This window comes from Paenibacillus albidus (genome assembly GCF_014644435.1).
Lineage (GTDB): Bacteria > Bacillota > Bacilli > Paenibacillales > Paenibacillaceae > Paenibacillus_AQ > Paenibacillus_AQ albidus.
In genome coordinates this window covers 230,470-345,812 of record NZ_BMKR01000003.1, presented here as the reverse complement: position 1 = coordinate 345,812, position 115,343 = coordinate 230,470, and the positions used below count along the sequence as shown (strand labels likewise).

General features: G+C 50.9%; 90 protein-coding genes, 1 tRNA gene and 2 pseudogenes (1 of these 93 running past the window's edge). 69 read left to right on the top strand and 24 right to left on the bottom strand.

The genetic code is table 11. The annotated features are described in order from the left end of the window. The 4 genes and pseudogenes from IEY53_RS36015 to IEY53_RS04940 form a co-directional block, all read left to right on the top strand. Positions 1-173, top strand: a pseudogene (locus IEY53_RS36015) (DUF6809 family protein) (its annotated part extends 76 nt beyond the left edge of the window); the annotation flags it as partial. Positions 174-374: 201 nt separating this feature from the next. Beyond that, the gene (locus IEY53_RS04950; RefSeq protein WP_189022530.1) at positions 375-743 is read left to right on the top strand and encodes a hypothetical protein; all 369 of its coding nucleotides are present in this window, start codon (positions 375-377) and stop codon (positions 741-743) included. Beyond that, positions 722-946, top strand: a complete 225-nt coding sequence (locus IEY53_RS04945; RefSeq protein ID WP_189022528.1) for an AAA domain-containing protein — start codon at positions 722-724, stop codon at positions 944-946. Before IEY53_RS04950 ends, IEY53_RS04945 begins: the two co-directional genes overlap by 22 nt. Next, positions 906-1,268: a nitrous oxide-stimulated promoter family protein gene (locus tag IEY53_RS04940; RefSeq protein WP_189022526.1), complete on the top strand. Its 363-nt coding sequence runs from the start codon at positions 906-908 to the stop codon at positions 1,266-1,268. Before IEY53_RS04945 ends, IEY53_RS04940 begins: the two co-directional genes overlap by 41 nt. Before the next feature lie 475 nt (positions 1,269-1,743). Here IEY53_RS04940 and IEY53_RS04935 read toward each other — a convergent pair whose 3' ends face one another. Next, entirely contained in the window at positions 1,744-2,508 is a 765-nt protein-coding gene (locus IEY53_RS04935; protein WP_189022524.1) for a hypothetical protein, read from the bottom strand. A 402-nt stretch (positions 2,509-2,910) separates the two neighbouring features. Beyond that, positions 2,911-3,783 carry a TetR/AcrR family transcriptional regulator gene (locus tag IEY53_RS04930; protein WP_189022522.1) on the bottom strand — a complete coding sequence of 291 codons (873 nt, stop codon included), beginning with the start codon at positions 3,781-3,783 and terminating at the stop codon, positions 2,911-2,913. A 157-nt stretch (positions 3,784-3,940) separates the two neighbouring features. On the opposite strand from IEY53_RS04930, the gene IEY53_RS04925 reads away from it, so the two are divergent. Next, complete coding sequence (locus IEY53_RS04925) at positions 3,941-5,437, top strand: MDR family MFS transporter (protein ID WP_189022520.1); 1,497 nt, start codon at positions 3,941-3,943, stop codon at positions 5,435-5,437. Positions 5,438-5,544: 107 nt separating this feature from the next. Here IEY53_RS04925 and IEY53_RS04920 read toward each other — a convergent pair whose 3' ends face one another. Further along, positions 5,545-6,348 carry a helix-turn-helix domain-containing protein gene (locus IEY53_RS04920; RefSeq protein WP_189022518.1) on the bottom strand — a complete coding sequence of 268 codons (804 nt, stop codon included), beginning with the start codon at positions 6,346-6,348 and terminating at the stop codon, positions 5,545-5,547. A gap of 355 nt (positions 6,349-6,703) precedes the next feature. Between IEY53_RS04920 and IEY53_RS04915 the strand changes: the two genes are divergently transcribed. Genes IEY53_RS04915 through IEY53_RS04905 form a run of 3 tightly spaced genes read left to right on the top strand, consistent with a single transcriptional unit; the run spans position 6,704 to position 8,004 of the window. Further along, positions 6,704-7,132: a YvaD family protein gene (locus IEY53_RS04915; RefSeq protein ID WP_189022516.1), complete on the top strand. Its 429-nt coding sequence runs from the start codon at positions 6,704-6,706 to the stop codon at positions 7,130-7,132. After that, positions 7,098-7,661: a TetR/AcrR family transcriptional regulator gene (locus IEY53_RS04910; RefSeq protein WP_189022514.1), complete on the top strand. Its 564-nt coding sequence runs from the start codon at positions 7,098-7,100 to the stop codon at positions 7,659-7,661. Before IEY53_RS04915 ends, IEY53_RS04910 begins: the two co-directional genes overlap by 35 nt. A gap of 16 nt (positions 7,662-7,677) precedes the next feature. Beyond that, entirely contained in the window at positions 7,678-8,004 is a 327-nt protein-coding gene (locus IEY53_RS04905; RefSeq protein ID WP_189022512.1) for a DMT family transporter, read from the top strand. Between the two features lie 84 nt (positions 8,005-8,088). Here the strand turns inward: IEY53_RS04905 and IEY53_RS04900 are convergent, their stop codons facing one another. From IEY53_RS04900 to IEY53_RS04880, 5 genes are all read right to left on the bottom strand, one after another. Beyond that, positions 8,089-8,916, bottom strand: coding sequence for a carbohydrate ABC transporter permease (locus IEY53_RS04900; RefSeq protein ID WP_189022510.1), 828 nt, complete (start codon positions 8,914-8,916; stop codon positions 8,089-8,091). Positions 8,917-8,930: 14 nt separating this feature from the next. Beyond that, positions 8,931-9,812, bottom strand: a complete 882-nt coding sequence (locus tag IEY53_RS04895; protein WP_189022508.1) for a carbohydrate ABC transporter permease — start codon at positions 9,810-9,812, stop codon at positions 8,931-8,933. A 227-nt stretch (positions 9,813-10,039) separates the two neighbouring features. After that, positions 10,040-10,870, bottom strand: a complete 831-nt coding sequence (locus IEY53_RS04890; protein WP_189022506.1) for a response regulator — start codon at positions 10,868-10,870, stop codon at positions 10,040-10,042. Positions 10,871-10,899: 29 nt separating this feature from the next. Next, positions 10,900-12,648, bottom strand: coding sequence for a cache domain-containing sensor histidine kinase (locus IEY53_RS04885; RefSeq protein ID WP_229695987.1), 1,749 nt, complete (start codon positions 12,646-12,648; stop codon positions 10,900-10,902). A 556-nt stretch (positions 12,649-13,204) separates the two neighbouring features. Beyond that, positions 13,205-14,530, bottom strand: coding sequence for an ABC transporter substrate-binding protein (locus IEY53_RS04880; protein WP_229695986.1), 1,326 nt, complete (start codon positions 14,528-14,530; stop codon positions 13,205-13,207). A 362-nt stretch (positions 14,531-14,892) separates the two neighbouring features. On the opposite strand from IEY53_RS04880, the gene IEY53_RS04875 reads away from it, so the two are divergent. Continuing rightward, positions 14,893-15,813 carry a copper amine oxidase N-terminal domain-containing protein gene (locus IEY53_RS04875; RefSeq protein WP_189022502.1) on the top strand — a complete coding sequence of 307 codons (921 nt, stop codon included), beginning with the start codon at positions 14,893-14,895 and terminating at the stop codon, positions 15,811-15,813. A gap of 163 nt (positions 15,814-15,976) precedes the next feature. On the opposite strand, the gene IEY53_RS04870 is transcribed toward IEY53_RS04875, so the two are convergent. Then, positions 15,977-16,378, bottom strand: coding sequence for a CHRD domain-containing protein (locus tag IEY53_RS04870; protein ID WP_189022623.1), 402 nt, complete (start codon positions 16,376-16,378; stop codon positions 15,977-15,979). A gap of 177 nt (positions 16,379-16,555) precedes the next feature. Between IEY53_RS04870 and IEY53_RS04865 the strand changes: the two genes are divergently transcribed. The 17 genes from IEY53_RS04865 to iolE all read left to right on the top strand — a co-directional run bounded on the left by IEY53_RS04865 (position 16,556) and on the right by iolE (position 36,361). Continuing rightward, a complete protein-coding gene (locus tag IEY53_RS04865) occupies positions 16,556-16,762 on the top strand; it encodes a hypothetical protein (protein WP_189022500.1) in 207 nt (68 codons plus the stop codon). Between the two features lie 150 nt (positions 16,763-16,912). Further along, on the top strand, positions 16,913-19,696 hold the full coding sequence (locus tag IEY53_RS04860) for a glycoside hydrolase family 3 C-terminal domain-containing protein (protein WP_189022498.1): 2,784 nt from the start codon (positions 16,913-16,915) through the stop codon (positions 19,694-19,696). 100 nt (positions 19,697-19,796) lie between these two features. After that, entirely contained in the window at positions 19,797-19,952 is a 156-nt protein-coding gene (locus IEY53_RS04855; RefSeq protein WP_308424205.1) for a hypothetical protein, read from the top strand. 334 nt (positions 19,953-20,286) lie between these two features. Continuing rightward, positions 20,287-21,702, top strand: coding sequence for an MFS transporter (locus IEY53_RS04850; protein ID WP_189022494.1), 1,416 nt, complete (start codon positions 20,287-20,289; stop codon positions 21,700-21,702). A gap of 177 nt (positions 21,703-21,879) precedes the next feature. Continuing rightward, on the top strand, positions 21,880-22,209 hold the full coding sequence (locus tag IEY53_RS04845) for a metal-sensitive transcriptional regulator (RefSeq protein WP_229695997.1): 330 nt from the start codon (positions 21,880-21,882) through the stop codon (positions 22,207-22,209). A 282-nt stretch (positions 22,210-22,491) separates the two neighbouring features. Next, positions 22,492-22,692, top strand: a complete 201-nt coding sequence (locus tag IEY53_RS04840; RefSeq protein ID WP_189022621.1) for a copper ion binding protein — start codon at positions 22,492-22,494, stop codon at positions 22,690-22,692. Positions 22,693-22,724: 32 nt separating this feature from the next. Next, positions 22,725-25,181: a heavy metal translocating P-type ATPase gene (locus IEY53_RS04835; protein ID WP_189022491.1), complete on the top strand. Its 2,457-nt coding sequence runs from the start codon at positions 22,725-22,727 to the stop codon at positions 25,179-25,181. 21 nt (positions 25,182-25,202) lie between these two features. Then, positions 25,203-26,126: a DUF8832 domain-containing protein gene (locus IEY53_RS04830; RefSeq protein WP_189022489.1), complete on the top strand. Its 924-nt coding sequence runs from the start codon at positions 25,203-25,205 to the stop codon at positions 26,124-26,126. Between the two features lie 24 nt (positions 26,127-26,150). Continuing rightward, complete coding sequence (locus IEY53_RS04825) at positions 26,151-26,771, top strand: NAD(P)/FAD-dependent oxidoreductase (protein WP_189022487.1); 621 nt, start codon at positions 26,151-26,153, stop codon at positions 26,769-26,771. A gap of 15 nt (positions 26,772-26,786) precedes the next feature. Beyond that, positions 26,787-27,041: a glutaredoxin family protein gene (locus tag IEY53_RS04820; RefSeq protein ID WP_189022485.1), complete on the top strand. Its 255-nt coding sequence runs from the start codon at positions 26,787-26,789 to the stop codon at positions 27,039-27,041. Between the two features lie 342 nt (positions 27,042-27,383). Next, positions 27,384-28,412: an inositol 2-dehydrogenase gene (iolG, locus tag IEY53_RS04815; RefSeq protein ID WP_189022483.1), complete on the top strand. Its 1,029-nt coding sequence runs from the start codon at positions 27,384-27,386 to the stop codon at positions 28,410-28,412. A 35-nt stretch (positions 28,413-28,447) separates the two neighbouring features. Beyond that, positions 28,448-29,260, top strand: coding sequence for a 5-deoxy-glucuronate isomerase (gene iolB / locus IEY53_RS04810; RefSeq protein ID WP_189022481.1), 813 nt, complete (start codon positions 28,448-28,450; stop codon positions 29,258-29,260). 493 nt (positions 29,261-29,753) lie between these two features. Next, a complete protein-coding gene (locus IEY53_RS04805; protein ID WP_189022480.1) occupies positions 29,754-30,773 on the top strand; it encodes a LacI family DNA-binding transcriptional regulator in 1,020 nt (339 codons plus the stop codon). Between the two features lie 182 nt (positions 30,774-30,955). Next, entirely contained in the window at positions 30,956-31,966 is a 1,011-nt protein-coding gene (gene iolC / locus IEY53_RS04800) for a 5-dehydro-2-deoxygluconokinase (RefSeq protein WP_189022479.1), read from the top strand. A gap of 58 nt (positions 31,967-32,024) precedes the next feature. After that, complete coding sequence (locus IEY53_RS04795) at positions 32,025-33,485, top strand: CoA-acylating methylmalonate-semialdehyde dehydrogenase (RefSeq protein WP_189022478.1); 1,461 nt, start codon at positions 32,025-32,027, stop codon at positions 33,483-33,485. A 23-nt stretch (positions 33,486-33,508) separates the two neighbouring features. After that, entirely contained in the window at positions 33,509-35,443 is a 1,935-nt protein-coding gene (gene iolD, locus IEY53_RS04790) for a 3D-(3,5/4)-trihydroxycyclohexane-1,2-dione acylhydrolase (decyclizing) (RefSeq protein WP_189022477.1), read from the top strand. Positions 35,444-35,464: 21 nt separating this feature from the next. Continuing rightward, positions 35,465-36,361: a myo-inosose-2 dehydratase gene (iolE, locus tag IEY53_RS04785; RefSeq protein ID WP_189022476.1), complete on the top strand. Its 897-nt coding sequence runs from the start codon at positions 35,465-35,467 to the stop codon at positions 36,359-36,361. 109 nt (positions 36,362-36,470) lie between these two features. Here iolE and IEY53_RS04780 read toward each other — a convergent pair whose 3' ends face one another. Then, positions 36,471-37,370 (bottom strand): AraC family transcriptional regulator, encoded by a 900-nt coding sequence (locus tag IEY53_RS04780; RefSeq protein WP_189022473.1) that lies wholly within the window; start codon positions 37,368-37,370, stop codon positions 36,471-36,473. A 179-nt stretch (positions 37,371-37,549) separates the two neighbouring features. On the opposite strand from IEY53_RS04780, the gene IEY53_RS04775 reads away from it, so the two are divergent. From IEY53_RS04775 to IEY53_RS04745, 7 genes are all read left to right on the top strand, one after another. Further along, a complete protein-coding gene (locus IEY53_RS04775) occupies positions 37,550-39,049 on the top strand; it encodes an alpha-L-fucosidase (RefSeq protein ID WP_189022471.1) in 1,500 nt (499 codons plus the stop codon). Next, positions 39,036-40,799 (top strand): glycoside hydrolase family 35 protein, encoded by a 1,764-nt coding sequence (locus IEY53_RS04770; RefSeq protein ID WP_189022469.1) that lies wholly within the window; start codon positions 39,036-39,038, stop codon positions 40,797-40,799. Before IEY53_RS04775 ends, IEY53_RS04770 begins: the two co-directional genes overlap by 14 nt. A gap of 93 nt (positions 40,800-40,892) precedes the next feature. Further along, a complete protein-coding gene (locus IEY53_RS04765) occupies positions 40,893-42,293 on the top strand; it encodes an alpha-L-fucosidase (protein ID WP_189022467.1) in 1,401 nt (466 codons plus the stop codon). A gap of 333 nt (positions 42,294-42,626) precedes the next feature. Beyond that, positions 42,627-43,556 carry an ABC transporter permease gene (locus tag IEY53_RS04760; protein WP_229695996.1) on the top strand — a complete coding sequence of 310 codons (930 nt, stop codon included), beginning with the start codon at positions 42,627-42,629 and terminating at the stop codon, positions 43,554-43,556. A 14-nt stretch (positions 43,557-43,570) separates the two neighbouring features. Then, positions 43,571-44,470, top strand: a complete 900-nt coding sequence (locus IEY53_RS04755; RefSeq protein ID WP_189022463.1) for a carbohydrate ABC transporter permease — start codon at positions 43,571-43,573, stop codon at positions 44,468-44,470. Between the two features lie 98 nt (positions 44,471-44,568). After that, the gene (locus tag IEY53_RS04750) at positions 44,569-46,209 is read left to right on the top strand and encodes a type 2 periplasmic-binding domain-containing protein (RefSeq protein WP_189022461.1); all 1,641 of its coding nucleotides are present in this window, start codon (positions 44,569-44,571) and stop codon (positions 46,207-46,209) included. 175 nt (positions 46,210-46,384) lie between these two features. After that, entirely contained in the window at positions 46,385-48,604 is a 2,220-nt protein-coding gene (locus IEY53_RS04745; RefSeq protein WP_189022453.1) for a helix-turn-helix domain-containing protein, read from the top strand. A 305-nt stretch (positions 48,605-48,909) separates the two neighbouring features. Here the strand turns inward: IEY53_RS04745 and IEY53_RS04740 are convergent, their stop codons facing one another. Then, on the bottom strand, positions 48,910-49,674 hold the full coding sequence (locus IEY53_RS04740) for an SDR family oxidoreductase (RefSeq protein ID WP_189022451.1): 765 nt from the start codon (positions 49,672-49,674) through the stop codon (positions 48,910-48,912). Between the two features lie 218 nt (positions 49,675-49,892). On the opposite strand from IEY53_RS04740, the pseudogene IEY53_RS04735 reads away from it, so the two are divergent. Beyond that, a pseudogene (locus IEY53_RS04735) lies at positions 49,893-50,114 on the top strand (SDR family oxidoreductase); the annotation flags it as partial. 104 nt (positions 50,115-50,218) lie between these two features. Here the strand turns inward: IEY53_RS04735 and IEY53_RS04730 are convergent. Together IEY53_RS04730 and IEY53_RS04725 are read right to left on the bottom strand one after the other, a co-directional pair. Beyond that, positions 50,219-50,962: a hypothetical protein gene (locus IEY53_RS04730; protein ID WP_189022449.1), complete on the bottom strand. Its 744-nt coding sequence runs from the start codon at positions 50,960-50,962 to the stop codon at positions 50,219-50,221. Between the two features lie 234 nt (positions 50,963-51,196). Further along, a complete protein-coding gene (locus tag IEY53_RS04725; protein ID WP_189022448.1) occupies positions 51,197-51,595 on the bottom strand; it encodes a hypothetical protein in 399 nt (132 codons plus the stop codon). Between the two features lie 186 nt (positions 51,596-51,781). Here IEY53_RS04725 and IEY53_RS04720 point away from each other — a divergent pair, with 186 nt between their 5' ends. After that, positions 51,782-53,068, top strand: a complete 1,287-nt coding sequence (locus IEY53_RS04720; RefSeq protein ID WP_189022446.1) for a glycoside hydrolase family 18 protein — start codon at positions 51,782-51,784, stop codon at positions 53,066-53,068. Here the strand turns inward: IEY53_RS04720 and IEY53_RS04715 are convergent, their stop codons facing one another. Then, the gene (locus IEY53_RS04715) at positions 53,069-54,514 is read right to left on the bottom strand and encodes a DUF5050 domain-containing protein (RefSeq protein WP_189022444.1); all 1,446 of its coding nucleotides are present in this window, start codon (positions 54,512-54,514) and stop codon (positions 53,069-53,071) included. It lies immediately after the preceding gene. A 267-nt stretch (positions 54,515-54,781) separates the two neighbouring features. Between IEY53_RS04715 and IEY53_RS04710 the strand changes: the two genes are divergently transcribed. The 7 genes from IEY53_RS04710 to IEY53_RS04680 all read left to right on the top strand — a co-directional run bounded on the left by IEY53_RS04710 (position 54,782) and on the right by IEY53_RS04680 (position 64,688). Continuing rightward, positions 54,782-59,206, top strand: a complete 4,425-nt coding sequence (locus tag IEY53_RS04710) for a bifunctional 2',3'-cyclic-nucleotide 2'-phosphodiesterase/3'-nucleotidase (RefSeq protein ID WP_189022443.1) — start codon at positions 54,782-54,784, stop codon at positions 59,204-59,206. Between the two features lie 155 nt (positions 59,207-59,361). Then, a tRNA-Leu gene (locus IEY53_RS04705) sits at positions 59,362-59,445 on the top strand. A 101-nt stretch (positions 59,446-59,546) separates the two neighbouring features. Then, positions 59,547-60,938: an MATE family efflux transporter gene (locus IEY53_RS04700; protein WP_189022442.1), complete on the top strand. Its 1,392-nt coding sequence runs from the start codon at positions 59,547-59,549 to the stop codon at positions 60,936-60,938. Between the two features lie 106 nt (positions 60,939-61,044). Beyond that, positions 61,045-61,470, top strand: a complete 426-nt coding sequence (locus IEY53_RS04695; protein ID WP_189022441.1) for an SRPBCC family protein — start codon at positions 61,045-61,047, stop codon at positions 61,468-61,470. Position 61,471: 1 nt separating this feature from the next. Further along, complete coding sequence (locus tag IEY53_RS04690; RefSeq protein WP_189022440.1) at positions 61,472-61,798, top strand: ArsR/SmtB family transcription factor; 327 nt, start codon at positions 61,472-61,474, stop codon at positions 61,796-61,798. Positions 61,799-62,165: 367 nt separating this feature from the next. Then, complete coding sequence (gene aspA, locus IEY53_RS04685; RefSeq protein ID WP_189022439.1) at positions 62,166-63,593, top strand: aspartate ammonia-lyase; 1,428 nt, start codon at positions 62,166-62,168, stop codon at positions 63,591-63,593. Positions 63,594-63,599: 6 nt separating this feature from the next. Next, positions 63,600-64,688, top strand: a complete 1,089-nt coding sequence (locus tag IEY53_RS04680; RefSeq protein ID WP_189022438.1) for a threonine aldolase family protein — start codon at positions 63,600-63,602, stop codon at positions 64,686-64,688. Between the two features lie 386 nt (positions 64,689-65,074). Here IEY53_RS04680 and IEY53_RS04675 read toward each other — a convergent pair whose 3' ends face one another. Beyond that, a complete protein-coding gene (locus IEY53_RS04675) occupies positions 65,075-69,244 on the bottom strand; it encodes a S8 family serine peptidase (RefSeq protein ID WP_189022437.1) in 4,170 nt (1,389 codons plus the stop codon). A gap of 537 nt (positions 69,245-69,781) precedes the next feature. Here IEY53_RS04675 and tgl point away from each other — a divergent pair. Then, a complete protein-coding gene (gene tgl / locus IEY53_RS04670; protein WP_229695995.1) occupies positions 69,782-70,525 on the top strand; it encodes a spore coat transglutaminase TGL in 744 nt (247 codons plus the stop codon). 1 nt (position 70,526) lies between these two features. Here the strand turns inward: tgl and IEY53_RS04665 are convergent, their stop codons facing one another. Then, positions 70,527-72,140 carry a response regulator transcription factor gene (locus IEY53_RS04665; RefSeq protein WP_189022435.1) on the bottom strand — a complete coding sequence of 538 codons (1,614 nt, stop codon included), beginning with the start codon at positions 72,138-72,140 and terminating at the stop codon, positions 70,527-70,529. Beyond that, positions 72,115-73,971 carry a sensor histidine kinase gene (locus IEY53_RS04660; RefSeq protein WP_189022434.1) on the bottom strand — a complete coding sequence of 619 codons (1,857 nt, stop codon included), beginning with the start codon at positions 73,969-73,971 and terminating at the stop codon, positions 72,115-72,117. Before IEY53_RS04660 ends, IEY53_RS04665 begins: the two co-directional genes overlap by 26 nt. Before the next feature lie 138 nt (positions 73,972-74,109). Here IEY53_RS04660 and IEY53_RS04655 point away from each other — a divergent pair, with 138 nt between their 5' ends. From IEY53_RS04655 to IEY53_RS04625, 7 genes are all read left to right on the top strand, one after another. Continuing rightward, entirely contained in the window at positions 74,110-75,579 is a 1,470-nt protein-coding gene (locus IEY53_RS04655; protein WP_189022433.1) for an ABC transporter substrate-binding protein, read from the top strand. Between the two features lie 188 nt (positions 75,580-75,767). Then, the gene (locus tag IEY53_RS04650) at positions 75,768-76,757 is read left to right on the top strand and encodes an ABC transporter permease (RefSeq protein ID WP_373293799.1); all 990 of its coding nucleotides are present in this window, start codon (positions 75,768-75,770) and stop codon (positions 76,755-76,757) included. 29 nt (positions 76,758-76,786) lie between these two features. Next, positions 76,787-77,677 (top strand): carbohydrate ABC transporter permease, encoded by an 891-nt coding sequence (locus tag IEY53_RS04645; RefSeq protein ID WP_189022432.1) that lies wholly within the window; start codon positions 76,787-76,789, stop codon positions 77,675-77,677. 91 nt (positions 77,678-77,768) lie between these two features. After that, positions 77,769-79,322: an ABC transporter substrate-binding protein gene (locus IEY53_RS04640; RefSeq protein WP_189022431.1), complete on the top strand. Its 1,554-nt coding sequence runs from the start codon at positions 77,769-77,771 to the stop codon at positions 79,320-79,322. A 144-nt stretch (positions 79,323-79,466) separates the two neighbouring features. After that, positions 79,467-82,985, top strand: coding sequence for a carbohydrate-binding domain-containing protein (locus IEY53_RS04635; protein ID WP_189022430.1), 3,519 nt, complete (start codon positions 79,467-79,469; stop codon positions 82,983-82,985). A gap of 150 nt (positions 82,986-83,135) precedes the next feature. Next, positions 83,136-84,824: a glycoside hydrolase family 3 protein gene (locus tag IEY53_RS04630; RefSeq protein ID WP_189022429.1), complete on the top strand. Its 1,689-nt coding sequence runs from the start codon at positions 83,136-83,138 to the stop codon at positions 84,822-84,824. A 20-nt stretch (positions 84,825-84,844) separates the two neighbouring features. Then, positions 84,845-86,749, top strand: coding sequence for a DUF8769 domain-containing protein (locus IEY53_RS04625; RefSeq protein ID WP_189022428.1), 1,905 nt, complete (start codon positions 84,845-84,847; stop codon positions 86,747-86,749). 279 nt (positions 86,750-87,028) lie between these two features. Here the strand turns inward: IEY53_RS04625 and IEY53_RS04620 are convergent, their stop codons facing one another. Next, entirely contained in the window at positions 87,029-88,732 is a 1,704-nt protein-coding gene (locus IEY53_RS04620; protein WP_189022427.1) for a DUF4127 family protein, read from the bottom strand. A 258-nt stretch (positions 88,733-88,990) separates the two neighbouring features. Between IEY53_RS04620 and IEY53_RS04615 the strand changes: the two genes are divergently transcribed. Together IEY53_RS04615 and IEY53_RS04610 are read left to right on the top strand one after the other, a co-directional pair. Further along, a complete protein-coding gene (locus IEY53_RS04615; RefSeq protein ID WP_229695985.1) occupies positions 88,991-89,335 on the top strand; it encodes a sigma factor-like helix-turn-helix DNA-binding protein in 345 nt (114 codons plus the stop codon). After that, the gene (locus IEY53_RS04610) at positions 89,332-89,496 is read left to right on the top strand and encodes a helix-turn-helix domain-containing protein (RefSeq protein ID WP_229695984.1); all 165 of its coding nucleotides are present in this window, start codon (positions 89,332-89,334) and stop codon (positions 89,494-89,496) included. The genes IEY53_RS04615 and IEY53_RS04610 overlap by 4 nt, the downstream gene beginning before the upstream one ends. Before the next feature lie 51 nt (positions 89,497-89,547). Here the strand turns inward: IEY53_RS04610 and hflX are convergent, their stop codons facing one another. Beyond that, positions 89,548-90,810, bottom strand: a complete 1,263-nt coding sequence (hflX, locus tag IEY53_RS04605; protein ID WP_189022424.1) for a GTPase HflX — start codon at positions 90,808-90,810, stop codon at positions 89,548-89,550. A gap of 598 nt (positions 90,811-91,408) precedes the next feature. On the opposite strand from hflX, the gene IEY53_RS04600 reads away from it, so the two are divergent. The 3 genes from IEY53_RS04600 (at position 91,409) to IEY53_RS04590 (ending at position 93,164) form a co-directional block, all read left to right on the top strand. Further along, on the top strand, positions 91,409-92,539 hold the full coding sequence (locus IEY53_RS04600) for an acyltransferase family protein (protein ID WP_189022423.1): 1,131 nt from the start codon (positions 91,409-91,411) through the stop codon (positions 92,537-92,539). Between the two features lie 76 nt (positions 92,540-92,615). Beyond that, complete coding sequence (locus IEY53_RS04595) at positions 92,616-92,762, top strand: hypothetical protein (RefSeq protein ID WP_189022422.1); 147 nt, start codon at positions 92,616-92,618, stop codon at positions 92,760-92,762. A gap of 99 nt (positions 92,763-92,861) precedes the next feature. Next, positions 92,862-93,164, top strand: coding sequence for a GNAT family N-acetyltransferase (locus IEY53_RS04590; RefSeq protein ID WP_229695983.1), 303 nt, complete (start codon positions 92,862-92,864; stop codon positions 93,162-93,164). A 150-nt stretch (positions 93,165-93,314) separates the two neighbouring features. Here the strand turns inward: IEY53_RS04590 and IEY53_RS04585 are convergent, their stop codons facing one another. Beyond that, positions 93,315-96,317, bottom strand: a complete 3,003-nt coding sequence (locus IEY53_RS04585; protein ID WP_189022421.1) for a DEAD/DEAH box helicase — start codon at positions 96,315-96,317, stop codon at positions 93,315-93,317. Continuing rightward, on the bottom strand, positions 96,314-97,951 hold the full coding sequence (locus IEY53_RS04580) for an SWIM zinc finger family protein (RefSeq protein WP_189022420.1): 1,638 nt from the start codon (positions 97,949-97,951) through the stop codon (positions 96,314-96,316). The genes IEY53_RS04585 and IEY53_RS04580 overlap by 4 nt, the downstream gene beginning before the upstream one ends. Before the next feature lie 144 nt (positions 97,952-98,095). On the opposite strand from IEY53_RS04580, the gene IEY53_RS04575 reads away from it, so the two are divergent. From IEY53_RS04575 to IEY53_RS04550, 6 genes are all read left to right on the top strand, one after another. Next, positions 98,096-100,414 (top strand): helix-turn-helix domain-containing protein, encoded by a 2,319-nt coding sequence (locus IEY53_RS04575; RefSeq protein WP_189022419.1) that lies wholly within the window; start codon positions 98,096-98,098, stop codon positions 100,412-100,414. A gap of 180 nt (positions 100,415-100,594) precedes the next feature. Then, positions 100,595-101,605: a tripartite tricarboxylate transporter substrate binding protein gene (locus tag IEY53_RS04570; protein ID WP_189022418.1), complete on the top strand. Its 1,011-nt coding sequence runs from the start codon at positions 100,595-100,597 to the stop codon at positions 101,603-101,605. A 150-nt stretch (positions 101,606-101,755) separates the two neighbouring features. Continuing rightward, a complete protein-coding gene (kdgT, locus tag IEY53_RS04565) occupies positions 101,756-102,757 on the top strand; it encodes a 2-keto-3-deoxygluconate transporter (protein ID WP_189022417.1) in 1,002 nt (333 codons plus the stop codon). 199 nt (positions 102,758-102,956) lie between these two features. After that, complete coding sequence (locus IEY53_RS04560; protein ID WP_189022416.1) at positions 102,957-103,568, top strand: bifunctional transcriptional activator/DNA repair enzyme AdaA; 612 nt, start codon at positions 102,957-102,959, stop codon at positions 103,566-103,568. Next, positions 103,525-104,082 carry a methylated-DNA--[protein]-cysteine S-methyltransferase gene (locus tag IEY53_RS04555; RefSeq protein ID WP_189022415.1) on the top strand — a complete coding sequence of 186 codons (558 nt, stop codon included), beginning with the start codon at positions 103,525-103,527 and terminating at the stop codon, positions 104,080-104,082. Before IEY53_RS04560 ends, IEY53_RS04555 begins: the two co-directional genes overlap by 44 nt. Next, a complete protein-coding gene (locus tag IEY53_RS04550; RefSeq protein ID WP_189022414.1) occupies positions 104,063-104,962 on the top strand; it encodes a DNA-3-methyladenine glycosylase family protein in 900 nt (299 codons plus the stop codon). Before IEY53_RS04555 ends, IEY53_RS04550 begins: the two co-directional genes overlap by 20 nt. A gap of 319 nt (positions 104,963-105,281) precedes the next feature. Here the strand turns inward: IEY53_RS04550 and IEY53_RS04545 are convergent, their stop codons facing one another. The 3 genes from IEY53_RS04545 to IEY53_RS04535 all read right to left on the bottom strand — a co-directional run bounded on the left by IEY53_RS04545 (position 105,282) and on the right by IEY53_RS04535 (position 107,773). After that, entirely contained in the window at positions 105,282-105,482 is a 201-nt protein-coding gene (locus IEY53_RS04545) for an aspartyl-phosphate phosphatase Spo0E family protein (RefSeq protein WP_189022413.1), read from the bottom strand. 291 nt (positions 105,483-105,773) lie between these two features. Next, positions 105,774-107,168 (bottom strand): helix-turn-helix domain-containing protein, encoded by a 1,395-nt coding sequence (locus tag IEY53_RS04540; RefSeq protein WP_229695982.1) that lies wholly within the window; start codon positions 107,166-107,168, stop codon positions 105,774-105,776. A gap of 179 nt (positions 107,169-107,347) precedes the next feature. After that, a complete protein-coding gene (locus IEY53_RS04535) occupies positions 107,348-107,773 on the bottom strand; it encodes a VOC family protein (protein ID WP_189022412.1) in 426 nt (141 codons plus the stop codon). 325 nt (positions 107,774-108,098) lie between these two features. Here IEY53_RS04535 and IEY53_RS04530 point away from each other — a divergent pair, with 325 nt between their 5' ends. The 8 genes from IEY53_RS04530 (at position 108,099) to IEY53_RS04500 (ending at position 115,124) form a co-directional block, all read left to right on the top strand. After that, positions 108,099-109,151: a helix-turn-helix transcriptional regulator gene (locus IEY53_RS04530; protein WP_189022411.1), complete on the top strand. Its 1,053-nt coding sequence runs from the start codon at positions 108,099-108,101 to the stop codon at positions 109,149-109,151. Between the two features lie 55 nt (positions 109,152-109,206). Continuing rightward, positions 109,207-110,721 carry a spore germination protein gene (locus IEY53_RS04525; protein ID WP_189022410.1) on the top strand — a complete coding sequence of 505 codons (1,515 nt, stop codon included), beginning with the start codon at positions 109,207-109,209 and terminating at the stop codon, positions 110,719-110,721. A gap of 29 nt (positions 110,722-110,750) precedes the next feature. Further along, positions 110,751-111,920, top strand: coding sequence for a Ger(x)C family spore germination protein (locus tag IEY53_RS04520; protein WP_189022409.1), 1,170 nt, complete (start codon positions 110,751-110,753; stop codon positions 111,918-111,920). Positions 111,921-111,936: 16 nt separating this feature from the next. Continuing rightward, positions 111,937-112,179, top strand: coding sequence for a hypothetical protein (locus IEY53_RS04515; RefSeq protein ID WP_189022408.1), 243 nt, complete (start codon positions 111,937-111,939; stop codon positions 112,177-112,179). A 21-nt stretch (positions 112,180-112,200) separates the two neighbouring features. Further along, positions 112,201-113,310 (top strand): GerAB/ArcD/ProY family transporter, encoded by a 1,110-nt coding sequence (locus IEY53_RS04510; protein WP_189022407.1) that lies wholly within the window; start codon positions 112,201-112,203, stop codon positions 113,308-113,310. Between the two features lie 247 nt (positions 113,311-113,557). Continuing rightward, on the top strand, positions 113,558-113,848 hold the full coding sequence (locus tag IEY53_RS36360) for a DUF2651 family protein (protein ID WP_505819744.1): 291 nt from the start codon (positions 113,558-113,560) through the stop codon (positions 113,846-113,848). 80 nt (positions 113,849-113,928) lie between these two features. Then, positions 113,929-114,483 (top strand): GNAT family N-acetyltransferase, encoded by a 555-nt coding sequence (locus tag IEY53_RS04505; RefSeq protein ID WP_189022406.1) that lies wholly within the window; start codon positions 113,929-113,931, stop codon positions 114,481-114,483. Between the two features lie 173 nt (positions 114,484-114,656). After that, positions 114,657-115,124, top strand: coding sequence for an Hsp20/alpha crystallin family protein (locus tag IEY53_RS04500; protein WP_189022405.1), 468 nt, complete (start codon positions 114,657-114,659; stop codon positions 115,122-115,124). The last annotated feature ends 219 nt before the right edge of the window (positions 115,125-115,343 follow it).

Sequence of the window (115,343 nt, the reverse complement as noted above, 5' to 3'; positions counted from 1 at the left end):
CCGAGTCGCTGGAGGCTTGGAAGCAGAAGCTGTCCGAAGGAGATTTTGAGGAATTGGAGTCCTTATTGGATCTATATTCCCAGGTTCAAGGGATGGAGATGACGGCATCGTTTACTTGCGGGTTCAGAGTTGGGGCAGCCATGATGATTGAAGTTTTAGCCGATCCAGAGTAGCGTAGCCTGTGTACACCTAAGGTCTCCAAGATTGCCTTCTTCCATAAGCTGTACCTCTAAAGACACCATTCTAGGTGTCTTTTTTCACCTCTCCTTCAGCATACCATCCAAGAGATTATACTCTTTTGCAGGAATATCCTTACAATCTAACGAACTTCCTACATATTAACTATCAGAATCTTGAACTCAGAAGGACTATATATGGACGAAGAAAACTATCTCATTTTAATTAAAAATAAAGACTGTACGTCAAAGATCACTTCATATGAGCCGAAGGGTAAGAATATACAGATTATCTACCGGAGTTCAACTAAGCCATACTTATACTCTGCAAGTGATGTCACCATCCTCACCAACCCTGTTATTACGATGATCACCAAGGATCAGACCGTATTCCATGGCGATTCTCCTTTGATCAACGTTGGGCAAATGCAGGATTTTGGCCCTAGAATCCAAGTGGTTTTTGAAAATGGTACAAAGAGAGTGTATGAAGCGGAGAACGTTCGAGTGGAAGCAGCGGAACTAAGAACACTGAGGCACAGAAGGTCATGCAGTATTGGCGGGCCATAGTGGGGCATATCTGCCTCCTTAGTCAGAAGATAGCCCTGGATCAAGCGTTCCGCAGTAAGATCAGTATTATTGAAGGGCCGCCGGGTACAGGCAAAACACAGACTATTCTCAATATATTGGCGAATCTGGCGGTATTACAATTGAGCAGGGGGGCTTTCATATATGAAAGCAGAAGCAGGCCAGCAGTTGAACGATGGTCCTAAAATCCGAAAAGAAAAAGAGATCGTCTCAAAAATGATTCGGATATATTGTAAGAAGAAACATCATGTTAAAGGGCTATGTGAGGAATGTCAGGACATAAATGAGTATGCTATGAAAAGACTATCCTACTGTAAATTCGGTGAAGCGAAAACGGCTTGTGCGAAGTGTCCTATCCATTGTTATAAACCAGATTACCGTCAAAAAATCAAGGGAGTTATGCGTTTCTCAGGTCCGTGGATGCTACTATATCATCCAATTGAGTCCATAAGGCATATCCCAATACCAAATAAGTTGAGAAAATCAATTTCACGAAAGCTTTCTTAGCAAGTTGCTCCAGACTCAGGGCCGGTGACGTCAGAGGAATGGAACTTTAAAGCGGCGGTTAGGGCCTTTTTAAAAGAGCTTCAGTGCTCCGGTGGAGGTTCTGACTCTAGTTTAGAAGGTACAACCCCTTATGTTATAACATTGGTAATCATTTTAACCGGAGGTGTCCAAGATGCGATGCGATGAAGTTCAGGAGATTTTCCTAATGAATGGGTAGTTCTTGAGGCGACTAAGGCCTATTTTATGGAAGGCTAGCGTTTTATTGAAGAGATGCCCGTAATCGACTCCTATGAAGGACTCTACCCAAGCATTGAAGCGGTACAGTGAGCTGCACCAGGAAGACCCTCACAGAGAGTATTGTTTTTTACACCTCCCGTCCAGAGCTTGTGGCGCGAGAACGTTATGTGGGGATCGTAGGATTGATGAGATAAGACAAATGCAGCCCGCCCTTATCAAAGGCGAGCTGCATTATGTATTATTGTTTGGTCACAGCATCAACTTCCTTCTCAAAGGCTTCCAAGTACTGTGTGAAAATTCCCGTGTCAAATTTCACGTTTTTGTCGTTAGCTTTAGGAGGATTTTTTTGAATGAAATCGTATATACGATCCATTTCTGTGGAGAGCTTTGTCCACACCTTTTTAATTGAATCGTACTCTGAGCCCAGGTTCTCCATATAGCTGTCATATTCTTTTTTCTTGTCCATTGTCTTGGCTAATTGCTCGACGGTAAAGTCGATATCGATACTCCCTCCTGTGCTGTCGGTACCACTGCTGATGTACCAGCTAATGTTTACGAATGCATCATTCCACACATCGGAGACTACGAAATTGCGGATTTCGTTTAACATTTCACGTGGAGCTGCTACATTGGCCGAGGACGAAGCTTCTGGAATGGGTTCTTTGAAGGTGTTTCTGATCTTATCGAACGCTTCCTTGTTGGAGGCGTCCATCGCCCATATAACCTGCTTGTCATTGATGACGACAATCAATTCGCTTGTGGGGTTAGAAGCTTTCTCTCCTTGAACTAAGACAATTTCAACTTTCATGCTTTTCTCATCTGTGTAATCCTTGGATTCGAGAATTCTGGGATTCTTGAGCTTGAGGTCATCAGTGGTTTCTACCGATTGGGTCATTTCAAACAGTGGCCGGGCATCCGGGTGGACGTTATCAGCAACAAACTTCTTTTTTGCTTCCATATCCGAGCCATTCAGAAAAGTATTGACGTTCTCTTCAATTCTCATATCCCCCTGTTGTTATAATTATATCCACTTTTATCTACCTATTAATATTATCGGAGTTTCAGGTCTGAATTGTTATTTGGAAAATGCCACTTTTGTCGTATGGAAGAAACGGCGAATGTTACGACTAACTTACGTTCCTGCCGACATAGTAATACAGATTCATGGTGTGCTGTGCAGAAATTCGCGAAATTGCTGCGGCTCATGGTAAAACGTCTACCCAAGCAATTTTGCGCTGGCTCCATCAACTGGGTACGATTCCTATCCCTAAGACCCCACCACCTATGAAGAGATGTAAATACATCGAAGTTATCCATAATTGCATCAAGCCAGTCCAAAAAGACACCTTTCTCAGGTGTCTTTTTATTAGGGATATATTGTGATATTCCTTAATTCCGCTACTTCCTATTGGTGCATATATCTCCAAACCATGGACATTATATCTTTAGCCTGGTTATAGCCCGTAGAACCCTTAAAGGCATCGAGATAGGGCTGCAGGAGCGCATTTACCACGGATTCACGCAAGGGCTGGTGTGCGATTTCATAGCGAAGGGCTGTGGTTAAGTCGGCCTGTGGCTTGGTGAATCTAAGATGACCTGAGGATTCATCGAGCAGCTGAAGAATCTCCTCCTGCTTTACCTCTTCTTGAGTCATTTGACCTTTCATCACCTGTAATTTTTCATCGTCGATAACAGAGGTATCTTTTTCTATTAAAGATTCAATAATATAGTCCATGTAGTGAAACACGGATCGGGCCACATTGCCGGGATCTATATGGGATTGATTAATCGTTTTTGCTGTGAATAGCAGATGCTGCTGCATCCCAAAGAAAATGACAGCTGCTTCAAAAGCGTTCATACGTAACTTTTCCCCGTACACATCTATTAAACGATCGGCTAGCCAATCAATTTCGAACATGCGGTAGTGGATCACATATTGTTTCATCTCTTTATCGCGGGAATGCAATATTTCTTCGAACATGGCGGATAGGCCATGTTTTTGATTATTACGGGAAATCATAGATATTTGTTCGATTAATACATCGATATCATCGGGTCTTTTGCCAATCTGCAGTTCACTTCGTTTCATCCTTGTTTCATAACGAACCTGCTCCAATACTGCGCTGACACATTGATTTTTAGAGGAGAAGTAATTGTAGAATGTTCCTTTAGAAATACCTGCCCGTTCAATAATATCTTGAATGGAGGTCTCCATGATCCCTTTTTCAACAAATAAAGCAAGGGCATGAGTAACCACTTGAATTTTGCGTTTATTCATCAGTGCCTCCGGACGTTTTAATATCAACAAGTATATCCCAGAATGATTCAAGGATTCAACCGTTTTATACTTCGGGTATAATAACTTGATTTTTTTGAACCATTGTTATAAAATCATCAAGCGACTATTAAAAGTTAAAGGTAGGAGAAAACGAATTATGAACCAAGAAATCAAACAATTAAAAAAGCCGCCCTATGTAATGCTGGGTTTGCTTTTCTTTGCTACCTTCGTAGCATTCCTGAATAACTCCTTATTAAATGTTGCCTTACCAACTATCATGGTTGATTTCCACATTGATTATTCAACCGTACAATGGTTGTCTACTGGCTACATGTTAGTAAGTGGGATTCTAATTCCCGTTTCTGCATTTTTGCTTACGAAGTTTACAAACCGCAGCTTATTTATTACAGCGTTATCAGTGTTTACGTTAGGAACCTTAATTGCTGCTGTGTCTCCAACCTTCAGTTGGCTGATCGCTGGCCGCATGGTCCAAGCTGCCGGTTCCTCTGTTATGTCTCCATTATTGATGAACATCATGCTGATCAGCTTTCCGCGTGAGAAACGTGGCGCAGCCATGGGGGTATTTGGTCTAGTCATGATCGTTGCTCCTGCAATCGGCCCTACGCTTTCTGGTTATATTGTTCAATATTATGACTGGCGTGTATTGTTTGAAATGATTCTTCCGTTCGCCGTAATTGTATTGCTCCTTGGGATTTGGAAATTCAAAAGTGTTATGCCGACTAAACCAACGAAGCTTGATTACCTGTCGGTTGTGTTCAGCACAATCGGTTTTGGGGGACTATTATACGGCTTCAGTGATGCGAGCAGTGTTGGTTGGGGGGATCCTCTGGTCGTGACTTGTATAACTGCCGGTGTAATTTCACTTGCACTATTTGTTATCCGTCAATTACGCCTTGAAATTCCATTATTGAACCTTGAAATTTATAAATATCCAATGTATTCCTTAAGTGCTGTTATTTCTGCCATAAACGCGGCGGCTTTATTCTCGGGTATGATATTAACACCGGCCTATGTACAAAATGTTCGTGGGATTTCACCACTTGATTCTGGTCTGATGATGTTGCCGGGTGCCATTGTAATGGGGATTATGTCTCCTATCACCGGCAGACTGTTTGATAAGTTCGGACCACGTATTCTTGGATTTATCGGTTTGACCATTACAGCGGTTGCTACTTATATGATGTCTAAATTCGGCATTGATACGAGTACGGGTTATATTATTACGATCTATTCCATCCGGATGTTCGGGATCTCGATGGTGATGATGCCGATTATGACGAATGGTCTAAATCAGCTGCCTAACCGTCTGAACCCTCATGGTACAGCTGCCAACAACACTGTTCAGCAGGTAGCCGGTGCGATTGGGACGGCGATATTCGTATCCATTATGAATTCAAAAACAAAATCCAGTGTAACGGACCAATTATCCGCTTTGGATCCAGCCTCCATTACGGAGCAGGTGAAAGCTCAAGTAACCCAAGCTGCTCTGCTAGATGGTATTCAGTTTTCCTTCGTTATTGCAGCCATTACAACCGTGGCTGCGCTGATTTTTACTCTATTTGTTAAACGTGTAGACACAAGTAAAGCGGCTCAAGCTAAGATTGAAGCTGTACCTGTTTCTGATTCGAAATAAGTTACCTTTTAAAGCGTATATCTAAATAAAAAAAGGCTTGAATCCTTAGTCACAAGACTATTGCTTCAAGCCTCTTTGTTATACTTAATTATCGGACAGGTTCCAGCTTAATCTTCAAATTTTCTCAATACTTTTTTTGATTTTCTTGCCAGACGGGCACTGAACCGATTGACGTATTCATCGTTCTCAATTAGAACAGAGTATGTTTCACTGGTAGCGAGCAGATTAGTCAGAATATAGGCACCAATTCCAAGCAGAAATACGCAAAGTGCATAGTATGGAGCCATAGACTGTGCGGTTATATCTAATAACCCTTTTCGTGCAAAAGCAAAGGAAAGCCCGCCAACTGCAACACAAATTGTACCGATGATCGAAAAAACCAAGTGCTTTCTTTTTAACAGTGCGTACTGGGCCTTTAGCTCTTTTAATGTATTCGGGTCAAAGATTAGCGGTTCTTTAGTGATTGCCCTATACTTTTTATCATCTGCAGTGCCGGCAACAACAAAGGATACAATACCAAGAGTCGCAATGGTAAGACACGAAACTATAAAAATAGATACTGAATGTTTGAACAGGAAATATGGAATCGCTGAAAAAATCAACAGACAAAATCCCGCCGCCAAATATTTGGCTTGTTTCCTTGCGGACAGCAAATAACCAGCTGCCATTTCTCTGCTTACATAGTGGCCTTTTTCACTCTCCATGAGATTGTCTGAGCTTTCTTTTAACAGGTAGTCAACGGATACTTCAAAAATAGTACTTAGCATAAGCAATTTTTCTGTTTCAGGATACCCCTGATTATTTTCCCATTTGCTGACCGCTTGCCGCGTGGTATCTAATTTTTCAGCCAATGCTTCTTGGGACAATCCATGCTCTTTTCTGAGTTTGTGAATTTTTTCTCCAAAAACCATACTTATTAGATCCTCCTTGTTTGATGTTCGATTTGATGAATAAAGGATATCAAATTGAAGAGGGACATACTATCATTTACCAGATACATTTTGTCAACTTATAGTAGCAACGGTGCAACCCTCGAGCCTTAACTTCTTAAAACAACGAGAAAGATGATTAGAGCCATGAATAAGCAATTTCTGTACTGGCCGAAGCGGCGGGAACGGGGCATTCCGGGGTATTGGTATGAACGGCAGCCTATGTAAACCACCGTGGCTTGCTGAGCACTTGAATAAGGGAAGGAAATACTCTAAAATAAAACACGGAAACCAATATGGTTTCTTCATTTTCCGCTATACAGGGAGGGGGGAGTAAATGGGAAAAACACTAAAAACATTCATGGTGGTAACTGATGTAGGATTTTTAATCTATTGGTTAATCACCTGGCTTCATCTGGTGCCCAAAGAATATTTATATAAGAACTATGACAATGAACTGATGGTGGCGTGGAATGTGTCTTTCGTTCCACTCGATCTTTTGATCTCCTGCACAGGCCTTTTAAGTATGTATTTTTTTAGAAGGAATAAGGGCTTGTGGCAGCCACTTTGTATTATTTCTTTAACTTTGACTTTTTGTTCAGGGCTCCAGGCCATTGCTTTCTGGGCGATACAAATGGATTTGGACTGGTTCTGGTGGATTCCTAATTTGTTCCTCATGATATACCCGCTGTTCTTTCTGCCTGGGATCATGAAGTTTGGAGGTGAGAACGATGAGAGAAAGGATCATTCAAGCCTCGGAGGATGAAATTATCAAGCGGGGATTGAAGTTTTCGATAAGGGATGTAGCGAAGCTTTTGGGGATAAGCACCAAGACGGTGTATCAATATGTTGAATCCAAGGAGAGCATTATAGGCGCTATTGTGGAGCGGTCGATCTCAGAGATGAGAAATGCCGAGAAGGAGATCATGGGGGACAGCTCCCTTTCTCTCCGGCACAAGCTGCATCAGACCTTGGCGTTGCTGCCGCGCGGGTTTGTTTTTCAGGATATACATATTCTTGAGGAACTCAAACAGCGGTACCCTGCTCAATGGCAGGAAGTCGATAACTATGTCCGCAAAGGTTGGGATAACATTCGATTATTAGTCGAAGAAGGAGTTGCAACTGGGGAAATCCGCGAGTTTGATTTGGAGCTGTTTATCCAAGTGTACATTGGTGCGTTCTATCATCTGATGGAACACCGACATGCAGCCCGCAATGGGTTGTCTTTGGAGAAGGCGCTCGGGCAAATGGTCGATCTTTTGCTGGTTGGCATCTATAAGGAAGGCACTAAGTAAAGGGGTGAACAGAGAGATGAAGGCATATATTTTTTTGGCTATAGCGATTGTAACTGAACTCTTCGGGACTTCACTGCTTAAAGCATCTGAAGGGTTCACCAAAATATATCCGATTATCGGGACGTTGTTGTGTTTTGGGCTGGCATTCTATTCCTTGTCCTTGTCGCTGCAGCAAATCCCGCTGGGCATAGCGTATGCTATATGGTCAGGAGTAGGAACGGCATTAACCGTCCTTATCGGAATTGTAATCTGGAAAGAAACGGCGAATATCACGACTACCGTTGGCGTATTGCTCATTATTGCGGGAGTTGTGGTGGTTAACTTGAAGTCCTCGCACGGATAGAAAATGGGATTGATCAACGTGTAGGTGCAGGAAGCTGATCCGGAACGCCAGCTTCCTGAAAGCGGGATAGGAGTGGTAAATTGCTCAACCCTTCACTGCAGAGCTCGCCACACCCTCAATAATATATTTCTGACCCAGCAGGAATACGACGATCATAGGAATAATGCCGGCGGTGGCAGCTGCCATCATTCCGTTGTAATCCACGTTGTTCTCCAGAATGAAATTCTGTAGACCCAGCGGTACGGTAAACAGGTCATGATCAATTAGAAAGACAAGGGCATTCTCATAGTCATTCCAGTGCCAGGAGAAGTCGATGATCGCCAAGGTGGCGAGTGATGGTTTGGCCATAGGCAGAATAATCCGGGAAAAAATGCGGAAATGGCCTGCTCCATCTATAAAAGCCGCTTCCGAAATCTCCTGGGGAACGGAGAGGAAAAACTGCCGCATCATAAAAACCCCAAAGATGGTGAACATACCGGGCAAAATGAGCGCCCAATGGGTGTTAAAAATGCCGGCCCAATCGAACATGATGAATTTGGGCACAAACAGCACCTGAGGGGGAACCATCATCATCGACAGGTATACCATGAACATGGTGTTGCGGCCTTTAAATTCAATTCTGGAGAAGCCATAGGCTGCCAATGACGATAGCAGAACAGCACCTATTGTACTGATCACAGCAACTTTAAGTGAATTTAAATAATAATGCACAAAACTGCTTTGGCCTGTCCATACCTTTAGATGATGCTCCCAATTGAAATGAGTTGGAATCCACTTAATGGGATATTCAAATACTTCGGCCGGTGTCTTAAACGAGGTACTGATCATCCAGAGGAAAGGAACAATCATTACAAAGCTGAAGAACAGCATAATGAGCGTGATGATACTTTTATTGAGCAGGGATTTATTCATTGCGTTCTCCTCCTTTAGTAGTGAACCCAGCGTTTCTGACCGAGCCATTGGATGACGGTAAAAATCATAATAATCAAGAACAGCGCCCAAGAAACCGCTGAGGCATAGCCCATTTCGTAGTAACGGAATGCATTCTGGTAGATGAACAAGGATAATACGGTGGTGCTGTTCCCCGGTCCACCTTGTGTTATGGCCTGGATAATCCCGAACTGCTTAATCGACATGATGAGTCCGGTAATCAGGAGCAGGAAGGTGGTTGGGCTGACCAGCGGCCACAATATACTGCGCACCGTCTGCCAGGTCCGGGCTCCGTCGATTTTGGCTGCTTCCAGCAGTTCACCGGACACTTCCTGCAGGGCCGCCAAATAGATAATCATGTTATAGCCAAGCATGAACCAGATCCAGATAATATCGATGGCATACATCGAGGTTTCCATGGTGGATAACCAGCCTGGAGGATTGGCGATGCCTATAGAGCGCAGTATGCCGTTGATAGGGCCATTGTTGGGATGAAACAGCAGCATCCAGACAAAAGCCACGGCAACCCCGCTTGTAATGTACGGCATAAAATATAATGCGCGCAGCAGCTTTTTTAAGTACACGGAACGATTTAGAATGACCGCTACGATAAATGCAAGTCCAATGGATACCGGTACGGATAACAGGAACATAAGAGTGTTCTTGATGGCGATATAGAATACCTCATCACCCAGCATTTTTTGAATGTTAGCCAGTCCGATGAAATGGGTGTCGGGACTCATAAATTTGTAGTCTGTAAACATGAGGTAAAAAGAATAGATGGCGGGGATAATAAAAAATAGAATCACGCCAATCATATTTGGCCCGATAAACAGATAGCCCAGATACTGCTGCCGTTTCATCCAAGATAATTTCACCTGGTTCCACTCCTCCTTGGGTCTTTTGAATGCACTTCAAGCATAACAAGGGGAACGATCAGGGTTAAGGAACAAAACCATTGACTTCATGCTACAGAAATATACATTTGCACGGCCCGACCGGCTGCTGCGCTCCATAGTTTTGTTCTATCCGGACCCACAAGAAAGGGCAGCGGCTTTCCCCTGGAGGAAGGCCACTGCCCTTTCTTGTGTAAGGAGGCTAATCATTAAATACTGATCTGCTCTGTGCCGCTTTTTCTGTTCCTTTGCCGGAACTGGCTTGGCGTTTGTCCAGTTAAGCGCTTGAATATCTTAATGAAGTAATTGTCATTTACAAAACCGACCCGGTTCCCAATCTCATAGACCGGCAGATCGGATTGGATCAGGTGTTGTACCGCCTGTTTGATGCGTACTTGATGCAGGTAATGGATCAGGGTTTGCCCCGTTTTCTTTTTGAATAAGGTGCTGACATAGTTTTCACCCATCATGACATACTGGGACATGGATTTGACGGTAATATCCTGCGGGTAGTGGGTATGAATATATTGCAGTATTTTCTGAATCTCGGGATGGGAGGTCACCTCTTCAGGCAGAAGTGGTGACAGCTTCGTATCGTCCGTCTCATCCATTCCGGACCCCGCTACAGCTGTGGTCGAGTTGTTCTTGTGGGTGTCATGATCCTTTAATAGCTCCTGGCTGATCTTCCGCAGCGTCTCCCGCAGTGAGTTGACACTCATGGACAGCTTTAGAATATAATTCGAAGCCCCGTATTCCATGGCCTGCCTCACATATTCAAAGTCACTCATGCAAGTGAGCATAACAAAACGGGAGGCATAGCCCTCTTCCCGGGTTTTCCTGAGCAGCTCTACACCATCCATTTGCGGCATGATAATATCAGTAATCACCAGGTCGGGTGCATCGTTCCGAATCATTTCGAGCGCCTCAACGCCGTTTCCGGCTTCCCCGCTAACCGAAAAGCCAAGTTCTTCCCAGGCGATGATCTCCCGCACAGATTCGCGTACAAAAACTTCATCTTCTACCAGCAATACTTTCCACATGAATGGATAACCTCCCGTTCGTTAGGGTATTAAGCCGGAAGCTCATTATCGTAGGGTGTAGACAGCAGCAGCGGAAGGGTGTACCGGATCGTAACGCCCTGCTCTGAGGAGAGGATTTCCATAGAGCCTTCATCTCTGAACAAAAGCCGTAACCGTTCCTTAATGTTGCTTAGTCCGATGCCCGGGCGCTTGCGTTCGGTTGGCCGGGGGGAGTTCCCCATGCCTACGCCGTTGTCCTTGACCTCTACGACCAGCTTGCTTTCTCCATCCCGGTATACCTTGATTTGGATAAAGCCGTTGCCGGGAAGCGGACTGATGCCGTGAATAATGGCATTCTCCACCAGCGGCTGCAGACTGAGTTTGGGAACCAATGCATACAGAATGTCTTCCTCGTACTGATAATCCACCTCGAATTTATGAGGGTACCGGACCTGCTGAATATGGACATAAGCCTGCACCAGCTCTATTTCATCTTTAAAGTAGATCAGATCCTTATCTGTGTTCAGACTGGCCTCCAGCAGCTTGCCGAGCGAGAGCGTCATCGTTGTAATATCCTCATTACGTTCACGGATGGCGATCCATTTAATGGTATTTAGTGTATTGAGTAAAAAGTGGGGATTCGTCTGGGCCAGCAGCATTTGAAAATGAACAGCCTCCTTCTGGCGCTCCTCAATCTTCAGCTTTTGGATCAGGCTGTTCGTATCATCGAGCATCGTATTAAAGGTGCGGGTCAGCTCCAGAATCTCACCGCTGAATTTATGTTCCGGCAAACGGATTTTTAGATTTTTGTGCACCGCAGCTTTCATTTTGTTCTGCAAATGGGACAGGGGGCGGGTGATTGTTGTTGAAATGACGAAGGTCATCATCAGAAAGATACCCATTAGCGCAAAAAAAGTAATAAAATACTGCCGCTTAAGTTCTTCGATCTCTACAAATAACACAGACAGTGGAATACGGTTGACGATATACCAGTCCAGCGATTCCACATAAATATAATTAATTAAAGAATTAGAGCCCTTGTCGATAAAATACTGCTGGCCGGGCAATTCTGCGATCCGGTTCTTCACCTCATCCGGCAGCGCACTGTCCGGAACAGACTGGGAGATATTCTCCCCCGAGTGGGTGATCAGGAAATACTGCTGCTGAAGATCCGATTGTTTGTGAATGGAGCGGAGCCAATAGGAATAATCAATGCTGATTCTGGCCATGCCGTAAGGTTTATTGCGGGCATCCTCCAAATAAGCATACAGGGATAGCAGATAGGCACTGGTTGAGACATCTCTTACTACATAATTGCTGTCATTGGGCACCCAATGATAGGCGCTCGCATTCATCTGGTTTCGGTCAAAACCCGGCTGTTTTTTTAATTCACTGTAGACAAGGGAAGCTTTTGGCGGATATGAGGTGTATACGCTTTCATTATTATCCAGAATCATAAAATAAACCGAAGGGTTATATAAAAAGAAGCTGTTGTTCAAATTTTTGAAGATGTTTTCCATCACCCTTTTATTTTCAAGCTTATTTCGCTGCTCCGGGTGGTTAAGTACAGTTTTTACCGTATCGTCCTGCTTTAAGAAAATCAAGGTTTTAAAAGCGATGCTGATTTGATCCTCCAGTGTCCGGTACAGCTGCTCCAGCTGATAGTGGCTTTGCTGGCTGATTTTTTTCTGCACCAGCGTTTCAATACGCTGATAGTTGTATAGATTCAGCGCACAAAAAGGCAGAAGAATTAAAAACACAAAGGCTGTGAACAGACGGTATTTTAATTTTTGAGGCATGAGAACACGCATTAGGTTTGACACACGGATGCGACCTCCAATCCGATTGCATATGCGGTATTTAGGGCAACGGCAGCTTTGCTTTAGATTATAGCATATAAAAAAAGGCCCATACGCAATATCTGGAATTGCATGGTTTTGTTGCAGTCCCGCCTTTTTTGCACAGAATAACGCATAGATTTGTTCTATCGGAAAGGGTTGACATTGTTCATATACTGGCCCATCCGCATCTCCCTATACAGAAAAGGACGGGGAAATCCCGTCCTTGAATACCACTTGATCAACTTAACGGACCGTAGAAACGTTATTTCGCGAAATCAGCTCATTTTTCTGGTCAAACGGACTCAGGAGCCGTTAAATGATCCATTGACCCTCGTTTTGGGAAAGAGATCATACAATAAGAGCACCTGTGTCCGCATAAAAGAACAACCCCCTTCGTTACCTCAAATAAGAGCACCTGAGTCCGCTTCCTTGCACAGCCGGTCCAGTAGGGAACCCTGACCGCTTCAAAGCCTGTTTAAAAGCGTCTGAGTTGAAAATGTCAGGTGCATCCCCTTTATTTGTTCTGTTTCAAATAACTTTCATGCCGGGTTGTCATGGCGTCGATGGTTTGATCAATCGACTGTGAGCCGAGGAAATATTTCTCGTATTCCTGAGCACGCAGATCCATCACTTCCTGCGGCAGGCTGCGGACATAAGTGGGTGTTGTGTCCTCAAACATGACGTGCATGAGTGAGTCCAGGTCATAGGTATCTTTTTTATCTCCCAGGAGGTTATTAAGAGCATCCTCCTGATTGGCATCCTTGGAGGCGGGGAGTCTTCCCCCTGCGGCCATTGGCGCCATGCCTCCATCCGCATACCATTTTAGAAATTCCCACGCTTCCGCCTGCTTTTTGGATTTGGCATTAATGGAGATATAGTCGCCCAGTCCGCCACGGGTTACATATTTCTCTGCACTGTCTCCCAGCCGCGGAACTTGGGCAAACGCAATCTTGAAGTCACGGGGGAAATCCGTGAAGTTGTTTGAGCTGCGCAGCAGCCATGCCCCTATATTCAGCATAGGTACATCTCCACTCAGGAAGACCTGTTCGACCGGCATTTTAGAAGTCAATTGTTCTCCAAGCGCGGGTGTGGTCTTATCCTCCTTCATCATAATATTTAAAGTCTCCAGCCATTTTCTGACGAGCGGCTGATCGAGATTAGAGGTGCCGTCCGCTTTGGTGTAGCCTTCCTGTGACAATACGGAGTCAAGGGGATCGACGAAGGGCTCCATATTCTGAATAAAGCCGTAGTTATCGCCGACCTTCAGCTTTTTGGCATATTCGCGAAGTTCGTCCCAGGTCCAGTCTTTCGGAACCGGCAGATTGGCAGCGTCCAAGGCATCTTTGTTCAGTGCAATGAAGTAGGAGCTTTTTGTAGTGGGAACACCATAATATTTGCCGTCGATTTTCCAGCTTTCTGCATCGGGCCCCATTTTTTCATCAATATTGTAGTCAGTAAATGAGCTGAGATCCAGAGCCAGATTGGATTCGACCCGTTTGGTAGTATGAGAGACGGTATAGTTCACAAATAAATCCACATCTTGCCCAGTAATCATGGCAGTATCGAGCTTCAGGTTCCCGTCATCATCATTCACGAAGCGGACATATTCCACCTGGATCTCGGGATGCTCCTTGTTCCAGGTGTCGATCACCTCCTGGGGTCCCGATTCCGGAGGAACGCCACCCCACATTTTCAGCGTAACCGGGCTGCCGGCTTTCCCGGAGGCGCTTTCATTATTGGGGGCGGGTGAACTGCTGTTGCCATTACCCGAACATCCTGCCATCAGCCCCATCGTAAGCACGAGTGATGTGATCCCGGCGATCCAGCGTTTCTTTTTCAAAAGCGACAACCTCCCTGGAAAAACTTTATATTGTCGTTGCAAATCAAGAATAGCAGATCGAGAAAGGCCCCATAAGTAACAAAATAGCTGAGAATATGGAACATAACTTTACAAATTGTAATAGCGGTCATAACACTTTTAGAGGGAAACGTTCTATTTCAACTCAATCGCGGTCACCGAGTTCATCACCAAAGACGGAAAGGTTGATTGATCCAGCGTCTGTCTGGAAGTGTTCAAGGAGGGTCCGCAGTGCTCCTTTGCTTTGTCTGTTAATAATAGTATAATATTGGAAGTTACGGGATCGTATTTTATTTATGTTTCAATTTATTGAGTTTGAAAATAATATTCAGGAGGTTTTATTTATGAAGAGACCCGGGCTGTTTTCTTCTGTATTATTGTGTGCTGCCATTTTGCTCTCTCCAAATAACAATGAGGCAGCAGCCCAGTCCAAAGGAGAAACTCATGTTGTCATCAACAACACCAAGCTAGCAGCAGAGGATATCCTTTTGAAAAACAATCAGGTATTCCTCAGCTTGACTGGAGCCAAAAGCCTGGATAACTTGACCTTTTACTGGAATAACATTACCAAGCAAGTATCCGTGAAAGGCAGCAAAACGAATCTACTGTTAACCATTAACAAAGCTACAGCACAAAAAAACGGTGTCCCCGTTAAACTAAGTACCGCGCCATTTATCCATAACGGCAAGACGATGATTCCTTTGCGTTTTGTTACAGAAGCAATGAACAGTTCCGTAACCTGGAATCAATCTACCCAAACTGCGTTTATTACGAAACCAAGTGCAAAGTTGATAGCTGACTTCAAAAACAGTCAATTAAGCACTTCCAGAAATGCGGCGATTAATATGCCTAGAGTTTCACAGCTTACTAAGGACCATGAACCGACGTTGGACACAGCAAGTCTTCAATATTATTTTCCGGAAAAAGCGTACGACCGATTTATTGAGGTGAACAACAACGTGATCAATTATTATCAAGTCTCTAACTATGTAGCCCACCTTAAATGGCAGGCGCTCACAGGTGATAAGGCTACTACACAAGCTAACCTCTATTTCATAAACAGATCGATTACAAATGAGGTAGGGACTCTGCCTCAATTTAAAGATACCACATTTGCCAGCTTCCGCTGGATGCCTCATATTGGATCTACCGGATATAGCTTGATCAATAAAGACAACTGGAACGATGTGATTTTTAAAGCAGCCGAAGTGTCGCGAAACAATACAGATCAAAATTACATTATTGTAGATATTCCAGAAGAATAACGACTTCTCACAAAATGGTCCATGTTTCTAGCTCATTTAGGAAGTTGTAAAGTCAGCAAAGCAGCGATTCTCCAGTTACTTGGAGAATCGCTGCTTTGCGTTTTTGGTTATGGGGGACAGCGATTGGAACAACGCTCCGTTTGCGGAGCGTCCATATGAGCGTCTACGAAAGAATCTGGCCGCGGATTTCTCCATTGGGGTGTTGTGTGGTGTGAACATTGACATAAGCATTACAACGTTCAATTTCACGGACCAGATCACGAAGCGTTCTTCCGGTTAAAGGACCCACCAGGTCGCTGCGGGTGAGCGTCCCCCGAATCACTCCGCGTCGTACGGAAATGCCGAATTTCGTTGGGCCGAACAGGGTGGCGACAACCGGACCGTTCTGATTTCTCCGCCCGAGATGGATGTGGGCGTCAGTGACCCGGTTAATATTCCGGACGACCAGTCTGAAATGTAATCTGTCACAGTTGCGGTTAAGCTGAAAAACGGCATTTCCTACAGCGACGGTTCTTACAGGAGGGATTTCGTTTCTTCCTTTTAGAAAAGCTCTGAAAGTTCTAATGTTCCTCACCCCTTAATATTGATACCTCAGTGTATTCATGTGCAGCAATAAGGGATTGTTCGAAAGTCTATCTTTGATCCTATGCAACAAACTTGCGTTATTCTGCAAGAAAACGAAATAAAGTAGTTTTGGCCCGGTTTTGCTTATAATATGGGAAGTGAAAGGAGGCAACTCAAGTTGAATATCCTGATTTCCTCCGCGTTCAACAGTCTGGGCGGACTGGTTATTGTATGGTTGTTCTCCAAAGAAATGTTCGATCTGATTATTGCATGGCTGCCGGGAATGCTGCTGCTGTCCGTGGTCCTGCATACTATTGCTCTTTATGTCTACGCCAGAATGGACAGTAAACGGCAGGCGGAAGAGCTGAAGAAGATCCTGAAATGATAAAAGGTGCAGAATTTTGTTTTTTGGTGACGATGCTTGTATATTGAAGGAATAGCTTATATCCTTGAAAGGATATAGTTTATAGATTCATGCATAGGTTCACTATAGAGCCAGCACAAGGTTGGGAAATGACAAACAGGAGGAAACAACTTGAGTACACAAAGTGTGGGTGTTCCATTGGAAGGGTTTGCCGAGTTTAGTCGGACGGTAGCCGCAGAAGGCGCAGTATTATTGAAGAATGAAGGACAGGTGCTTCCGCTGGGGAACGGCGAGAGCGTAGCCGTTTTTGGCAGAACCCAAGTGAATTATTACCGCAGCGGCACAGGTTCCGGCGGAAGTGTACATGTTGCGTATACAACCAATCTGCTGGACGGCTTGCGCAGTAAAAAGAACCTTGTGGTCAACGAGGAGCTTGCGGCGGTCTATGAACAGTGGATTGAGCAAAATCCATTTGATGACGGCGGAAAAGTCTGGGCGGCTGAGCCGTGGAACCAGAAGGAGATGCCTTTAACCGATGAGCTGGTATCCCGGGCGAGAAGTACATCGGGCAAAGCGATTGTGATAATCGGCCGCACGGCGGGCGAAGACCAGGATAATGCTGATGCGCCGGGCAGCTATCAACTAACAACGGAAGAACAGGCGATGCTGAAGCAAGTCACGGCTTATTTTGAACAAACCGTGGTTGTGCTGAATGTATCGAATATAATTGATATGAGCTGGCTGAATGATGACAGTTATGTACACCCGATTGCTTCCGTAATTTACTCATGGCATGGCGGGATGGAAGGCGGCAATGCGATTGCCGATGTACTGGCTGGAGAGGTGACGCCGAGCGGTAAATTAACGGATACGATTGCTTATTCCATTGAGGATTATCCATCGACCCGGAATTACGGGAATGAATTCAAGAATTTATATCAGGAAGATATTTATGTGGGCTACCGTTATTTTGAGACGTTTTGTCCGGATAAGGTGTTGTTTGAATTCGGATACGGGATTTCATATACTTCCTTTAAAGTAGAGCCAGAGGGAGCCAAGCTGACTGCACAAGCTGGCAAGCCATACCTCGAAATAGGTGTAACGGTGACCAACACAGGCGGTACTTTTGCCGGCAAAGAAGTGGTGCAGGTCTATTACGAAGCGCCGCAAGGCAAGCTGGGTCAACCGGTCAAATCGCTGGCCGCATTCGGCAAGACGAAGGTCCTTCAGCCGGGTGAATCACAGCGTATAACCGTGAGCTTCCCTGTTCATTCCATGGCTTCCTACGACGACGCGGGCGTTACCGGACATGCTTCCGCTTATGTGCTGGAAGAGGGCATGTATGGTTTATATGCAGGAACCAGTGTCAAACAGCTCACGAAAGTCAGCGTAGAAGGTCAAGACGGCTACATCGTGGACACTGTTCAGGTTGTAGAGCAGCTGCAGGAAGCGATGGCTCCGGTGGAGGATTTCACCAGAATGAAGCCAGGCGCACGCAAGGAAGACGGTTCGTATCAGCTGGTGTTGGCCGAGGTACCCAAGCGTAAGGTCTCCATGGCGGAACGGATCGAGAAGAACCTGCCGCAGACCCTTGAGCAGACCGGGAATAAGGGATATGTATTAAGAGATGTTAAGGATGGCACAATCGGCATGGAAACCTTCATCGCCCAGCTGAGTGACCAGGATTTGGCCGCCATCGTCAGAGGCGAGGGTATGAGCAGTCCGCTGGTTACACCGGGTACGGCTTCGGCCTTTGGCGGAGTGAGCGACCAGCTGTTCAATTACGGGATTCCGGTAGCTTGTACAGCAGACGGCCCGTCCGGGATTCGGATGGACAGCGGCGACAAGGCCACTCAGGTGTCTATCGGAACCCTGCTTGCGGCCACCTGGAATGTTGAGCTGGTCGAAGAGCTGTATGTGATGGAAGGGCAGGAACTCCTGAGAAACAAAGTGGATACGCTGCTCGGGCCAGGCCTCAATATCCGCCGCAGTCCCCTGAATGGGCGCAACTTTGAGTATTTCTCGGAAGATCCGCTGATTTCCGGAGCGTTCGCCGCAGCCTGTACGCGCGGGATCATGAAGGGCGGCTCTAACGCTACGCTGAAGCACTTCGCCTGCAACAACCAGGAGAAACACCGCAGTAAAGTAGATGCTGTTGTATCCGAGCGCGCGCTGCGGGAGATTTACCTGAAGGGCTTCGAAATTGCAGTCAAAGAGGGCGGCGCCAACTCGATTATGACTTCCTACAACCCGGTCAACGGGCACTGGGCAGCCTCCAATTATGACCTGAACACCACGATTCTGCGTGGAGAATGGGGCTTCACGGGGATTGTCATGACAGACTGGTGGGCAATCATGAACGATGTGGCCGAAGGAGGACCCGCAGACCGGAAAAACACGAACTGGATGGTTCGTGCACAAAACGATCTGTACATGGTTGTGCCTAACTATGGCGCCGAAATCGGCGGCTGGGATGACAACACCATCGAATCGCTGGACAATGGCACCTTGACCCGCGGGGAGCTTCAGCGCTCCGCGATGAATATTTGCCAGTTCATCATGCAAGCGCCGGTGTTCTCCCGCAAGCATGAGCTTGTTGAGAAAGTCGATACGTTCAAGGCGAACCCATCCTTGACGGCGGAACAGGTACAATCATTGTCCAAGAATGCACAGGTTAAACCTGCTGCAGGATCGACTTATCTGCAAGTGGATCAAGCCGGCCAATACCGGATCTTCGTCCACATCATGTCGCCGGAACCGGAGCTTGCCCAAAGTGCCAGCAACCTGACGCTGAACGGTCAAATGGTGACTACCATTCAGACGAATGGGACCGAAGGCAAATGGATCAGACAGAAGCTGGTGAAGGTAGAGCTGGAAGCCGGAGTCTATGAGCTGAAGCTGGATTTTGTCAAACCGGGCCTCGAAATCGACTGGATAGAATTCAAACAGGTCTAATGATTGGCGGCTAGTTTCTATATGGTATAATGGCATGTAAATAGTGTAAGGGTCAGGAGTGTTGCAGGGGATGAGAGGATATAACATTTGGCGACCGATAATGCTGATTGCGGTCGCGCTGCTAACGAGAAGCTTGGTCACCAACCTGTGCATCTTGTTTGGTATGACACCTGATTCAGCAAGCAGCGTTGCTGTAGTCGCTATGGTCATTGCCGCTTTGATCATGTACAGACGTTTCACCAATCACCGCCGTTAATAGATTATACAGCCTGCAATAGGGGGGGTTCCAACAGCCGGGAAATGGCTGCCGGGACACCCCCTATTTGTATTTTGGGAGAGAAGCCTATATATCTTGAACTGAAGATTCTGCCAAAAAGCAAAAGGAACGAAGGGGGGGAATACCAGCGTCGCTGTCACCAAGTGCAAACGCATGGGTTAAATTGGAGATTTATGTAACGAGCATTAAATTCTTCAGCAACAGAGGAGAGTATGACAAATTTTTCTTGACGTATAGGGTAGGGGGCTATACTATATTCATGTCGACACAAAAAAATTTAAATAATCGGTTGATAAGGAGGAGGAAAAAAATTATGAAAAATCAAGCACAGACTTTACCGCAAGCAGATCCCAAGCGCTGGATGGCGCTGGCCTTACTTTGTCTTGCCAATTTTATAGTGATCATGGACACATCCATTATCGGCGTTGCACTGCCAGCCATCAAAGAAGCGCTCGGCTATACACAAGCAAGTTTACAATGGGTGTTCAACGCGTATGTCATTTTCTTTGGCGGGTTATTGTTACTTGGTGGTCGATTGTCCGATCTATTTGGTCAACGGCGTATATTCATGTGGGGATTCTCCATTCTAACGTTAGCATCCTTGCTGGCAGGACTCGCTTGGAACGAGGAAGCGCTTAATGTTGGCCGCGCCCTGCAAGGATTCGGTGCCGCATTAATAGCCCCATCCGCGTTAACGATTGTCATGATGCTCTTCGGCGGCAACCCCAAAGAATTAGGGAAAGCATTAGGTTTTTGGGGCGCATCAGCTGCTGCCGGCGGTTCGGCCGGTGTGTTTCTCGGTGGGGTCATTACCGAGTGGCTAAGCTGGCAGTGGACCTTTCTCATTAACATACCCGTTGGTATTATTGCGTTGCTCCTGTCTCCTGGACTTTTGGCCAAGGGAATGCGAAGAAAAGGCAGCATTGATGTGATTGGTTCCATCTTCGTCACAGCGGCCTTGGTGCTGGTGGTATATGGCATTGTTACTGCAGAACACAATGGATGGGGAGCGCCGTCCACGTTGTGGACTCTTATTTCAGGAGTCGTGTTATTTATCCTGTTCCTGATCGTTCAGGCAACTAAAAAAGAGCCGCTTGTTCCACTGAAGATTTTTAAAGCATCCAATCTGGCTGCAGGCAATATCGCGCTCATTATGCTGGCCAGTGGTTGGATTCCGCTGTGGTATTTCCTCAATCTCTATATGCAGCAAGTGCTAAAGTTTTCTGCTTTCGCCGGCGGAGTCGGCTTGCTGCCGATGACGATTCTAATTGCTATCTTCATGATTTTGATTACCGGTAAATTAATCGGAAAATTCGGGATAAAAGCAAACCTGGTCATTGGATTGATTGCACTCGGAGGTTCGATGCTGCTGTTCGCTGGCAATACGCCGGTTGACGGGAACTTCATCGCCAACGTGCTTCCAGCTTCCTTGCTTGGTGCGCTTGGCATGTCGCTTGCCTATATTCCGGCTACGATGTCCGCCATGTCGGGGGCTAAACCTGAAGAAGCAGGGCTTGCATCGGGTCTCGCCAATACGAGCTACCAGATTGGATCAGCTATCAGTTTGGCCATCATGGTTGCGATTGCGGGCTCAACAACTGCTTCCCAAACCGGTGTTGATCCGGTCGCCGCGCTAAACGAAGGCTTTCAACAAGCGTTTTTGTGGTCCGGTATCGTCGCTTTTGCAGGTGCAGTTCTAGCGTTTTTGTTTATCCGTTCGCCTAAGTAGGGTGAAGAAAGCAACACGGCAGCCATGTAATCCAAGAATCGGGCCCAGAGCCAAATCATCGTAGTTGACTGGAGCCCATCGAATTAACAAACTTATATTATATATTTTGTATAGGGATGAGGGGTATGCTATACTGATAAGAAAGGAGGGATTCCGATGAGCGAAGAAACGATACTCATGAAACAAGCGATAGAGCAAGATCCGGGCTCCTGCACCCATGGAGAAGGTGAGCGCAAGAGCCATCATTCCGATAAAGCCAAGAGTGGTCTGCTCAACCGATTGAATCGAATCGAGGGACAGGTTCGCGGCATTAAAGGCATGATTGAGAAAGATATTTACTGTGACGATGTTTTGAATCAGATCGCTTCGGTGCAAGCTTCATTGAACGGTGTCGGGAAGCTGCTGCTTGAATATCATATGAAAAGTTGCGTCATCGAACGGATTCAAGAAGGGGATACGGAAGTATTATCGGAATTAATGACGACGATCAATAAACTGATGAAGTAACGGTCGGACCGCGTTCAAGCAGCAGCAATGCTGCTTTTTATATCCTTATCATTATAGGGTACGGGGGTACTGTAAAAATACATTGACTTAATATACGGTAGAGGGGTATGCTAAAAATAAGGAGATCGTTCCGAAATGAACATGAAGGAGTCCAAGGCATCACCTCAAACCGGTAGCTACTTAATCGGGAAAGAGAAATTGGCTATTGCACTCCGGCTGAATCGAATTGAAGGTCAGATTAGAAACCAAGAACAAATTAATCCGATAAAGGAGCGAGTGAACATGATCAAACAAACATTGCAAGTTGAAGGTATGAGCTGCCAGCATTGCGTAATCTCCATTGAAGGCGCACTGAAAGAAATCGGAGCAGCCGGCAAAGTGAATTTGGCAAGCGGCACGGTGGACGTCGAGTATGAGGAAAATCAGGTTTCCATCGAGACTGTTAAAGAAGCGATTGAGGAGCAAGGATACGACGTTGTTTAATCAACCCCAGGCGAGATAAGGAGTGAACACCAATGGCAACAGCAATCGCAGCAGACCAGAGCAATCAAACGACCTTGCAGCTCACGGGCATGACATGTGCCGCCTGCGCGAATAAGATTGAGAAGGGACTTGGCAAACTCGAAGGCGTGGCAAGCGCGAACGTAAACTTCGCTTTGGAAAAAGCAAGCGTAACGTATGACCCGGCGAAGGTCGATGTCCAGCGGTTGGAAGAAACCATCAAAAAACTTGGCTACGGCACGGCAAAAGAAGTGGTCAATTTCAAATTGGAAGGCATGACATGCGCGGCTTGCGCAAATAAGATCGAAAAAGTTCTCGACAAATTGCCCGGCGTAACGAACGCTTCCGTTAACTTTGCGATGGAAACCGCACGGGTCGAATTTAACGCGGCGGATGTATCCATCGCCGACATGCAACAGCGCGTGGCGAAGATTGGCTATAAAGCGATTGCGAAGCATGACGAAGCCGATCCTTCGGAATATCGCGTGAAAGCCATTTCGCAACAAAAGCGCAAATTGCTCATCTCAGCCGTACTTTCCCTGCCGCTGCTCTGGTCTATGGTCAGTCATTTCTCGTTCTTATCCTGGATCTGGATGCCGGATCTATTCATGAATCCATGGTTTCAGCTGGCAATGGCAACACCGGTTCAATTTTACATTGGCAAGCAGTTCTACGTGGGCGCCTTCAAAGCGCTGCGGAACAAAAGCGCGAATATGGACGTACTCGTCTCGCTCGGCACATCTGCTGCTTACTTTTACAGCGTATACTTAACGATTGAATGGGCTTCGATGGGCAGCATGGCTCATCACGGTCCCTCGATGTACTACGAAACGAGTGCGGTCCTCATCACCCTGGTCATTCTCGGAAAGCTGTTTGAATCGCTGGCCAAAGGCCGCACATCTGAAGCCATCAAGACGCTGATGGGCCTTCAGGCGAAAACGGCTCTTGTAATTCGGGACGGACAGGAATTGACGATTCCGGTCGAAGACGTGCTTGCTGGCGACATCTTGGTGGTTAAGCCCGGCGAGAAGATCCCGGTGGATGGGGAAGTGCTCGAAGGCAGCTCATCGGTTGATGAATCGATGCTGACCGGCGAGAGCATTCCAGTTGATAAGAAAGCCGGAGATACCGTCATTGGCGCTACAGTCAACAAAAACGGCAGATTGAGATTGAAAGCGACAAAGGTCGGCAAGGAAACTGCGCTTGCCCAAATCATTAAAGTCGTGGAAGAGGCACAGGGCTCGAAAGCACCTATTCAACGGGTAGCAGATGTGATTTCCGGCATCTTCGTGCCCATCGTCGTAGGAATCGCGGTTGCCGCGTTTGTTGTCTGGTACTTCTGGGTTACCCCCGGCGATTTCGCAAATGCACTGGAAAAGGGAATTGCGATCCTGGTCATCGCCTGCCCTTGCGCACTGGGGCTTGCTACACCAACATCAATAATGGCCGGATCAGGCCGCGCCGCAGAGCTTGGCGTATTGTTCAAAGGCGGCGAGCATCTGGAATCTACACACAAGATCGATGTGATCATTCTCGACAAAACCGGCACCGTAACCAAGGGTAAGCCAGAGCTTACGGATGTTGACGCCTCACATATGGAGGAGCCTGCTTTTCTTCGCTTGGTTGGCGCTGCCGAGAAGGACTCCGAGCATCCGCTTGCGGAAGCGATCGTGGCCGGAATCAGAGCCAAAGGCATCGATCTTCCGGCAACGGAACAATTTGAGGCCATTCCGGGATTTGGGATCCGCGCCGTCGTCGAAGGCAGAGAGGTTCTGGCTGGTACGCGCAAGCTAATGGCGAAATATAAGGTTTCGGTTGAACAGGCGCTTGACCGGATGACGAAGCTCGAGGAAGAAGGAAAAACGGCGATGCTGATCGCGGTCGATGGAGCGTATGCAGGTCTCGTCGCGGTGGCTGATACGATCAAAGAAACATCGAAAGAAGCCGTAACGCGGCTGAAAGAAATGGGCATTGAGGTCATCATGATTACGGGAGACAACGAACGCACCGCACTGGCGATTGCGGGGCAAGTCGGCATCGATCATGTCCGCGCCGAAGTGCTTCCGGAAGGCAAGGCGGAAGAAGTGAAGAAGTTGCAGGCGCAGGGCAAGAAGGTGGCGATGGTCGGCGACGGCATCAATGATGCCCCGGCGCTGGCTATGGCAGATATCGGCATGGCGATTGGTACCGGTACGGACGTGGCTATGGAGGCCGCGGATGTCACCCTGATGCGCGGCGACCTGACGAGCATTCCAGATGCGATCTACATGAGCCGCAAAACGATGAGGAATATCCGGCAGAATTTGTTCTGGGCGCTCGGATACAACACGCTCGGCATTCCAATCGCCGCGATTGGACTTCTCGCCCCTTGGGTGGCGGGAGCAGCGATGGCGCTCAGTTCGGTGTCCGTCGTACTTAACGCTTTGCGGCTGCAGCGTGTCAAGGTGCGCTCTGCATCCTCCAACTTATAATGAAACGGAGTCGTACGAACCATGAAGAAGAAAATCATCCTCGTCGCTGCAGCGGTGCTTGCTTTTAGCGTATTGGCCGCATGCGGCAAAGCGGAGGACAAGAAGCCCGCAGGCGGAAATAACCATGCCGGTCATGCAGCCAGCAGCGGGCAAAAGAACGCCGGGAAGCCTGCAGGAAATGAGAAAACGGAGGCGGAAAACATGGAGCACGGAGACAGCCACGGCGGTCATGGCGCAGAAGCCGCACCTGCCACGAAGGACCTTAACGTATCGTTTGCCTTCCCCGCAGGTGCTGCAAGGGCAAACGAAGATACGGAATTTACCATCCGAGTTACGGACAAAAACGGGAAACCGGTCGATAAGTATGAGGTCAATCATGAGAAATTGCTTCATCTCATCATCGTCAATCACGATTTGTCGTTCTTTAACCACATTCATCCCGAGTTTAAGGGAGACGGCACATTTACGGTGAACACTTCGTTCCCGGCTGGCGGTGAGTACAAGGTATTTGCAGACTTTATCCCGACTGGCGGCGCCAATACAACGCTCAGCGAGTGGGTAAAGGTAGAAGGTAAGGAAGGAAAGCATGCCGCAATTGCAGTTGACGCGAAGTTAGTGAAAGAAGTTGATGGCAAGGAAATCGAGCTGATCATGAACGCCGCCAAGCCGAAAGAAGACGTGACCTTGACCTTCAACATCCGTGATGCGGAGACGAAGAAGGGGATCGATAGCCTGCAGCCTTATTTGGGCGCGGTCGGTCATGTCGTGATTCTTTCGGAAGATGCTAATCAGTATCTTCATGTCCATCCGATCGATGAGAAGGCGACCGGACCGGATGCGAAATTCGCGACTTCTTTTCCGCAAAGCGGGACGTACAAAATCTGGGGACAATTTCAGCAGGGCGGCGAAGTGTTCACCGTACCGTTCGTCATCAATGTAAAATAACGGAAGCGCAAAGGGAGAAGGATCATGGGAGAAAAGACAAAACTGGCGGTATCGCCTGCCATTCAAGTCGGGGGGAGCCTGTTCACGCCAGAGCAGCTTGCCAAGATTGGTACGGTTGCAGGTTCAGACGCCAAAATTGAAATGACCACCTTCAAGCAGCTTTACGTGGAAGTATCTCTTGATGAGAAAGCATCCATCCAGGAAGAGCTGGAGCGAGCCGGTCTGGAAGTGTATCCGACCGGGTTTGCGACCAAGAGTCTGATTGCCTGCAACTTCTGCAAAGGCGCGGAAGAAGCCGGCCTGGAGACGGCGCGTATCTTGAATCGAGCGATTGCCGGCATCAAGACACCCACGCCATTGAAGATTGGTTACGCAGGCTGCGCGCTGGGCACGAGTGAACCATTGCTGAAAGATATCGGCGTCGTTAAAATGCGAGACACGTTCGATATTTACGTTGGAGGAGAGCCCAAAGGAATCAAGGCCGCGGTGGGCCGACTGCTGATCTCCGGCATAACGGAAGAACGGCTTGTACCTGTCGTATCCACGCTAATCTATCTCTACAAGGAGCAGTCAAAAGGGAAAGAGAAATTCAGCAAATTCGTGGATCGAATCTCGATGGAGCAGTTGAAACAAATCATCGCTTAAAGGAGGAGAACATCCATGTCAGAAATCAATCAGAAAGAACCGATCCAGATTTACACGATTCCGACCTGCAGTGACTGCCATTTTGCCAAGCGTTACTTCAATGAGCAGCAGATACCTTTTATCGAATACAACTGCGAAGAAGATATGAAATATGCGAAAGAAGTGCTGGAGATGACCGGAAAGCAGATCGTACCGACCATTGTCATTCAAGACAAGGTGTTCGTTGGTTTCGCTGAAAACTTGAACGAGATAAGCAAGCTCCTGCAATAAACTTATGACCCGGTCAATCGACCGGGATTGTTTTTTATAACGGTCTTAATAATGAAAACCAGGTAGGTGGAGATAGACTATGGTTCATAGAGGATGGCTATGAAGTAGCATTCGCTCTAAGGCTTTCCGCAGGAAAGCTCGCATCGAGAGCATAAGCTGTCATCGGATTTCAACAGCGGCCGGAAGTCCAAACATTTACCGCAGTTACGCTTATGCTGTCTGGGCATTTCTTTTGTTCGTTTAAGAAGTTTCAGCTGCTCTATTGCAAGTGGGAGGGGGACTGGAGTATACTGTAATGGAATTAGGTTAAGCGCTTACCCTAAAAAGGAGAATGAAGCCAAGATGAACAAGGTTATAGTGGGTGTTATCGGTGCCGGACGGATCGGCAGGCTGCATGTCGATAATCTGCAGAAATTGCCGTCATTGGAAGTGAAAGCGGTCTCGGAAGCGTATCTAAATGAGGAATTGAAGCTATGGGCGGAAAGCCAGGGCATTGGATTATTGACTACGGATACGGAGATTATCCTGCAGGACCCGGAGATTATGGCCGTGTTTATCTGCACCCCGACCGATACACACGCGGAACTGATTATACGGGCGGCACGGGCCGGCAAACATATCTTCTGCGAGAAACCGGTCAGCTTGTCGCTGGAGAAGACAATGGAAGCGCTGCGGGTGGTCGGGGAGGAGGGCGTCCTGCTTCAGGTCGGCTTTAACCGCAGAATGGATCCTAACTTCCGCAGGCTCAAGCAGCTCGTTGAAGAGGGGGAGCTGGGAGCACCGCATGTGGTGAAGATCACCTCCCGTGATCCGCAGCCGCCTTCCGAAGCGTATATCCGCTCTTCAGGGGGAATGTTCATGGATATGACGATCCACGACTTCGACATGGCCCGGTATCTTGCCGGGAGCGAAGTCGTAGAGGTGTATGCGCGCGGGGCCAACCTGATTGACCCGGTGTTTGGCCGCAACGGAGACATCGATACCGCTGTCGTTACGCTGTCTTTTCAGAACGGAGTCATCGCTGTCATCGACAACAGCCGTCAGGCTGTCTATGGGTATGACCAGCGGGTGGAGGTCTTTGGTTCGCTTGGTTCTGCCTGTGCCGATAACTGCAGGCCGACAACCGTAGAATTATCGACGGCTGCTGGAATTACCCGGGATAAGCCGCATCACTTTTTCCTGGAGCGTTATTCTCAGGCCTATATTGATGAAGTCGTCAGCTTCTCGGCGGCCATTCAGCTGGGGGAAACGGTGATTTGCGGCGGAAATGACGGCATGCAGGCCGAACGGATAGCCAAAGCTGCCAAGGAATCGCTGGAAACGGGGCTTCCTGTCCAGCTGCCGCTGCAAACGGAAGTGGAGGCCTGTTGATACGCTGTTTATAGCGGGAGAGGAGAACGAGCGAAATGTCAAAACTGATGAAGAGAGCAGGTGTCCCGGGCGATCAGGGTCTGGTGCTATCGGTTACGCCGGAAACGGCAGGCTGGAAGTATGTGGGCTTCAAGGTGCATCAGCTGCAGGCAGGCGAGTCTCTGGCTGCGCTGACGGAGCATAACGAGGTTTGCCTCGTCCTGCTGTCGGGCCGCGCAACAGTGGCTACGGAGCAAGTGATCTTTGCCGGCATCGGGGAACGGATGTCGGTATTTGACGGCATCCCGCCGTATTCGGTGTATGTCCCGGCAGGAGACCGCTACGAGGTTCAGGCGCTGACCGAACTGGAGCTGGCGGTCTGTCTTGCGCCGGCAAAAGGCCAACTCGAAGCCAGGCTGATCACGCCTTCCGATACCGGAACCGAGGAGCGGGGGTCCGGCAGCATGTCGCGCCGGGTGGTGAACATTCTTCCTGAACAGAGCGAGGCGGAGAGTCTGCTTGTCGTCGAGGTGCATACACGCGGCGGGAATTGGTCCAGCTATCCTCCGCACAAGCATGACCAGGATAATCTCCCGGAGGAGTCGTATTTGGAGGAGACCTACTACCACCGGGTCAATCCGCCGCAGGGCTTTGTTATCCAGCGTGTGTACAATGACAGCGGAACACTGGATGAGACGCTGGCGGTCTACGACCGCAGCGTGGTGCTTGTACCGGAAGGTTATCATCCCGTATCCGCTCCGCCGGGTTATGATTCCTATTATCTGAACGTGATGGCAGGACCCGTCCGGACCTGGGTATTCCGCAACGACCCTCAGCACGAATGGCTATTCCCGGCCAGGAAATCATAGAGTATCCATGCTCTTGCAGCAGGAAAGCCGGCCCTCAGGGCCGGCTTTTTGCCATCCGGACGTTCCGAAACCCCCTGTTTGTGCCAGGAATGGGAGGGTGCAGGAATTCGCCAGAGTGATGGAGGTGAAAGACTCTGAAGAAACTTTTGGCTCAAATCCATAATCAGCGGTTGACTTCGGCCCGGCAAACCACTCGTCACCGGGCCCGGATGTGCAAGGAAGCGGACTCAGGGGATCTTATTTGAGGAAACGAAGAGCGTTGTCCTTTTATGCGGACACAGGTGCTCTTATTGTATGATCTCTAGCCCAAAACGAGGGTCAATGGATCATTTAGCGGCTCCTGAGTCCGTTTGACCAGAAAAATGAGCTGATTTTGCGAAATAACGTTTCTCGGGTCCGTCAAGTCTGTCAACAGCTTTTTTTGAGGTAGAGCCAAAGTTTTTGCTATACTTCATATATTAAATCCGTCAGTGTAAAGGTGAGTAGGAGAAATATGAAACCAACGATTTACGATGTCGCCAAAGAAGCGGGAGTGTCGATTGCGACGGTCTCCAAAGTGCTTAACAGCAATGGCCGGATCAGCGACAAGACACGCCGCAAGGTCAATCAGGTGATGGAGCGGCTGAACTATCAGCCGAGCATGGTCGCTTCGGCGCTTACCAGCCGCAAGACGGGGACGGTTGGGCTGATGATACCGGACATCGCGAACCCTTATTTTGCCGAGGTTGCCCGAAGCTTTGAAGACAATGCCCAGAAGCTGGGCTGCGATATTATTATTTGCAGTACGGACCGGGATGACGATAGGGCTGAGCGCTACATGTCCCTGCTGCTGCGCAAGCGGGTGGACGGCCTGATTATCGCGTCGCATACCGGCAGCCCGGAATTGATCCGCCGGATGCTGAGCGACCGGGTGCCGCTGGTGCTTTTCTCGGCCGATATCCGCTCGCTGGAGAGCAATAGTGTCTCCATCGACGATTACAAGGGCGGCTATCTGGCTACGGAGTACCTGCTGTCACTGGGACATCGCAACCTGGGCATCCTCTCGGACAACCTGCCCGGCAGTGAGCTGCGTGTGCAGGGATTCATGGAGGCCCTGGAAGCGGGCGGGATTTCATTTGATAACCCGGATAATCTGATCCGGACCTCGGCCACGCTGGAGAACGGAAGAACGGCGGCGGTGCGTATGCTGAGCCAGACTGCGGGAAAACGCCCAACGGCAATTTTCGCCTGCAACGATCTGCTGGCCATCGGAGTATTGAAGGAAGCGCGGCAGTTCGGTCTCTCCATTCCCCGGGATCTGTCTGTTATCGGCTTTGACAACACCCTGCTGGCGGAGATTTGCCATCCGTCGCTGAGCAGCATTTCCCAGCCCGTTCACGAAATGGCCAGACAGGCTATGCAGCTGCTGAACGAGGAGATTGAACAGGAGGGGGCTCCCAAACGAAAAGTACTGTTGATGCCCGAATTGGTAGTGCGCCATTCTACGGGTCCGGCGCCTGCTGCGGGCGTGTGAACAGGATGATTGGCCGATCCGACAGACAAATATCAGCTGCCTTTCTATATTGGGCGGCTTTTTTTGTGCCGGGCTGCAGATTTGGGTTGCAAAGCGGGGACAATTCAAATATACTAAATGCGTAAATGAAGGTTAAGCGCTTACCCTAATTCATGGTTTTTTCAGTAGAAGGAGGAACTATAATGAACGCTCTACCCTTCGATCCGACCCGCCCGTTTGACCTTGTCGCCATCGGACGTCTCTGTATTGATCTCAATGCCAACGAAACGGGCCGGCCAATGGAGGAAACGGTTACATTCACCAAATATGTGGGAGGTTCTCCCGCCAACATTGCCATAGGAGCGGCCAGGCTAGGCCTGCGAACCGGATTCATCGGCAAGCTTGCCGACGATCAGATGGGGCGGTTTATCAGAGGATATCTGCAAACCAACAACATTGACGATAGCCAGGTTACGGTTGACCATACTGGAGCTGTTACGGGGCTGGCTTTTACGGAGATCAAAAGCCCCCAGGAGTGCAGCATTCTGATGTACCGGGACCATGCCGCCGATCTGCTGCTGACCACGGAGGAGATTTCGGAGGACTATATCCGGCAATCGAAAGCACTCCTGATCTCCGGGACGGCGCTTGCTCAGAGCCCTTCAAGAGAAGCGGTCTTCCTGGCGCTTGAATATGCCGTTAAGCATGAGGTTGTCGTCTTCTTCGACCTTGACTACCGCCCGTACACCTGGAAGTCGGCTGCGGAAACCGCAGTCTATTACAATCTTGCGGCGGAGAAATGCGATGTCATTATCGGCACAAGAGAAGAATTTGACATGATGGAGAACTTATACAATGAACCGGGTGCGGATGACCGGGCCACTGCTGCCCGCTGGTTCTCCCGCCAGGCGAAGCTGGTGGTCATCAAGCACGGCGGCAAAGGTTCGATTGCCTATACGGCAGACGAGGCTTCACATCGGAGCGGAATCTTCCGCACCAAGGTGCTGAAGACCTTTGGCGCCGGAGATTCCTATGCGTCTGCTTTTATATTCGGCCTGATGAAGGGGGAGGACGTCAGTACAGCGATGCGTTTTGGAAGCGCTTCGGCGTCGCTTGTGATTTCCCGCCACAGCTGCTCGGATGCGATGCCGACACGTGCAGAGCTTGAGCTTTTTCTGGAGAGTAACGAGGAAATAACGGGGGCTGCTTACTGAGCAGGAGCCGGTTGGGTTTCACCATCGAATATTGTACGCCAAAGGAGAGATTACCCCCATGGAACAGCAGACGGTAAATGTGCTGAAGAACTATATTAACGGAGAGTGGACCGAAGCTGAAGCCTTGCGGACCGAGTCCGTATACAATCCGGCTACAGGAGAGATTCTCGCTGAAGTGCCGCTTTCAACCGGAGCGGAGCTGAACCGGGCGGTGGAGGCGGCCCAGTCCGCTTTTGCCGGATGGTCCCAGACGCCGGTGCCGCGCAGAGCAAGAATTCTGTTCAAGTATCAGCAGCTGCTGGTGGATCACTGGGAAGAGCTGGCGCAGCTGATTACGCTGGAGAACGGGAAAAGTGTAAAAGAAGCGCATGGCGAAGTGCTGCGCGGCATTGAATGCGTGGAATTTGCGGCCGGTGCCCCGACCTTGATGATGGGACGCCAGCTGCCTGACATCGCTACAGGGATCGAATCCGGCATGTACCGTTATCCTGTGGGCGTGGTGGGCGGCATCACCCCTTTTAATTTTCCGATGATGGTGCCCTGCTGGATGTTCCCGCTCGCCATTGCCTGCGGCAACACCTTTGTCCTGAAGCCCTCCGAACGGACACCGCTGCTGGCCGCACGTCTGGTGGAGCTGCTGGAGGAAGCCGGCTTGCCCAAGGGTGTCTTGAATCTGGTAAACGGTGCGCATGATGTAGTGAACGGACTGCTGGAGCATCCCGGGGTCAAAGCCATCTCGTTCGTGGGCTCCCAGCCGGTTGCGGAGTATGTCTACAAAAAAGGCACGGAGAACCTCAAGCGTGTTCAGGCGCTTGCCGGCGCCAAAAATCACTCTATCGTGCTGAAGGATGCCGATCTGGAGGCCAGTGCTACACAGATTATCAATGCGGCTTTTGGCTCTGCCGGGGAACGCTGCATGGCTTGTTCGGTAGTAACGGTGGAAGAAGAGGTTGCCGACGAACTGCTGTCCATCCTGCTGCGGCAATGCGACGGGCTGAAGATCGGCGACGGGATGAAAGAGGATACTTTCCTGGGCCCGGTGATCCGCGAGAGCCACAAGAACAAAACGCTGGATTATATTGAGAAGGGCATTGCCGAAGGGGCTGAGCTGCTCCGGGATGGCCGCAAGGATGGGGTGGCCGGCGCCAAAGGTTACTTTATCGGACCTACCGTCTTTGGCGGGGTTACACAGGAAATGAAAATTTGGCAGGAAGAGATTTTCGCCCCGGTTCTTTCTATTATACGGGTGAAGAATGTAGAGGAGGCGGTGGCAACCGCCAATGCTTCCCGGTTTGCCAACGGGGCCTGCATCTTTACCAATGATGGCGGCAAAGTCCGCTATTTCCGTGAGCATATCGAATCCGGCATGCTGGGAGTCAATGTGGGTGTGCCGGCTCCAATGGCATTTTTCCCCTTCTCGGGCTGGAAGGATTCCTTCTATGGTGATTTGCATGCCAACGGTACAGATGGTGTTGAATTCTATACACGCAAAAAAATGGTCACTGCCCGCTGGCAGTAATTTGAAGCGGAAGGGGAAGTCTTGTGGACACGATCAGATTAACCACGGCGCAGGCCCTGGTGAAGTTTCTGAACAATCAGTACGTGGAGATAGACGGACAGACCGAAAGGTTTGTCCAAGGCGTATTCTCTATATTCGGGCATGGCAATGTGCTGGGGCTGGGTCAGGCACTGGCAAGCGATCCAGGCGGCCTAAAGGTTTATCAGGGACGCAATGAGCAGGGAATGGTGCATGCCGCAGCTGCCTTTGCCAAGCAGAACCGCCGCAGACGGATTATGGCCTGTACGGCTTCGGTTGGCCCGGGGGCAGCCAATATGCTGACGGCAGCCGCCACGGCGACGGCCAATCAGATTCCGGTGCTGCTGCTGCCGGGGGATACGTTTGCTACCCGCCAGCCGGACCCGGTGCTGCAGCAATTGGAGCATACACACAACCTGTCGATCACCGTAAACGACGCCTTTAAGGCGGTGAGCAAATACTGGGACCGCATTTACCGGCCCGAGCAGCTGATGTTGGCTATGATCAACGCCATGCGGGTGCTGACAGATCCTGCGGATACCGGGGCGGTCACAATTGCGCTTCCCCAGGATGTCCAAGGCGAGGCCTGGGATTTCCCTGCGCATTTCTTCCGCCCGCGTATCCACAAGAGCATCCGCCGTCTGCCGCATCCCGAGGAGATTGCGGCTGCGGCCGAGCTGATTGCCCGTAAGAGCAAGCCGCTGATCATCTGTGGCGGCGGGGTTCGTTATTCGGCAGCGGGGCGTGAGCTGAAGGCCTTCGCAGAGCAGTTCAATCTGCCCTTTGGGGAAACGCAGGCCGGAAAAAGCGCGGTGGAGAGCAGCTGTCCTCATAATTTGGGCGGAATCGGCGTAACCGGAAATTCAGCAGCCAACGAGATAGCGGCTGAAGCCGATCTGGTGATCGGCATAGGCACCCGGTTCACGGATTTTACTACCGCTTCCAAAAGCCTGTTCCGCAACGGGGACGTGGAATTTCTTACACTCAACGTTTCGGCGTTTCATGCGGGCAAGCTTGACGCGCTTGCCGTGGTATGTGATGCCGCGGAAGGACTGAAGGCGCTTGCTGCTGCCCTGGAGCAGCTGCATTACCGTTCTGCTTATACCTCCGAGCTTGCAGAAGCACGGGAACGGTGGATGGAAGAACGGAATCGCCTGACCAGCATTGAATACACGGGGGAAGGGTTTGCTCCGGAAGTACAGGGACATTTGGATGACAAGCTGGCCGAGTATTCGGAGACGCTGGGCACCCGATTGACCCAGACCCGCGTGCTCGGCGTGATCAACGAGTGCATCTCCGGGGAAGCGATCGTGATCGGTGCGGCCGGCAGCCTTCCCGGCGATATGCAGCGGATGTGGAACTGCGCCCGGCCGGATACTTATCATATGGAATACGGCTTTTCCTGTATGGGTTATGAGATTGCCGGCGCACTTGGCATCAAGATAGCAGAGCCGGATAAGGAAGTATACGCCATGGTTGGGGACGGCAGCTATCAAATGCTGCATTCGGAGCTGGTGACCAGTCTCCAGGAGGACAAGAAGATCAACGTCATCCTTCTGGACAACAGCGGCTTCGGCTGCATCAACAACCTCCAGATGGAGCAGGGAATGGGCAGCTTTGCTACCGAGTTCCGTTGCCGGAGCACAGACGGCGGCGGGCTGAGCGGGAAGCTCATGAGAATCGATTATGCGGCCAGCGCAGCCGGTTATGGCGTTCGCACATACAGCGTTGCCACAGTGGAAGAACTGCAGAGCGCCCTGGAGGATGCGAAGCGGCAGACGGTGTCCACGCTGATCGATATCAAGGTGCTGCCCAAAACGATGACCCGCGGATATGGCGCCTGGTGGAATGTAGGGGTAGCCGGGGTCTCTGATCAGCCGGAGGTTCAGGCGGCTTTTGAGCGGAAGCAGCAGCAGCTTGGTGCAGCCAAACCTTATTAAAGATGAAGGAGAAGGATCGGGATGTTCAAAGAACATGCAGTGAAGCTGGCGATTGCCCCCATTGCCTGGACCAACGACGATATGCCGGAGCTTGGCGGGGAGAATACCTTTGAGCAGTGTATCAGCGAGATGGCGTTGGCCGGATTTCAGGGAAGCGAGGTCGGCAATAAATATCCGCGTGATCCTGCAGCGCTCCGGCAGGCGCTCAGCCTGCGCCAGTTGGAAATCGCCAGTGCCTGGTTCAGTGCTTTTCTGACGACGGAGCCTTATCAGGCCACGGCGGAGGCTTTCCTGAAGCACCGGGATTTCCTGTGGGAGATGGGGGCAAAGGTCATCGTCGTATCCGAACAGGGCAAAAGCATCCAGGGCCAAATGACAACCCCGCTGTTCGCTGAGAAGCCGGAGTTTACGGAGGAGGAGTGGATCCGGCTGGCCGACGGGCTGGGCGGGCTCGGCAGACTGGCCGCCGAGAAGGGCATGTCCATTGTCTATCATCATCATATGGGGACAGGTATCCAGACGGCGGCCGAAATTACACGGCTGATGGAGATGACCGTTCCTGAAGAGGTGTCGCTGTTATTCGATACCGGACATCTCGCCTTTTCCGGTGAGGATTATCTGGAGGTGCTGCGGAGCCATTTGCCACGCATCAAGCATGTTCATCTGAAAGACATCCGGCCGGAAATCGTCGACCTTGTGAAACAGGAGAAACTGAGCTTCCTGCAGGCGGTCAAGGCGGGTGCCTTCACAGTTCCCGGGGACGGCTGTCTGCTGTTCGGTGATGTGTTTGCCTTACTGGCGGCATCGGATTATACCGGCTGGCTGGTCGTCGAGGCCGAGCAGGACCCGGCCGTTGCCAACCCTTTGGAATATGCACTGAAGGCACGCAGATATATTAAAGAGCGGAGTGGATTATGATCCTGGCCTAAGAGGAAAACTGGGCAGCGTTAGTCTGCGGGAGAGTCATACCATAAAGATGCAGTTATAACAGAGGAGCCACCGCTTGTGACGGGGGGCTCCTCTTTTTTTAGGTCATATGGCGCGGGCGAAACTGGTTGGGAGAAAGGCCGGTGCCCCGCCGAAACTGTCTGGAGAAATGGCTAACCGAATGAAACCCCAGCTCATCGGCGATATCCTCTACCGTATTGTTCGTGCTGACCAGCAGCTGCTTCGCAAGATTCAGCTTCAGCTGTGTCAGGTATTGGCGGGGAGAGACGCCATAGACCTTCTTGAATATTTTGCTGCATTGGCTCCGGCTCATGTTCAGCTCTCCGGCCAGCTCGGCAATCGACCCCTCTGCCGAGATTAAATGCTTCAGCCGTTCCTCGATCAGGTGGGCGGTATCCGCCTTGCGGATCGTCGTATCCTGCGTAACCTCCGGTACGCTATCTCCCGCTTCGGGCTGCAGAAGAATAATCTCATGAATAATCAGCAGGATATAGGCTTGCAGAGACGTTTTTTGCGCAGGGGTTAAGGATAGTCTTGTTTCGGCTTCCAGGGGGGACAAGGACGATTCCTGTAGATTCTGGTGCATCTTCAGCTCAATTTCTGCAACGTGTGAAGGCAGATTGGTGGCGGCCGCAACCTGCGCCGGGAGGAAGCTGTATTCGGACCGGCTCAGTGACTTTCGCATTTCATGATCGTCGATATCAAAGTGAATATTGAAAAAAGAGAAGCAACCTTCATCTATAGTCCGGTTAACGATCTCGTGCCGGGCCCCGGCCCTTATGAGTAGCCAATCTCCCGGACACAGGCGCAGCTCATCGCTGTTAATCAACAGCCTGGCTTCTCCTGCCTGGCAGTACAGCACCTCATACAAATGGTGATGGTGCTTCGGATAGGACCAGCCGGGAGGTTTCTCCCCGAAGTGGCAGCCCGTGATTTGCAGCGTGCTTGTAATATTAGGAAAGATGATGTCTGGAACCATGGAATCACTTCCTCAATCTTTTCTTGGGAACGATTATATCATAACCCCCCGGCACAAAAGGTCAAAAACTCGGACGTTTTGTGGATGGCGGACAGCCGCCGTTGCTTTTATATTGGAGGGGAAAGGGAGGCGTGTTTATGAGCAGTCATCCATTAAATTCGGATAAAGGAGATCCTGTTATGGGAAAACGCCTGGTGGAGAATGACAGAGTTTCAGCTTCCGAAGTACCCGCGGACCCAGTGAAGGCTGCGGCAAGGATTGCACCGAGTGAACGTCAGGTAAAGTGGCAGGAGCTGGAGTTCTATGCCTTTATTCATTTTACGGTGAACACGTTCACGGACCGGGAATGGGGCCATGGCGATGAAGATCCGGCGATATTCAATCCTTCCGATCTCAGCGCAAGGCAATGGGTCGAGGTGTGCAAGTCCGCCGGAATGCAGGGATTAATTCTAACCTGCAAGCACCACGACGGCTTTTGCCTGTGGCCCAGTAAATATACGGATCACACGGTAGCGGGCAGCCCGTGGCGGAATGGAACCGGGGACTTGGTGAAGGAAGTGGCCGAAGCCTGCCGGGAGGGCGGGATCCAGTTCGGCATCTATTTGTCGCCATGGGACCGTCATGAAGCGTCTTATGGGGATTCGGCGCGGTATAACGAATTTTTCTGCAACCAGCTCCGGGAGCTGTTGACGAATTACGGGGATATCTTTTGTGTGTGGTTCGACGGGGCCTGCGGGGAAGGGCCGAATGGCAAACGGCAGGTCTATGATTGGGATCGCTATTACGCACTGATCCGTAAGCTTCAGCCGGAGGCCGTGATTTCGGTCTGTGGCCCTGATGTCCGCTGGTGCGGCAATGAGGCAGGGCATACACGCACCTCGGAATGGAGCGTTGTGCCGGCTTATTTGCAGGATAATGAGAAAATTCAGGAGCAATCGCAACAGGCGGATGACCGCGAATTCTCAAGCAGGAGAAATACGCAGGACAGTGACTTAGGCAGCAGGGAGGTGATTGGAACTTTAGATCAGCTGGTATGGTATCCCGCCGAAGTGAACACGTCGATCCGGCCGGGCTGGTTCTATCATGCCTCCGAGGACACTCAAGTCAAGACACTGGATGAGCTGCTCGGCATCTATTATGGGGCGGTTGGCGGCAATGCCAACTTCCTGCTGAATCTTCCGCCGGATACGCGGGGGCGTATCCATGAACAGGATGCGTTGCGGCTGCGGCAGTTTGGGTGTGTCCTGCGCAGCACTTTTCGGGTGAACCTGGCCGCTCAGGCGTTGCTGCGTGCATCGGAAACGAAAGATGAAGCTCACCAAACCTCCTGCCTGCTGGACGGGGACCGGAATACGTTCTGGTGTCCCTGTGAGGGAACGGAACAGGCCTGGATTGAGCTGGATCTGCAGGAGAAGAAGATCTTTGACCGGTTGGTGCTAACAGAGCCTATCCAGACAGGCCAGCGGATTGAAAGCTTCGTGCTGGAGTACAAAGACGGGGACGATTGGAAAATGCTGTACCGGGGAACGGTCGTTGGGTATAAGCGGATCGCCTGCTTCGCACCGGTCACCGCCAGATATCTTCGGCTGACCATTCATGAATCCAGATGGTGCCCGGCTCTATCGGGGTTTGGGGTATATTTGAGCGATCAGGGGAGGTTGCCAAATGGCGACGTTTGATTATAAAGGAGCACAATTCATCTATGATGGAGTGCCCGTGCAAATTCTGTCGGGAGCCTTGCATTATTTCAGGATTGTCCCTGAATATTGGTCAGACCGGCTGCAGAAATTGAAGGCCTGCGGCTTCAACACAGTGGAAACCTATGTGCCTTGGAATTTTCATGAGCCGCAGCCCGGGCAGTTTCATTTTGAAGGCATGGCGGATATCGAACGCTTCATTCAAACTGCCGCCGGTCTGGGTCTATTTGTAATTGTGCGTCCGAGCCCCTATATATGCGCAGAGTGGGAGTTCGGCGGATTGCCCTCATGGCTGCTCGCACACGCGGATATCCGGCTGCGCTGCTATGACGAGAAATTTCTGGAACGGGTGGATGCCTACTATGATGTGCTGTTGCCCCGGCTAAGGCCGCTTCTTTGCACCAATGGCGGGCCGATTATTGCCATGCAAATAGAGAATGAATACGGCAGCTTTGGGAACGATGCCGAATATTTGGCGTATTTGCGCCAAGGCATGGTCAGCCGGGGGATGGATGTGCTGCTGTTCACCTCGGATGGGCCCACGGATGCAATGCTGCAGGCGGGATCAGTGCCGGGAGTGTTGTCTACGGTGAACTTTGGCTCCGGTGCAAAAGAAGCCTTTGCCAAACTGCGGGAATATCGTGCGGACCAGCCGCTGATGTGCATGGAGTACTGGAACGGCTGGTTCGATCATTGGGGAGAAGCGCATCACACCAGAGACGTTGCCGAAGTCGCCCGGGTGTTCGGGGAGATGCTGGCCGAGAAGGCATCGGTTAATTTCTACATGTTCCATGGCGGGACCAATTTCGGATTCTATAACGGTGCGAACTGTCAGCAAAGGGATCAATATGAGCCGACGATCACCAGCTACGATTATGATTCGCTGTTGAGCGAAGCGGGGGAGCCGACTGCGAAATTTTACGCCGTTCGTGACCTGATTACCCGGCATACGGGGATAAGCCCCTTGACGCTGCCAGCCCCTATCGGCAGGATCGCTTATGGTCAGGTGGAAATGACGGAACAGGCCGATCTGCTCTCTCAAACAGACCGGTTATCCGCCCCCATCCAAACGACGAATCCCGAGCCCATGGAGAAGCTAGGCCAGGACTATGGGTTTATCGTATACCGCACCAGAATATCCGGTCCCCGGGAGAGGCAGGAGTTTGTTATTCAGGAAGTGCGGGACCGCGCGCTGGTATTGCTGGACGGGCAGGTTCAGGGTGTGCTGGAACGCGGCAACTCTGAGCTGACGGTAGCGTTCGGGGTGCCGGCGGAAGGTGCTGAGATTTGCATTCTTGTTGAGAATATGGGGCGGATCAACTACGGTCCCTACTTGAAAGACCCCAAGGGGATTACCGGGGGGGTCCGGCATGGTTTTCAATTTTTATTTAACTGGACAATTCATTGTCTCCCGCTTGCGGATTTGTCACCTTTGCAATTTGAGGCGGCTTCTGTACAGGAATGTCCGGCTTTTTACCGGGGGACACTTCAGGCAGATGAGGTGAAAGACACCTTCCTGAGGCTGGATGGGTGGACCAAGGGGGTTGTGTTCATCAACGGGTTCAATCTGGGGCGGTATTGGAACAAAGGTCCGCAGCAAACCTTGTATGTGCCGGCACCGCTCTTGCGCCAAGGGGACAATGATATTGTGGTATTCGAGCTGCATGGGACCGTGAACCGGGCCGTAACATTCGTGGATACACCGGATTTGGGCTCCGTAACTGGAAAATAGCATAGCAAACGATTATTGAGAATTGTGCAATCTCCGGAAAAGGGTATACGGTGGGGGTGTGGACGCGAAATTACAGTTTAGGAGATGAATGCGATGAGCGAACCCAAGGATACTCTGCCGGATCAGGAGGAACAGGCCGTTGCATCCGGTGTACACAACTTCAGCAAAGAAGAAGAGTGGGTCCAGCCGGAGGAGCCGCTGCTGCAGGAGCGCCTGGAGTGGTTCAAAGACCAGAAGCTGGGGCTGATGATGCACTGGGGACCGTATTCACAGCTTGGATTAGTCGAATCCTGGGCGCTGAGCGACGACGACGGCGATTGGTCCCGCAACGATATTGACTGGACCGACGATATGGAGGAGTTCAAGCGGGAATATTTTGATCTGAACAAGACCTTTAATCCGATTCGTTTTCAGCCGGAGAAATGGGCAGAGCTGGCGGCAGATAACGGCTTCAAGTATTTCCTGTTCACCACCAAACATCATGATGGCTTCTGTATGTGGGATACACATACGACGGACTACCGCATTACAGGGCCGGACACGCCGTTTCATACGCATAAATACGCCGATATTTGCCGGGAGCTGTTTGATGCGTTCCGGGCCAAGGGACTGGGGATCTCGGCTTATTTCTCCAAAGCGGACTGGCACACGCCTTATTACTGGGCGCCCGGCATGGAGCGTGGACGGCATATGTGGCGGGGCCCCTCCTACGATCCGGAGCAATATCCCTGGCTGTGGGAAAAGTTCGTAGAATTTACGCATACGCAAATTCTGGAGCTATTGACCAAATACGGCAGAATCGAATGTCTGTGGCTGGATGCCGGTTGGGTGCGGGCCGGCCGAAAAGGCCAGGATATCCGTCTGGGCGAGGTCGTGGAGAAAGCCCGGAAGACGCAGCCTTGGCTCCTGGCGGCAGACCGTACGGTGGGAGGTCCCTATGAGAACATTGTGACACCGGAGCAGACGATCCCTGAGGAGCCGATGAATATTCCGTGGGAGAGCTGTATTACGGTGGGCAACTCCTTTGCTTTCGGTTTTGATGATCAGTATAAGACGGCCAGGCAGCTCGCGCATATCCTCCTGGAAGTAGTGGCCAAGGGCGGGAACCTGGCTCTGAACGTGGGCCCGCAGCCGGATGGGCGCCTTCCGGGAGGTGCAGTTAAGAGCATCAGGGAGCTGGGTGCCTGGCTCAAAGTCAACGGTGAGGGCATCTACGGAACGCGAATCTGCGGGCCTTATTTTACAGGTGAATGGGCATTCACCTGCAAGGACAGCATCACCTACGCTTTCCGCCTGTACAAGAGCGAGGATGAGGCTGTAAGTCAGCAGATCCTCATTCCTTACACTGGGAGTGTGCAGCGGGTTCAACTGCTCGGGCTGGATGGTCCGCTGGAGTTCCGGAACACGGAGGCCGGGCTGGTGGTAGAGCTGCTGCCCACGGCAGCTGCGGACCAAACGCCGATCACCCATGCCTTCCGGCTCGTTACAATTTAATAAGCTGCATCAGCAGACCTGGGGAAGAGTATAGGGCCCCCGGGTTTTTTTGCGCCGATTTTCCCTTGTCCGGCAAGGGTTTATGGAATATGGAGAGGTCAGAGAAAATTGCGAATTGCTTAAAGGATGCTGCCCGGGGTACTATCGTTTCTAAGAAAGCGCTACCTGACACCAATCTTCACATCGCTATTCCTGATAGAGGAATTTAAGAGTGGGTAGGGATAGAATTTTTCTATATTTGTCAGTTATTCTCACATAAAAAGCACAGAGGGAGTGAGGCGAATGAGGCAAACGTCAGACAGCTTACCCACACCGATAGAGCTCCGGAAAGGGATGAACCCGGTGGAGCGCAAAAAGCAGCACCCTTTTCTGAAAAGTCTTAAGAAGCATTGGGAGCTGTATTTATTGGTATTGCCGCCGGTATTGTATCTGTTCATCTTCAAATACATTCCCATGGTTGGTGTACAAATTGCCTTTAAGGATTTCAGTGTCGTGAAAGGCATTTGGGGGAGCCCGTGGGTGGGGCTCAAACACTTTGAGGCCTTTTTCGATTCGCCCAACTTCTGGCTGCTGATCAAAAATACGATCGGAATCAGCTTCTACTCCTTGCTTGCCGGGTTTCCGATCCCGATCCTGCTCGCTCTGGCTTTGAACGAAATACGGACCGGTTACTTCAAAAAGACAGTGCAGATGGTAACCTACGCCCCGCATTTTATCTCTACAGTCGTTATGGTCTCCATTATTATTCTGATGTTGTCTCCGCATGTGGGGGTTGTGGACAGATTGTTCACTCTGCTTGGACTGCCGATGACGAACTTTATGGGCATTCCGGAATATTTCAAATCCATTTATGTCTGGTCGGGCGTGTGGCAGGGCATGGGATATTCCTCGATTATATATATCGCGGCGTTGGCCGGAGTGGACCCTTCCCTCTACGAGGCGGCCCGGATGGATGGAGCTTCCCGGCTCAAAAAAATCTGGCATATCGATATTCCAAGTCTGATACCGGTCACTGTAATTATGCTTATTTTGAGCCTGGGCAGCATCATGGGCGTAGGCTTTGAGAAAATCTTTTTGATGCAGAATCCGCTGAATACAAGTGCTTCCGAGGTCATTTCAACCTATGTGTACAAGGTGGGGCTGATTGGGGCGAACTTTAGCTTCTCCTCGGCGGTGGGATTGTTCAACTCCATCATTAACCTTATCCTGCTGGTCCTTGTCAATGCGATTTCCCGAAAAGTGTCCAAGAACAGCTTATGGTAAAGGAGGGCCTCCCTATGCTTAGAAGGAACCGGATCAAAGATACGCCCGGTGACCGTGTATTTATGGGCTTCAACTATGCATTTCTGGTGCTTGTTCTGTTAATTGTTTTTTATCCGCTGCTATATATCGTCAGCTCCTCCTTCAGCTCCTCGCGGGCGGTGATGTCCGGGCAGGTCTGGCTGTTTCCGGTAGAGTTCAACCTGAAGGCTTATGTGTCTATTTTTAAAAGCTCGCAGCTGATGCTCGGGTTCTACAACACAATTATCTATACCGTGGTGGGTACGCTGATTAATGTAGGGATGACCGTGATGCTGGCCTATCCCTTGTCCCGCAAATCGTTTTATGGCCGCAGCGCCATCCTGGTGTTTATGATGATTACCATGTTTTTTGACGGCGGTCTTATTCCGACCTACCTGCTGATGAAGGATCTTCATCTGCTGGATACCCGCTGGGCCATGTGGCTGCCGGGGGCACTGGCGGTGTTCCAGGTCATTGTGGCAAGAACATTCTTTCAATCCTCGATTCCCGAGGAGCTGGGGGAGGCGGCTGAAGTCGATGGCTGCCGGGATATCCGGTATTTGCTCAGCGTCGTTCTTCCCTTATCGAAGCCCATTCTGGCCGTGATGACGCTGATGTATGCGGTGGGTCACTGGAATGCGTACTTTGATGCGCTGATTTACCTCCGCTCCGAGCATTTGTTCCCGCTGCAGTATGTGCTGCGCAATCTGCTGATTCTGAATGCCGCCGATCCGGCGATGCTTGCCAATACGAGCCAGCAGCTCCGCGATCAGGGCTTTGAACAAGTGCTCAAATACGCTTTGATCGTGGTGGCCAGCATTCCGATTCTGATCATGTATCCATTCGTTCAGAGGCATTTTGTCAAAGGGGTTATGGTAGGTTCATTGAAGGGCTGAAAGGGGGTGAGGGGACCGCTTTGGCTTCCGGGAGAGTGCTTGATTATAGTACAATGACATGAATTTATGCCGCGTGCCTAAAAAAGGAGGAGTCAGATTTGAAAAAATCTTGGATTTCGATGTTGTTGGTAATCTTTGCTTCAATCACTGTGTTATCTGCATGCAGCTCAACCCGGGGAAATGATACACAGAACAGCAGTGGAGGCAAAGAGAGTGCCGGACCGGTAACCATGACCTTCTTTGCTCCGCAGGGCAAAGCTCCTATGGAGGACAATGAATTCACGAAATTTATCGAAGACAAATTTGACGTGAAGCTGAAGTGGGATCTGGCTCCGACAGACGCGCTGCAGGACCGCAGGCAGCTGCTGCTGGCGAGCGGTGATTATCCCGAAGTGTTCCTCCATGGCAAGTTCACTACTTCGGATCTTCAGACCTACGGCAAACAAGGAGTTTTCCTGCCGCTGAACGATTTAATCGCGAAACATGGCCCGAATCTGACCAGGATAATGGAAGAGAAGCCGTATTTCAAAGAGGCGATTACTGCTCCGGACGGCAACATCTACGCCTTGCCTATTTTTAATGAATGTTACCACTGTACGTATGCGCAAAAATACTGGATCAACACAGAATGGCTGGAGAAGCTGGGGCTGTCTATGCCGGCAACGACCGATGAGCTGTACACCGTTTTGAAGGCTTTTAAGGAAAAGGACCCGAACGGCAACGGCAAAGCCGATGAAATTCCGCTTACAGGCGCACCGAACAAATATGTGTGGAACGGCAATATTGATGCGTATTTAATGAACAGCTTCATTTACAATGACAACGATAAATACCTGATCGTCAAGGACGGAAAGGTTGAATTTGCAGCCAATCAGGAAGGGTGGAGAAAAGGTCTGGAGTACATGCATAAGCTGTATGCCGAGGGTCTGGTTGATCCGGCCTCCTTCACGCAGAATGATCAAGCGATCGGGCAACTGGGCAACAGGGAAGGGGATGAGTTGGTCGGTTCTACGACAACGGCACTCCTCAGCTATCTTGTCAATACGTATGATAAAAAGATTACGCGCCATCAGCACTGGGACATCGTTCCTCCACTGAAAGGGCCGGATGGTGTGCAGACGACCGGTGTTACGCAAAGTGTAGGCGAATTTGAGTTTGCGGTCACGAACAAAGCATCGGAAGCACAGCAGATTGCCGCCATTCAAATTGTGGACTACATGTTCAGTGAAGAGGGCGCGTTATATGCGGAATATGGCCCAACCGAAGGGAAAGGCTGGAAGAAGGCGGATGCGGACGAGAAGAATATTGAAGGGGAGCCGGCAAAATACAGCTACTACAATCTGCCGGAGCGTGATCCAAACGTAGTGGTCAATGAGAGCTGGTCACAGATTGGAGCACATGACTTGTCCAATACGTTCCGCAACCTGTTTGCAGAAGGGCAGGACCCTTTAGCTGCCGAGGGTTATGGTACGCGTCTGGCGCAAGCGACCAACGTCTATAAGCCGTTTGCTCCCAAAGAGGTGTACCCTGCGAATGTATTTATCCGCCCGGAGGATACCGAAACGGCAGCGCAGCTGACCACGGCTGTGAAGGATTACGTGCAGACCAACATGGCGCAATTCATTATTGGCAGCAAAAGCATCGATAAGGATTGGGATGCGTACGTCAAAGGCTTCGAAGGCCTTGGTCTAAGCAGATATCTTGAAATTTATCAGCATGCCATTGAGAAAAATCAGTAGCAGCAAGGCGTTTATTCTCAGGGGCTGCTCTGCCATTGAGGTAAGACTTGGGAGCAGTCTTCTCCTTTGACAACCCCACTTCATCCTATATAATGAAATGAATATTTATGGGGAATAACGGCCTGATCAGGGGTTGTTGTCAAGCGTATAAACAGTGGTGGGGGGAACCTCGGAGATGAACAACAATTGGTTTAGACGGTTGCTGCTGTCCTATCTGCCCGTTTTTTTTATCGTAACCACGATTTTATTTATCATCTTTTTTCAGGTGTTCAATGAACAGAACCGGAAAGAGGCGCTCAAGGCCAATGAATTTCTGGCTTCACAGGTTATGCAATATCTGGACAATTCACTGCGCTCCATTGATTTTAAAGTGCTCCGGGAAATTTTGACGAATCCGAACCTGAAGGATTATTTTACGGCAAACGGCAGCAATGATGTATATGCCGGTATGTTGGCGGTTGAAGTGATTGATGAATTAAAAATAGATTTTCCTCTGATTGATTCAATTTACCTGGTGCGTTATAAGGACGATACGGTATTCAGCAACGGCAAGGCGGTTCCGATTGCGGATTTCCCCGATGAGCCCTTCATCGAAGAAAGCCGGTTGACAAACGCCCAAAAGTGGGTGGGCGGCAGGACCTATTCGCCGTTTCCGGCACCGGCGCAAACGGCGGAACAAGTGATTACCCTGGTTCGCAGTGTGGGGAGCGGTACCGGTCTGCTGGTAGTCAATGTCGATCTGCATACCTTGCAGAAATCGATCAAACAGATGTATGATCCGGAATTTACGTTTGTCAACGTATTCAACCGTTCGGGTGAGAGCTTGTGGGAGCGGAACCCGCAAGACCGGACGAATGCCGGCCGCGCTTCAGGCGAGGTATTCTCGGAATTCACTTCGGGCTACAGCGGCTGGAAAGTGGAAACAGGGCTTACCAATGGGAAAATCGTTAAGTTTGCGCTGAAATTCTATCATATCTGGTTTGCCTTTGCCGTGGCTGTTGTCCTGATCGGTGTGATGTGGGTTATTTATGTGACCCGGAGAAATTACAAGCCGATAGAGCAGATTGTGACCCTGATTCAAACGGTGGCTTCCCAGAAACCGTCCGGAGCCGGTCCTGCGAAGGAAAATGAGTTCCGCTTTATCCAGAACACCCTGGAGCGTATGATCGATCAGACCAGGCAATATCAGGAGGAATACGAAGAGAATCTGCTTCTGCAGAAGAAGTACTTTTTTCAAGAGCTGCTGGAGGGTACCCGTGAATTCACGGACGGTGATTTAAAGGCGGAGATGGAGAAGTATGGTCTCCCGAAGCTCGATGACCGGTGGCTGGTGCTGGCTGTGGAGATCGACCGCTACCCGCAATTTGCGCTGGACTATCATGAACAGGATCAATCACTGCTGAAGTTCGTGCTGTCCAGCATCCTTCAGGAAAGCGCACGGCTGGAGGGAACGGAGGTATGGGCGGAATGGATGTCGGACCGCCGGCTGTATGCCATTCTGTGGCTTCCCGGGAGCGTGCTGCCCGAAGAGGTAGAACACAAGGTGCTCTCCGGTTATCTGGAGAAGGTAGGGCAATATCTCAACTTCACGGTAACAATCGGGACCGGGCGTGGAGCAGCCGACCTGCGCGGACTGCGTTCCTCCATGAAAGAGGCGGCTCGCGCCCTGGAGTACAAAGCGGTTCTTGGCCTGAATCGGATGATCCCGTACGGGGCTTTGCCGGATTCCAAAAATGATGTCTACGAGTTCATGAAGACCATCTCGCTGCTGGTTCAAGCCATGCGGTTATCCGATGAGGCCTGGGAACAACATTTTGACCGGTTGTTTGAGCAAATCACCGCTTCCCTGTTGTCCCGCCAGGAGATGATGAATACCATTCAGCTGTTGTTCCAGCATTATAAACGGGAGTTTGCCGAGCTGCCCCGCGAATATCAAGAGCTGTGGGCCGCGTTGTTCGGAAACCTGCTTAACCAGTTGGAGGCCTGGGAGACGGTGGACGATCTCCGGCTGCTCTGCTGGGAGGCGTTCCGGGAACTCGCGGAGCAGATGCAGACCTTGCGCTGTGCCAGGAAACACCGGACCCATATTTTGCAAATCCGCAAATATGTGGAGGAGAACTATAATAATCCCGAGCTTTCGCTGAATTATTTAAGCGATATCTTTGATATCAACCCGAAATATTTAAGCAAGCTGTTCAAGGATGAGGTCGGTGAGAAATTTGTGGACCTGCTGATCAGCCACCGTATTGATAAGGCCAAACAGCTGATGCAGGAGACAAATAAATCAATTCAGGAGATCAGCGAGGAAGTGGGCTATACGAATTACAACTCCTTCAACCGGGCATTCAAGAACGTGGTTGGGGTGGCCCCAAGCGATTACCGAAAGGCCATCTGAAAGGGAGTCCGGGCCGTAACATACCCATAAGGAGTTGAGAAGATGAAAGTGGGCCTAAGTACGTATAGCTTGTTAAACGATTTGAAGTCGGGAAATGCCTGCGAATTTTGTTCAGGAGACAGAGGAAGCTTTTGAGGAAGAAATGGCCCGGGTCAAAAGACATGTAGGTGTTGCCGGTTATGGGATGAGGCGTAGGGGAAGTGGGTTGTGAAAAGCAGGAATTAAAAAGCCCAAAGGAACATTTCACTGTTCCTTTGGGCTATTCATGTTATTTAAAACTTTAAGCGGGTTCTAAGTTCGGTGAATCAAAGGTAAGAACCGCCACTTGCATCAATCAATTGACCGGTTACCCAACGGCTGTCTGAAGAAGCCAGAAAGGCAGCGATATCAGCCACATCCTTAGGTTCTCCCCATCTGTTGAAGGTTGAGAGGCCTGCGACATGCTTTTGACTTTCGGGATTATTGTACGTACTGGCATTCATCTCTGTATGGGTATAGCCGGGCAGGATAGCGTTTACCGTTATATTACGTTGCCCTAAATGCTGTGCCATAGCATACGTAAACGTATTGATCGCCCCTTTGGAGATACTGTAGTTCAGTACACTGGGGGAGGCTACTCTTGTAACAAATGAGGAAATATTGATGATACGGCCACCCTCGTTTAAACGGGACAACGCCTGTTGAGTTATAAAGACTGGAGCTTTTACATTAATGTTCATTACTTCATCAAAGGACTCCTCTGTCATCTCCTCGACAGGCGTAACTTGACCAATTCCGGCATTGTTGACAAGGATATCCAGACGGTTATTGCCTGTGTGTTTATGAAGGGCCTCATCCAACGATTGATATAAATTGTGAACGCCGTCGAACTTCTTTAAGTTAGCGCCGATGGCAAAAGCTGTTCCGCCATTTTGCTGAATGTTGTCGACCACTTCCTCTGCCTCTGCTTGCCGTGTTCCATAATGTACTGCGACTAATGCGCCATCATGCGCTAAACGCAGCGCAATCTCACGTCCAATACCACGACTTGCTCCAGTTACCAAAGCGATTTTACCTTCTAAATTCCTCATATTCACATCTCCTTGTTTTGTACTCACTCATATGTATAACACAAGGCGATAATCGAAATGTTGCTCTCATATTCGGAGTCCGTGTTGTAGAACCCTTTGTTTAGATCCGAAACAACCCGGTTACATTAGAAGGATTCAGGACCCTACCACCCAGTACACGAAAGCCGGACCGGAATTTCAGCAGCAGCAGAAACCTCCCGGCCTTGAGGGGGAAATGAATCCGGGTGAATGTCGTAGCTCCCGGTCCGGTATGGACACCTCTTCAAGTGTCAGGCGGGCAGCCCGAGGAAGTCCTCAAGGATTTTGGGGCCAAAACACCACTCGGCCGTCCGGGCCAGCCTGCCGAGATGGCTCCCGCTTACGTATTCCTGGCCAGTCAGGAATCCAGCTACATTAGCGGAGAGACGCTGAACGCCAACGGTGGCATGCCGACTCCTTAAGCATGAAGATTTAAATAACTTAACGAGCATGCCAATAGCCCGTCCCCTTTTATTGGGGCGGGCTATTGGCATGCTTCATTTGATACAAGACTTCAAAACAAGACTCAATCCGCGGCCTTTTTGATTTTGGCCGGGTTGTTGATCTTATAGGGTACAGGGTGCTTGGTCAGCTTCTTCTTAACGATCTTGGCTTCAAAAGTGAGCTGGTCGCCTACTTCGAGCTCCTGCTTTTTAAGGGTGGCACTATAGCTGGACCAGGCTTCACCCAAGGCGACTTCCGGTTCGGTCTCAGTGATCGACACTGCTTCATAGACTACGATCTCATCGTCATTGTCGGAAAAGTGGTTGGGCACGGTTGTGAACTCTTTGACCGTAGCAGAGAGTTTCACTTTGCCTTCCGGCAGCTCAATCTTGGGCGTTCTGGTCCGGGCGGCTTTCACTTTGGGCTGCTCGGCAGCGCCCGCTTCGGAGATGGGAGCCTGACGCTCCTGCGGGACCTCCGCCGCTGCGGCTTCATCGTCTTGTGCGGGGGTCTCCACCGTACGCTCGGCCTGCGGTTCTGCGGCGGCCGAACTTCTCGATCCATAGCTGGCGGCCTGCATTTCCTTCAGATAGGAAGGATGGATGCAGTGCTGCTGGCCGTTGTCGAGCTGGATCACAGACGTCATATCATCGACGAGGCCGATAATGCTGCAGGGCACATTCAGTCCGTTTCCTTTATAATAGAAGGTTTTGCTTTTGGCGGCTTTCTCCGAGAGCAGCCCCCACTCTTTGCATTGATCGATCAGTACCTCTTCACTGTCAAAGGCCATATAGGTTTGCGGCTTAATACTGAACGCGTAGGTCATTATTCCAGTCCTGCCTTTCCGTATTTTTTCCTAATGATGTACGTTACAGCCAGTGTAGCATAAAAGCTTTGTTTTCTTAAAATTTTTCGCACTTGCAAGAAGAATTCAGCGGTGCCATGGGCTTGTCCTTTTTCAACCCGATAGTCAGCAAAAAACCGCTCCCGTACAATTCCTCCTCCAATAAAATTCAGGAGTACATTGTATGGGAGCGGCTTGTGCTTTTGATCCTGAAGCCTACCCCATAAAGCTTTTAAGTCCGCCAATAAAAGGCCGGATGGATTTAATCACGTTATAGCCCATTTTCATCAGCGGCATGACTTTCTGCACCATTCCGATCATTCCCATGATTCCGCCGAGACCCCCGCCTGCAGCTCCTCCTGCCCCGCCAAAAAAAGATCCAAGCAAAGGCATGAAGCCGGAGACCGCGGCCTTGCGCGAACGGGAGGAAGAGGTTTTTCTGGATGTTTTGTTCTTGCGCGTATAGTTGTACTGTCTGGAGAAAATTAGCCCATCCTTCTCAAAGCCGGTGATGAAGCCTACATAGGAACTGCCATCGTGCAGTGTAACGCAGACGGGACGCCCTTTAAGTTGTTTGGCCTGTTTGCGGATCGTTGTTGATTTTGTTTTTGCCATTGCAGCAGCTCACCTCACAATTGGTTTACTCTATACTACTCGGAAGTTTACGGGGTGCTTGTGCTGGTTACTCACAGACCTTGTTTTTTCGGGAAATATGCGGTTCGCTGAGGTATACCCTTAAGTGGAGCCGAATAGAATAAGGCTGGATGTATTCCTTGGGAATGAATGAGAGAGGGTGAGGACATGCAAATTCATGTGGTTCAACCGGGGCAGACATTATATGGAATTGCGAATGCCTACGGGGTGCCTATGGATGATATTGCCGAGGCGAATCAGTTGTCTGATCCAGGCAGGCTTGTGGTCCAGCAGGCGCTGGTCATCCCGATCATCGGCAGCTATTATTGGGTGCAATCCGGAGACAGTCTGTATAGTATTGCACGAAGGTATGGCGTTAATGTTAATACGCTGGCCGATATCAACGCGTTGTCTCTGAATCAGCCTTTAAAAGTAGGGCTTCGTTTATATATCCCGCCTGCACCCAGGCGTTCTGCCGAAATTAATGCCTATCTGGAGCCGAGGGGTGAAGCGGTATCCCCAAGTTTGAGTAATGCAGCCAAGGAAGCTGCGCCGGACCTTACATATCTTGCCCCATTCAGCTTTGAGGTCCAAAGGGATGGTTCTTTGCAGGCGCCTCCGCTGGGTGAGCTGCCTACGATAGCCGCTGAGAACCGGGTGACCTTGATGATGGTTCTGACCAATCTGGAGAATGGACAATTCAGCTCAGAGCTGGGAAGTCTGATTGTAAATGATCAAGCTGTGCAGAACCGGATGCTGGACCATATTATCCGCGTGGCCAAGGAACTGAATTTTAGGGACATCCACTTTGATTTTGAATTCCTGAAGCCGGCTGACCGTGAAGCGTATAATGTCTTTCTACGGAAAGCTGCGGAACGGATTCACAAGGAAGGGTTCTTATTGTCCACGGCTTTGGCACCCAAAACAAGCGCCGCCCAGACCGGGGCCTGGTATACAGCCCATGATTACAAGATGCACGGTGAGGTGGCTGATTTTGTGATCCTTATGACGTATGAATGGGGATATAGCGGAGGGCCTCCAATGCCGGTGTCGCCGATTGGCCCTGTCCGTCAAGTGCTGGAGTATGCCCTAAGCGAAATGCCGGCGACGAAGATTATGATGGGGCAGAATTTATACGGCTATGATTGGACGCTTCCTTATGTACCGGGAGGACCGTATGCCAAAGCCCTGAGCCCGCAGGCGGCGATTGACCTGGCCAGAGAAGAGCAGGCGGCCATTCAATATGATTATAAGGACCAGGCTCCATATTTTGAGTACACCGATGATTCAGGCAAACGCCACAAAGTATGGTTTGAAGATGCCCGGTCCATTCAGGCTAAATTTGATCTGGTGAAAGAGCTGGGTCTGCGGGGAATCAGCTATTGGAAGCTGGGGCTCCCTTTTCCGCAGAACTGGCTGCTTCTGCAAGATAATTTTGAGGTTGTAAAAAGGTAATCATACCCGTATGGAATAGATCAGCTCCGGCTTGTTCCCGCTTTTGAGTTCGATGCGGTAGAGATTGCGTTGGGTGATTCTTCCTCCCGGACCGTTGGCCAGAACCGCATCGTAGTACATCCAGTTGCCGGCAATATTGATGGTGTTGACACTGTAATCTGTAAGCAGGGTGACAAAGGAGGACTTGCCTGTTCCGTTCCGGTTCACTCTTATGATGCGGTTGTCGTCTTTTTCATAGTAGTAGATGTACTCACCGCGCATATTGACGGCGGTAATATCGGGCATACCATAGGCATCTTCCGCCACAAGAAAACTCTGCTCAAAAGAGGTGCCGTCTGTGGACACCTTGGAGAGATCGCCGTCGAAGCCGCCAAGATAGATTTTGCCCCCTGCAGTTATGAAATAACGCTCGGCGGGAGAGATCAGCTTCTCATTCTTGCCATCCTTGTTCACCTTGAACAGCTGGCGTTCCCCCTCAAAAAACACCCAATCTCCCCAAATATTGATCCGGGAAACTCCGGGCTGGCTGGACAGCCTGGTTAACGAGGTGCCGTTCAGCTTCATTTTGTACAAATTGTTATCCTTGTTCCAATAGCTGAAATAGATCCATCCGTTATCAATGTACATGAAGCGGGTCAGATTGGTCATGTTGGTTACCTTGCTTTTGTTTGTGCCGTCCTTTTTGATTTTGTAGATGTCATAGGCATCATTCCGATAGTTGGTCGTACCCAGGTAATAAATCCAGTCGTCCACAAACATGAGATTATAAATGCTTTTTGTATTTAATAATTTCTTGGTTTTACGGGTCTGTGTGTCATAACGGAACAGAGTGTCCGTATTGTTATTTTCAGCTTTTACATAGTAATGATATTTCCCGTCGGAGGCGGCATTGCCCCAGTTAGCCATATTTCCATTGGCTTCGGCGTATTTACTGTCCCATTTGGCAGCATCTGCGGGGGCGACGGAGGGCTCGGGAGTTTTTGGAACAGCCGGTGCTTCGCTTTCAGTTGCCTTCTCAAACGTTAGATAGGAAGTTTCCACAGCGGCGTCCCACTCATACTTTTGGCCGAATGCTTGCCAGAAGGTCTGAAGAGGCACGAACAGATAAGGCGGGCGCTTGATGGATGGGGCGGTCAGCTCTTGCCGCTTGCCATTCATCTCGTAATAGCTTTCGCCTGCAATTAGCTTAACGGTACGGGTGGTATCCTTGATTATGTATGTATCTTCCGTTTGGGTTACCGTAACAGAGAGATATTTTTGTAAAAAATCGGTGGTTACATAGACGGTGCCGTCTGCTTCTCTAAATGCTTCGGCTGCCTTCTCCGGAAAAGAGACCTTATCTCCGTTCACCACGACCCGGAGCGGCAAATCGGCGGCAGCTCCCCAGGCAGGAATGCACAGCAAGAGCAGCGTACAGCACAATACCGCGGCCAACATCTTCTTCATTCGATTCAAGCTCCTTCTAAACGGTTATTATCATTTGGGACAAACTCCCATCCATGATTAACCATTTAAGCGCTCTCTAAATCAGATCTGAGAAAATTATTATCCGGGAAGCTTCATACATTCCGTATCCCCTTCTTGATGTGTTAGTATATTTAACATAATTCACTATCAATTTTACAAAACTATTGATATTCCCTGAGAGTTGTGTGATATAATATCCCCGCAATGTTTAAATTTGAGAGATTCATAGGGGAGGATTACTACTTTATGGGATGGAAGACAAAATGGAACAAGCCGATGGCATCCGTGCTGGCCACTGCAGTATTGTCTATGCAAGTGCTGGGCGGAGTGGCTGTAGGCACCGTTTGGGGTGCAGGCAAAGCCGAGGCGACTCCGTTGGAACCTGGAACGGAATCTGTAGCGGAATCTGTAACAGTTGATCTCCGGATTATGAGCACAACGGATGTACATACCAATGTGTACGGTTGGGATTATTTTAAAGATGCACCTTCGGTAACGGTCGGTCTGGACCGTACGGCTACTCTGGTTACTTATGCCAGAGACGAGCAAATCAACAATCTCCTCCTCGACAACGGCGACCTGATTCAAGGTACTCCGCTGGGTACGTATGTGGCTCAGCATTCGGGGTTTATGGAACCAAAAAATGACAGCAAAATCCATCCCATGATTGCGGCTATGAATATTATGAAATATGATGCGGCCACTATGGGGAACCATGAATTTAACTATGGTCTGGAGTTCTTGAAGCGCACCGTGGAGGGAAGCACCAGCAATGCATCGGATACTGAAGCAAAGTTCCCTTATCTGAGTGCAAACGTGTATAAAGATGATCATGATAATAATCCGGATAATGATGTAAATGCTTTTGAAGCCTATCAAATTATCCCTAAAGTAGTAAAAGATAAAAATGGCGTCGAGTATACGGTGAAAGTAGGCCTAATCGGTCTGGTAACCCCGCAAATTATGGAGTGGGACAAGGTGAACCTGGAGGGCAAGGTCATTGCCAAGGATATTGCCGAGACCGCCCGTAAATTCATCCCTGAGATGAAGGCGAAAGGTGCAGAGGTTATCGTAGCTATGGCGCACTCCGGCTTTGATGCTACTGCCGCCGAGGGTGGAGCACTCTCCGAGAATGCAGTCAATGAACTCAGTAAAGTTCAGGGCATTGATGCCATTACGTTCTCGCATACCCATAAGGTATTCCCGACAGGAAATAATGCCACGCTGGATGTATCCTTTAAGGATCCGGCTACCGGGCAGCCTTATAACCAAGAGGGGGTATCCGTTGTAGACAATGTGTATGGACACATTAACGGGACTCCGGCTGTACAAGCCGGCTACGGCGGCGCTTATCTGGGCCTCATTGACCTTAAGCTGGAGAAGGGCGGCGACGGGAAATGGGGAGTGAATAAAGCTGACTCCAAATCGTCTACCCGTTCGATCTACCAGACGGTCAAGGTGGACGGAGTGAACAAGAATATTCCGAACGTTGACCCTAATCCGGCCATCGATGCGGCGATTATGGCCGATCATGAGGCGACCCGTGTCTACACCGACACCAAGCTGGGCGAGACCACGGCGCCATTGAACAGTTATTTTGCCATGGTGCAGGATGATCCTACCGTTCAGATCGTGACTGATGCACAGAAATGGTATGTGGCAAATTACATCAATACCAATCTTCCACAATACAAGGATCTGCCGATTCTTAGCGTAGGCGCACCGTTCAAAGCAGGACGCAACGGCCCGTCAGAGTATACGGCAATCAAGCAGGGCAACCTGACGATCCGCAGCGCGAGTGACTTGTACCTTTATGACAATACCCTCAAAGCCATCAAGGTAAAGGGTTCAACAGTCAAAGAATGGCTGGAAATGAGTGCAGGTGCATTCAATACAATCAAGCCGGAGCTTACAACGGAACAGCCTTTGCTCAGTGAGACTTTCCAGGTCTTTAACTTTGATGTGATTGACGGTATCAAATACCGTATTGATGTGACCAAAGAACCAAAATACGGAGTGGACGGAAAGTTAATTAATCCGAAATCCAGTCGTGTGAAGAATGTAACCTTCAACGGAGCGCCGCTGAACCTCAATCAGGAGTTCATCGTTGTGACCAATAACTACCGCGCCAGCGGCGGCGGTAACTTCCCGACTGTCAAAGGTTCAGAGATGATCGTGGATTCTCAGGAAGAGAACCGTCAGATTCTGATGGATTATATTACAGCCAAAGGGACTATTGATCCGACAGCCGACGGCAACTGGTCTTTGGCTCCGCTTCCGGCCAGCACGAATGTTACTTTTACCAGTACACCTGATGCTGCAGCGGTATTGCCGGCTTCTATTACCGATACCGGTAAACGGAACGGCAAGGATTTCGGAATCTACAAGTTCGATCTGTCTAACCAAGAGCCGCTGGCTCCTGAAGACGTAGAAGTCCACCTGATTGGCATTAACGACTTCCACGGCCAACTGGACACGGTTTCTACGGTGAGTGGCAAGTCTGTAGGAACAGCAGCGATTCTTGCTGCCTATCTGAAAGAAGCACGCGCTAAATATCCGAACACCCTCCTGTTCCATAACGGGGACTCTGTAGGCGCGTCGGCCCCTGTGTCTTCGCTTGAGAAGGACGAGCCGACTATGGAATGGATGAACCTGATGAAATTCGATGTGGGTTCACTGGGCAACCATGAATTTGACCAGGGTGTTGCGGCGTTGAAGGCTCAGATTTTTGGGGGGCCTAACCCGAAAGACACCAAAATCATTCATGCAGGCGCTAATTTTGACTACATCAATGCGAACGCCGTGGATGCGGCAACCGGTAAACCGATCATCAAACCATATGTGATCAAAAACGTAGGCGGAATCGACATCGGCTTCATCGGCCTTGTGACCAAGTCCACGCCAAGCAAGGTATCTCCTGCGGGGACAGAAGGTGTACGTTTCCTTTCTGTAGAAGAAGAAGTGGCTGCAGTAAACAAATATGCCAAAGAACTTCAGGATCAAGGTGTGGAGACCATTATTGTGCTTGCACATGATCCGGCCTCGACCAAAGATGGTGTGACTACGGGTGAAGCTGCGGATCTGGCCAAAGCACTTCCGGCAGATTCTCCGATTGACGTAATTGTGGCGGGCGACAACCATGCCCTTGCCAACGGCACCGTGAACAACAAGCTGATTGTACAGGCGTACTCTTACGGTACGGCGTTTGAAGACATCAAGCTGGTTATCGACTCTGACACGAAGGATGTCAAGGTGAAAACCGCGACTGTGGAGTCTACGTTCCATGAAGGTAAAACACCGGATGCTGAAACAGCTGCTCTGGTGAAGAAGTATCTTGACAAACATCCTGAACTGACTAAACCTGTAGGGACTACAGACGGAACAGTGACCCGCACAGATACTTACACCAAGGAATCTGCCCTGGGTAATCTGATTGCCGATGCTATGCGCAGTGCTAACTTTGAGGATGGTGCAGGTCCTGCGGACTTTGCCTTCATGAACCCGGGCGGCATTCGTGCCGATCTTCCAAGCGGCAATGTAACGTTTGGCGATCTGGCCAAGGTGCAACCGTTCGGCAACACGCTGGTGAAGCTGACGCTGACCGGTGCGCAAATCAAGACATTGCTGGAGCAGCAATGGAATGTCAAAGCGGATGGAACAGCTGATATCAAAACGCTGCAAATTTCCGGACTTAAATACACAGCCAACATGTACCTTCCGGTTGCAGAGCGTATTTCCAGTCTTACGCTGACCGATGGAACACCGATTAATCCGAACCAGAACTACACGGCTGTAGTGAATAATTTCATGGCAGCGGGCGGGGATAACTACAAAGTTCTGACCCAAGCCAGCAAGTCCCTGGCCGGTCCGATTGACCTGGATGTATTCTACAATTATATTGTGAAGACTTTCCAAGGCGGTCCGATTAAGGCGGTTATTGAAGGACGTATTACGAACAATATGGCACCTGTGTCCACGCCGGCTCCTGGCGGCGGAAGTGGTGGTGGAAGCGGAGGCGGGACAGTTCCGGTTCCGACCGCTACGCCAACTCCGGCACCGTCTGCTACACCTAGTGCTACGCCTGCAGCCACAGCAACACCGGCAGCAACTGCAGCGCCGGCCCTTACCTTCAAGGATCTGGGCAAGGTAGCCTGGGCCAAGGAAGCTATCGAGTTTTTGTATGAGAAAGGGATCATTAACGGGCTGGATGCCAATACCTTTGCGCCAGCCAAAAACGTGACCCGCGCCGAATTCGTTACTATGCTGGTTCGTGCCTTGAATCTGCAAGCTACCGGAGCAGCAAGCAAGTTCTCGGATGTCAAGGCAGGTGCATGGTATGCGGATTATATCGCGGCTGCCGTACAATCAGAACTTGTCAAAGGAACGGGCAACGGCAAATTTGAACCGGGACGTGAAATTACCCGCGAAGAAATGGCCATTATGGTTGCCAATGCGCTGAAGGAAAAGCTGCAGCCGGTGGACAACAATGCCGAACTCAGCAAATTCGGCGACAAGGCCAGCATAGCCTCCTATGCCAAGGAATCTGTTGCTCAGTTGACCAAACTGGGGATTATCAACGGTGTAGGTGCGGCCAAGTTTGCACCGAAGAGTATCGCAAACCGTGCACAGGCTGCGGTTATCGTCTACCGCATGCTGGAGCAGGCTTCATAGAGCTTTACCACGGCATGATTAGTCAATAAGACGCAATAAGGATTCCGGCCGTTTTCTTCGGAGAATGGCCGGAATTTTTTTTGTATTTTCTATTGCTCTTTTCTTGGAAGCATGGTATATTAATTCTTGCACTGCGTTACAAGTTTTCATTTCTTGCGGTCGTGGCGGAATTGGCAGACGCGCACGGTTCAGGTCCGTGTGGTAGCAATACCGTGGAGGTTCGAGTCCTCTCGACCGCATCCTTAGATAAATAAAGGCAGTGCTCATCAAGCAAGCTCTTCATATGAAGAGCCTTTTTTCTTTTTCAGGAGCCAAAATTCCAAGTAAAAGAAGTGAACTTATGCCAGAGCCCAAGTTAAATCTGAAGCGCGGTCATCTATTTCTCGATAAGTACTTTACCGGTGAATCGATAGACTACCGTCAGATGATTGCGTTGTTCCTCCCCTTGCTGATCGATCAGGCTTTCGTCGTTGGGCTGAATCTTGTGAATACGGCCATGATCAGCTCGTCGGGTGTGGCGGCGGTGAGTGCAGTGAGTATGATAGATTCACTGAATATTTTTCTGATTAGTGTGTTCATAGCGGTATCTACCGGGGGAACCGTAGTGGTAGCGCAGTATAAAGGCAGCGGCAATGAGCTGATGGTGTCCAAAGCCGCCGCAGGAGCCGTCTCCTCCGTCTCTCTGATGGCCTTATGTATTGGTTTGTTCGGTATTATTCTCCATAATCCGCTGCTGCAGCTGCTGTTCGGTTCGGCCTCACCGGAAGTCATGGATCACGCCCGGACCTATTTGATCGGGAGCAGCGTGTCCTACCTGGGGATTGCCGTGGTCGAGGCGGTGTGCGGGGCGCTGCGCGGTATTGGCAGAACGACCGCTTCCTTGTACCTTTCACTGATTATGAACCTGCTGTATGTGGCTTTGAACTTTGTGTTTATCAATGGCCTGAATATGGGCGTTCTGGGCATGACACTGTCGGTGAACATCGCCAGATACATAGGGGCAGCCTGTGCGCTGTATTACTTGTTCCGGCTGGACAGCAGCCTGCATATCAAGCTGCGGGATCTCCTGCTACTGAACTGGTCGATGCTCAAAAAAATCATGTTCATAGGCCTGCCCTTTGCGGCGGAACAGATGTTTTTTAACGGCGGCAAGATTCTGACCCAGATCTTTATTGTCAGTCTTGGCACCTATGCCATTGCCACCAATGCAATTGTCTCTTCCCTGGCCGGGGTCATGCAGATTCCCGCCAATGCTTTGTCCCTGACCCTGATTACGGTGGTCGGCCAATGTATGGGAGGACGTCAGGTTCAGGATGCGCGAAAATTTGTGAAATCCTTTCTCGTGCTGTCGTCGGCTTCGTTTGTGCTTATGGGCGTGCTGATTCTGCCCTTTTTCTATCCGCTGGTCTCTCTGTTTCATCCGCCTGCCGAGATCGTGGGCGATATCTTTATCGTGCTGCTCATCAATACGATTGCCCAAATTCCGTTATGGTCGGCCAGCTTTATTACACCTTCGGCGCTGCGGGCTGCGGGTGATTCCAAGTTCACCTCCATGGTCTCCATGCTGTCGATGTGGCTATTCCGCGTAGTGCTGGGCTACCTGCTCGGCATCGTGTTTGGCTTCGGAATTATCGGCGTGTGGTTAGCCATGAATATCGAATGGGGCATCAGGGGCACCATATTCCTCAAGCGTTTCTTTGGGGATAAATGGGTCCGGCACCGTCTGATCTAAGGAAGAGACCCTACGGGGTCTTTTTTGTTTTAGTTGACGAAATACCGTTGGATCTATAAAATCAATGTAACACCTTAGGGTGTTACATTTAATCTGGAGGGAACCTATGAATACACCGCAAGCATTGCCGCCGATTATAAAAAAGATTGTCCTACAGGCTCCGATAGAACAAGTATGGAAGGCTGTGGCCACCTCCGAAGGGCTGGCATCCTGGTGGATGCCCAATACCTTCGAGCCCGTGCTGGGCCATGAATTTATCCTGCATGCGGGGCCTTTCGGAGATTCCCCTTGCAAAGTAACCGAGCTGGACGCACCGCACCGGCTGAGTCTGGACTGGGGCAAGGATTGGCATCTGACGTTTGAATTGCAGGCACTGGAAGAAGGGAAGACGGAATTCACGCTGATTCATTCGGGCTGGGATGCCGGCAAAAGCACGGAATTCGGGCAGCCGCACCCGGTTATCCGCGGAATTATGGAAGGCGGTTGGGAAGGCATCGTCTCCGAGAAGCTTCCCGCAGCAATCGGGGTCTGAAATGGGCGAACCCGCCTTTAAGCCCGATGTGTTTCAAGCCGTTGCCGATCCCACCCGGCGCAGGCTGCTGACGCTGTTAGCGGACAAGGAGATGCCGATCGCCGCCATCTCGGACTGTTTTCCGATCAGCCGATCAGCCGTCAACAAACATCTGCATGTTCTGTTGGATGCCGGACTGCTGCACAGCCGCCGAACCGGCAGGGAGACGCGGTACAGGCTGCGGCCGGAGCCCTTGGCGCAGCTTAAGGATTGGCTGGCTTTTTTTGACCAATACTGGGATGACAAACTGGCGTTGCTTAAACAATACGTAGAGTCGGAGAATGAATAGCAGTTATAGAGAAGAGACCTGTTGAGGGTCTCTTTTTGTTTTTAATGAATTGAGCCCAAATCATTCTGCTCATCGTCAACGGATAATACAGGTGCGCCGGGAGAAAATGTAGAACAGTTAAGACCGAAATCAGCAAACTTCAGGAAGAAAACAAACAGCTGAAAGACGAAAATGACAAATTAAAAGAGGAAACGGCCGCGGTGGGCACAAGTTTACAAACGGAAACAGTGGAGGTTGCTCCGTCTGGCCGGTTGTAATTGACGGAAACGCCGAGGTAATAACAGCTAAGGCAAACAAGGTTTTGCCGGAGCCGATGCTTTCATGTATGCTTGAGATTGACCGTAGCATTTAATTCGGGAGGGATAGTATGACGAGCGCACCATTTCGTACAGAAAAAGATTTTTTGGGTACCAAAGAGGTTCCGGTAGACGCCTATTACGGAATACAGACCTTGCGGGCGCTGGAGAATTTTCCGATTACCGGCTATACGATCCACCGGGAGTTGATTATTGCCATGGCTGTTGTCAAGAAAGCGGCTGCTCTAGCGAATATGAAGGTGGGCCGGCTGTATCGGGGGCTTGGTGATGTCATCGTTACGGCTGCCGAAGAGATCATTGCCGGCCAGTGGCATGACCAGTTTATCGTCGATCCGATCCAGGGCGGCGCTGGCACATCCGTGAATATGAATGCCAATGAGGTGATCGCCAATCGTGCACTGGAGCTGCTCGGCAAGGAAAAAGGCGATTATTTCAGCCTCAGCCCCAACTCCCATGTGAACATGGCGCAGTCGACCAACGACGCTTTCCCCACGGCCATACATATCTCCGTACTGCGCATGTTGGATGGACTGCTCGCCACAATGGGGCGGATGCATGATGTGTTCCAGCAGAAAGCCCAGGAGTTCGACCCTGTAATCAAAATGGGCCGCACTCACCTGCAGGATGCTGTTCCGATCCGGCTGGGTCAGGAATTCGAAGCTTACCGGCGGGTGCTGGCCCGCGATATTGAACGGATTGCAGGCACCCGGCAGCATCTGTACGAGGTTAACATGGGGGCAACGGCTGTAGGGACAGGCCTTAACGCCGATCCTTTGTATATTGGCTATGTTGTGGAATATCTGGCGGAGATTACGGAGCTGCCATTAACCACCGCCGAGCATTTGGTGGATGCTACTCAGAATACCGATGCCTACACCGAGGTATCGGCCTCCCTCAAGGTCTGCATGATGAATATGTCCAAAATTGCGAATGATCTGCGGCTGATGGCTTCCGGCCCGCGTACAGGCTTTAATGAAATTTCCCTGCCCTCCCGTCAGCCGGGGTCTTCGATTATGCCCGGCAAGGTGAATCCTGTCATGGCAGAGGTAATCAATCAGGTGGCTTTTCAGGTCATTGGCAATGACCATACGATCTGTCTGGCCTCGCAGGCCGGTCAGCTTGAACTGAATGTGATGGAGCCGGTACTGGTCTTTAACCTGATTCAGTCGATCAGCATTATGAACAATTCGTTTCGGGTATTCACGGATTATTGTCTATCCGGAATTGAGGCCAACCACGAAAAAACAGCCCGCGATGTTGAGACAAGTGTAGGGATTATTACGGCAGTCAATCCGCATCTTGGATATGAGACAGTCTCGCGAATTGCCAGGGAGGCGATCCTCTCCGGTAAATCGGTGCGCGAATTATGCCTGAAATATAATGTGCTGTCCGAGGAAGAGTTGAACCTGATTCTGGACCCTTACGAAATGACACACCCGGGAATAGCCGGGGAGAAGCGGGAAGCTGAGGGGGAGTAGGAGCAGATGAAGGAGCATCTTACATTGCTAGAGGCGTTTAATGAAACGCCCAATCCTGTGACAGGTCATGGAAAAAGAGAGGTCTCGGTCTTAACCGCAGCGTTTCGGGAGATAGAGGACACTCTGGCCAGTGATATATATGGAACGGGAAAAGTAATTGAAGAGTTTGAAGCAAAAATGGCGAAGGTGCTTGGCAAAGAGGCTGCCGTATTTTTTCCCAGCGGCACCATGGCACAGCAGATTGCCTTGCGGATCTGGTGTGACCGGCAGCAGCTGAAAAGAGTGGCCTATCACCCTCTATGCCACCTGGAAATTCATGAACAAGATGGTCTGAAGGAGCTTCATCATATAGAGCCCATATTGCTGGCGGATAAAGATCGTCTGATCCGGCTGGAAGATGTGGTGAATCTGGAGCAGGATATTTCCTGCCTGCTCCTGGAGCTGCCGCAGCGAGAGATTGGCGGGCAGCTGCCCGAATACGCCGAACTGGAGGCTATATCCTCCTATTGCCACAAGAAGGGGATCAAGCTCCATCTGGATGGGGCCAGGTTATTGGAGAGCCTTCCTTATTACGGGAGAACGGCTGCCGAGGTCTGTGGGCTGTTTGACAGTGTCTATATCTCCGTCTATAAAGGGATCGGTGGTATTGCCGGAGCGGTTCTGGCCGGGGATAAAGAGGTCATGGAAGAGTCGAAGATTTGGAAACGTCGGCATGGCGGGGATTTAGTTAGCCTGTATCCATACATCCTCACAGCGGACTATTATTTCGGGTTAAGAGAACAGCGGATGGGCCAATATTATGAGGAAGCCAAGGAACTGGCGGCTTATTTCAATGCCTGTCCACGGGTGTCCACCCTGCCGGAGGTGCCGGTGACCAACATGTTTCATGTGCATTTCTCCCTGCCCCAAGAACAGCTTGAGCCCCTTCTGATTACTGTTTATGAAGAAACGGGCATAGGTTTGATCTCGTCATTGCGGGAGAGCGGTTCCGGCACCTGCTTCAATGAGGTGACCATCGGCGACCGGTATGCGGCACTGCCCAAAGAGCGGCTGAAGGAGGCCTTCCGGCTGCTGCAAGAGGGATTGTCTCGGTGAATGGAGGCAAGGGCTGGCGTAGCGGTTTGAGATAGTGCGTTCTTGGACTGCATTTTGTGCATCGAATTGCGGGCAAACCTAGCTTATTTTTGATTTGGCTGCATTTTGTACATCAGGAACAGCAGAAATAGCTGAAATAGCCAATTCTCAAATTTTCAATGTACAGAATACATCAGAATGGACTTTTGAGCGCAGCCAGAGCGATTTTGGTGCACAAAATACATCATAACCGCAATTCTCCCTGATCTGGGGACGGGACTGCATGAGCGAAGGTGAAAACGTAAGCCTCACGCCGCCCCAGCCGATTCTGCGTAACAAAAGAGCTGTCCCCAGCCAGTTGATGGCTTAGGGGACAGCTCTTTTTGGTAAGGCCTATACGCCGTGGCTTAGTTGATCAAGCCGGCTTTGCTCAGCAATTGGTGGAGTGCTGCAGCGGCAGCCTCACGGGTTGCAGAGGCAGTAGGATTGAAGTTCGATCCGTTGTCACTGCTGATTACACCGGCAGCGGACAAGGATTTGATGCTCTCTTTGGCATAATTGAAAATCTTGGCATCATCGGCATAGGTGCTGAAAGATGGGTTGGCGACTTTCAGCTCTACTCCTGTTAATTTCAATGCCCGGCCCAGAATGACGGCCAGCTCCTGACGGGTTACTTTATCGGTAGGAGCAAATTTGCCTTTTCCGGTTCCCAGAATCAGGCCGGCTTCATATGCAGCAGCAACATCATTCGCATACCAGTCGCTGGCCTTCACATCCGTGAAAGTAGAAGCGGCGGTGGAGCGAAGTCCGAGAGAGCGGGAGAGCAGTGCTGTGAATTCGGCACGGGTCAGGTTGCTCTTCGGCGAGAAGGTTGTTGCAGAAGTACCTTCAATAATCAATTTGTTGGCCAGGGCCGTAATTTCCGAAGCGGCTTTGGAAGCGGCAATGTCCGTAAAGGAGACTGGACGGCTCACCGCAGCGTATACGGAGAAGCCCGGACGGCTTACTGTAACAATAGTTGATCCGTCGGCCTGTTTCGTGAATACAGAAGCGACCGGAGTAATTTTGCTGTTCTCTTCAAACAGTACACCGGCTGTATTAGGTTCAATGCTGCCTGGCACTGTAAAGGATCTCTTAAGGAAGACATCATGTGGCACTTTAAGCGCTGTACTGCCGGAAGCGGTAGTCCAGTTCGCTTCAAACGAGATTGGGGTTCCGATTACTTTAGAACCCGCAACACTGGCCGTGAATTTCGATGTTTGGTCCTCGGCTTTTCTGATGATCAGCGTAAGGCCGGCATCAGCTGCGCCTTTGGAGAATAAGGATACCGGCAGAGCGAATGCAGAGCCTGCGACATTGACCACCACGGTGCTTTTCGCCGGAGCGGCAGTCAACTGCTTCACTTGCTCGGCTGTCAGCACAACCTGGGCTGTACCGTCAGTCAACGACGGAACCGAGATAATTACAGCCACTGGCGCATTGCCTGCCGTAGCCAGTGCGTTCTTCAGATCATTGTCAGTCACTTTGATTGTAGTTACGCCATCTGCAGAAGAGGTTGCTGCTGTAATCGGTGCTTGCTTAAGGCCTTGCTCAATCACTGCATTAGCGGAAGCACTGGCTGCAGGTGCTGTGGTTGGTGCCGGTGTAACTGTGGTTCCACCACCACCACCGCCACCACCGCCACCGCCGGTGCTTTCAAAAGAATTATCGACCCGGACGGAAGTATAGGCAGTGTAATACGGATCGTTGTCACGATCAATGGATACCGGCGCAGAAGTTACCTTTACTGGAGCGGCGGTAATATTGATTTTATAAACGCCATCTTTCAGATGTTCTACGGCTGGTTTGCCTTGGGCATCCAGTTTAGGTGCCCCGTCTTCACCGTAAGGGTGATAGCTGCCGCCAAATCCTTTGAAGGTATAAGTGCCGGGTTCAAAGGACTTGGTCAGGTCGCCCGTATTCTTGGCTTCGAGATAACCGATAGCCTCATCATTCATATCTACGATTTCGATATGGTAGTAGTTGGCATCTTTAGCCTTGAGCTTGTATGTGAGATCCGTGGACTGCTGGTTGCTGCGGTTAGGGTAAATAACGGTATTGGTCAAGGCTACTTCCTGAATGCCTACGCCGTTGTCCGGCAGTTCAGTGCCCACATACACGGTGAAAGGCAAATGCAGTGCCGGCAATTCCGGACGGCCTTCAACTTTCAGGTTGATTTGACCTTCATAAAGAGCGTCTTTTTTCGCTTTTGCATCCACATTCAGATTCATGGCAAAAGATGTCGCCGAACCGGCTGCGGCAGTCACGCTGCTGCTGGTCAGCGAAGCGGTTATGCCCGCTGGATCCTCAAAATGCCATTCAACAGAAGCGGTGTAAGTCAATGCTTCACTGCCTGTGTTCTTGAGCTGCAGGTTCTTCACTTTGGAGCTGCCTGGTGCAACAACCCCAAACGCAGCGGAGGAATTATAGTTAATTACATTTTGCGGATTGTGATTCTTGTCCAGAATGGTGATAGGTTCCAGGGACTGCAGCAATGCCGGTGTGTTGATGGCATTCTCGATGTTGATCCGTCCGGCCCCTTGCTGATAGACATCGAAGGGTTCATACACATCGTCGGTCACAGCTGTGCCTACATCTGCCGTATTGGCCAGTGCAGAGCGGATATCAAACGGCGACCAGGCCGGATGGGCCTCTTTGATCAGCAGGGTGGCTCCGGCTACATGCGGAGTGGCCATGCTTGTACCGTTCAGACGGCTGTAAGCCTTCTCGTAGGTAGCCTCCTTGTCATATTTGCCATAGGCAGGATAGGTGGACAGGATGCTTACTCCCGGAGCGGTAAAGTCTGGTTTGATGCTCATTTCAGGATCTACATTTGGTCCAAAGGAAGTGAAGCTGGCCAGTGCATCGCCTGGATCTTCTTGAGGGTTGTAATCAGTGCCGAACTTGAACTGCAGTTTGTTGTCGGCACTCTCCAGCAGTGCGCGGGCCAGCGCCCGGCCTTCTGTACCTTTGATATCAAAGGTAGGGATGCTGTCGAAGCCGTCACCCAGCAAGGAGTTAATAAAGCCGTCGCGCCCTTCGATGGATGGGCTCAGATCCGCTTCCCCATTCTTGGCATTCCCGTTGAAAATAACAACGGCTCTGGCATTATGCTCCTTCGCAATGGCAATCTTGTCGGTGAATGCGAGCTGGCCGCGGGATAATAATACGATGGCTCCATTCACATCTTCGGTTGGATATTCCCCGGCGGAGCCCAAGCCTGCATAGACTACATCTACAGGCTCAGTGCCGACAATGGAGGCGAAATCTTCATTGGCCAGCTCCCAGGCCATGACGTTGAAGTCAAAATCCTGATACGTATCATAAGTTACAGATGACACGGAAAGGGCGGAAGAGAAGGTGCCCGAATATTGCTTGCTCGGGCTGGTCACGGCACCCACGGAGATTCCAAGCTGGGAAGTGGCCGGCGAGCCAAGTGTGAAATAACCCGGGCCTGCGTTGCCGTTGGCAATGACCGCTACAACGCCGGACAATACAGCGTTATTAATCGCAATCGCATCGGGGGAGTTCACATCTTTTTCTTCGTCGGAACCCAGGGACAGGTTAATAACATCCATGTCATCCTTGACTGCGCGTTCAATGCCGTCGATGACCTGGGCAGAAGAACCCGAAGAAGTGCTTGGGTCTTTCAGGTTGCGGCCGAGTACTTTGTAGGCGTACAGATCGGCACCGTAAGCTACGCCTTTGTGGGCAATCTCACCGGATCTATTGGCGAACTGTCCAATAATGGTTCCGGCTACATGGGTACCGTGGTAAGTGCCCGCGTAACCAACGCCGTACGGATCTTCTGTTTCAGTCAGAGGAACTTCCTCGTAAGGGTCGGCGTCATTGTAGAAGGAATCATAGCCGCCTTTGTAGGCTGCTTCAATGTCGGGGTGGGTATAATCAAGCCCTGTATCAATAACCCCTACCTTCAGGCCTTTGCCTGTGAAGCCCTTAGTCCAGGCCCAGTCGGCATGGATTTGCTCCAGCGGGCCATTGTCGTTCTTGGGGGTTACTTCTTCCGTGGCAACGGCGGTGTCCGCTTCACCGGGGATCGGATACCAGGTGCTGTTCTCATAGATGGACTTTACGCCGGAGATTTGAGCAAGTGCAGGGATTTCATTGGCGGGAATCGTAATTTCAAATCCGTTGAGTACGGTGTTGTATTTGTAGTTGACTTCTACGTCCAGTCCGGCCTTGTCGGCTTTGTTCAGGACCTCGGTCTGCTGGCTGTTCACAGCCGCTTCAGTGGCCGTAGAGGCCAGGGAGGAAATACCTTGCTTCGCGGCGTATTTGCCGACGGCTGCCGGCTGGCCACTGAGTTGTACAATTACGCGCACGTCTTTGGTGGATTGGGTATCGATGTCGGGGGAAATATAAGTTCCATTCAAGGCTTGATTTAGTACGATCGTGCTTTCGTTAAAAGTAGGCTGTACCGAGCTTGCCGCTGAAACTGCTCCAGGCACTGTGCTGATCGTTACTCCCGCGGACAGCGCCAGTATTGATAGTTTACGAGTTAATTTGCCCCACTCCAAAAAAATCCCTCCCAGTGTATGATGAATAACGCAAGTCTTCCAAGGCTACCTATGGAATGTATGTAGAACTCTCCTTTCCAAGAATTCGGGTTTAATTCCGTCTAAGATAGTTGGAAAAATGTTAAGAAGATTTTACCACCGGTTAAATGTAAAATCTATATGAAAATAAAATTTTTTTGCTAGAGTTACCTTACAAAAGTTTACATAGAAGGTTAAAAGCTTATGATATATAGCTTTAAAACTTCCATGTGGGTTATGATATGGGATTTTATTGAAATATTTATTTGCTGTTTTTGTAAATGATAGATTTGGGAATGGGCCTATTTACATAGATGCTTTTTGGAATAAAACATAGATTTTTTGTCGAACAATTGCTAAATCATAGGGAATTAGTAGGAGATTAGACAAGCTTGTACGGATTTCTGCAAATTGGCGGGAATTCTCTGCTTCAACTCCGCACCAACCCAGTTCCCGGCACGTACAATAACTTATATTTTGAACATTTAACCTTGAAGGGAGGAACACAGGGTGGCCTTTATGTACAACTCTCCTGAATCTCTGAATTTTGAGCGGCGCATGCGGGATAACATTATTGCATCGGCCAGGGCGCTTAATGACAGCGGGGCAGATTTCGCCACGTTCAAAGAGACGCGGTGCAACGAGCGTTTGTGGACACGCACAGATAATGGCGGGATACAGTTGCGGGAAGGCGTGTGGCCTTCGGCGGGAATTAACGATATTTTTTGGAATGGACAGTGGTATGCGTTTGAATGCGCAACGGCAATGGTGATCATTTTATACAAGGCAACGCTGGATACGATCGGTGAGCAGGTCTTTAATACGTATTTTCAAAATTTGTTCCTGTGGGACTGGAATTACGACAACAATCTGCAGCTCATCTCCACCCGCCGCCCGCAGGCCTTTATTCCCGGCGACATTGTATATTTCAAGAATCCCGATCATGATCCGGGCAAGCCGGAATGGCAAGGGGAGAATGCGGTCCTGCTCGGCCCCAATACTTATTTCGGGCATGGGATCGGCATCAGTACCGGCGAAGGCATCATAGCAGCACTGAACCAGGAGCGGTTCCCGGGGAGTGTCACCCCGGCTTATCTTACAGATGAAGGGGTTCATCCGGATTTTGAATATATCCGTACGCTTTCTTCCAGAATTGCCCCTCCACGGGCCCGGCCAGGGCGCTTTGAACCTGCGGTATTCGCAAGAATAGGGGCCCGGGCTTATATTTACAAGCCCAAATCCGGCAATCAGCCGGACCGGTAAGCTACAGCTTGCTGTGGTCTGAACGGTATTTCAGCGGATGGACCCCTACGTTTTTTTTGAATACGGTACTGAAATAATGGGGGTTCTCATAGCCGACTTTTTCCGATATTTCCATCACTTTAAGGTCGGTGGTCTGAAGCAGCTCCTTGGCTTTGCCCAGCCGGATGCGGGTGAGGTAGTCCGTGAGGGTCTCTCCGGTTTCTTTTTTGAAAATAAGACTGATGTAGTTGGGGGTCAGATAAACCTCCTCGGCAATACGGGAAATCGGGAGCTCCCCGGCATAACCGGTTTGGATAATGGCCTTGATCTTCTGCACGGTGCTGCTGTTGCGGGTTGTATTCCTGCTCTCCACCTGGGCCGTCAGATCGGAGAACAGCCGCAGCATGTACGTCTTGAGCTCGTTGATGTTCTTCTTGCGGTACAGTGTCTCCATAATGCTCATCCGGTCATGAACGATACCCTCATCAATTTCATACAGCGTCCGGGCCGAGGTGAAAATAATCTCCGCACAGATACTTTGGACATAGTCGATGGGCAGCTTGGGTTTGGTCAGCATAGCAAACAGCTGCTCCAGCAGCGCTGTGACCTTGGCGGTATTGCCGATCTTCAGTTCGTTCATAAGCTGGGCGTGAAATTTATAGAAAAAGGTGCTTTGGAGCGTCTGTGTATCGGGTTCGATGTCCTGAATGAACAAAATGGCCCCGCTCCCGGTATAAAATTTATAGACGAGTGCCTGGAGCGCGTCTTTATAGGACTCTTCAACCCGGGTCAGCTGGGGAACGTTTCGTCCTATGCCAATCGACACTGCCAGCTGCAAATATTGCTTAATGCTGCTGCTGATCTGCTCACATATGCCGGTCAGGAAGCTGACATTCAGATCCTCCGTACGGCAGAACAGCAGAATAAATTCATTCTCATTGGCCACAAAGCACAGTCCGCAGGGTGAGCTGTTCAGGCATTCATCGATAATGTTGAGGATAGAGAAGTAGAGCAACTGCTTATGTTCCTCAGAGAATTTGTCGACGGCGGTCTGATAATCATCCAGCTGCAGCACCCCAACGGTAACATAGTCCTGCCGTTTGACAGGAAGATTAAAAAAATCGATTTTGTCCCAAATTTCCTGCTCGCTCCGGTAAAGGCCGGTAATCAGATTGTGCAGGAATTTATCGCGGATCAGCGGCAGGTTGTCTTGGAGCTGCCGGCGCAGGCGTTCCATGTTCTTCTGATTTCCCTGTTCTTCAGCCAGCCGGGCAATCACCTGGGTAAAAAGCTCTCTGACCTCGGGCAGCTTGACGGGCTTCAGAATGTATCCCTCGGCGTTTACCTTAAGCGCGTTCCGGGCATAGGCGAAATCCTGGGCACCGCTGATAATAATGATTTTGGTAGGGCAGCCCGCAGCTCTAAGCTTCTCGGCTACCTGAAGACCGTCCAGCAAAGGCATCATAATATCGGTGAAAAGAATATCCGGCTGGTGCTTCAGGCATAATTCGTAGGCTTCCTGCCCATCCGCCGCTTCCGCCACAATCTCGATGCCGAATTCCTTCGGCCAATCGAACACATGAACCAGACTGCTGCGGATAAACGGCTCATCATCCGCGATAATCATCGTCAGCATCCGTGCCCGCCTCCTCCCATGTAGTCACAACCGGAAACCGTAGCACCGCCAGCAAGCCGCGCCCGTCCTCCAGATTCGCATAATAGCGGATTCCATACCCCTCGCCAAAAAACTGCTGAATCCGCATCTGCACATTACGGATGCCATAAGCTGTATGCTGCTGGTCCTTATCCGTCAGCAGTGCGTTTAACCGCCCGGGGTCATCGCCCAACCCATCGTCAAAGACTGAAATGCAGAGCAGCTCGGCGGAAGACTCCACCCGGATGCGGATGCGGCCTTTGCCGCGCCTTTTCTGGATTCCGTGAATGATCGCGTTCTCCACCAGCGGCTGCAGACTCAGCTTCACCACAAGACACTGCTCCAGCACTGCGGGGTCCGCCTCTTCCAGCTCATATTCGAGCTTATCCCGGAAACGGAAATGCTGAATCTGCAGATAGCTCTCCACCTGCCGCAGCTCATCCTTCAGCGGAATAATGTTTTTGCCTTTACTCAGGCTGTAGCGGAAGAAATCGGATAAGGAAGTCACCATCTGGCTGATCTCCGGGATCTCGTGATGAATGGCGATCCAATTGATGGAATCCAGCGTGTTGTAAAGAAAGTGGGGATTAATCTGTGCCTGAAGCGTTTGCAGCTCGGCTTCTTTTTTGCGCAGCTCCGTGACATACAGCTTGTCGATCAGGGCCTTGATCTGAAGGAGCAGCTTGTTGTAGCGGCTAAACAGATAGGCGAACTCATCCTTGCGTTTATAGCGGATAATGATGTTGAAATTGCCGCTTTCGGCATGGGACATCGACTGGATGAATTTGCGGATCGGTGCAGAGATATTCTCCGACAGCAGCAGGGCCATCAGGAGCGAGACCAGCATGCAGATCGCGAGTACGAGATACATGACCCTTTGAAAAGAGGCCAGTTCCCCGTTCAGCTCCCGTACCGGCGAGAAGGAGAGAATGGTCCAGCCGGTGGCTTCAACTTGTTTGTAATAGACCAGCATGGGCTCGCCCTGGAGGGTGTGCCGGAAGGAGTGAAACCCTGGTGAGGCAGGAATACTGCCAAGCATGCCGGAGTAATAATCCTGTGTGCTGAGATTCTGGCCAAGCAGAGTGTCATCCGGGCTGATCGCGATGGTTCCGGTCTGGTCGGCTACATAGATCCGGCTGCCTGGCGTTGGTTTGTAATGGTCCAGCAGCGGGCTAAGCTCGGCAACCGGAATATCGACGGTAAGCAGTCCGACATAAGGGAGCTGGGCATGGCGGATGCCGAATAACCGCTTGGCGAACTTGAGCGTGAACTGGGAATTAAGGGAACTGAGACCGACTACAGTGAAATTTGATCTCGCCGGAATACCCAGATACCAAGGCTTCAGAGAAATCAGATCCATATTATAGACCCGCCGGGAGAAATTATATTGGGTATATTCAGGACGGTTCAGCATATACAGCATAGGTACACCTTTGCCTCCGGTTGTGCCGTTCACCGGGAAATTCTCCAGTATTTTGTTCAGGGCGGTTAATTCATTTATGATGCCGGTGCTGTCGGTAGGCCTGTTGGAAGAGATCACATCGGCAAATTCATTATTCAGGTATAAAGAGATCATGGCATTGTCCGCGCTCTCAAACCGCTGGGCGAGATGATCCTGAATGAGATTGAGATTGTTCTCAATGGACGTGTTCATATTGCGTGTTATGATATCGGTCGATTTCTTATAAATCGTAATGGAGATAATGGTGGTGGGAAGAAGGACCAGAAACAGGAAGTAGAGAATTAGCCGGCTGCGGATGCTGAAATTGTACAGGAAGAGGGTTCTCGACAGTGTATCGTATAATTTTCTCACAGGCATCCTCCTCAGGTCTGGGCGGATGATTCTTTGGTTGCTATACTTTGGGTAAGATTTAGAATATATTAATAATTTTGAATGGCTGGTATACATTGTAAAACGCAGGGAGTGGCAGTGTCAACGAGGAGGTGGAGAATGAAACGTATGCTGGCAGTGCTCTGTGCTTTGTTGATTTGCGGGTGGGTGGTGTATATAGCTGTGTACGACCGTCCGCCGGGTAAGTTTGACTCGGGGCCGGCGGCCGAAATCAGCCCAAAGACGCAGATTAAGGTGGCCCTCCATGATTGGACGCAGAACCTGGAAGTGAAAAACGCTATCGAACGCTACAATCAGACCAATCCGGATCAGATCGAAATCCTGATAATGGATATATCAACAGATGTATATAACGACACCTTGAATATGCTTATGACCTCGGGTCAAGGGCCGGATGTGTTCAGTGTGGACAATGAATGGCTGGCAACCTATGTGAACAAGGACTATTTGGCCAATCTATCGCCGTATCTGGAACCGGCTGAGCTGAGCCGGTTCCCGGAATGGGCCGTGGATCTGGCGGACCGGAGTCTGTTTAAGGGCGGCATCTACTTCCTGCCTGCAAGTGTCGAGACACTGCGCTTCATCTACAACAAGGATTTATTCCGCAGTGCCGGACTGGACCCGGAACACCCGCCGGTAACCTTCGCGGAAATGAAGGATGCCGCTGCCAGAATCAGTGAGGCTGGCGTAGGAGTGAACAAACATGGCTTCGCACTGGCCGGCGGAGACGGGCAGGAGAGCCTGGAGACAGGGCTTGAGATGTCCGGTACGTACAGCGGTATTTATCACTATTCGTACCGGACGGGCCGCTATGACTTGAGCGTCTACAAGCCCTGGCTGCAAATGGTGCTGGATATCAAAGCACAGGGGAGTCTGTATCCGGGGGAAAACCTGCTGAAGCGGGATACCGCCCTGCGGCAGTTCGCAGAAGGCAATATTGGAATGATGTATGTGACCAGCAAGGATTATGTGAAGCTTCAGGAATATATGCCCAAGCCGGAATGGGGAGTCGTGCTGCCGCCTGCTGCGGATTCTTCCAAGGCCTGGGCCGGGGCACTGATGATGATGCCGCAATCCCCGCTGGTGGTCAATGCCCTGGCCCCGGCCCGTACAGAAGCGGTCAAGGTGTGGAAATTCCTGCAATCGGAGGAGTTTCTGACGCTCCTATACCGCCAGGGCCTTGCGCTGCCAGTCGTTGACGGGATTCTGGATACTCCGGCCGGGACAGGCGGGCTCGCCCATTTCAAGGAGTTCTATCCAACGCAGGTGGATTCCATTTATCCGCTAACCCCGCAGATTATGGACCAATATGACCCGAGCACGGTGTCCATTGAACCGCGGGCTTCGGGCGACCGGAGCAGAATGCAGCTGTATCTGCAGATTATTGCCGGGGAGAAGGCACTGGACCAGGCCCTAAAGGAAGAGACAGAGCGCCTTAACCAGATGCTGGATATCGCCGACACCGGGTATTACTTCAAGCGCGAAGAGTACATTTACCCCGGCTTCGACCCGAGGCATCCGCTGCTGGCGGAGAATCTGCTGAAGAGCCTGAGAGGAAGGCGAAATTAGGAAGGTTAGTATGTAACGAGCTGCCCCCAGTCCTTGATGACTGCGGGGCAGCTTTTTTTACATAGCCAAACTCTGTAGGATTTCAAACTTTTATTATAGATGGCCGTATTTAGCTTTGCCGGGTCTGCGAATACACTAAAAGCAGGGAACAAAAGAGAAGGCAAGAGGATGTTCGGGAGGCGGATAAAATGAAGGCTGGTGAGAAAGGGAACACGGCCCTTGCAGAGCGGGGGGTGCCCAATCCTGTTGGAAAAGTTAAAAAACCTACGGTGCTGAAGCATCTGCTGAAGCATAAGGTACTGCTGCTGATGCTGCTGCCGGGCGTGCTTTTTCTGCTGATTAACAATTATTTGCCGATGTTCGGAATCATCATTGCGTTCAAAAATATCAACTACGTCGACGGCATTCTGGGAAGTCCCTGGGTGGGTCTGGACAACTTTACCTTCTTGTTCGCTACCGAAGACGCGTGGATTATTACCCGAAATACGGTGCTGTACAACTTCGTGTTTATTGTGCTGAACCTGGTCATTGCGGTGGCGATTGCCATTGCGCTGAATGAGCTGCGGAACAAGCTGGCGGCCAAGTTTTATCAGAGTGTCATGTTTTTCCCGTACTTTCTGTCGATGGTGGTAGTCAGTTATCTGGTGTTCGCTTTCCTCAATGTTGAATACGGTTTCATTAATAAAGGTGTATTGGCAATGTTCGGGCTGAATGAGCTGAACTGGTATTCGGAGCCGAAATACTGGCCGTTTATTCTGCCGCTGATTAATCTCTGGAAGGGGGTGGGCTACGGCTGTGTCATCTACCTGGCCGCCATTATCGGGATTGACAACGAATATTATGAGGCGGCTTTGATCGATGGGGCGAGCAAATGGAAGCAGATTATTCACATTACGGTCCCGCTGATCCGCCCGGTCATTATTATTACAACCATTTTGGCGATTGGGGGTATCTTCCGTTCAGACTTCGGACTGTTCTATCAGACGACACTGAACTCCGGAGCGCTGTATCCCACGACGCTGGTCATCGACACCTATGTGTATAACGCGCTGATCAATATGGGGAACCTGGGCATGTCCGCCGCCGCCGGCTTATATCAGTCGGTAGTCGGATTCTTCCTGGTGCTCGGCTCGAACTGGATTGTACGCAAGGTCGATAAGGATCAGGCAGTATTTTAATCATGTCAAAGGGTTCGGAGGGACGCAGGATGAATAACGAAATCTCCAAAGTAACGAATACGATACTCCATATTATATTTATTGTGCTGGCCATTGCCTGTCTGCTGCCGATTGTACTGGTATTTATGATATCCATCACGGATCACGACTATATTGTAAAGAACGGGTATCAATTTATCCCGGAGAAACTCAGCTTCGAAGCCTATGCATATATCTTTAAAGACTACACGGTTATCGCAAAAGCTTATGGCGTATCCATCTTTGTCACCGTGGCCGGGACGCTGCTCAGTGTGTTCATCTCGTCCCTGTACGCCTATCCCATCTCCAGGACGGATTTCAAATACCGCGGGGCCTTTGCGTTTCTGATTTTTTTCACGATGCTGTTCGGGGGCGGCCTGGTGCCGTGGTACATGGTGTATACCCAGGTGCTTGATCTGAAGAACTCGGTCTGGTCTCTGATTCTGCCGATGCTCCTCTCTCCGTTTAATGTGCTGATTATGAAAACCTACTTCCAGATGTCTGTGCCTCCTGCACTGATTGAAGCTTCGACTATAGACGGGGCGGGCGAGCTGCGGACCTTCTTCCAGATTGTATTTCCGCTGTCGCTGCCGGTCTTTGCGACCATTGGCCTGTTCAATACGCTGCATTACTGGAATGACTGGTTCCACAGCATGATCTTTATTACCGACACCGACCTGTATTCCCTGCAATATCTAATGTACAAAATGATCTCCCAGGCCGACTACCTGAGCCGCAACGGGGCTTTAATCCAGGGCTCGGCGACCGAGATCGCCAAGCTGCCGGGTGAAACAATCCGCATGGCGATGGCCCTGATCGGGATTGGCCCGATCGTGCTGGCCTATCCGTTCTTCCAGCGTTATTTCATCAAGGGTCTGACGCTCGGCTCAATCAAAGGCTGATGCACAGCCTGGCTGCTTGTTGTATATAGGGGGAACTACTCATTAGTTCCATTTATATAGCATATTGTTAGGCAAAGGGGAGAAGCGACTAATGGCAAGTAAAAGAAGCATGACTCTGCTGCTGTCACTCGTACTTATGGTCGGTATGGTGCTCAGCGGGTGCTCCGGCAATAATGCCGGGAACAGCGCCGGAACCACGGATATCACGGCTAAACCGAGCAATGAAGCTCCGGCGGCGACGGAGAAGGGGGAGGCCACCAAAGCGCCTGATGCTCCTGCCGGACTGGAGCCGGTAGAGCTGTCGCTCTATCTGCCGGGCGGGCCGGATAAGGATGTTGCGGCGGTGGAGCAGGAGATTAATGCTTATCTGAAGGATAAGATCAATGCCACGATCAAGATCAACCAGCTGAGCTGGGATAAGCCGGCGGATAAAGTGAATCTGATGATCCAGTCCGGCGAGGTGTTCGACATGGTCTTTACCTGGAACTTCATGACCAACGCGGCCAAAGGAGCGTATCTGCCGCTTGAGGAACTTATCGATACCCATGCCAAAGAAACCAAAGCCCAGATTCATCCGGCTTATCTGCAGGCGGCGACCGTGAATGGACACCTGTATGCGATTCCGACGGAAAAAGAGCTGGGGCAATCCGTAGGGTTCGCTTTTGACAAGGCCATTATCGATAAATACGGATTCGATATTAACAGCATCAAGCGGCTGGAGGATATTGAGCCGCTGCTGAAGACTATCAAGGAGAAGGAACCGGCAATCTCCCCCTTATTCATGAATCACACGGACAGCCTGAGCTGGTTCACCGCTTACCCGAACAGCGAGGATATTGACGGCAGCGGCGATATACCGACCTTGCTGGACTACGATACGATGAAGATTTTTAATGAATACGATACACCTGCGATGACCGAACGGCTGAAGCTGATCCGCAAATGGTATGAAGCGGGTTATATCAACAAGAATGGCGCCACGGACAAAACCGAGCTGAAGGATGCGGTCAAAAGCGGCAAAGCCTGGTTCACCTACGGCAATATGAATCCGACATCAACCAATGACTGGACCCGGCTGGCGGAGAAGCCAATGGTAATCAAGACGCTGTTGCCGGTACAGGTAGGCACCAAAAGCTTGCAGGGTTCGATGCTGGCCATCTCCAGAACCTCCAAAAATCCCGAGCGGGCCATGATGTTCATCAACCTGATTCACACCGATCCGGTGCTGTATAACCTGCTGACCTTCGGCATTGAGGGCAAGCACTATAATAAGGTGGACGATAAGACGGTAGAGTTCATTCCGGACAGCGGCTACAACTCGGTCTCCTCCTGGATGATCGGCAATGTGCTGCTGAACTATCTGAACAAAGACGAAGATCCGAAACGGGTGCAGTTGTATACCGATTGGAATGCTGCGGCCGAAACTTCGCCGGTGATCGGTTTCGTCTTCGACTCTACCAAAGTCCAGTCCCAGATTGGAGCGCTGATCAATATCACCAAGCAATACAAGAATACTTTATTTTCCGGTGAAAAGGACCCTGAGCCGATCCTCAAAGAAATGAATGGCAAGCTGAAGGCCGCAGGTATCGATGCCGTCATTAATGAGCTCCAGACTCAAATGGACGCTTTTCTGGCAGCCAAATAAAGATTAGAGATAGCAGGCTAGCCCGGTATCCGCAGGTGGTGCAGTGGTGTTCTATGAAACCGCCGCCGGGATACCGGGTCAAGTGATTCGGCTAATGAGGCATATAGATACCCTGGTCTATCTTAATTAGAAAAGGGTGTTCATATGCAAATACGTAAACTGGTCAACGTATTGCTGATTCTGATGCTGGTGTTTATGCCTACCGAACAGTTGATGGCTGCAGAAGTGCCTGCCAACCCCATAAATGAAAGCGCTTTAAATGTGAAAAAAGAAACAATGTCTGCTCCCCCACTCTCCGTTGCCGACGCTACCTATAGCCCTGCAGTAACGGATGATGTCTATGAGCCGCTCTCCCTGCTGTGGCAGGTTGGCGATGCAGACCACAGTTCTGCGGAATTCACCGTTATTGATGATGTTTATAGCGAAAGCTTTTCCCTCCCCCTCCCTCCGGAGAACTGGAATACGATACCCCAAGGAATGAAAGCAAGTGTGAACCCGGAAATGGAACTATGCTATACGCTCACCGAAATTCCGGAGCATGGCGTACAGTTCAGCTTCAAGGTCATTGATGCAAGTACCGCTATTCCCCAGATTGCTGTATTTTCCAACGGCATGATGAGCGGCCTGGTTCAGGTGACCGGTCTGAATGACGGCGAGACTACTCTGGCGAAGACCTGGAAACAGACCTACAAGCTCTATATACCGAAGGAACAGCTGCAGGTGGGTGACAATGTACTTCATTTAAGAGTGGACCGTGGCTTATACGCGGATGCGGAAGCTTCCGGTTATGACGGCGACAAATATCTATGGTTCGAGTGGGATTATTTCAAGCTGGAAACACTGGATGAACCGGCGGTTGAGCCTATTCATGGCAGGTATGTCCATCTCGGCAGCACGATTGCCACGAATACCTTCAACTATGATGAGAACACTATCCGTCACCTCGGCCCGATGGCTAAATGGATGGGCGTTGCCTACAGCGGCAACTGGATGAGAGCTTCCTTCTGGTCCGACACCAAAACCCGTTGGGACCCGCAAGGCCGGAACTATCTGGCCACGCTGCGCGACCTTAATCTGGAGCCGATGCTGAATATCCTCGGAGGCACCTGGAGGACGGATGCCGATCTGCAGGCGGGAATTGTCAGCAATGCGCTGCGGAGTTATTATTCGGACTTCGTCACCAAGTTCGGCGACTTGTATCAATATTCGGAGAGCAGCAATGAGCCGGGATTGTTCCGCTGGTCACAGGCGTCTGTGCTGGCTATCCATGAGCTGATGGCGGAGGAAAGGGAGACGAACAACCAGCCCTATCTGAAGATTGTCGCTCCGGGCTGGGCCTACTGGCCGTACAACGGAACACCGGACGGATGGGAACGTGATCCCGAGCAGCGGCGGCCCATTGAGGAGCTGTCGGATGTGACCAATGGGCACAGCTACGGCGGAACAGGCGTACAGCCGCTGCCCGGCGGCAGCCTGTATGAGAATCTGCAGGTCTACGACGAGGCGGATGAGGGCTTTGGCAAACCGATGGCGATGAGTGAGACGGGGGCCAATGACAATCATTCGGACAATACCAAATATGGGACGTACGCTTACCGTTTTGCCTCGGCGTTTGACCGGGAGCTGCGCGGCAATATCGGGTATGTTGACCATATCATGCAGCATGCGGCTTTTTTCAATGACGGTACGGAATTCGGGCTGTTCCGCTCCGATGTTAACTGGAATACGCACCGCTTCGAGGATACGCAGGCTGTACCGGCGAATCCGGGCGAACCGGGAGAGACGCGCCTGAAGACGTTCCGCCGTTTGGCGGCCGCTTATGCGACACACGGCAGCCCGCTGCCCTATAAGATCATGAACAAGAATTCCTTGAAAGACAAAAAAGCTTACTTCCGCGCCGTGGACACTTCAGCTCTGGGTGCTACCGAGATCGGGGCGTCGGCAGATAAGGTGCTGCTGAACTTCGTAAATTTCGAGCAGGAGCCTGTGACCATGAAGGTGAAGGTGGAGATGCCCTTCTGCGGTACCTATGCGGGTGAGGTTTTTGGTGCGGGAGATCATTATGAGGATGCCCATTCCACAGTTCAGCTCACAGCAACGCCCTATCTGACGCTTACAGTCTCACTGGGTGCCGGGGAGACGGTGCAGTATATTCTGGATGAGCTGGAGAACACTCCGCCGGCTGCGCCTGCGAACGCAGAAGCGGTGGCTGTCAGCCATGAGCAGATTAAAGTCAGCTGGGACGCCTCCACAGATAATGATTACGTGGCAGGTTACCGTGTCTACCGGGACGGCGGGCCTGAGCCTGTAATGACAATACCGGGCCGGATTACTTTCTTTAACGATTACAGCGTAGCTCCGGAGACGGCCTACAGCTACACGGTTCAGGCTGTCGATGATTTCGGCAATGTCTCGCCGCTGACCGCCCCGGTCACCGCGACATCGCTGGTGATGCCGGTCACGCCGCATGTGCCGGGTGATCCGGGCAAGTTCGAGGCGGAAGCCGCTGCCTTCGCCCCGCCGCTCCGCATCTCGAATAACTCCAATGCCTCCGGGGGCAAAGTGGTGGAGCAGACTCATGCGGGCAGCCTGGCGATTCAGGGCTTTACCTCGGCTGAAGGCGGGAGTTATACCTTGTCCATTGGCTATACAGCCAATCAGGACGCCAAAAAGGCTATCTACGTGAACGGGCAGAAACAAACCACGATAACGCTGCCCTCAACGGGAAGCTGGACGAATGCTTTTACCGAAAAGCACTACTCGATTACCCTGCAGCCGGGATTTAACACTATCAGCTTTAATGCGGCCGGCAACGGGGCCAATCTGGATTACTTCAGGCTGGACGAAGGAGAATATGTGCCGGTCTCGGAGTGGTACCCGGTGGAGCACGACCATGCTTACATTGACTATTCCGGGTTTGCACCAGCACCTAACGGAGTGTCCCATGTAACTTATGATCCGGATTCTACCGCCGTCTTCAGCTTTAACGGCATCGGGGTCCGCTGGCGGTCCGATATCAAAGGTGATATGGGCAGCGCCGAGGTATATGTGGACGGCGAACTCAAGCAGACGGTCGTAATTCCGCAGGCCGGGCTGGAAGGCGAGGACCGGATCGTCTATGAACTGACCGGACTGGACAACGGGCTGCACCAGATTGAAATCAGAAGCAGCAACGGAAGAGTAATGGTTCACGGATTTGAGTTCGAGGGGTACGAGGAGACGCTTCCGGCTCCGCTGGCCGACTTGACCGTGACGGAGGTAGGCTGGAATATTCTGGCCCCTGACGGCAGTCCGTCCCCGCATACAACGCCGCAGCTGGGCGATTCACTGATCTTCTGGGCCAAGGTAAAAAATATTGGCATGCGCGCCACGCCGCTGAATGCCTCCACCGGACTCGGACAAATCACCGGCGGAGCCTTCTCCGTCAACGGTGGAGTCGTTTCCTGGACGGATACGTACAATGCGGTGATTCAGCCGGGTGAGGAGATCACCCTGACGGCTAATGCCAGTGCCCAAGGTACTCCCAAATGGACCGTGCCGACCATCGGGGACTTCACGATCAGCTTCTTTGCGAACGACATCTGGCGTTACCCCGAAATGAACAAGGAGAACAATAAACGGAGTACGGATTTGCATATCTCTCTGCCGGGTTCGGAAGATTAAGGATAACAGCCCCGCACGCTCTGGCTAGCAGAGCGTGCGTTTTTTCTGAGGGGAATAGAATTTTGAACTTATTTGCATAGCTCGTTGTATTCATCGTACTCCTGAAATTCGCTACACTGAGCTTACCAATAACCGGGAGGAATTCGGACCATGCCAAGGGCATTAACCAATGAGGAGCAGAATTGGGTGGAACAGACCCTGAACGCCATGAGCCTGCCAGAAAAAATCGGGCAAACGATGCAGGCCCACGCCGGCAGATTGCCTTTTAAGCAAAATGATGAACAGGCGCTTGCTGCTTATTTGAACAAGTATCCGGTGGGCAGCTTTTTTATCGGCGGTGAGGTGATCCAGAAGGCTGCGGGAAAAGCCGGCGAATACCGGGAATGGATAGAGCTGCTGCAGAAGCTCAGCCGGGTGCCGCTGCTGTTCTCAGGCGATCTGGAAGCGGGAGCGGGCTCTGCGGTCCGCAGCCTGACCACCTTCCCGCCGCTACCGGCGCTGGCGGCCGCCGATGATGAAGCCTTGGCCTACGCTTACGGCAAGTTCACGGCGCTGGAGGGCCGGGCCGCCGGATTCACCTGGGCACTCGCGCCCACCGTAGATATCGTGCTGAACTGGATGAATCCGATCATTACCACCCGTTGCCTGGGTGATGATGCCAAACGGGTCGCGCGGCTGTCCGCCGCGATCCTGCGGGGTATGCAGGATCATGGCATGGCGGCTTGCGCCAAGCATTTTCCGGGAGATGGGGTGGATTACAGGGATCAGCATATCATTACCACTATTAATGATCTGTCCGAGGAGGAATGGTTCGGGACGTATGGGGAAGTGTCAGCGCACCTGATCCAGGCGGGGGTCATGACTTATATGACCGGGCATATTGCGCTGCCTTGGCTGGAGAAGGTTCCGCATGGGGAGCCGCCTGTACCGGCGACGGTATCCTACCCGATTACCACACAGCTTCTGCGGGAACGGCTGGGCTTTGAGGGAGTGATTCTGTCCGATGCGCTGGATATGGGCGGCTTCCTCGCTTGGGGAGACTACAGGAAACGGATTGTAGATTGCTTCAACTGCGGGACCGACGTGCTGCTGTGGCCGGGCGTGCGGTATTTTGAGGTGATGGAGCAGGCCCTTGCGGACGGAAGCGTCACTTTAGAGCGGCTGGATGCCAGTGTCCGGCGGGTGCTTGTACTGAAAGCCCGTTTGGGCATGCAGCGGCTTGATCTGGCGGGAAGGGACCCGCTGGCGCAAGAGCTCCGGAATGATACATTGCCGCAGGAGCTGGATCTTGAAGCACGGGAGCTCAGCCGGACCCTTGGTGAGCGCTGCGTGACCCTTGTCCGCAACCGCCAACAGCTGTTGCCCCTTGATCCGCTGAAGACGAAACGGGTGCTGGTCATTATGCTTAACAAAGCAACGGAAGGGCGCAAATTTGTACGGATGGAGCTTTTTGTTGATCTGCTGCGGGCGAGAGGGCTTGAGGTGGATCTGCTGGAGGAGTTCGAGCCACTGGACACGCTGCAAAAGTGGGAAATGTCCGGTGTACGCTGGGACGCTGCGTTCGCGCCGTATTTTATGCCGCTGCACGGGATGATGAATACAGCCCGTCCGGTAGGCGAAGCGGCCAAAGCCATCTGGGCGATGTTGCATGCGGAGACGATCCGGCCGATTGGGGTTTCTTTTGCCACGCCTTATTTGCTTAGGGATATGCCGTTTCTGGATACGCTGGTCAACGCCTATTCCCTGCATGCAGAGTCTGTGGAGTTCACGGTAAAAGCTCTGTTTGGAGAGGTGCCGTTTCAGGGAGTATCGCCGGTACAGGCGGAGGATCACAGTTGAGAGAGGCAGGGGGACGGTTTATGGAAACCGAAGCGATGGAAGGAACAGAAGGAATAGAAGGAATAGAAGGAATGGAAAAGATCAATCACAAACGAATGCTTCTGTCTACAATACGCGCGCTGGAGCCCCGGTATAATCCGGAGCTCCGTCTGCTGCGCTCCCCGTTCAGCAGCCCGGGGTACCATACCACGCTGCGGAATGTGGAGTTTATTCATTCCACCCGAGATTCGCTCTCTTATGCCCTGGGGCTGCTGGATACGGAGCTGCCCTCTTATGAGCAGCGCGCTTTTGAGATCATCGCGCAAGTCGTTTCCTTGCAGGAGCAGGACCGCAGCCGGGACACGTTCGGCATCTGGTCCTGGTTCTACGAGGAGCCGCTGGACAGGATGGCGCCTCCTGACTGGAACTGGGCCGATTTCTGCGGCAGCAGACTGGTGCTGGCCTTATCACGCCATGGGCACCGTATCCCGGCAGAGCTGCGGGAGGCGGTCCGGCAAGCCGTCACCTATGCCTGTGAGGCCATTATTAAACGGAATGTCGGACCGGACTACACTAACATTGCCATATTGGGGGCACTTGTCACCAGCATGGCCGGTGAGGAGCTCGGCCGTACCGATTTTGCCGCCTATGGGCTGGAGCGATTGACGAGGCTGTATGAATATACGAAGCCGCGCCGGGTTTTTCAGGAATACAACAGTCCGGTGTATACCTATATTGCCATCCTGGAGTTGTCCAAGTTCCGCGCCGGAACGAAGGAGGACCGGGTGAAATTACTGTGCGATGAATTGATCGGCATGACCTGGAAGACGGTGGCCGAGCATTACCATCCCGCGACTGGACAATGGTCGGGCCCGCATTCCCGCTGTTATGAAACGCTGCTGAACGAGCAGAGCAGGGCTTTTTTGCAGGTGGCGACCGGAGGGAAGGTGAAGTTCTTTGCTTGGGATGACCTTCCCTATGAAGAGGAGTGGTATGGAAGCGGAATCTCCTGCCCGGAAGCGTATCTGGACCTGTTCACCGTTCCGGCGACCAAAGAGGTACGGCGGCTGTATGAAGGCGGGGCGTATGTGAGTGCGGGAGGCGGGACGGAGGGGCGGGGATGTGAAGGTAGGGAGAATGTGAGTGAGGGAGACGAGAAGGAGGGCCAGGGAAGTGAAGGTGGAGCAAGTAGTGGGACTGGAGAGAAATGGGCGGTGACTTTTCTGACGCCGGAGTACAGTCTGGGGTCTTTCAGTAACAGTGATTGCTGGAACCAAAGAAGGCCGCTGCTGGCTTATGTGAATAATGAGGGCCGCCCTGCCTCTGTTCGATTCCGCTGCCTGCATGACGGTTACGACTACTGTTCGGCCCGATTCCAGAGCTGGCAGCAGCGGGGGCATGTGCTGTTCGGTATCGATTTCCTCACGGATGGCGGGGACACACACCCGAATCTGGACCGGATCGACGGTTGCATTGAGGCGGGGGATTTCCGGCTGCGGCTGGAGATTGGCGGCCATCTGAACAGGGTTCAGGCGATCCACAGGGAAAAGGGAGCCTTGATTCAGATAGGGCCGATTGACTGCGAGCTGCGGACCTGGTTCGCCGGGTTCTCGGGAGAAGGAGCCGAAAAGCAGTCGCTGGCATGGGAAGTCCGGGAGCTTGAAGACACGCTTGCCGTCGATCTGGTCCTCTACTCTGGAGCCCGCAGAACGATCGATTTCCGCAAGCTGGAGCAGGCGGCCATAGTATGTTCTTTGGACATGGGGAGTAGCGGGGTGGCCGCTGCACCTGTGATTGAAGCTGCAGCTTCCGGGAGGCTGCGGGTAGGTCCCGGCCCAGACGTGGCGGCGGCGGGCAGGAGCAGCGGGGGAGAGACGGCTGACGAACCGATTGCGGGAAGGGAGACGGCTTTTTACCTGAGCCTGCGGCCAAGGCCGGGAGTGTAAAGGCGTGGTTTCGGCGCTCCCGTGGCCGGAAGCGCCGGAATTGCCGGAATGGAAGGCAAAAATGCCCTAGAATCCGGCGCTGGGGCCGAAATTGCCGGAATGGAAGGCAAAAATGCCTTAGAATCCGGCGCAGGGGCCGAAATCGCCGGAATGGAAGGCAAAAATGCCTTACACTCCGGCGCAGCAGCACCAGATTCGCCGAAACCCAAAAACCGAAACCCCAAAAACCAGCCGTCCCCAAAAGGGCAAGCTGGTTTTTGGGGTGCCGGCACACCGGCATTAGTGCAGCTTAACGCTGGGGCTCAGCGTAATTTCAAAAGCGCGCCCCCAGGTGAAATCCGGATTGTCGTATTCCAGTTGAGCATCAGCATATTCGGACATGGACCAGGAATCCCCGCAGATTTGGCGTACGTTGCAGGCCGCTTCCGGGGTGCCGATGCGGAAGGCGTTTTTGCCTGCGAGCGTAGCGGTATGTCTCTGCATCGCTTCGCGCAGCAAAGTCTGCAAATGCTCGTAGTCAGCAGATGTGTTGAACAGGAGCATGTTCTGGTCGGCGGCAGCGGCGATATTGGTGTAGGGGGAGGTGCTTCTGGAGTAGGTGCGGATATCGGCGATGGCTATTTTCTTATAGTAATAATCTTTCAGGAAACGTTTGAACAGCAGCGACCCGTGCGCATTCACAGCCTTGCGCAGAGCGGTATGCCGCGTTTCCGTAACGAGGAAGGCGTAACGCGCCTGACCCATCCCCAGAGCAATCCCGATTTTGTTGCCGGGGGTGTTCCAGGCGCTGTATCCCAGCAGGCGTCCCGTATACTCACTGTCCAGCAGGGCTTCGGCAACAGCCGCATCGGCTGGTCCCTGTCCCACGAAATCAATAACGACAGTCGGGACCTGGTTGGTGCCATTGGCAGCGATCCGGCTGATAGCGGAGGCGGCCTGATCGCCCGCTGTAATGGCAATGATCTCCACGGCAGCCGGGCCGCTTACGAGCTCTCCGCCGATAATATCGACATGGCGCAACACATTCTGATGGACATCCATATATTCATAGGGGCTGGTGATGGTGGAGCCGTGAGGGCCGAAATAGTGTACGGAGTAGCTTGTTTTGTCCCCGCAGTGATGAAGTTGCTGGGCCATTCTCGCCATCAGGGCATGACCCAACCCGTCGGCATCCGGCAAAATAATGGCACGATCCGGGTTCTGGCCGCTGATCCCCCCAAGCCAGGCGTTAATCCGTTCCTCGATCCATCGGATCTCATTGATCTGAACCCCCTGAATGTTGGCATCATCCACACCGACTGCAAGGAAATCAATGTAGCCCGAACGGGCCAGCTGGTCCAGGATATAATGGTTGGTTTTAAATTTATGCCGCCGGGTGTTGTAATATTGTTCCTTATTAAATTGGGTCGTGTCACCATAAGCCGATTCGTCAGGGGCCAGATTATAGCCGGCCAGAATATCTTCAAACGCCGTAAAAGCTTTTCGCGGCTGCAGCATGAAGCTGCGTGACTCTGCATAGGCGGCGCTGCTTAACCCGTCTACAAGCGCCGTTGTCGCCAGCCGCATAATGGTATCCATAACATAGACCGGCTTGTGCGGATAAGACTTTTTCACGAGCCGGATCACGTCCAGCAATGCCGTGGTGGAGGCATCGTAGTCCGGATAGCTTCCGCCGCCGTTCGTCCGAAGCTGCCTGCTGCCGATTAACCCGCCGTAGGCGAGCATATCGGTGGAGATAATGAATCCGTCCACGGAAGCGGCATGACGAAGGATGAATTCACGGATAGCTGCCGTGTTGCCGTAGGTGGGTGAAGACGTGCCCAGCAAAGTGGTTCCCGAGACGGTTTTTTCGGCATCCAGCCGGTTCCTGAGGGCACTGGCCGGAGGGGTGAGGACATGAATCCCCGCACTTTTTCCTTGCATAATTACATCATCCAGATTAGCAGGACGGTCGTCGAGCGGTACATACAGTATATTTTTCATATCTTGATGCTCCTTTGGAGTAGGATAGGCTTCGAGCGAAACCTTCACTTATAGAAGTAAATCCAGACCTTACATAACAACCGGCAGGCTAAAAAATGTTTCATAGGTGCTTTAACCAGATTTGAAAGTGAAGTAATCACGGCTCTTACCAATACTTACAAAAATATGGTACAATAAATAAGAACCTATGTTCTCATTTTAGTTGTGAGTGTCCCTTTGAAAGTTCCCTATAGATAGATGAGAAAGGGGAGAACAGTGATGCAGCAGCAAACCGTATACGATCGTTATAAGAAAGAGATTTACCGCATTGGCTGGAGGCTGCAATACCGTGCCCGCAAAATGAAGCAGCGGGAAGGCGCTACAGATCAGATCGAGCGCTATGGGACAACCTTCACCGAATCTGCCGACGACAAAATGCTGGTCGAACAGCTCCTGGACCAGCTTCCACAGAATGGTAGAGCATTGATGGATATGCTGTACATGCAGGGACAAACGGAAAAGGAAGTGGCAGGCAAACTGAATATGAGTCAGCAAGGAGTGAACAAGTGGAAGCAAAAGATGATCCGGCAATTATCGGAGACAGCGAATTCACAGCGTTATTGAATGCAGCAAGACAGCAGGACCCCGAGGCCATGCTGCAGCTGATTGAATTGTTCAAGGCGGATATTCTGCGGCTGAGCAAGGTCATTTATATGCCTGAAGAGGATGTGGTGTCCGAGATTGTCCTGGAGTTTCTTGAATTTGTCCAACAGGGCAAAGAATAAAGCCCCCTGAACCAGGGGGCTTTATTCGGTGACCCGGGCTCGGGCTATGGTCTACAGAAGCTGTGCGCGGTACTTCTCGGCATCGGCAGCCCGGCATTCCAGTGTAAGCCGTGTACCGTTCTCCTCATAGCTGACGGCTTGCACGTGGGCATGTTCGTTGAAGTAGGAAACAATCTCTCCCCGGTCAAAAGGAACCAGGAGCTCGCACTCCACATAATCGCTGAACACCCGGCTGCGGATCAGCCCGGCCAGTTCAGCGATGCCGCGTTTGTGTCTGGCGGAGAGATAGATCCGATCCTCCTCAACAAGCGGATAGGGCTGCTGCGTAAGATCGGCCTTATTGTAAGCGTAGAGGGTCGGGATGCCCTCCACACCCAGCGCCTTCAAGGTCTCATTGGTGACAGCCATATGCTGCTGATGCTGCGGATCGGCATAGTCCACCACGTGAATCAAGAGATCCGCCTCGGTCACCTCTTCCAGCGTCGAACGGAAAGCCTTGACCAGATGATGGGGCAGCTGGCTGACAAACCCGACGGTGTCGGTCAAGAGGAAGGTACGGTGGCCGGGAAGCTCAATGCTGCGCACCGAGGTCTCCAGGGTGGCAAACAGCATATCCTTGGCGAACACCTGCTTCGTCAGGGATTCCGGGTGGTAGGTGTCCACGACGGCGTTCATCAGCGTCGATTTGCCGGAGTTGGTGTAGCCGACCAGACAGACTACAGGGACCTCGTTCTTGCGGCGTTGTTTGCGCTGGACCTGGCGTCTTTCGACCTGTTGCTGCAGCTCGCTTTGCAGTGCGGTGATCCGCTCCTCGACACGTCTGCGGTCCAGCTCCAGCTTCGTTTCGCCGGCGCCTCTGTTCTTCAGCCCGGCTCCGCCGCCTTGTCTGCCCAGCGATTCCCGCATGCCGCTAAGACGGGGCAGCATATATTGCAGCCGGGCTACCTCTACCTGCAGCTGGGCTTCTTTGGTCTTCGCCCGGTCGGCGAAGATATTGAGAATAAGCAGGGTCCGGTCAATCACATGCCGGTCCAGTGATGACTCCAGATTGCGGATCTGGGAGGGGGACAGCTCATCGTTAAAAATAACCACGGTGTCTTCATCCTCCAGCATCAGCCGCAGCTCTTCAATTTTACCGGTCCCGATGTAATGGGAAGGATTGATGCGGCTTGCCTTTTGGCTGAGCTGACCGATGACCTTGAGGTTGCAGGCGGCGGCCAGATTGGCCAGCTCCTCCATGGAATAAGTGAACTGGGTGTCATTCTGAAGCTGGACACCGACAATAATAGCTTGCTGCTGTATAGGTTGTTGCATATAGGGATTCATCCTCCAATAATCGTAATAAAGTACACCAAAAAGCACAGGCAGTCTGCCTGTGCTAACAGTATCGGTAGAGGACATCAGTTCAAGCACGTGGAGAAGCGGAGCTTCCCCGGCGTACCCGGCCTTCCATATGCCATAGGTAAGAATAAGACCAGCGTGGAGATTTAGGGCAACGGGTGTACATACGTGTGCCTTGGATCACCAAATTGGCTATTCATGAAATATATGGGATAGTGGACAGACTAATCCTGAGTCCTCTGCACATTGGGCAGAGCTTGAGCGCTATTCAATTAGCCGCGCAACGTACGAACTCGGATAAAGTCTATCACACGTATCCCTCCGTTCCTAAAAGTTAACTCGATTCTAACACATCTCCTATATAGTGGCAATGCATGGTGTTCTTTTGAGGGGGGTAAGAGGGGGGTGCCCTGCTGCCAATGTCCTTCTGAAACGCCCGGATTATAGGGAAGAAGGCTCATTTATAGCTGCCAAGGCCACAGGGAACTAGAAAACCGCCGGGAATGATGATAAAGTTTGAGCAAAGATTTTGAATATAGAATAGGGTAATGGAATGGAGTGAGAAATCGGAATGAGTACCCTGCAGAAAAAGCCCAAAAGGCATATCGCCGAGCTGGTCTGGCTGCGCACCGTGGCTTGTCTGATGATTGTAGCCGTTCACGCCGTGGAGAGTGTGATTCATTACGCATCAGCCGAACAGATGGATTCCAGCTACAGGTTATTGTACCCGCTGATTATGTTTATGAAGCTGGCTACACCGCTTTTTATCTTCATATCTGCATTTCTGCTGGCCCATGCCTATCCCGTCAAGACCCCAGAGCATTTCCTGCGGAAAAGGGCCAAATATCTCCTGATTCCCTATGTGATCATTGCCGTAGTGTATGCGGTGCTGGAGGCGGTGTACGCAGGTTTCTCATCAGCCGTCCTGGCGGAAAGATTATGGAAGAACATTGTGCTTGCCGAGTTCCACGGTTATTTCATCCTCACGATCTTTCAGTTCTACATCCTCCATCAATGGATCGCTCCTTATTTGAACCGCTGGAAAGCAACGGTTGTCATTCCTGTGGCCCTGGTGATCAATGCGGCCTACCTGGCCTTTTTTAATCTCATGCAGCCGTTTGCTATCCCGAATGCAGAGACATTCTGGCAATTTCTGTGGTGGGTGCCGTTCCCGGCCTGGGTGTTCTATTACGTAACGGCTTATTATGCGGGACGCAATGTGGAAGAATTCCGCGATCGTCTGAGCCGGAACCGTCTGAAGGTGATCGGAGGAAGTCTGTTGTCCGTGATCTTTTTCTTTATCTTGTACTCTTCCAAAATTCTTCCCGTCAATTCTTCCAAAAATGTCATCGTGCTCATCTATGCGCTGCCGGTGATGCTGCTGATGTTCTACCTGGCTTCAGTTATCCGGAGCAAGCCGCCGGCGCTGCTGAACTGGATTGCCAGCTTGTCCTTCGGGATTTTCCTGCTGCATTCCTTATGCCAAAAGGTGGCCTTCAGCGCGTTGCAATCGGCTCTGCCGGGTCTTGCGCTGCCGCTGCAGATTATCGTTCTGTTCGTAGCTGGAGCCGCCGGAGCCATGCTCCTTACGTATATGATCAGTCTGCTGCCGTTCGGCACGTTTATTATCGGTAAAATAAATCTGCCGAAGCGTGCATCTATCCAGCCGGCTGGCCTGCCCACAGCTTCCGGAGAGGGATAAGCGGGCATCGTCAACGACAGTCTCATATTTAGCTGCAAAAGGCTGCAAGCTGCCCGGTCCGGGGGCTTGCAGCTTTTTGTGTGCACTGCGCTTGCTTGGTGGGGTGGCCCATAATTTATCCGTGAATCTGCCGGATGAGCAGCTCCGCTACAATCTGGTGGATGAGCCGGTTACGCTGGTGGTCAGTTCGCTCTCCGCCAGCGATAATCTGGGTCACTTTTAGAATGCCGGAACAATGGTAATCACTTTATAGTAGCAAAACTGGGTAATGAAATAGAGTAAGGCGCTAAAACCCAGGCATTGCAATAAGGAGGGATAACCAATGGAATCTATGGATCAAGCGGATGTTGGCAGGATAGATAGACAAGGCAATGGATTTGTTTTGCGTATAGATACAGGTCCGATTGGCGAAATCACGTATGTGCCCCATGGGGAGGATACCTGGATTGTTGATCATACGTTCGTGTCACCGGAACACCGCGGCGGGAACATGGCCCGGAGACTGCTGGACCGTGTGGTAGAAGAAGCGCGGGCGGAAGGCAAGCAGATTATACCGGCATGCTCCTATGCGCTTTTACAATTCAAGCGGAATCCGGAATATGCGGATGTGTGGAAACAAAGTTAAAGGTTAAGGTCAGCAGACTGCCAATGACCCAAAATGCAAAAAAGCGATTCTCAGGGTAACGGAGAATCGCTTTTTTTGCTGACTTTTTACAGTTTCTATAAGCTCACAGCTCGCAGGGATTGCCGTCCAAAAGGGCGGTACGGGTGAAGCTTAACCCATCCACTCCCGGCGCAGTGTGAACAGATCTTTGAGCGCGTCGGTGGACAGCTCGGTGATCCAGCCCTCGGAGCTGGCAATCACATCATCGCTGAGCTGCTGCTTGCTTTCCAGCATCTCGTCGATCCGTTCCTCCAGGGTACCGAGTGCAATGAATTTATGCACCTGGACATCCCGGGTCTGGCCCATGCGGTAGGCCCGGTCCGTTGCCTGATTCTCAACGGCCGGATTCCACCAGCGGTCGAAGTGGAACACGTGGTTGGCAGCGGTCAGGTTCAGGCCGACGCCCCCGGCCTTAAGCGAGAGGATGAAGACGTTCGGCTGATCGGCCGGTGGTTCCCCCTCCGGCAGGACCGGCGACTGAAAACGCTCAATCATCCGGTCGCGGGCCGTTTTGGAGGTGCTTCCGTTCAGATACAGCACCGGCTCCTGAAGCTCCTGCTCAAGCACGGCCTGAAGCATTTTGCCCATGCCGACATACTGGGTGAAGATCAGGCAGCGTTCCTGTTCTTCACGCAGCTCCCGGACCATGGCCAGCAGCCGTTCCAGCTTGGAGGAGCGCTCAATCAGAGCAACCGTATCCAGCCGGTTCGCGGCATCCGGCTCGGGCAGCGCCTCTTTGGTCAGCAGCATCGGGTGGTCGCACAGCTGCTTCAGCCCGGTCAGTGCAGCCAGAATGGCTCCTTTGCGTTCGATGCCTTCCAGCTTCTGCATGCGTTCGAGCAGCCCATTCACGGTCTGGTCATAGAGGGCGGCTTGCTCTGCGGTCAGATGGATATAGGTCTTCATCTCGTTTTTGTCCGGAAGGTCGAGCTGAATGGCCGGATCTTTTTTCTTGCGGCGCAGCATGAACGGTTTGACGAGCCGCTGCAGATCCGCGGTGCGCTTCTCATCGCGTTCCTTCTCGATCGCATTTGCGAACCGGTCCTGAAAAGCTTTGGCGCTGCCGAGGTATCCTGGCGTGATGAAGTCGTAGATGGACCAAAGCTCCGACAGCCTGTTCTCAATCGGTGTGCCGGTAAGGGCGATTTTGTGCAGGGCGGGGAAGCTGCGCACTGCTGCGGATTGTTTGGTCTGGGCATTCTTGATGTTCTGCGCCTCATCCAGGCAGATCGCGCCCCAGGTAAACTCCCGCAGAAGCTCCTGGTCCAGTGCCGCCGTAGCGTAGGAGGTCAACACAACGTCGGCCTGCGAAGCGGCCCCATAGAAGAACCCGGCGTCCAGCCGTTTGCTTCCGTAGTGAAGCAATACCTGCAGGGACGGGGCGAAACGCTGCAGCTCCTTCTGCCAGTTGCCAAGCACCGAGGTAGGACAGATAATCAGCGCAGGCCAGCTGGAGGGAGCGGCATGCGGCCCCCCGGCAGGCACAGGTTGAGCTGCCGTGCTCTCTTGGAGATGGAGCAGGTAGGCGATCAGCTGGACCGTTTTGCCGAGACCCATATCATCGGCGAGACAAGCGCCCAGCCCGAAGCGGCGCAGGAAGGCCAGCCAGGCGAACCCTTCGTGCTGATAGGTCCGCAGCTCCGCCCGCAGCCCGGCCGGAACCGGCGGCTTCGGCCACTGGGACTGCTGGCCAAGCTGGCCGATGAGCGAGATCAAATGCTCATTGAGCTCGACCTCCAGGCGGAGACGGGCGGCATCCTCTTCAAGCTGCTCTGCTGTAGCTTCGCCATTCTCCGCTTCCTCGCCGGTGCCGAGCAGATGCAGCTGCAGGATGTCCTGAAAGGACAGGCCCTCGGACTTGTCCATGCCGGCCATGGCCCGCTGAATCTGGGCCAGCAGGGCGGGGTCCAGTGGCACCCAGGTCCCCCTGAACCGGACCAGCCGTTCTCCGCGGGCGATCAGCTCCGCGAATTCGGCTTCGGTAAGGTCGGCATCGCCGATGGAGATCCGCCAATCGAAGTCGACCAGGGAATCCAGGCCGAACAGCGACTGGCTGCTCCGGCTGCTTTCCCCGGAGCTGATCTTGGCGCGCAGGCGCGGCTTCTTCCGGCTGGCGGCTTCCCACCAGGCCGGAAGAAGCACCTGCCAGCCGGCCTCCAGTAGCCTGCGGCTATCGGCCGTCAGGAAGCGCCAGGCCGCCTCATTGCTGAGCGGCTCGCCGAGCAAGTCGCCGCCGTCGCCCAGGCGCTCGCCCGGCAGGCAGGCGCGCAGACGCTCCAGCCAGCCGCCCGCCCGTTCCCGGACATGGGCCGTCCATGTGTCCGGCCACTGGCCAAACGTCCCGCCATCTTCGGCGAGACGCACTGGGACCAGTGCGGACTCGTCGCGCTTGTCCTGGAGGACCAGCGTGAGCCGCCACTGCACCTCATCTTCGTCCGGCTCAAGCAGCTGCAGCGCCGGACGGAAGGGCGCGGTGTCGGCCTTCCAGCCAATGGCCATCAGCCAGGAAGCTTCGTCCATGCCTGATGCGGCGGCGTTCTTGTCGAACAGCAGCGGAAACTCGCTGCGCAGATCTCCGGCTTCCGCCTCGGTGCCATAATGACGCAGGAACACGGCGGCGGAGAACGCCGCTTGAAGGCCTTCGGCGAAGCCGGGGTTCCCCTCCAGCTGCCGGAGAGCTGCTTGCGCGGCCTCACTTGTCTCGGCCGCAGCACGTAAGGCGGCATCCTCCCAGGTCCATTGCAGCTGACCTTCGCGGCAGGCCGTGAAGCTGGGCAGGTATTTCTTATCCTCCACGTTGGCCAGAAGCAGCGGGGCCAGCTCCACCAAATGGGCAGCTTTGCCGTCCCAGCTCCAGCCGAGGTGCTTCAGCAGCTTGGGCTCTGCGAAGAAGGGAAGCACCTGCTCGGCAGGCAGAATGACCAGATCTACGCCTTCGGCGCTCTGGATCGTTAGATCGGTCCCGTAAAAAGACTCCTCATGCCAGGCAAACAGCCGCTGCTTGAGGTACATTCCGGGAATATAGTCGTCGTTCTCCGCCAGCCCATAGATAAGCGCATCGCCATATTGGGTAAGGGCCAGCTGAATAGTAATCGTGCGTACAGAGATATTCATGGGATCAGATTTCCTTTCCGCAGCTCTTCCTGCAGGGCGCGGAGTCTGCTGTGCCGTGCGGTGAAGCCCTCCAGAAATAACGCCCAACGCTCCTCGCGCTTCAGCTTCTTGTAGAGCTTGGCCAAACGTTTCAACAGCTTTACGGCCGCCTTGTAGCTGTGCCGGTTCTTCTCCACCACAAACCGTTCCACAGCCTGATGATAGAAGGGCAGCAGCAGCTCCGGTGCATTCTTCTCCAAGGGCTGGAGATCACGGACCCGGAAATCGGCGGGCGCCTTATCGTCCGACAGCTGGAAGTCCATCCAGTCCTGCCATTTGCCGTACTCCAGCAGCTTCTCCGAGTAGACCTCATGGGCCAGCGGAAGCATGGCCGCCAGCGTCTCCCACATCCGGGGTTCGGCCTCGGGGAGCTCGCGGAGGGTCTCTTCCCAATACTGGGAGTAATCCTTCAGATTGTACCGGATACGGGTGCTCAGCATAGGCCCGATGCGGGTAAGCCAGTCCGCGAGACGGCTCCAATCCTTCGCTTCGGACAACGGCGGGAGGAAGCTCATCAGCTCGCCGGGATCAAGACCCGGCCGGTCCGCAGTATGGTCCAGCGATTCCCAGGCCGCCTCATCGTCTTCGGCGTAGAACAACATTCGGCTGTAGGCCAGCTGCCAGGCGTGGCGGGACAACGAGGCGCCCAGTTCCTGGCGGGCCTGCTCCAGCTGTTCAATCTCGTCAAGGAAAAGCTGGCGGCTGCCCGAAGCAGGCATCAGCCAGCAGGTCCAGAAGAGGGAATAGGAGGCGGAGAAATAGGATTGATTCCGTGATTCCGTCAGCATCTCATGGCGCAGGTAATCCAGCGTCTCGGTGACATGGGGAAATAGCTCGGGATGGGCGGCCAGCGGAAGCTTCTTCCGCAGGAGACTCTCCAGGGCATCCTGTACTTCGGTTACGGCCAGGTGGGTGAAGTAACCCAGTGAAGAAACAAAGGTATTGGTTTGGTTACCCAGAGGTTTGGTCAGCGTTTCCAGCAGAAACAGCAGGGTATGCAAGCGGAACAGCTCATCCAAAACCGGGGGAAGTTTGGGTGTGACTTTGGCTACCGCCGCCAGGGCCCGGTCCACATATTGCGGGTTCCGGATACTCGGAGCCAGCGGGGAGGTGCAATTGTCCAGGAATTCACGCCACTCTGCCACTCCTCCGGAAGGCAAACGTGCCGCCTGCTCCACAAGCTGTTCATGCCGAACCGACAACAGTGTGGATAAGGGGGCGGCTTTGCCTGCGGACTTGGCTATAGCGGGCTTGAACGCCGCTGAGGCGGCCTTGGCATTGGCGAGCATATGGACCGAGCGCTGCTGCCTTTCGGCAAATTCCATCAGTACAGCGGCCATATGCTTGCAAGGACGCTGTACCGGGCAATCGCAGGATTTCGCTGTCAAGTCGTCCAAATCGAGCGCTAACCGGTAAACTTCCCGTCCTTCAACACACGCGTTAATCTTGCGGGAATCGGTCATCGCAAATGGCTTGACCCGCTGCTGCTTATAATATTGAAAGCCTCGTTTGAGGGTCAGATCATCAAAAGAATACGCCACATTCTGAATGAGCTGATCCCACTGGTCGTCATTCAGGTCATAGTTTGGTTGCATGCAATCGGTCTCCTGTAACAAAAATATTGTGGTTATCCCATTATAGCATTTAAGAGGATATGACGTGTTCCATATTGAAGTAGTTGGATAACATGCTACTCTTAGTTCCTGATGACTAGAATTGGGAAGGATGAAGCTACACCCATGCTGCGACTTAAATTAAAATATTTACTTCACAATAAACAAACCAGACTGATCCTGATGTTAACGGTGACGGTGTCCCTGTTCATAACCCTGATTGGCCTGTTTTCCTACGGTGAATACCGGGATGCGCTCGATACGGAGCTGAACACCCCCAATGTTGAGCTGCTGCAAATCAATCTGGATGTCACCAACCGGGCGTTCAGGGAGTCGGATAACAAAGCCGTGGATCTTTCGTTTCATCCAGCCATACTCAAATATGTGGAAGGGCCTGCGGCCAACAATGCCGCAGCGGCTGCCGAAGCCCAGAACTATCTGCGTACCCTGGCTACGGAGCCGGATATTCATTCCATCAGTGTGGTCAAATTTCAGGATCACTCCGTCCTCACCAGCAGTGCCGGATATAGCGCTGCCTGGGAGGATGCGCCCGAATCTGCCTGGAGCGCATGGATTGGGGAAATCAAGAACAAGCCGCTGCTGATCAAAAGAAGAGAGTACCTGGGCAGCGATCCGAAGCTGAATGGGACACAGCTGCTCTCATTGGCAAGACCGGTCGTCCAGGACGGGGAGGTTGCCGGTGCTGTTCTGATTGATCTGGATTACGACTGGCTGTTCTCCAAAATGTATACCCATTTGTCCAGCTATCAGTTTGTATACAACCTGGAAGGTGAGCTGATCTATCCCAAGCTGAATCTGCCGTTTCCCCTCGCTGAAATGAAAGGGGTTCTGGATACCCTTGAGGTAAGCCCGTTTGCACATGTCAAAATCGAGGGGCAGCCTTATATGGCCAATCAGACCTTCTCGAATGTGACGGGCTGGCGCCTGATTTCACTGGTTCCGATGGAACAGCTCCTGAAGAATGTGGAGCTGGCCCGCAACATGATGCTCATGCTGTCGCTGATCTCCATACTTGTCGGCTTGTCGGCCATTTATTATTACAATTATGCCGCTTTCCGGCCGCTTAAACGGATTAACAAGCTGCTTAGCCCGGACCCGAAGGCTACCGGCCAAGGCAATCTTTATGATCTGGAGCCGGTAATCGGCAAGCTGGTCGGTGATTTCCAGAACCGTTCGCGTGTGGCGGCCTGGAGTCTGCCGGAGCTGCGTTCCAAATGGGTCCAGGATCTGACTACCAAAAGCATCGGGACCCAGGAGATGCGGACGAAATGGGAACATTACTTTGAGGGCTGGGCAGATGGGCCCTTTGAGACCTTGGTGGTGTCCATCGACCGCCATTCGCAGTGGGCCAGGGCCTACATGGAAGAGGACCAGATGCTGCTTAAATATGCGATCAACAATATGGTGGCCGAATATTTCGAACCCTCCTGGCGGACCGTAACCGCCCCTTCCCAGAAGGATAGTGTGGTTGTGCTGCTGCAATCGAAGGAGCAGCAGGAGGCGGATCTCCCGGAAAGTGCGGGGAAGCTGGTTACCAGGCTCGGGGAAGTCTTGAATATATCTGTATCGATCGGAATTGGACAAACGGCTGGCAGCATGCTGCAAGTGGCCCGTTCCTATTCGGAAGCCCGGCTGGCTTTGTCTTACCGGCTGTATAAGGGCTATGGCGGCATCCATGACTATGCGTCGATGGAGGTTCCGGCCGAGGAGCATACGGGGGCTGCCGACGATTTCTGGAAAGCTGAAGTGCTGGATGCGCTCAAAATACCGGACAAAGATGCCGCTGTGGATTGGATACACCGCTGGGCTGCGGATGCCCGCAAAAAAAACGCAGGGCCGCATAAGGTTCTTCGTATTGTAGATGATCTGCTGGAGGAGATTCTGGGCATTGCTGCAGCAGGCAGCTATACCCTTCCAAGCGAGCTGGCGGATTACACGCGGCATCAGGTTACAACGATGGAGCTTGCAGAAATTGAAGAGATGCTGTGCCGGATTGTCATCCCTATGTCAGCCCAGCTTGGCGAGCACCGGCAGACCAAGGAGTACAGGCTGGTGCAGTCTATGATCCTTTACATGGAAGAGCATTTGCAGGAGAATATCGGTCTGCAGGATGTGGCGTCTCATGTGAATATGGGGGTTTCCTCTGTAAGCAATATGTTCAAAGAGGAGACCGGAACAACCGTATATGACTATCTCACCCATCTGAGAATCGATCAGGCTTGCGAATTGCTGCAGAACAGCACCCTTAAGATCGCCGAGATTGCGCTGCTTGTCGGATACCAGAATGAGAACAGCTTCATCCGCACCTTCCGCAAAAACAAATCGGTTACCCCGGGAAAGTTCCGGGAGAGCAGCAAATATTCCAATGAATATGCAGATCCGCCAAAACCGCGCCATTCCGGCGTTTTTGAAGACTCGGAATAAGATTATCCGATTGTTCGGCACGCTCTGCATGCGGTACGCTCCTACTTGAGAAGACAGCCAACAGCTTTGTTGCAGACGAAAGCCGGGGCTGAATACAAGTGGAGGTGAAGCAGCGAGTGCGGACAGGAATGGTTTCGGTCAGCGGCTCGGGTCTCGTAGATTAGGGAGAGGGATGTCTTTATGAAAAGAACAACCAGATTGGGGATTTGGACGGCAGCCGGATTGACGGTAATTCTGCTTGTTCTGCTGAGCTATCAAATGTCCGGCGATGATTCGAAGCGGAAGAAGGATAGTGCGGAGTTCCCCAGAAAGCCGATCACGCTGATCGTACCTTATGCTGCCGGAGGCGGTACGGATACGACGGCCCGGGCGCTGGCCAAGGCCACGGAGAACTATCTGAGTCAGCCGATCGTGGTGGTCAACCGGACGGGCGGCGGCGGTTCCGTGGGACTGATGGAGGGGGCAAATGCCAAAGGGGATGGGTACACAGTTACTTTTCTCCCGGCAGAGCTGACCACACTTCCGCATTTGGGCTTGCTGCCGATTACCTATGAGAAGTTCAAACCCATTGCACAGACGAATTTTGATCCCTCGGCCATTACGGTAAGAGCCGAAGCCCCATGGCAGACCGTAAATGAATTTCTGGATTTCGCGAAAGCGCATCCAAGTGAAGTGAAAATGGGGAATGCGGGCACGGGGAGCATCTGGCATTTGGCTGCCGTGACCCTGGAGCGGGAAACAGGAGTGGAGTTCGCCCATATTCCTTTTGAGGGAGCCGGACCTGCAGTCTCGGCCTTGATGGACGGATTCGTCGATGCGGTGCCGGTAAGTCCGGCTGAAGTGAAGAAATACGTGGATGAAGGCAAGCTGCGCACACTGGCCATTAACGCAAATGAACGCTCAGCGGCGCTGCCCGGTGTGCCGACACTGGAAGAGCAGACCGGCATTCATATCAACTTCACGGGCACCTGGAGAGGGCTCGCAGTACCCAAGGATACGCCGGATGATATTGCACAGCTGCTGGCCGGAGCTTTTATAAAGGGTACCGAGGATAAAGAGTTTAGGGAATATATGCAGCTCGGCGGCCTGGGACTTAGAGTCACAGACGGCCAGGCATTCGGGCAGCAGCTGAAAGAAAGCCATGATTTGTTCGCAGGAATGATCCCGGAGCTGGGTCTTAGCCGTAAATGATATGTAAACGCCATCAATTAAACAATCTCCTGAGTGAGCCGCTTGCTGTAGGTACTCTATGGCAAAAGCGGGGACTCTGGGGACGGATTGCTTGCGCCTTTTTTCACAAACTATCGCCTCATATGTTAATACGAAAGGTATGATAATCTCATGAAAATCAAAAAAACGTTGGATAAAATCCCCGGCGGGATGATGCTGGTGCCGTTGTTTCTTGGAGCCATTATACACACCGCTTTCCCGGGTGCAGGAGAATACTTCGGCGGCTTCACCAAGGGGCTGATGACGGGAACCGTGCCTATTCTGGCGGTCTGGTTCTTCTGTATGGGGGCAGCTATTGATGTCCGTGCAACAGGGACTGTACTGCGGAAATCGGGCACATTGGTGTTGACCAAAATCGCCGTGGCCTGGGTTGTGGCCATGATTGCCATCCAGTTCCTGCCGGAGGGCGGGGTTCAATCCGGATTCTTCGCCGGCCTGTCCGTTCTGGCCCTGATCTCCGCGATGGATATGACCAACGGCGGTTTGTACGCTTCCATCATGCAGCAATACGGCACCAAAGAAGAGTCCGGTGCGTTTGTGCTGATGTCGCTGGAGTCCGGACCGCTTGTTACGATGCTGATCCTGGGCAGCACCGGAGTTGCTGTGTTTGAACCACATCTGTTTGTCGGTGCCGTGCTTCCATTCCTGATCGGCTTCCTTCTGGGCAACCTGGATCATGATCTTCGTGATTATTTTGGCAAAGCTACCCAGACACTGATTCCTTTCTTTGGATTTGCACTCGGAAGCTCCATCGATTTGGGTGTCATTGTGGATACCGGTCTGCTGGGCATTCTCTTGGGTGTAGTTGTTATCGTGGTAACAGGTATTCCGCTTATTCTTGCTGATAAATTCATTGGCCGCGGCAATGGTACCGCCGGACTGGCCGCTTCCAGTACCGCCGGTGCAGCGGTTGCGAACCCTATGCTGGTGGCTAACATGAAGCCGGAGTTCCTGCCTGCCGCCGAAGCCGCGACCGCTCTGGTTGCTGCCTCTGTCATTGTGACTTCGATCCTGGTGCCGGTCATAACGGCCTATTACTCGGACTATATGAAAAAGAAGAACCCGCAAGCCGCAGAGTCTGTGGATATAAAGGCGAAAAAGGCAGCGGTGTAATAACACCGCAAGCTGCTGCTGAGTGCAGGTCTCCGAATGAGCGGAGACCTGCGCTTTTTTGTGTGTGGCAGGATTATAAACTCCATTAAGACTCGGGATTGAAAACGCAGCACCCTCTGTCGTAATCTTGCGTTCTTATTCCCTTGGGCTGCATATGGCCAGCAAAATCGCTTATACTGGCGGTATGAGGTGATTATATATGAATCCGTTGATGTTTGATGAGGTCTACCAATCGGTAGTCCGGCGTGATCCCACCTATGACGGCGTTTATTATACAGGCGTGCGGACCACCCGAATTGTCTGCCGCCCCTCCTGCAGGGCAAGGACGCCGAAGGCCAGTAATGTAACGTTTTATACCTCTTTGGAAGAGGCTGTACATGCAGGCTTCCGTCCCTGTAAAAGATGCAGGCCGGACGCAGGCGGCCGTCTGGGCCCCGATGCGGTACTGGCTGCACAGGCGGATACGATGCTCGAGGCCCGCTTCGCCGAGCGGCTGACGCTTCAGTCATTGGCTGAACCGCTGGGGGTAAGTCCATTCCATCTGCAAAGAACCTATAAACGGATAACCGGACAATCTCCTGCAGCCAGGCTTGACCAGATACGGCTGAATAAAGCCAGGGAACTGCTGAAAGACAGCGGGCTTACGGTTGCCGACATCGGAAAGGCGGTCGGCCTGCGGGGGCCGTCGCATTTTGCAGCATGGTTTCAGCGGAAAGCAGGTCTTGCACCGACAGAATACCGGATAGTATGCGAGGGAGGGAATAAGAATGACGCAGAACATATACCATCACACCCTGAAGCTGGGGAATAGACTGTGGACGCTGTGGGCCAGTGGCAAGGGGCTGATCCGCGTATCCTATGGACAGGTCCAGCCTGAAGAGCCGGCTCTGGCTGCCTGGCTGAACCGGTACGCCGGTTCGTATCGGCTTATAGAAGGAGAGCAGATATTTATTGAGCTGGGCGCTGTCAGACTGCTGGAAGAATATTTTAGAGGAGACAAGGTTAGTTTTGGGAGCATCCTTCTCGACCTGTGGGGAACCCCTTTTCAACAGGAGGTATGGAACGGATTGGCTGCGATTCCGCATGGAGAGGTGACTACTTACAAGGAGCTGGCGATATTAATAGGCAGACCGCAGGCGGTACGTGCTGTAGGCACGGCCAACGGGCAGAATCCGCTGCCCGTTATTCTGCCCTGCCACCGGATCATTGGCGCCAATGGCACCTTAACCGGCTACCGGGGCGGCCTGAAGCTTAAGCAGGAGCTGCTGGAGCTGGAGGGGATAGGAAATGTAAAGGCGGTGGGACATGAGCGTTTTGCTTTTTAGACTGCCGCTGCCCGCGCTGTTTGACTTCAATTTGTGCTTGGAGTATATGCAGCGTTCTACACTGGAATGTCTGCATCAGGCTGACGCTGCGGGGGTGACGCGGCTGTTTGTACTGGAGGGTTCACCGGTTTTGATCCGGGTGACGGCCCCGGACGGAGACAGTATGGAAGTAAGGCTGCTGTACGGCGAGCTGCCCGGTGCACAGCAGCAGGAGTGGCTGGCCCGCTATATTATGGAGTGGTTTGATCTGGATCGTGACCTTGCGCCCTTTTATACCTTGGCAGCCGCAGATCCGCTTTTGGGGCCGCTCGCCGAACGCTTCCATGGTTTGCGGATTGTAGGGATACCGGACCTCTTTGAAGCGTTAAGCTGGGCGATTCTGGGGCAGCAGGTCAACCTGGCGTTTGCTTACCGGCTTAAGCAGCGGTTAACTGCGGAATACGGGAGGTCTTTGGAGTGGGAGGGGCATACGTATTATTGTTTTGCCCGTCCGGAAGATTTGCTGGACGTATCTGTGGAGGAGCTATGCACCCTTCAACTGACCCGCAGCAAGGCCCGCACGATTCTTGAGGTTGCCGCTTTGCTGGCCCGCGGTGAGCTGAGCCGGGAGGCCCTGCTGTCCTTGCCGTCCCCTGAAGCTGCGGAGAAGGAGCTCGTGGCCATTCGCGGCATTGGGCCCTGGACGGCACAGTATGTGCGGATGAGATGCCTGCGCGACCCCTCTTCTTTTCCGGTAGGGGATGTCGGGCTGCAAAATGCCGTGAAGGTACTGACGGGAATGGACAAAAAGCCAACTCCGGCAGAGCTTGTGCAGCTGTCTGCGGGCTGGCGGGGCTGGGAAGCCTATGCCACATTTTATTTGTGGCGGACCTTGTATTAAGCCGTACGAAAGCCATTCCACCCACTCATGCCCCATTACAGAAGGGGACTTGACCGAAATAAAGAATGGATATCGTGCCATGCTCAAGCCCGAAATGGAACGCCTCCAGAACACCTGCGGACCCTACAGCCCTTATATTCTATATATGGCGCATTCAGCCGAACTTACGGACCCTAGGGCTCTTATTACCTCTCCGTAAGGCGTAAATGGAGTGGATTTCCGTGAATAGGTGCAACGGAGTCCGTAAGCATGGGGAAATCGTATATTCTTTGAACATAAGCGCGCCTCGGTCCGTTCCCGCCACTTTGACATGACTCTATCAGATTGTGCGCAGCCTGGCACCAGTGTGCCTTTCTTGTTCTTGTTGATAGGAGAGATTATATTGGTTCAGCAGCTCATCCAACGCTACAGATTGCCGAAGTACCTTGGGATGATTGAAGCTGCCATACTGCATCTGCATTTGGTGAAGCTTATATCGTGCTCTTTCAATGCGAATTCGGGTCGGTACCGGACTGTCCATGTTGGATTCGCCTCCTTGTGTAATATTTTAGACATTAATGTAAAAATATAGAGCATTGGACTTGGCACATTATAAAATTTCAGGGTTTAGCTTCCATAAAAAGACGCTCTCGGTTTAACCGGAGCGTTTTTACATTTTATTCTAAAAATCTCCCTGAGACGATAACCTTCAGATTATAGCTGGATAGAACCTTATATTTAGCCTCCTAATCCATGCCCCATGAGTTGAATTAACAATTGAAGATCGGTGCTCCCAATAATTCCGGCTGGAAGAATAATTAATAGAGCCAGACTAACAAAAACTAGTGACTTTATACGTCCTTTTTTCATTGTAACTCTGCACCTCCCTGATAAGAAGTTTGTATTTCTTCTGCTCTTCTTCCCCTGCTGCATAGCGGTATTGTTCAAATAAATCCACACATTGAATAACAATACTCTCATTATTAATTTTAGCGGAGAATTCCAAACTTTGAAGAATGAAATCTATGCCACCACATCGGTTGTTATGTAAGTAATAGGTTGCCAGCTCGGCAAGGAATCTGGCATGTTGGTCGGCCATAATCTGCTGATTATAATCGCCGAACTCCGTGCGGTGTATCCGGTAGGGAATGTATGTAGAGAAACGCTCCAGAATATGATCCACATTCCAGTAATATTGGTTGGCTGATTGAATAATTTTGTAGAGAGCGGTGAATATTTCATTCGGTTGGGTTGAGATATATTCGACATATTCAGGCAGGACTTCTTGCTGACCCGCCATCATGCGGTATAAATAGGTGTTGGCGGTGGCCCATTCCTGGAACTGCTTAACTGTACGCTTCACTTCCTCGGTGTCTTCCCGGATCCAGCTTTCATCTGCGTAGAGTGACACAATCTCCAATGCCTGTACATAGTCCCCTGCCCCTTCGTACACAACCGAACGGAGAAGGTGCGAGTATAAAATATAATAACAGAGTGGTCTCGCAGGCATCTTCCCCCTGCTGGATTTGTATTCCGAACGGTACCTAAGGTTATATTGAATTGAAGCACGCCGGTACAATTCTTTAGCCAGTTCATTCACTTTACTCCATTGATGCAATGAACTATATAGATCAGCCAAATGTTTCAATGCATCCAACTGATCGGCTTCATCCAGTCGGTCCAGATATGCTTCAAATTGATTGGCAGCCCGCATATTGACATTCTGATCGTCACCCAAGGCAATCAGGAACAAACGGTATTGGCAGACTGCCAGCCGTTCGGAATGCTGGTAGCGCTCGCTGGCACTCACATTTTCATATAATAATGCGGCTGCGCCCTTGTTCCCTTGCTGGTACAATTCTTCTGCCACCTCAAACAGCATGGGGGCATAAGCGAGATTGTCCAGCAGGATTCCAACGATTCGCTCAATGCAATCCAGACGCCCGGCGGCTGCAGCGCGCACAATAAATGGCCGCAGCCGCCGCCATGTGGGTGCAGAGTGAAAAAAACACTCATCGACATACAGATTATAAAAATAGTCTTCCGCAAGGCCCATTCCCCTGGTGATCTGTTCGAGATGGCCCATAGCTATCGGCTGGTTGCCATTGATAATTCGGCTGAGTGTTCCCGAATTAATACCGGACAGGATTGCAAACTGATTAATCGACATCCCCTGTTTCGCCAGATAGGCCGCTAAATGATCACGAATTGTGACTGTAGGCTCCAAGTTAACACCACCCTTCAATATTCCATAAAATAGAATAATAGGTTCACAGTTACAATGATAAACCTTAATCATACAACGGTCAATATTTCTCTAATTGCGCTGTAAAAAAAAGAAAAAAGCTGCCCGTCAGCCATTTTCATAACTTCGGGACAGCCTTGCAGGGATGCAGGGACGAGGTCTTAATTGGGTCTGTTCGTGAAGACCTGGAAGGTTACACCGAACTTGTCGGTGACCATGCCATAGGCCGGACTGAAATAGGTCTGCTCCAGGGGATGGAGGATGGTGCCGCCCTCCTGCAAATTTTCATAGAAAACCCGTGTAGTCTGTGCATCGTCCGTTGTAATGCAGAGAGTCAACCGGGTTCCTTCCGCTTGTATCTGACCCGGCTCGGCATCCGCTATAAAAATAACGGTCTCCCCGATCTTGAGTACAGCATGTGCGATCCAGCCTTTTACGACCTCATCCATAGGTTTCTCCGGGCTCGCGGGTCCTTCTCCAAAAGTCTGTGCCGACAGAACCTTTGCACCCATCGCCTGTTCATAAAAAGCAATGGCGTTGCGTGCTTCTCCATTCAGCGTAAGATAGGGAATCAATTGTACAGTCATGTCTAATCTCTCCTTAAGTTTAAATTGAGTCTGGCTGTTGTGCTTGAATCCTATTCTATCCTATAATGGTGACAACTATTGTCACTATTATAAATTGAACCTGAAAATAAGAAAATGGGAACAGTGACGGAGGGGGATTTTGGAACTGGAGGAGCGGTAGCGACCGCCTTTGTCTACAGATTTCAACCGTGTAGAGCGGTATAAATAAAGAAATCTGTGGACAACAGCGGCCGGAAGTCCAAACATTCACCGTAGTCACGCTCACCCAAATAGAAGAATTACAAGTTCAATTTATATAATAAAAAATAAAATGGAGCGCTAACCAATGCCTAAATCGAAACGTCTTCTGGAACTGATGATGACCGTCAACCGGAAGCGCAAATTTACTGTCAAGGAGCTTGCCGATGAGTTCGGGGTATCTACCCGGACGATATTAAGGGATTTGCAGGAGCTGGGTGAGCTGGGGGTCCCGCTATACTCCGAGGTAGGTCCTCACGGCGGATATCAGGTGCTCAATGAGCGGATTCTGCCGCCTATCGCGTTCACGGAGGAGGAGGCCGTCGCTATATTTTTTGCCAACCATGCACTGCGCCATTATACGGATCTTCCCTTTAAGGAGGCGTCTTCATCCGCGCTGCACAAGTTCTACCATTACATGCCCGGTGATGTCAGGGACCGGATTGATGAGATGAAGAACCGGGTGGATTTCGTCACCCCGACAAGACAAGCCGAGTCTCCCCATCTGTCCATGCTGCTTGAAGCCGCCGTTCAGCAGAAAGTGCTGCTGATTGAATATGCCAAAGCTGATGCAGAGGAGCAGCGGCCCGCCGGCAGGCTGATTCAGCCCATTGGCATCTACGCCCATGGCGGTCTGTGGTATTGTCCGGCTTATTGCTTCCAACGCGGAGATCTCCGGATCTTTCGCTGTGACCGGATGTTATCGGCGGCCTATGATACCTCCGGGATAGAGCCGCTGGATCTTCGCCATATCCACTTGGGCAACAGGGAGTTGTTTATGCCGGGGTTGGGACAGGAACAGAGGCAAGAGGGAGTGGGGGGCCGGGGCCCCCGGCCAGAGCAACCTGAGAGAAGGGAGCAGCTAACACTCCTTGTGCAGCTGGGAAAGACTGGCGTTCAACGATGCGAGGCGGAGCTGTGGACAGCGCCCCAGCTGCATATCCGCGAGGATGGCAGCGGCTGGCTTGCAGGTTCTGTTGCAAAGGTCGAACTGCCGTTCCTTGCACGTTTTGTGATTGTCCTCGGCAGTGAAGCGACGGTGCAGGAACCGCCGGAGCTGGTACAGGAGATGAAGCGGGCCCTTGAGGAGATTATGGCGAAATATGACAGAATTCAAAATAACTTCGAAAAGCATGAATAAATCTTATTTGAGTTGAAAATATTAAGGCAAAGTTCTTACTTCCGGAGGTTACCACATGAACCCAACGAGCTTTGCCGATACCCGTTCAGAAATGGATGCCCAACCGATCACACCCGTATTGGAGTCTAATTTAAAGTGGCTCGAAACGCGTTTTGAATACTGTGGTGATTTATCCGTTTTTCAATGGCGCTTTGGACCGGAGCTCCGGCACACAGCATTTTCCGTTTATTTCGATTCATTATTTGAAAGTAAAACAATAAATTATATGAAAACCTCGCTTCAGGACCTTGTCCCCCACGAAGTAGGACCTGCAATTTCTGTCATTCCTGAAGATGTAATCCGCTTTTTCAGCAACCATGGTGTTTCCTCGGAATCTGCTATGCTAATAAACGATTTAAAAGAAGCAAGTGATGATATTGTTACAGGGCATCTTGTTATTTTCTTTAATGGTTGGGATCAAGCGTTGTCTTACAAAGTTGCTTCACTGATAACCAGGCAAGTGACCGAACCGGTTGCGGAATCCGTAGTTCATGGCCCGCGTGAGAGTACCGTTGAAAATTTACAAAAGAATATCGGTCTGTTACGGCAGCGGCTAAAAACCCCTAATTTTAAATTAGAAAAGTTTACGCTTGGGGTAGATACCAAAACTGAAGTCAATATCGGTTATTTGATAAATGCAGTTAACTTGGAAGTCTTAGCTGAGTTAAAAAAGCGAATTTCGGGAATGAAGAAAGTTAATGTTCTTGATACCTCTTTTATTGAAGAGTGGATTGAGGATTCTACTTATTCCCCATTTCCTCAATACCGCTATACAGAACGGCCGGATACCGCTACTGCCGCTTTGTTGGATGGTAAAATCATCGTGCTTGTCGAAGGTACAGGTTCGATTTTAATATGTCCGGGACTTTTTACAGAAATGCATCAATCCTCGGAAGATTATTACCAAAGAAGTATGATTGCTTCTCTGATTCGTATTATGAGGATATTTGCATTTTTTATTGCTTTAAGTTTGCCGAGCATATATATTGCTTTAACGACTTTTCATCCGGAATTGATTCCTACCGTTCTTTTACTTGCCATCATGAATGCACGTGAAGGAATTCCTTTCCCTGCATTTATTGAAGCGGCCATCATGGAATTTTTCTTTGAACTTCTTCGTGAAGCCGGAGCGCGATTGCCAAGACAGATTGGCGCCACTATAAGTATTGTTGGCGCTCTCGTGATTGGTGAAGCAGCCATATCTGCAGGTATTGCCTCTCCAACGATGGTCGTGGTCGTTGCATTAACCGGAATTGCTTCTTTTGCCATTCCTCAATACAACATGGCTACCGCTTTAAGAATTATAAAGATACCGCTCATGATTTTAAGCACATTCCTGGGCGGATTCGGTCTGATGATTGGTTTTCTCTGGATCTTGCTGCATTTAACAAGTCTCAGATCCCTTGGGCAACCTTATCTAGCCCCTTTAGCACCTCTTCAACCTAAACAATTATTGGATACACTTCTTCGTGCCCCGTTAAAAATTTTAATTCGTTCACCGCGCAATAAGCTGCTCGAATCCAAAAAATAAAAGGAAATTTTTTGAAAGAAGGCTCATTTATGCGAAAAATCGCATTTGCCGGCTGTCTGATGGTCTGCGTTCTATTGTTGCCGGGTTGCTGGGACAAGGCAGAACTTACGGATCGGTCCTTTATCTTAGGACTTGCCATCGACAAAGCAGATAAAGGAATGGTTGATCTTACCGTGCAAGTATACAAGCCGGTACATTCCGGCGGTTCACAAGGAAAGCAAGGCGGAGATATTTCCTATATCAATGTGCATACTAAGGGTAAAACGATGTTTGATGGGGTTCGGGATATTATCCTTCATACAGGACGCAAAGCACAATGGAGCCATTTGCAGGCTATCATTGTAGAAGATCAGTTAGTACAAACCTATCCGATCGGTGAGGTTTTAGAATTCTTTTATCGGGATCATGAGGCTAGACTTAGTTCTTCGTTTTTTATTACCCACGGGAAAGCATCACAATATTTGGAAATGAAGCCTCTAATCGAAAAAACAATAAGTCAACAGTTATTGCAAATCACAAAATTTTCCGATCGGCATAATTACAAAACGACCGACACTTCATTACTTGAGCTTTTCCTCGGTCTTCGCAGCCAGACGGGGATTTCGTTAGTTCCTTACATCACAAAAAGTGGAGAACAAGAGGAAGAGCTGGTGGCTAACGGAATAGCAGTCTTAAAAAAAGGAAAATGGAAGGGGACCGTTTCTTCTCAGGATTCGCGAATGATACATATGTTGCTTAATGATTATAAAGGTGGGATTATCCGCGTTCCGTGCGAAACTCAAAGCAGTTCGAGCGAGACAAGCGACAATTCCCTGGAAGTATTATCCTTCCATTCCAAACTAAAACCGCAAATTGAAGGTGAAGTAGTCAAACTTCAAGTCTTCGTTCAGTTTTCAGGAGCTATTGGAGAGATGAGGTGCACGAAATTAAAAACTTCGGAAGATGAAAAGGAATTTGCTGAAGCCGCAGCTCGGACAGTTGAACAATCTTTAAGAAAAACTCTGAACCTAATGAAAAAAAAGAAATTAGACCTGATTGGATTAGGAGACCGGATTTATCGTCAAGATCCAGCCCTATGGAAACGGTGGGAGAGGAATTGGGAAGATCGTTTCGCTGATATTCAAATCGATATTAAGACAAAAGTTGAAATAAAAAATAGCGGAACAGCAGTACCAAAACCGCTTTCTATGGACAAGTAGTGAAGGAGCATGAACGATGGCTGAAAAAATGGTGGTTGTGATTTCGAGTTATTTGTTAATGACGTTCTATAATCTTGCCAGAATAAAGAAAATGGCACTGCGGGACAAGATCACCTATGGAGTGACCGTTATTGTCTCTATTTATCTTGTTATTGAGTATGTTGGGGAATTTGGAATGCCGATTCTTCATGACATTGCAGCATGGCTTTATAAAGATTTGGGTCGTAGCATTGTCGGGTATTTAGACAGAAATTCTTAGAAAAGGAGCAGCATGATCTTTATGAATAAACAAATCATAAATCAAGAACAATTGATCGTGTTGTTTTTTGTTTATTTGACTGGCTCAGTTATTGTAAACCTTCCTGGTCCGTTAATTGGATTCGCCCATAACGGCGTATGGATATCTCTGCTGCTCTCCAGCGCGGTTGCCATGATACAATTGCTGCTTGTCCTTTACTTGGATAAAGAATATCCCGGACAATCTTTTATTGAATATAGCCAAGCTGTTTTGGGAACCTGGCTTGCTATTGTTATTGTTATTCCGTTTATTTCGCTCTTGTTTGAAATGAGCACTGATATTGTACATGAAGTAGGTAAATATGTTAACAGTTCTTTAATGAGGCAAACTCCCCAATACATATTCGATATCTTTATCTTCACCACAGTAGCCATAACTGTACGTGCAGGGATAGAAGTTATGAGTAGAATGTTTACCATTCTAATCTTCGTCGTGATGCTGTTCATCATCTTGACAATGTTGTTGTCCTTTCCTAATTATCACAGCGAATTTCTTTTACCTGTTCTTCCTGACGGAATCAAACCTGTATTGCATGGCGCCTACCTTTCATTTGGTTTCACACACGCAGAACCGGTCTTGCTCGCCCTTCTCCTTCCTTTTGTCCGCCGGCCGGCCCAGGGTTTACATAAAAAGCTGATAATTGCGTTTATTATCAGTGTGATCACATTGATTGCGGTCACCATATCAACCATTCTTGTTTTCGGACCCTTAGCCGGGGATAGAAAGTATTCAATGGTAGAGGTTGCACGAATAATTAATGTACAACCTATTATTCAGCGGGTAGAATTCATTGTTGGAATAGCATTAATCGTAGGTTCCTACATGAAAGCCTGCATTACACTTTTCATACTAAATCAATTAATTGTACGTATATGTAAGTTAAAGGATGAGAAGGTGTTTATACTTCCTCTGGTTTTTATCAATATGATATGTGCTTTTATCTTACAAAGAAGCGAAACAGGATTGACCGAGCACATCACGGTGATCCTCCCCATTTGGAAGTTGACCGGATTTACAATTCCTCTGTTGCTCGTGTTTGTAGTTCATCTGCTGAAGAAAAGATTTGGCTTAAAAAAGACGCCAACCCAATGAGAGGATCAGCGTGACCCATTCTGATTTTGTCCAGAAGGTTGAACACCTCTTAAAAGGCAGCTCTTTCTACTTAATTAATGTGAATGAAATCACATGTGTAACACGCCCTAGGCCATTCATAGGAAGTCTCTAACTTAATTGGAAATTTAGGACTCCCAAGGAGTTTGCACTAGTGTTAATATTTACATAAGTAGAGTGACTGCTCCCAATCATTAGCAAATCCCCCCTTTTTAATTTTTGATTATGGATGAGGTGTGCAATTATGATTTATCATTTTTTGGAGTTAAGTCCATTTCTGTTGGTTTTGTTGTATTGTCCGCTGATCTCATTAATTGCAGGAGTGATCGTCGCTTCTCTTCGTTGGAGTAAAATAATGGCTCCAGCAGCAGCATTTTTACTTCCTCTCCTCTACATCACGGTCGACTGGAACACATTTACAACAAATTTGGATGCATGGTTATTGTGGGGGAGCATGTATGCATTATTAGCCTATTTCGCTGTGTGGTTTATGACCTCCGTTAGAAAACGGAGAACATAGTAGATTTGTTGGATTTGGCGGACTTCCATCCCGCTATTCACTAGGATTGAATGATCAAAGAAACAGAGGAGCGAAGAGTTATGAGTAGACAAGCGGCTTTATTGACAGGAGATCGGGTGATTCTGCGCCCGGTGAATGCGGATGATGCGGAGTGGATGTACGAAAGCTTTTATAGTGAAGAGACGCGCAGACTGACGGGTACACAGAAACATTATACGAAGGAGCAAATTGCCCGGTATATTGAGGCCAAAGCGGGGGATGTTACATCAGTGCTGCTGTTGATTGCCCTGCGGGCAAACGGGGAGGTTATCGGCGATATCGCTATCCAGGATATGGACCGCAATAACCGTACGGCCAATCTGCGGGTTGCAATCAATGAGCCGGAACATCAGGGCAAGGGTTATGGGCAGGAGGCGCTGCCTCTGATGCTGGACTATGGCTTTGGCATCCTGAATCTGCACCGTATAGAGCTGGAAGTATATGCATATAATAGCCGTGCTGCACATGTCTATGAGAAGCTGGGATTTGTGCGCGAGGGGGTCCGTCGCCATACCCTTTTTTACAACCATGAATACCATGATGTCATTATGATGAGCATGCTGGAGGACGAATACAAAGCGCGATATGTAAAGTAAAGGTCGAATAAGGTCAAATTAATCAAAAGACTAAAATTTGTTCTGAAAAATGAGCGGAAATGCCAGTATATGGCCTTTTATGCGCTTAAATCGCTTTTGTGCCCCCTGCTGAAGAAGGCTATAATAAAGCCATAGGTCAAACAAAGTCAAAGTACACGAGAGGAGAATGGAAAATGTTTGATTTGGTTCCTTTTGGAAAACGCAGAGATGATGCTTTTGGGATGCTGGCGAAGTCCCTGAATGAAGTGTTTAGTGATGATTTCTTTGCACCGATGAAAAGCTCGACGTTATCTTTCCGCACGGACGTGCGTGAGAGCGACCAGGCCTACCTGATCGAAGCGGAGCTTCCCGGCTTCAAAAAAGAAGAAATCGACATTGACTATGCCAATCCCTACTTGACGATCAAAGCGGTGCGCAAGGAAGAGAATACCGAGGAGAACAGCCAGCATCAGCTGGTACGCAGAGAACGCCGTTACGGTGAATATGTGCGCAGATTCTATGTACAGGATATTTCGGAGGAAGGCATCCGCGCTTCGCTGAAGGATGGTCTGCTGACGCTGGAGGTTCCTAAACACAAGCATATCCAAGGCAAGCGGATTGAGATTCAGGACGGGAACACATCCGGCGGTGAGCTTCAGTAAAGAAGCGCCAGAGGCAATGGGGTGCTTTTCAAGACCGGTGAATTACGGGTGAACGGGAGTACGGGCATAAGCGGTACAGCCCATGGGTCCTCCCGGTCCCCGAAGCCACAGACCAATCACCGGCTTTTAATATAAGAGTAGTATAAGAGGCGCATTGTAGTGGGGATTCCGGCTATAGTGCGTCTTTTGTTGGAATATACTGAATTCTTGAAGGGTTAC

Coding starts and splice junctions, on each gene's coding strand:
- IEY53_RS04940 (WP_189022526.1), top strand. CDS start 906: ATGAAAGCAGAAGCAGGCCAGCAGTTGAACGATGGTCCTAAAATCCGA.
- IEY53_RS04760 (WP_229695996.1), top strand. CDS start 42,627: ATGAACCCGGTGGAGCGCAAAAAGCAGCACCCTTTTCTGAAAAGTCTT.
- iolE (WP_189022476.1), top strand. CDS start 35,465: ATGTTCAAAGAACATGCAGTGAAGCTGGCGATTGCCCCCATTGCCTGG.
- IEY53_RS04915 (WP_189022516.1), top strand. CDS start 6,704: ATGGGAAAAACACTAAAAACATTCATGGTGGTAACTGATGTAGGATTT.
- IEY53_RS04510 (WP_189022407.1), top strand. CDS start 112,201: ATGAATAAACAAATCATAAATCAAGAACAATTGATCGTGTTGTTTTTT.
- IEY53_RS04695 (WP_189022441.1), top strand. CDS start 61,045: ATGAATACACCGCAAGCATTGCCGCCGATTATAAAAAAGATTGTCCTA.
- IEY53_RS04835 (WP_189022491.1), top strand. CDS start 22,725: ATGGCAACAGCAATCGCAGCAGACCAGAGCAATCAAACGACCTTGCAG.
- IEY53_RS04575 (WP_189022419.1), top strand. CDS start 98,096: ATGCTGCGACTTAAATTAAAATATTTACTTCACAATAAACAAACCAGA.
- IEY53_RS04615 (WP_229695985.1), top strand. CDS start 88,991: ATGCAGCAGCAAACCGTATACGATCGTTATAAGAAAGAGATTTACCGC.
- IEY53_RS04525 (WP_189022410.1), top strand. CDS start 109,207: ATGAACCCAACGAGCTTTGCCGATACCCGTTCAGAAATGGATGCCCAA.
- IEY53_RS04825 (WP_189022487.1), top strand. CDS start 26,151: ATGGGAGAAAAGACAAAACTGGCGGTATCGCCTGCCATTCAAGTCGGG.
- IEY53_RS04930 (WP_189022522.1), bottom strand. CDS start 3,783: ATGAATAAACGCAAAATTCAAGTGGTTACTCATGCCCTTGCTTTATTT.
- IEY53_RS04775 (WP_189022471.1), top strand. CDS start 37,550: ATGGGAAAACGCCTGGTGGAGAATGACAGAGTTTCAGCTTCCGAAGTA.
- IEY53_RS04650 (WP_373293799.1), top strand. CDS start 75,768: ATGAAGGCTGGTGAGAAAGGGAACACGGCCCTTGCAGAGCGGGGGGTG.
- IEY53_RS04715 (WP_189022444.1), bottom strand. CDS start 54,514: ATGAAGAAGATGTTGGCCGCGGTATTGTGCTGTACGCTGCTCTTGCTG.
- IEY53_RS04590 (WP_229695983.1), top strand. CDS start 92,862: ATGGAATCTATGGATCAAGCGGATGTTGGCAGGATAGATAGACAAGGC.
- IEY53_RS04850 (WP_189022494.1), top strand. CDS start 20,287: ATGAAAAATCAAGCACAGACTTTACCGCAAGCAGATCCCAAGCGCTGG.
- IEY53_RS04840 (WP_189022621.1), top strand. CDS start 22,492: ATGATCAAACAAACATTGCAAGTTGAAGGTATGAGCTGCCAGCATTGC.
- iolG (WP_189022483.1), top strand. CDS start 27,384: ATGAACAAGGTTATAGTGGGTGTTATCGGTGCCGGACGGATCGGCAGG.
- IEY53_RS04625 (WP_189022428.1), top strand. CDS start 84,845: ATGGAAACCGAAGCGATGGAAGGAACAGAAGGAATAGAAGGAATAGAA.
- IEY53_RS04580 (WP_189022420.1), bottom strand. CDS start 97,951: ATGCAACCAAACTATGACCTGAATGACGACCAGTGGGATCAGCTCATT.
- IEY53_RS04560 (WP_189022416.1), top strand. CDS start 102,957: ATGAATCCGTTGATGTTTGATGAGGTCTACCAATCGGTAGTCCGGCGT.
- IEY53_RS04740 (WP_189022451.1), bottom strand. CDS start 49,674: ATGAGGAATTTAGAAGGTAAAATCGCTTTGGTAACTGGAGCAAGTCGT.
- IEY53_RS04665 (WP_189022435.1), bottom strand. CDS start 72,140: ATGCTGACGATGATTATCGCGGATGATGAGCCGTTTATCCGCAGCAGT.
- IEY53_RS04770 (WP_189022469.1), top strand. CDS start 39,036: ATGGCGACGTTTGATTATAAAGGAGCACAATTCATCTATGATGGAGTG.
- IEY53_RS04535 (WP_189022412.1), bottom strand. CDS start 107,773: ATGACTGTACAATTGATTCCCTATCTTACGCTGAATGGAGAAGCACGC.
- IEY53_RS04585 (WP_189022421.1), bottom strand. CDS start 96,317: ATGAATATCTCTGTACGCACGATTACTATTCAGCTGGCCCTTACCCAA.
- IEY53_RS04730 (WP_189022449.1), bottom strand. CDS start 50,962: ATGACCTACGCGTTCAGTATTAAGCCGCAAACCTATATGGCCTTTGAC.
- IEY53_RS36360 (WP_505819744.1), top strand. CDS start 113,558: ATGAGGTGTGCAATTATGATTTATCATTTTTTGGAGTTAAGTCCATTT.
- IEY53_RS04700 (WP_189022442.1), top strand. CDS start 59,547: ATGCCAGAGCCCAAGTTAAATCTGAAGCGCGGTCATCTATTTCTCGAT.
- IEY53_RS04830 (WP_189022489.1), top strand. CDS start 25,203: ATGAAGAAGAAAATCATCCTCGTCGCTGCAGCGGTGCTTGCTTTTAGC.
- IEY53_RS04795 (WP_189022478.1), top strand. CDS start 32,025: ATGGAACAGCAGACGGTAAATGTGCTGAAGAACTATATTAACGGAGAG.
- IEY53_RS04570 (WP_189022418.1), top strand. CDS start 100,595: ATGAAAAGAACAACCAGATTGGGGATTTGGACGGCAGCCGGATTGACG.
- IEY53_RS04600 (WP_189022423.1), top strand. CDS start 91,409: ATGAGTACCCTGCAGAAAAAGCCCAAAAGGCATATCGCCGAGCTGGTC.
- aspA (WP_189022439.1), top strand. CDS start 62,166: ATGACGAGCGCACCATTTCGTACAGAAAAAGATTTTTTGGGTACCAAA.
- IEY53_RS04520 (WP_189022409.1), top strand. CDS start 110,751: ATGCGAAAAATCGCATTTGCCGGCTGTCTGATGGTCTGCGTTCTATTG.
- IEY53_RS04820 (WP_189022485.1), top strand. CDS start 26,787: ATGTCAGAAATCAATCAGAAAGAACCGATCCAGATTTACACGATTCCG.
- IEY53_RS04935 (WP_189022524.1), bottom strand. CDS start 2,508: ATGAGAATTGAAGAGAACGTCAATACTTTTCTGAATGGCTCGGATATG.
- IEY53_RS04640 (WP_189022431.1), top strand. CDS start 77,769: ATGGCAAGTAAAAGAAGCATGACTCTGCTGCTGTCACTCGTACTTATG.
- IEY53_RS04745 (WP_189022453.1), top strand. CDS start 46,385: ATGAACAACAATTGGTTTAGACGGTTGCTGCTGTCCTATCTGCCCGTT.
- IEY53_RS04910 (WP_189022514.1), top strand. CDS start 7,098: ATGAGAGAAAGGATCATTCAAGCCTCGGAGGATGAAATTATCAAGCGG.
- IEY53_RS04725 (WP_189022448.1), bottom strand. CDS start 51,595: ATGGCAAAAACAAAATCAACAACGATCCGCAAACAGGCCAAACAACTT.
- IEY53_RS04530 (WP_189022411.1), top strand. CDS start 108,099: ATGCCTAAATCGAAACGTCTTCTGGAACTGATGATGACCGTCAACCGG.
- IEY53_RS04630 (WP_189022429.1), top strand. CDS start 83,136: ATGCCAAGGGCATTAACCAATGAGGAGCAGAATTGGGTGGAACAGACC.
- IEY53_RS04845 (WP_229695997.1), top strand. CDS start 21,880: ATGAAACAAGCGATAGAGCAAGATCCGGGCTCCTGCACCCATGGAGAA.
- IEY53_RS04900 (WP_189022510.1), bottom strand. CDS start 8,916: ATGAATAAATCCCTGCTCAATAAAAGTATCATCACGCTCATTATGCTG.
- IEY53_RS04690 (WP_189022440.1), top strand. CDS start 61,472: ATGGGCGAACCCGCCTTTAAGCCCGATGTGTTTCAAGCCGTTGCCGAT.
- IEY53_RS04710 (WP_189022443.1), top strand. CDS start 54,782: ATGGGATGGAAGACAAAATGGAACAAGCCGATGGCATCCGTGCTGGCC.
- IEY53_RS04545 (WP_189022413.1), bottom strand. CDS start 105,482: ATGGACAGTCCGGTACCGACCCGAATTCGCATTGAAAGAGCACGATAT.
- iolB (WP_189022481.1), top strand. CDS start 28,448: ATGTCAAAACTGATGAAGAGAGCAGGTGTCCCGGGCGATCAGGGTCTG.
- IEY53_RS04555 (WP_189022415.1), top strand. CDS start 103,525: ATGACGCAGAACATATACCATCACACCCTGAAGCTGGGGAATAGACTG.
- tgl (WP_229695995.1), top strand. CDS start 69,782: ATGTACAACTCTCCTGAATCTCTGAATTTTGAGCGGCGCATGCGGGAT.
- IEY53_RS04925 (WP_189022520.1), top strand. CDS start 3,941: ATGAACCAAGAAATCAAACAATTAAAAAAGCCGCCCTATGTAATGCTG.
- IEY53_RS04680 (WP_189022438.1), top strand. CDS start 63,600: ATGAAGGAGCATCTTACATTGCTAGAGGCGTTTAATGAAACGCCCAAT.
- IEY53_RS04755 (WP_189022463.1), top strand. CDS start 43,571: ATGCTTAGAAGGAACCGGATCAAAGATACGCCCGGTGACCGTGTATTT.
- kdgT (WP_189022417.1), top strand. CDS start 101,756: ATGAAAATCAAAAAAACGTTGGATAAAATCCCCGGCGGGATGATGCTG.
- IEY53_RS04765 (WP_189022467.1), top strand. CDS start 40,893: ATGAGCGAACCCAAGGATACTCTGCCGGATCAGGAGGAACAGGCCGTT.
- IEY53_RS04905 (WP_189022512.1), top strand. CDS start 7,678: ATGAAGGCATATATTTTTTTGGCTATAGCGATTGTAACTGAACTCTTC.
- IEY53_RS04645 (WP_189022432.1), top strand. CDS start 76,787: ATGAATAACGAAATCTCCAAAGTAACGAATACGATACTCCATATTATA.
- iolC (WP_189022479.1), top strand. CDS start 30,956: ATGAACGCTCTACCCTTCGATCCGACCCGCCCGTTTGACCTTGTCGCC.
- IEY53_RS04500 (WP_189022405.1), top strand. CDS start 114,657: ATGTTTGATTTGGTTCCTTTTGGAAAACGCAGAGATGATGCTTTTGGG.
- hflX (WP_189022424.1), bottom strand. CDS start 90,810: ATGCAACAACCTATACAGCAGCAAGCTATTATTGTCGGTGTCCAGCTT.
- IEY53_RS04855 (WP_308424205.1), top strand. CDS start 19,797: ATGCTGATTGCGGTCGCGCTGCTAACGAGAAGCTTGGTCACCAACCTG.
- IEY53_RS04945 (WP_189022528.1), top strand. CDS start 722: ATGCAGTATTGGCGGGCCATAGTGGGGCATATCTGCCTCCTTAGTCAG.
- IEY53_RS04620 (WP_189022427.1), bottom strand. CDS start 88,732: ATGAAAAATATACTGTATGTACCGCTCGACGACCGTCCTGCTAATCTG.
- IEY53_RS04885 (WP_229695987.1), bottom strand. CDS start 12,648: ATGCCTCAAAAATTAAAATACCGTCTGTTCACAGCCTTTGTGTTTTTA.
- IEY53_RS04890 (WP_189022506.1), bottom strand. CDS start 10,870: ATGTGGAAAGTATTGCTGGTAGAAGATGAAGTTTTTGTACGCGAATCT.
- IEY53_RS04655 (WP_189022433.1), top strand. CDS start 74,110: ATGAAACGTATGCTGGCAGTGCTCTGTGCTTTGTTGATTTGCGGGTGG.
- IEY53_RS04635 (WP_189022430.1), top strand. CDS start 79,467: ATGCAAATACGTAAACTGGTCAACGTATTGCTGATTCTGATGCTGGTG.
- IEY53_RS04780 (WP_189022473.1), bottom strand. CDS start 37,370: ATGGTTCCAGACATCATCTTTCCTAATATTACAAGCACGCTGCAAATC.
- IEY53_RS04550 (WP_189022414.1), top strand. CDS start 104,063: ATGAGCGTTTTGCTTTTTAGACTGCCGCTGCCCGCGCTGTTTGACTTC.
- IEY53_RS04515 (WP_189022408.1), top strand. CDS start 111,937: ATGGCTGAAAAAATGGTGGTTGTGATTTCGAGTTATTTGTTAATGACG.
- IEY53_RS04505 (WP_189022406.1), top strand. CDS start 113,929: ATGAGTAGACAAGCGGCTTTATTGACAGGAGATCGGGTGATTCTGCGC.
- IEY53_RS04920 (WP_189022518.1), bottom strand. CDS start 6,348: ATGGTTTTTGGAGAAAAAATTCACAAACTCAGAAAAGAGCATGGATTG.
- IEY53_RS04950 (WP_189022530.1), top strand. CDS start 375: ATGGACGAAGAAAACTATCTCATTTTAATTAAAAATAAAGACTGTACG.
- IEY53_RS04805 (WP_189022480.1), top strand. CDS start 29,754: ATGAAACCAACGATTTACGATGTCGCCAAAGAAGCGGGAGTGTCGATT.
- IEY53_RS04720 (WP_189022446.1), top strand. CDS start 51,782: ATGCAAATTCATGTGGTTCAACCGGGGCAGACATTATATGGAATTGCG.
- IEY53_RS04875 (WP_189022502.1), top strand. CDS start 14,893: ATGAAGAGACCCGGGCTGTTTTCTTCTGTATTATTGTGTGCTGCCATT.